Origin of the sequence: Mycobacterium sp. MS1601 (assembly GCF_001984215.1) — a bacterium.
Lineage (GTDB): Bacteria > Actinomycetota > Actinomycetes > Mycobacteriales > Mycobacteriaceae > Mycobacterium.
Map to the genome: position 1 here is coordinate 1,031,458 of NZ_CP019420.1, position 110,911 is coordinate 1,142,368.

The 110,911-nt window shown below is 66.6% G+C and carries 120 protein-coding genes, 1 tRNA gene and 3 pseudogenes (2 of these 124 running past the window's edge); 59 read left to right on the forward strand and 65 right to left on the reverse strand.

Features of this window, described 5'->3' with window-relative positions:
• On the reverse strand, positions 1-246 hold the 5' end (the start) of the coding sequence (locus BVC93_RS04900; RefSeq protein WP_083736193.1) for an ABC transporter ATP-binding protein. Its footprint begins 567 nt before the window's first position; the window shows 246 of its 813 coding nt (coding positions 1-246); the start codon lies at positions 244-246; its stop codon lies off the left edge, out of view.
• The gene (locus BVC93_RS04905) at positions 236-1,345 is read right to left on the reverse strand and encodes an ABC transporter substrate-binding protein (protein WP_083736194.1); all 1,110 of its coding nucleotides are present in this window, start codon (positions 1,343-1,345) and stop codon (positions 236-238) included. Before BVC93_RS04905 ends, BVC93_RS04900 begins: the two co-directional genes overlap by 11 nt.
• 219 nt (positions 1,346-1,564) lie before the next feature.
• On the opposite strand from BVC93_RS04905, the gene BVC93_RS04910 reads away from it, so the two are divergent.
• From BVC93_RS04910 to BVC93_RS04930, 5 genes are all read left to right on the forward strand, one after another.
• Entirely contained in the window at positions 1,565-2,770 is a 1,206-nt protein-coding gene (locus BVC93_RS04910) for a M20 family metallopeptidase (protein ID WP_192860198.1), read from the forward strand.
• Between the two features lie 98 nt (positions 2,771-2,868).
• On the forward strand, positions 2,869-3,792 hold the full coding sequence (locus BVC93_RS04915) for an LLM class flavin-dependent oxidoreductase (RefSeq protein WP_192860199.1): 924 nt from the start codon (positions 2,869-2,871) through the stop codon (positions 3,790-3,792).
• A 6-nt stretch (positions 3,793-3,798) separates the two neighbouring features.
• Positions 3,799-4,770, forward strand: a complete 972-nt coding sequence (locus BVC93_RS04920) for a hypothetical protein (RefSeq protein WP_083736197.1) — start codon at positions 3,799-3,801, stop codon at positions 4,768-4,770.
• Complete coding sequence (locus BVC93_RS04925; RefSeq protein ID WP_083736198.1) at positions 4,767-5,858, forward strand: pyridoxal phosphate-dependent aminotransferase; 1,092 nt, start codon at positions 4,767-4,769, stop codon at positions 5,856-5,858. Before BVC93_RS04920 ends, BVC93_RS04925 begins: the two co-directional genes overlap by 4 nt.
• Positions 5,855-7,273, forward strand: a complete 1,419-nt coding sequence (locus tag BVC93_RS04930; protein ID WP_157516775.1) for an amidase — start codon at positions 5,855-5,857, stop codon at positions 7,271-7,273. The genes BVC93_RS04925 and BVC93_RS04930 overlap by 4 nt, the downstream gene beginning before the upstream one ends.
• Before the next feature lie 100 nt (positions 7,274-7,373).
• Here BVC93_RS04930 and BVC93_RS33480 read toward each other — a convergent pair whose 3' ends face one another.
• Positions 7,374-7,598 (reverse strand): hypothetical protein, encoded by a 225-nt coding sequence (locus BVC93_RS33480; RefSeq protein WP_192860445.1) that lies wholly within the window; start codon positions 7,596-7,598, stop codon positions 7,374-7,376.
• On the opposite strand from BVC93_RS33480, the gene BVC93_RS34695 reads away from it, so the two are divergent.
• The 4 genes from BVC93_RS34695 to BVC93_RS04950 all read left to right on the forward strand — a co-directional run bounded on the left by BVC93_RS34695 (position 7,552) and on the right by BVC93_RS04950 (position 10,015).
• The gene (locus BVC93_RS34695) at positions 7,552-7,779 is read left to right on the forward strand and encodes a PASTA domain-containing protein (protein ID WP_192860200.1); all 228 of its coding nucleotides are present in this window, start codon (positions 7,552-7,554) and stop codon (positions 7,777-7,779) included. The genes BVC93_RS33480 and BVC93_RS34695 overlap by 47 nt on opposite strands.
• A gap of 347 nt (positions 7,780-8,126) precedes the next feature.
• Positions 8,127-8,489 carry a PASTA domain-containing protein gene (locus BVC93_RS04940; RefSeq protein WP_083736201.1) on the forward strand — a complete coding sequence of 121 codons (363 nt, stop codon included), beginning with the start codon at positions 8,127-8,129 and terminating at the stop codon, positions 8,487-8,489.
• Positions 8,490-8,797: 308 nt separating this feature from the next.
• On the forward strand, positions 8,798-8,989 hold the full coding sequence (locus tag BVC93_RS04945; RefSeq protein WP_157516777.1) for a hypothetical protein: 192 nt from the start codon (positions 8,798-8,800) through the stop codon (positions 8,987-8,989).
• A gap of 339 nt (positions 8,990-9,328) precedes the next feature.
• Complete coding sequence (locus BVC93_RS04950; RefSeq protein ID WP_206780394.1) at positions 9,329-10,015, forward strand: hypothetical protein; 687 nt, start codon at positions 9,329-9,331, stop codon at positions 10,013-10,015.
• A gap of 29 nt (positions 10,016-10,044) precedes the next feature.
• Here BVC93_RS04950 and BVC93_RS32960 read toward each other — a convergent pair whose 3' ends face one another.
• Both BVC93_RS32960 and BVC93_RS04955 read right to left on the reverse strand, forming a co-directional pair.
• Complete coding sequence (locus BVC93_RS32960; RefSeq protein WP_192860201.1) at positions 10,045-11,421, reverse strand: PIN-like domain-containing protein; 1,377 nt, start codon at positions 11,419-11,421, stop codon at positions 10,045-10,047.
• A gap of 204 nt (positions 11,422-11,625) precedes the next feature.
• Positions 11,626-11,708 (reverse strand) — tRNA-Tyr (locus BVC93_RS04955).
• Positions 11,709-11,783: 75 nt separating this feature from the next.
• On the opposite strand from BVC93_RS04955, the gene BVC93_RS04960 reads away from it, so the two are divergent.
• Positions 11,784-12,275 carry a YajQ family cyclic di-GMP-binding protein gene (locus tag BVC93_RS04960; RefSeq protein ID WP_083736204.1) on the forward strand — a complete coding sequence of 164 codons (492 nt, stop codon included), beginning with the start codon at positions 11,784-11,786 and terminating at the stop codon, positions 12,273-12,275.
• Between the two features lie 6 nt (positions 12,276-12,281).
• Here the strand turns inward: BVC93_RS04960 and BVC93_RS04965 are convergent, their stop codons facing one another.
• Positions 12,282-13,541, reverse strand: a complete 1,260-nt coding sequence (locus tag BVC93_RS04965) for an MFS transporter (RefSeq protein ID WP_083740801.1) — start codon at positions 13,539-13,541, stop codon at positions 12,282-12,284.
• A 187-nt stretch (positions 13,542-13,728) separates the two neighbouring features.
• On the opposite strand from BVC93_RS04965, the gene BVC93_RS04970 reads away from it, so the two are divergent.
• On the forward strand, positions 13,729-15,258 hold the full coding sequence (locus tag BVC93_RS04970) for a flavin-containing monooxygenase (RefSeq protein WP_236950249.1): 1,530 nt from the start codon (positions 13,729-13,731) through the stop codon (positions 15,256-15,258).
• 532 nt (positions 15,259-15,790) lie between these two features.
• Here BVC93_RS04970 and BVC93_RS04975 read toward each other — a convergent pair.
• On the reverse strand, positions 15,791-16,111 hold the full coding sequence (locus tag BVC93_RS04975; protein ID WP_083736206.1) for an ArsR/SmtB family transcription factor: 321 nt from the start codon (positions 16,109-16,111) through the stop codon (positions 15,791-15,793).
• A gap of 101 nt (positions 16,112-16,212) precedes the next feature.
• Between BVC93_RS04975 and BVC93_RS04980 the strand changes: the two genes are divergently transcribed.
• On the forward strand, positions 16,213-17,418 hold the full coding sequence (locus BVC93_RS04980) for an MFS transporter (protein WP_083736207.1): 1,206 nt from the start codon (positions 16,213-16,215) through the stop codon (positions 17,416-17,418).
• Between the two features lie 73 nt (positions 17,419-17,491).
• On the forward strand, positions 17,492-18,517 hold the full coding sequence (locus BVC93_RS04985; protein WP_083736208.1) for an NAD(P)H-dependent glycerol-3-phosphate dehydrogenase: 1,026 nt from the start codon (positions 17,492-17,494) through the stop codon (positions 18,515-18,517).
• On the opposite strand, the gene BVC93_RS04990 is transcribed toward BVC93_RS04985, so the two are convergent.
• Complete coding sequence (locus BVC93_RS04990; protein WP_083740802.1) at positions 18,514-18,855, reverse strand: MerR family transcriptional regulator; 342 nt, start codon at positions 18,853-18,855, stop codon at positions 18,514-18,516. The genes BVC93_RS04985 and BVC93_RS04990 overlap by 4 nt on opposite strands.
• 38 nt (positions 18,856-18,893) lie before the next feature.
• Here BVC93_RS04990 and BVC93_RS04995 point away from each other — a divergent pair, with 38 nt between their 5' ends.
• The 3 genes and pseudogenes from BVC93_RS04995 (at position 18,894) to BVC93_RS05005 (ending at position 21,057) form a co-directional block, all read left to right on the forward strand.
• Positions 18,894-19,682: an alpha/beta fold hydrolase gene (locus tag BVC93_RS04995; protein ID WP_083736209.1), complete on the forward strand. Its 789-nt coding sequence runs from the start codon at positions 18,894-18,896 to the stop codon at positions 19,680-19,682.
• Positions 19,679-20,458 carry a TIGR03619 family F420-dependent LLM class oxidoreductase gene (locus tag BVC93_RS05000; protein WP_083736210.1) on the forward strand — a complete coding sequence of 260 codons (780 nt, stop codon included), beginning with the start codon at positions 19,679-19,681 and terminating at the stop codon, positions 20,456-20,458. Before BVC93_RS04995 ends, BVC93_RS05000 begins: the two co-directional genes overlap by 4 nt.
• Before the next feature lie 126 nt (positions 20,459-20,584).
• A pseudogene (locus tag BVC93_RS05005) lies at positions 20,585-21,057 on the forward strand (NADPH-dependent FMN reductase).
• Positions 21,058-21,061: 4 nt separating this feature from the next.
• Here the strand turns inward: BVC93_RS05005 and BVC93_RS05010 are convergent.
• Together BVC93_RS05010 and BVC93_RS05015 are read right to left on the reverse strand one after the other, a co-directional pair.
• A complete protein-coding gene (locus BVC93_RS05010; RefSeq protein WP_083736211.1) occupies positions 21,062-22,045 on the reverse strand; it encodes an extracellular solute-binding protein in 984 nt (327 codons plus the stop codon).
• Positions 22,046-22,145: 100 nt separating this feature from the next.
• Positions 22,146-22,619, reverse strand: a complete 474-nt coding sequence (locus BVC93_RS05015; protein WP_157516780.1) for an Lrp/AsnC family transcriptional regulator — start codon at positions 22,617-22,619, stop codon at positions 22,146-22,148.
• Between the two features lie 156 nt (positions 22,620-22,775).
• Between BVC93_RS05015 and BVC93_RS05020 the strand changes: the two genes are divergently transcribed.
• Genes BVC93_RS05020 through BVC93_RS05040 form a run of 5 tightly spaced genes read left to right on the forward strand, consistent with a single transcriptional unit; the run spans position 22,776 to position 28,350 of the window.
• Positions 22,776-23,615 (forward strand): ABC transporter permease, encoded by an 840-nt coding sequence (locus BVC93_RS05020; protein ID WP_083736212.1) that lies wholly within the window; start codon positions 22,776-22,778, stop codon positions 23,613-23,615.
• Positions 23,608-24,426 (forward strand): ABC transporter permease, encoded by an 819-nt coding sequence (locus tag BVC93_RS05025; protein ID WP_236950250.1) that lies wholly within the window; start codon positions 23,608-23,610, stop codon positions 24,424-24,426. Before BVC93_RS05020 ends, BVC93_RS05025 begins: the two co-directional genes overlap by 8 nt.
• Positions 24,423-25,544 carry a polyamine ABC transporter substrate-binding protein gene (locus BVC93_RS05030; RefSeq protein ID WP_083736214.1) on the forward strand — a complete coding sequence of 374 codons (1,122 nt, stop codon included), beginning with the start codon at positions 24,423-24,425 and terminating at the stop codon, positions 25,542-25,544. The genes BVC93_RS05025 and BVC93_RS05030 overlap by 4 nt, the downstream gene beginning before the upstream one ends.
• A complete protein-coding gene (locus BVC93_RS05035; RefSeq protein WP_083736215.1) occupies positions 25,541-26,797 on the forward strand; it encodes a M24 family metallopeptidase in 1,257 nt (418 codons plus the stop codon). The genes BVC93_RS05030 and BVC93_RS05035 overlap by 4 nt, the downstream gene beginning before the upstream one ends.
• Complete coding sequence (locus tag BVC93_RS05040; protein ID WP_083736216.1) at positions 26,794-28,350, forward strand: amidohydrolase; 1,557 nt, start codon at positions 26,794-26,796, stop codon at positions 28,348-28,350. The genes BVC93_RS05035 and BVC93_RS05040 overlap by 4 nt, the downstream gene beginning before the upstream one ends.
• On the opposite strand, the gene BVC93_RS05045 is transcribed toward BVC93_RS05040, so the two are convergent.
• On the reverse strand, positions 28,338-28,880 hold the full coding sequence (locus BVC93_RS05045) for a hypothetical protein (protein WP_335583119.1): 543 nt from the start codon (positions 28,878-28,880) through the stop codon (positions 28,338-28,340). The two genes, BVC93_RS05040 and BVC93_RS05045, sit on opposite strands and share 13 nt — an antisense overlap.
• A gap of 270 nt (positions 28,881-29,150) precedes the next feature.
• Between BVC93_RS05045 and BVC93_RS05050 the strand changes: the two genes are divergently transcribed.
• A complete protein-coding gene (locus BVC93_RS05050; RefSeq protein WP_157516781.1) occupies positions 29,151-30,722 on the forward strand; it encodes a hypothetical protein in 1,572 nt (523 codons plus the stop codon).
• Positions 30,723-30,733: 11 nt separating this feature from the next.
• On the opposite strand, the gene htpX is transcribed toward BVC93_RS05050, so the two are convergent.
• Together htpX and grcC1 are read right to left on the reverse strand one after the other, a co-directional pair.
• Positions 30,734-31,636, reverse strand: coding sequence for a zinc metalloprotease HtpX (htpX, locus tag BVC93_RS05055; RefSeq protein ID WP_083736218.1), 903 nt, complete (start codon positions 31,634-31,636; stop codon positions 30,734-30,736).
• Positions 31,637-31,710: 74 nt separating this feature from the next.
• Positions 31,711-32,718: a nonaprenyl/(2E,6E)-farnesyl/geranylgeranyl diphosphat synthase gene (gene grcC1 / locus BVC93_RS05060; RefSeq protein ID WP_192860202.1), complete on the reverse strand. Its 1,008-nt coding sequence runs from the start codon at positions 32,716-32,718 to the stop codon at positions 31,711-31,713.
• A 21-nt stretch (positions 32,719-32,739) separates the two neighbouring features.
• Here grcC1 and menJ point away from each other — a divergent pair.
• A pseudogene (gene menJ / locus BVC93_RS05065) lies at positions 32,740-33,959 on the forward strand (menaquinone reductase).
• A 34-nt stretch (positions 33,960-33,993) separates the two neighbouring features.
• On the opposite strand, the gene BVC93_RS05070 reads toward menJ, so the two are convergent.
• On the reverse strand, positions 33,994-35,010 hold the full coding sequence (locus tag BVC93_RS05070; protein ID WP_083736220.1) for a LacI family DNA-binding transcriptional regulator: 1,017 nt from the start codon (positions 35,008-35,010) through the stop codon (positions 33,994-33,996).
• A 173-nt stretch (positions 35,011-35,183) separates the two neighbouring features.
• Between BVC93_RS05070 and BVC93_RS05075 the strand changes: the two genes are divergently transcribed.
• Genes BVC93_RS05075 through BVC93_RS05100 form a run of 6 tightly spaced genes read left to right on the forward strand, consistent with a single transcriptional unit; the run spans position 35,184 to position 40,083 of the window.
• Entirely contained in the window at positions 35,184-36,182 is a 999-nt protein-coding gene (locus tag BVC93_RS05075) for an ABC transporter substrate-binding protein (RefSeq protein ID WP_197687528.1), read from the forward strand.
• 55 nt (positions 36,183-36,237) lie between these two features.
• A complete protein-coding gene (locus tag BVC93_RS05080; RefSeq protein ID WP_083736221.1) occupies positions 36,238-36,864 on the forward strand; it encodes a M24 family metallopeptidase in 627 nt (208 codons plus the stop codon).
• Between the two features lie 45 nt (positions 36,865-36,909).
• A complete protein-coding gene (locus BVC93_RS05085; protein WP_083736222.1) occupies positions 36,910-37,665 on the forward strand; it encodes a glutamine amidotransferase in 756 nt (251 codons plus the stop codon).
• The gene (locus BVC93_RS05090) at positions 37,662-38,417 is read left to right on the forward strand and encodes an ABC transporter ATP-binding protein (RefSeq protein WP_083736223.1); all 756 of its coding nucleotides are present in this window, start codon (positions 37,662-37,664) and stop codon (positions 38,415-38,417) included. The genes BVC93_RS05085 and BVC93_RS05090 overlap by 4 nt, the downstream gene beginning before the upstream one ends.
• Complete coding sequence (locus BVC93_RS05095) at positions 38,417-39,262, forward strand: ABC transporter permease (protein ID WP_083736224.1); 846 nt, start codon at positions 38,417-38,419, stop codon at positions 39,260-39,262. Before BVC93_RS05090 ends, BVC93_RS05095 begins: the two co-directional genes overlap by 1 nt.
• Positions 39,259-40,083, forward strand: coding sequence for a nitrilase-related carbon-nitrogen hydrolase (locus BVC93_RS05100; protein WP_197687529.1), 825 nt, complete (start codon positions 39,259-39,261; stop codon positions 40,081-40,083). The genes BVC93_RS05095 and BVC93_RS05100 overlap by 4 nt, the downstream gene beginning before the upstream one ends.
• A gap of 225 nt (positions 40,084-40,308) precedes the next feature.
• Here the strand turns inward: BVC93_RS05100 and BVC93_RS05105 are convergent, their stop codons facing one another.
• A complete protein-coding gene (locus BVC93_RS05105) occupies positions 40,309-41,391 on the reverse strand; it encodes a M20 family metallopeptidase (protein ID WP_083736225.1) in 1,083 nt (360 codons plus the stop codon).
• Between the two features lie 554 nt (positions 41,392-41,945).
• Here BVC93_RS05105 and BVC93_RS05110 point away from each other — a divergent pair.
• The 4 genes from BVC93_RS05110 to BVC93_RS05125 all read left to right on the forward strand — a co-directional run bounded on the left by BVC93_RS05110 (position 41,946) and on the right by BVC93_RS05125 (position 45,699).
• Positions 41,946-42,731, forward strand: coding sequence for a sugar phosphate nucleotidyltransferase (locus BVC93_RS05110; RefSeq protein WP_083736226.1), 786 nt, complete (start codon positions 41,946-41,948; stop codon positions 42,729-42,731).
• Entirely contained in the window at positions 42,728-43,372 is a 645-nt protein-coding gene (locus BVC93_RS05115) for a PIG-L deacetylase family protein (RefSeq protein ID WP_236950251.1), read from the forward strand. Before BVC93_RS05110 ends, BVC93_RS05115 begins: the two co-directional genes overlap by 4 nt.
• A gap of 64 nt (positions 43,373-43,436) precedes the next feature.
• The gene (locus BVC93_RS05120) at positions 43,437-44,492 is read left to right on the forward strand and encodes an NAD-dependent epimerase/dehydratase family protein (protein ID WP_083736228.1); all 1,056 of its coding nucleotides are present in this window, start codon (positions 43,437-43,439) and stop codon (positions 44,490-44,492) included.
• Positions 44,473-45,699 (forward strand): class I SAM-dependent methyltransferase, encoded by a 1,227-nt coding sequence (locus tag BVC93_RS05125; protein ID WP_083740806.1) that lies wholly within the window; start codon positions 44,473-44,475, stop codon positions 45,697-45,699. The genes BVC93_RS05120 and BVC93_RS05125 overlap by 20 nt, the downstream gene beginning before the upstream one ends.
• On the opposite strand, the gene BVC93_RS05130 is transcribed toward BVC93_RS05125, so the two are convergent.
• On the reverse strand, positions 45,692-46,243 hold the full coding sequence (locus tag BVC93_RS05130) for a dTDP-4-dehydrorhamnose 3,5-epimerase family protein (RefSeq protein WP_083736229.1): 552 nt from the start codon (positions 46,241-46,243) through the stop codon (positions 45,692-45,694). The genes BVC93_RS05125 and BVC93_RS05130 overlap by 8 nt on opposite strands.
• A gap of 14 nt (positions 46,244-46,257) precedes the next feature.
• On the opposite strand from BVC93_RS05130, the gene BVC93_RS05135 reads away from it, so the two are divergent.
• Positions 46,258-47,328, forward strand: a complete 1,071-nt coding sequence (locus BVC93_RS05135) for a class I SAM-dependent methyltransferase (protein WP_083736230.1) — start codon at positions 46,258-46,260, stop codon at positions 47,326-47,328.
• Here BVC93_RS05135 and BVC93_RS05140 read toward each other — a convergent pair.
• The 4 genes from BVC93_RS05140 to BVC93_RS05155 form a co-directional block, all read right to left on the reverse strand.
• Positions 47,318-48,640, reverse strand: coding sequence for a lipopolysaccharide biosynthesis protein (locus BVC93_RS05140; RefSeq protein WP_083736231.1), 1,323 nt, complete (start codon positions 48,638-48,640; stop codon positions 47,318-47,320). The two genes, BVC93_RS05135 and BVC93_RS05140, sit on opposite strands and share 11 nt — an antisense overlap.
• Entirely contained in the window at positions 48,637-49,530 is an 894-nt protein-coding gene (locus tag BVC93_RS05145) for a glycosyltransferase family 2 protein (protein WP_236950252.1), read from the reverse strand. Before BVC93_RS05145 ends, BVC93_RS05140 begins: the two co-directional genes overlap by 4 nt.
• Positions 49,527-50,429, reverse strand: a complete 903-nt coding sequence (locus tag BVC93_RS05150) for a glycosyltransferase family 2 protein (RefSeq protein ID WP_083736232.1) — start codon at positions 50,427-50,429, stop codon at positions 49,527-49,529. Before BVC93_RS05150 ends, BVC93_RS05145 begins: the two co-directional genes overlap by 4 nt.
• Positions 50,430-50,835: 406 nt before the next feature.
• On the reverse strand, positions 50,836-51,531 hold the full coding sequence (locus BVC93_RS05155) for a demethylmenaquinone methyltransferase (RefSeq protein WP_083736233.1): 696 nt from the start codon (positions 51,529-51,531) through the stop codon (positions 50,836-50,838).
• Positions 51,532-51,624: 93 nt separating this feature from the next.
• On the opposite strand from BVC93_RS05155, the gene BVC93_RS05160 reads away from it, so the two are divergent.
• The gene (locus BVC93_RS05160; protein ID WP_083736234.1) at positions 51,625-52,449 is read left to right on the forward strand and encodes an SDR family oxidoreductase; all 825 of its coding nucleotides are present in this window, start codon (positions 51,625-51,627) and stop codon (positions 52,447-52,449) included.
• Between the two features lie 40 nt (positions 52,450-52,489).
• On the opposite strand, the gene BVC93_RS05165 is transcribed toward BVC93_RS05160, so the two are convergent.
• Entirely contained in the window at positions 52,490-53,614 is a 1,125-nt protein-coding gene (locus BVC93_RS05165) for a glycosyltransferase family 4 protein (protein ID WP_083736235.1), read from the reverse strand.
• Between the two features lie 87 nt (positions 53,615-53,701).
• Here BVC93_RS05165 and BVC93_RS05170 point away from each other — a divergent pair, with 87 nt between their 5' ends.
• Positions 53,702-54,364 carry a DsbA family protein gene (locus BVC93_RS05170; protein ID WP_083736236.1) on the forward strand — a complete coding sequence of 221 codons (663 nt, stop codon included), beginning with the start codon at positions 53,702-53,704 and terminating at the stop codon, positions 54,362-54,364.
• Here the strand turns inward: BVC93_RS05170 and BVC93_RS05175 are convergent.
• From BVC93_RS05175 to BVC93_RS05205, 7 genes are read right to left on the reverse strand one after another with little or no spacing between them, the layout of a single operon-like run.
• Positions 54,345-54,830 (reverse strand): DUF3592 domain-containing protein, encoded by a 486-nt coding sequence (locus BVC93_RS05175; RefSeq protein ID WP_442929068.1) that lies wholly within the window; start codon positions 54,828-54,830, stop codon positions 54,345-54,347. The two genes, BVC93_RS05170 and BVC93_RS05175, sit on opposite strands and share 20 nt — an antisense overlap.
• Positions 54,831-54,859: 29 nt before the next feature.
• Positions 54,860-56,479: a 2-succinyl-5-enolpyruvyl-6-hydroxy-3-cyclohexene-1-carboxylic-acid synthase gene (gene menD, locus BVC93_RS05180; protein ID WP_083736237.1), complete on the reverse strand. Its 1,620-nt coding sequence runs from the start codon at positions 56,477-56,479 to the stop codon at positions 54,860-54,862.
• 4 nt (positions 56,480-56,483) lie between these two features.
• Positions 56,484-57,293, reverse strand: a complete 810-nt coding sequence (locus BVC93_RS05185) for an alpha/beta fold hydrolase (RefSeq protein ID WP_083740809.1) — start codon at positions 57,291-57,293, stop codon at positions 56,484-56,486.
• A gap of 16 nt (positions 57,294-57,309) precedes the next feature.
• Entirely contained in the window at positions 57,310-58,029 is a 720-nt protein-coding gene (locus BVC93_RS05190) for a DJ-1/PfpI family protein (RefSeq protein ID WP_083736238.1), read from the reverse strand.
• The gene (locus BVC93_RS05195; protein ID WP_083736239.1) at positions 58,026-58,571 is read right to left on the reverse strand and encodes a DUF1707 domain-containing protein; all 546 of its coding nucleotides are present in this window, start codon (positions 58,569-58,571) and stop codon (positions 58,026-58,028) included. Before BVC93_RS05195 ends, BVC93_RS05190 begins: the two co-directional genes overlap by 4 nt.
• 59 nt (positions 58,572-58,630) lie before the next feature.
• Positions 58,631-59,587 carry an o-succinylbenzoate synthase gene (locus BVC93_RS05200; protein WP_083736240.1) on the reverse strand — a complete coding sequence of 319 codons (957 nt, stop codon included), beginning with the start codon at positions 59,585-59,587 and terminating at the stop codon, positions 58,631-58,633.
• Positions 59,588-59,599: 12 nt separating this feature from the next.
• Positions 59,600-60,190 (reverse strand): hypothetical protein, encoded by a 591-nt coding sequence (locus tag BVC93_RS05205; protein WP_083736241.1) that lies wholly within the window; start codon positions 60,188-60,190, stop codon positions 59,600-59,602.
• A 121-nt stretch (positions 60,191-60,311) separates the two neighbouring features.
• Between BVC93_RS05205 and fadD8 the strand changes: the two genes are divergently transcribed.
• A complete protein-coding gene (gene fadD8 / locus BVC93_RS05210) occupies positions 60,312-61,913 on the forward strand; it encodes a fatty-acid--CoA ligase FadD8 (RefSeq protein ID WP_083736242.1) in 1,602 nt (533 codons plus the stop codon).
• Positions 61,914-61,961: 48 nt separating this feature from the next.
• Here fadD8 and BVC93_RS05215 read toward each other — a convergent pair whose 3' ends face one another.
• From BVC93_RS05215 to BVC93_RS05230, 4 genes are read right to left on the reverse strand one after another with little or no spacing between them, the layout of a single operon-like run.
• Entirely contained in the window at positions 61,962-62,555 is a 594-nt protein-coding gene (locus BVC93_RS05215) for an SAM-dependent methyltransferase (protein WP_083736243.1), read from the reverse strand.
• Positions 62,552-63,295, reverse strand: coding sequence for a PIG-L deacetylase family protein (locus tag BVC93_RS05220; RefSeq protein WP_236950253.1), 744 nt, complete (start codon positions 63,293-63,295; stop codon positions 62,552-62,554). Before BVC93_RS05220 ends, BVC93_RS05215 begins: the two co-directional genes overlap by 4 nt.
• On the reverse strand, positions 63,292-64,158 hold the full coding sequence (locus BVC93_RS05225) for an acyl-CoA dehydrogenase (protein ID WP_083736244.1): 867 nt from the start codon (positions 64,156-64,158) through the stop codon (positions 63,292-63,294). The genes BVC93_RS05220 and BVC93_RS05225 overlap by 4 nt, the downstream gene beginning before the upstream one ends.
• Positions 64,155-64,832: a glycosyltransferase gene (locus BVC93_RS05230; RefSeq protein ID WP_083736245.1), complete on the reverse strand. Its 678-nt coding sequence runs from the start codon at positions 64,830-64,832 to the stop codon at positions 64,155-64,157. The genes BVC93_RS05225 and BVC93_RS05230 overlap by 4 nt, the downstream gene beginning before the upstream one ends.
• A gap of 86 nt (positions 64,833-64,918) precedes the next feature.
• Here BVC93_RS05230 and BVC93_RS05235 point away from each other — a divergent pair, with 86 nt between their 5' ends.
• The 5 genes from BVC93_RS05235 to BVC93_RS05255 all read left to right on the forward strand — a co-directional run bounded on the left by BVC93_RS05235 (position 64,919) and on the right by BVC93_RS05255 (position 68,724).
• Complete coding sequence (locus tag BVC93_RS05235) at positions 64,919-65,584, forward strand: HAD family hydrolase (RefSeq protein WP_083740811.1); 666 nt, start codon at positions 64,919-64,921, stop codon at positions 65,582-65,584.
• A gap of 10 nt (positions 65,585-65,594) precedes the next feature.
• Positions 65,595-66,044 carry a nitroreductase/quinone reductase family protein gene (locus BVC93_RS05240; RefSeq protein WP_083736246.1) on the forward strand — a complete coding sequence of 150 codons (450 nt, stop codon included), beginning with the start codon at positions 65,595-65,597 and terminating at the stop codon, positions 66,042-66,044.
• A gap of 4 nt (positions 66,045-66,048) precedes the next feature.
• A complete protein-coding gene (locus tag BVC93_RS05245; protein ID WP_083736247.1) occupies positions 66,049-66,939 on the forward strand; it encodes a 1,4-dihydroxy-2-naphthoyl-CoA synthase in 891 nt (296 codons plus the stop codon).
• 69 nt (positions 66,940-67,008) lie between these two features.
• A complete protein-coding gene (locus tag BVC93_RS05250; protein WP_083736248.1) occupies positions 67,009-67,590 on the forward strand; it encodes a hypothetical protein in 582 nt (193 codons plus the stop codon).
• Between the two features lie 75 nt (positions 67,591-67,665).
• Complete coding sequence (locus BVC93_RS05255) at positions 67,666-68,724, forward strand: LacI family DNA-binding transcriptional regulator (protein ID WP_083736249.1); 1,059 nt, start codon at positions 67,666-67,668, stop codon at positions 68,722-68,724.
• 3 nt (positions 68,725-68,727) lie between these two features.
• Here BVC93_RS05255 and BVC93_RS05260 read toward each other — a convergent pair whose 3' ends face one another.
• The 9 genes and pseudogenes from BVC93_RS05260 to BVC93_RS05295 all read right to left on the reverse strand — a co-directional run bounded on the left by BVC93_RS05260 (position 68,728) and on the right by BVC93_RS05295 (position 77,911).
• Positions 68,728-69,549 (reverse strand): ATP-binding cassette domain-containing protein, encoded by an 822-nt coding sequence (locus tag BVC93_RS05260; protein WP_083736250.1) that lies wholly within the window; start codon positions 69,547-69,549, stop codon positions 68,728-68,730.
• The gene (locus BVC93_RS05265; protein WP_083736251.1) at positions 69,536-70,459 is read right to left on the reverse strand and encodes an ABC transporter ATP-binding protein; all 924 of its coding nucleotides are present in this window, start codon (positions 70,457-70,459) and stop codon (positions 69,536-69,538) included. The genes BVC93_RS05260 and BVC93_RS05265 overlap by 14 nt, the downstream gene beginning before the upstream one ends.
• On the reverse strand, positions 70,456-71,394 hold the full coding sequence (locus BVC93_RS05270; protein WP_083736252.1) for an ABC transporter permease: 939 nt from the start codon (positions 71,392-71,394) through the stop codon (positions 70,456-70,458). Before BVC93_RS05270 ends, BVC93_RS05265 begins: the two co-directional genes overlap by 4 nt.
• Positions 71,395-71,408: 14 nt before the next feature.
• Complete coding sequence (locus tag BVC93_RS05275; RefSeq protein ID WP_083736253.1) at positions 71,409-72,326, reverse strand: ABC transporter permease; 918 nt, start codon at positions 72,324-72,326, stop codon at positions 71,409-71,411.
• Between the two features lie 59 nt (positions 72,327-72,385).
• Complete coding sequence (locus tag BVC93_RS05280; RefSeq protein ID WP_192860203.1) at positions 72,386-73,912, reverse strand: ABC transporter substrate-binding protein; 1,527 nt, start codon at positions 73,910-73,912, stop codon at positions 72,386-72,388.
• A 30-nt stretch (positions 73,913-73,942) separates the two neighbouring features.
• Positions 73,943-74,959 carry a D-2-hydroxyacid dehydrogenase gene (locus tag BVC93_RS05285; RefSeq protein ID WP_083736255.1) on the reverse strand — a complete coding sequence of 339 codons (1,017 nt, stop codon included), beginning with the start codon at positions 74,957-74,959 and terminating at the stop codon, positions 73,943-73,945.
• The gene (locus tag BVC93_RS05290) at positions 74,956-76,155 is read right to left on the reverse strand and encodes a beta-galactosidase trimerization domain-containing protein (protein ID WP_442929069.1); all 1,200 of its coding nucleotides are present in this window, start codon (positions 76,153-76,155) and stop codon (positions 74,956-74,958) included. The genes BVC93_RS05285 and BVC93_RS05290 overlap by 4 nt, the downstream gene beginning before the upstream one ends.
• Positions 76,156-76,581: 426 nt before the next feature.
• Positions 76,582-76,958: pseudogene (locus BVC93_RS34700) on the reverse strand (hypothetical protein); the annotation flags it as partial.
• Positions 76,959-77,026: 68 nt separating this feature from the next.
• Complete coding sequence (locus BVC93_RS05295; RefSeq protein ID WP_157516782.1) at positions 77,027-77,911, reverse strand: NAD(P)-dependent oxidoreductase; 885 nt, start codon at positions 77,909-77,911, stop codon at positions 77,027-77,029.
• 266 nt (positions 77,912-78,177) lie between these two features.
• Here BVC93_RS05295 and BVC93_RS05300 point away from each other — a divergent pair, with 266 nt between their 5' ends.
• Both BVC93_RS05300 and BVC93_RS05305 read left to right on the forward strand, forming a co-directional pair.
• On the forward strand, positions 78,178-78,978 hold the full coding sequence (locus BVC93_RS05300) for an SDR family oxidoreductase (RefSeq protein ID WP_083740813.1): 801 nt from the start codon (positions 78,178-78,180) through the stop codon (positions 78,976-78,978).
• Positions 78,979-79,095: 117 nt separating this feature from the next.
• A complete protein-coding gene (locus tag BVC93_RS05305) occupies positions 79,096-79,464 on the forward strand; it encodes a VOC family protein (protein WP_083736256.1) in 369 nt (122 codons plus the stop codon).
• A gap of 4 nt (positions 79,465-79,468) precedes the next feature.
• On the opposite strand, the gene BVC93_RS05310 is transcribed toward BVC93_RS05305, so the two are convergent.
• From BVC93_RS05310 to BVC93_RS05320, 3 genes are read right to left on the reverse strand one after another with little or no spacing between them, the layout of a single operon-like run.
• The gene (locus BVC93_RS05310) at positions 79,469-79,771 is read right to left on the reverse strand and encodes a DUF3349 domain-containing protein (protein WP_083736257.1); all 303 of its coding nucleotides are present in this window, start codon (positions 79,769-79,771) and stop codon (positions 79,469-79,471) included.
• Positions 79,772-79,785: 14 nt separating this feature from the next.
• Positions 79,786-80,061, reverse strand: a complete 276-nt coding sequence (locus BVC93_RS05315) for a hypothetical protein (protein WP_083736258.1) — start codon at positions 80,059-80,061, stop codon at positions 79,786-79,788.
• A 17-nt stretch (positions 80,062-80,078) separates the two neighbouring features.
• Positions 80,079-81,317 carry an inorganic phosphate transporter gene (locus BVC93_RS05320; protein ID WP_083736259.1) on the reverse strand — a complete coding sequence of 413 codons (1,239 nt, stop codon included), beginning with the start codon at positions 81,315-81,317 and terminating at the stop codon, positions 80,079-80,081.
• A 223-nt stretch (positions 81,318-81,540) separates the two neighbouring features.
• On the opposite strand from BVC93_RS05320, the gene BVC93_RS05325 reads away from it, so the two are divergent.
• From BVC93_RS05325 to BVC93_RS05335, 3 genes are read left to right on the forward strand one after another with little or no spacing between them, the layout of a single operon-like run.
• On the forward strand, positions 81,541-81,843 hold the full coding sequence (locus BVC93_RS05325) for a DUF3349 domain-containing protein (RefSeq protein ID WP_083736260.1): 303 nt from the start codon (positions 81,541-81,543) through the stop codon (positions 81,841-81,843).
• Between the two features lie 59 nt (positions 81,844-81,902).
• Positions 81,903-82,985, forward strand: a complete 1,083-nt coding sequence (gene menE / locus BVC93_RS05330; protein ID WP_442929021.1) for an o-succinylbenzoate--CoA ligase — start codon at positions 81,903-81,905, stop codon at positions 82,983-82,985.
• A gap of 17 nt (positions 82,986-83,002) precedes the next feature.
• A complete protein-coding gene (locus tag BVC93_RS05335; protein ID WP_083740814.1) occupies positions 83,003-83,617 on the forward strand; it encodes a pyridoxamine 5'-phosphate oxidase family protein in 615 nt (204 codons plus the stop codon).
• On the opposite strand, the gene BVC93_RS05340 is transcribed toward BVC93_RS05335, so the two are convergent.
• Positions 83,605-83,961 (reverse strand): DoxX family protein, encoded by a 357-nt coding sequence (locus BVC93_RS05340; protein ID WP_083736262.1) that lies wholly within the window; start codon positions 83,959-83,961, stop codon positions 83,605-83,607. The two genes, BVC93_RS05335 and BVC93_RS05340, sit on opposite strands and share 13 nt — an antisense overlap.
• 66 nt (positions 83,962-84,027) lie before the next feature.
• Between BVC93_RS05340 and BVC93_RS05345 the strand changes: the two genes are divergently transcribed.
• A complete protein-coding gene (locus BVC93_RS05345; RefSeq protein ID WP_083736263.1) occupies positions 84,028-84,816 on the forward strand; it encodes a sigma-70 family RNA polymerase sigma factor in 789 nt (262 codons plus the stop codon).
• A 59-nt stretch (positions 84,817-84,875) separates the two neighbouring features.
• Positions 84,876-85,694 (forward strand): LLM class F420-dependent oxidoreductase, encoded by an 819-nt coding sequence (locus BVC93_RS05350; RefSeq protein WP_083736264.1) that lies wholly within the window; start codon positions 84,876-84,878, stop codon positions 85,692-85,694.
• On the opposite strand, the gene BVC93_RS05355 is transcribed toward BVC93_RS05350, so the two are convergent.
• Both BVC93_RS05355 and BVC93_RS05360 read right to left on the reverse strand, forming a co-directional pair.
• Entirely contained in the window at positions 85,687-86,013 is a 327-nt protein-coding gene (locus tag BVC93_RS05355) for a branched-chain amino acid transporter permease (protein WP_083736265.1), read from the reverse strand. The genes BVC93_RS05350 and BVC93_RS05355 overlap by 8 nt on opposite strands.
• Positions 86,006-86,662 (reverse strand): AzlC family ABC transporter permease, encoded by a 657-nt coding sequence (locus BVC93_RS05360; protein WP_083736266.1) that lies wholly within the window; start codon positions 86,660-86,662, stop codon positions 86,006-86,008. Before BVC93_RS05360 ends, BVC93_RS05355 begins: the two co-directional genes overlap by 8 nt.
• Positions 86,663-86,735: 73 nt before the next feature.
• On the opposite strand from BVC93_RS05360, the gene BVC93_RS05365 reads away from it, so the two are divergent.
• Positions 86,736-88,079, forward strand: a complete 1,344-nt coding sequence (locus tag BVC93_RS05365; protein ID WP_083740815.1) for a hypothetical protein — start codon at positions 86,736-86,738, stop codon at positions 88,077-88,079.
• Here BVC93_RS05365 and BVC93_RS05370 read toward each other — a convergent pair.
• From BVC93_RS05370 to BVC93_RS05390, 5 genes are all read right to left on the reverse strand, one after another.
• Entirely contained in the window at positions 88,005-88,499 is a 495-nt protein-coding gene (locus tag BVC93_RS05370; RefSeq protein ID WP_083736267.1) for a hypothetical protein, read from the reverse strand. The two genes, BVC93_RS05365 and BVC93_RS05370, sit on opposite strands and share 75 nt — an antisense overlap.
• Positions 88,496-89,590: a molybdopterin-dependent oxidoreductase gene (locus BVC93_RS05375; RefSeq protein WP_083736268.1), complete on the reverse strand. Its 1,095-nt coding sequence runs from the start codon at positions 89,588-89,590 to the stop codon at positions 88,496-88,498. Before BVC93_RS05375 ends, BVC93_RS05370 begins: the two co-directional genes overlap by 4 nt.
• Positions 89,591-89,695: 105 nt before the next feature.
• Complete coding sequence (locus tag BVC93_RS05380; protein WP_083736269.1) at positions 89,696-90,331, reverse strand: class I SAM-dependent methyltransferase; 636 nt, start codon at positions 90,329-90,331, stop codon at positions 89,696-89,698.
• Position 90,332: 1 nt separating this feature from the next.
• Positions 90,333-90,980, reverse strand: a complete 648-nt coding sequence (locus BVC93_RS05385) for a TIGR04282 family arsenosugar biosynthesis glycosyltransferase (RefSeq protein WP_083736270.1) — start codon at positions 90,978-90,980, stop codon at positions 90,333-90,335.
• A complete protein-coding gene (locus BVC93_RS05390; protein ID WP_083736271.1) occupies positions 90,977-91,630 on the reverse strand; it encodes a glycosyltransferase family 2 protein in 654 nt (217 codons plus the stop codon). Before BVC93_RS05390 ends, BVC93_RS05385 begins: the two co-directional genes overlap by 4 nt.
• Before the next feature lie 117 nt (positions 91,631-91,747).
• On the opposite strand from BVC93_RS05390, the gene BVC93_RS05395 reads away from it, so the two are divergent.
• Both BVC93_RS05395 and BVC93_RS05400 read left to right on the forward strand, forming a co-directional pair.
• On the forward strand, positions 91,748-92,452 hold the full coding sequence (locus BVC93_RS05395; RefSeq protein WP_083736272.1) for a response regulator transcription factor: 705 nt from the start codon (positions 91,748-91,750) through the stop codon (positions 92,450-92,452).
• A complete protein-coding gene (locus BVC93_RS05400; RefSeq protein ID WP_083736273.1) occupies positions 92,439-93,467 on the forward strand; it encodes a sensor histidine kinase in 1,029 nt (342 codons plus the stop codon). Before BVC93_RS05395 ends, BVC93_RS05400 begins: the two co-directional genes overlap by 14 nt.
• A 32-nt stretch (positions 93,468-93,499) precedes the next feature.
• Here BVC93_RS05400 and BVC93_RS05405 read toward each other — a convergent pair whose 3' ends face one another.
• Entirely contained in the window at positions 93,500-94,816 is a 1,317-nt protein-coding gene (locus BVC93_RS05405; protein WP_236950254.1) for an aspartate aminotransferase family protein, read from the reverse strand.
• 107 nt (positions 94,817-94,923) lie between these two features.
• On the opposite strand from BVC93_RS05405, the gene BVC93_RS05410 reads away from it, so the two are divergent.
• Complete coding sequence (locus BVC93_RS05410) at positions 94,924-95,940, forward strand: phosphotransferase enzyme family protein (protein WP_083736274.1); 1,017 nt, start codon at positions 94,924-94,926, stop codon at positions 95,938-95,940.
• Positions 95,941-95,973: 33 nt separating this feature from the next.
• Positions 95,974-97,326, forward strand: coding sequence for an FAD-dependent oxidoreductase (locus tag BVC93_RS05415; RefSeq protein WP_192860204.1), 1,353 nt, complete (start codon positions 95,974-95,976; stop codon positions 97,324-97,326).
• Here the strand turns inward: BVC93_RS05415 and BVC93_RS05420 are convergent.
• Complete coding sequence (locus tag BVC93_RS05420; RefSeq protein WP_083736276.1) at positions 97,281-98,396, reverse strand: NAD(P)H-dependent flavin oxidoreductase; 1,116 nt, start codon at positions 98,394-98,396, stop codon at positions 97,281-97,283. The genes BVC93_RS05415 and BVC93_RS05420 overlap by 46 nt on opposite strands.
• A 164-nt stretch (positions 98,397-98,560) precedes the next feature.
• Between BVC93_RS05420 and BVC93_RS05425 the strand changes: the two genes are divergently transcribed.
• Positions 98,561-99,430 (forward strand): DUF559 domain-containing protein, encoded by an 870-nt coding sequence (locus tag BVC93_RS05425; protein WP_083736277.1) that lies wholly within the window; start codon positions 98,561-98,563, stop codon positions 99,428-99,430.
• 8 nt (positions 99,431-99,438) lie between these two features.
• Here the strand turns inward: BVC93_RS05425 and BVC93_RS05430 are convergent, their stop codons facing one another.
• Both BVC93_RS05430 and BVC93_RS05435 read right to left on the reverse strand, forming a co-directional pair.
• Entirely contained in the window at positions 99,439-100,467 is a 1,029-nt protein-coding gene (locus BVC93_RS05430) for an NAD-dependent epimerase/dehydratase family protein (protein WP_083736278.1), read from the reverse strand.
• On the reverse strand, positions 100,464-101,240 hold the full coding sequence (locus BVC93_RS05435) for an S-methyl-5'-thioadenosine phosphorylase (protein WP_083740817.1): 777 nt from the start codon (positions 101,238-101,240) through the stop codon (positions 100,464-100,466). Before BVC93_RS05435 ends, BVC93_RS05430 begins: the two co-directional genes overlap by 4 nt.
• 25 nt (positions 101,241-101,265) lie before the next feature.
• Between BVC93_RS05435 and BVC93_RS05440 the strand changes: the two genes are divergently transcribed.
• Both BVC93_RS05440 and BVC93_RS05445 read left to right on the forward strand, forming a co-directional pair.
• Positions 101,266-101,913 (forward strand): DUF1345 domain-containing protein, encoded by a 648-nt coding sequence (locus tag BVC93_RS05440; RefSeq protein WP_083736279.1) that lies wholly within the window; start codon positions 101,266-101,268, stop codon positions 101,911-101,913.
• A gap of 35 nt (positions 101,914-101,948) precedes the next feature.
• On the forward strand, positions 101,949-102,818 hold the full coding sequence (locus tag BVC93_RS05445) for a 1,4-dihydroxy-2-naphthoate polyprenyltransferase (protein WP_083736280.1): 870 nt from the start codon (positions 101,949-101,951) through the stop codon (positions 102,816-102,818).
• Positions 102,819-102,872: 54 nt separating this feature from the next.
• Here BVC93_RS05445 and BVC93_RS05450 read toward each other — a convergent pair whose 3' ends face one another.
• Positions 102,873-103,427 (reverse strand): Clp protease N-terminal domain-containing protein, encoded by a 555-nt coding sequence (locus BVC93_RS05450; protein ID WP_083736281.1) that lies wholly within the window; start codon positions 103,425-103,427, stop codon positions 102,873-102,875.
• Positions 103,427-103,645, reverse strand: a complete 219-nt coding sequence (locus BVC93_RS05455) for a helix-turn-helix domain-containing protein (RefSeq protein WP_083736282.1) — start codon at positions 103,643-103,645, stop codon at positions 103,427-103,429. Before BVC93_RS05455 ends, BVC93_RS05450 begins: the two co-directional genes overlap by 1 nt.
• A 297-nt stretch (positions 103,646-103,942) precedes the next feature.
• Here BVC93_RS05455 and BVC93_RS05460 point away from each other — a divergent pair, with 297 nt between their 5' ends.
• Positions 103,943-104,266 carry a hypothetical protein gene (locus tag BVC93_RS05460; RefSeq protein WP_083736283.1) on the forward strand — a complete coding sequence of 108 codons (324 nt, stop codon included), beginning with the start codon at positions 103,943-103,945 and terminating at the stop codon, positions 104,264-104,266.
• 45 nt (positions 104,267-104,311) lie between these two features.
• Here BVC93_RS05460 and BVC93_RS05465 read toward each other — a convergent pair whose 3' ends face one another.
• Together BVC93_RS05465 and BVC93_RS05470 are read right to left on the reverse strand one after the other, a co-directional pair.
• Entirely contained in the window at positions 104,312-105,337 is a 1,026-nt protein-coding gene (locus BVC93_RS05465) for an aminotransferase class V-fold PLP-dependent enzyme (RefSeq protein WP_083736284.1), read from the reverse strand.
• Positions 105,334-105,615, reverse strand: a complete 282-nt coding sequence (locus BVC93_RS05470) for a DUF4229 domain-containing protein (protein WP_192860354.1) — start codon at positions 105,613-105,615, stop codon at positions 105,334-105,336. Before BVC93_RS05470 ends, BVC93_RS05465 begins: the two co-directional genes overlap by 4 nt.
• A 76-nt stretch (positions 105,616-105,691) precedes the next feature.
• Between BVC93_RS05470 and BVC93_RS33490 the strand changes: the two genes are divergently transcribed.
• Positions 105,692-105,856, forward strand: coding sequence for a hypothetical protein (locus BVC93_RS33490; protein WP_192860205.1), 165 nt, complete (start codon positions 105,692-105,694; stop codon positions 105,854-105,856).
• Positions 105,857-105,866: 10 nt separating this feature from the next.
• Here BVC93_RS33490 and BVC93_RS05475 read toward each other — a convergent pair whose 3' ends face one another.
• The 5 genes in view from BVC93_RS05475 to BVC93_RS05495 are tightly spaced (at most 38 nt apart) and all read right to left on the reverse strand, a layout consistent with a single transcriptional unit that may run on beyond the window.
• Positions 105,867-107,279 (reverse strand): MinD/ParA family ATP-binding protein, encoded by a 1,413-nt coding sequence (locus BVC93_RS05475; RefSeq protein ID WP_236950255.1) that lies wholly within the window; start codon positions 107,277-107,279, stop codon positions 105,867-105,869.
• A gap of 19 nt (positions 107,280-107,298) precedes the next feature.
• Entirely contained in the window at positions 107,299-108,267 is a 969-nt protein-coding gene (gene ccsB / locus BVC93_RS05480) for a c-type cytochrome biogenesis protein CcsB (protein WP_083736286.1), read from the reverse strand.
• The gene (gene resB, locus BVC93_RS05485) at positions 108,264-109,781 is read right to left on the reverse strand and encodes a cytochrome c biogenesis protein ResB (protein WP_083740819.1); all 1,518 of its coding nucleotides are present in this window, start codon (positions 109,779-109,781) and stop codon (positions 108,264-108,266) included. Before resB ends, ccsB begins: the two co-directional genes overlap by 4 nt.
• A 38-nt stretch (positions 109,782-109,819) precedes the next feature.
• Positions 109,820-110,596, reverse strand: coding sequence for a cytochrome c biogenesis CcdA family protein (locus BVC93_RS05490; RefSeq protein ID WP_083736287.1), 777 nt, complete (start codon positions 110,594-110,596; stop codon positions 109,820-109,822).
• Positions 110,593-110,911, reverse strand: partial view of a TlpA disulfide reductase family protein gene (locus BVC93_RS05495; RefSeq protein WP_192860206.1) — the 3' portion only. The gene runs 278 nt beyond the window's last position; 319 of the gene's 597 nt are visible here — the last part of the coding sequence; its start codon lies off the right edge, out of view; its stop codon occupies positions 110,593-110,595. The genes BVC93_RS05490 and BVC93_RS05495 overlap by 4 nt, the downstream gene beginning before the upstream one ends.

A 110,911-nucleotide genomic window follows, 5' to 3' on the forward strand; every position in this document is an offset into this window, starting at 1 on the left:
AACGCTGCCCGACGATGCGGCGGTGAGGCCCGCGACAATGTGCAACAGAGTGGACTTCCCACAACCGCTGGGGCCCAGCAGAGAGACAAACTCGCCTTCGGCGATGTCGAGGTCGATCGGATCCAGGGCAGCCACCGGTCCGCTGTCGCTGTCGTAGACCTTCGTCACCCCGGCAACCCGGATCGCGGAGCCGGTGACCGCGTGGCCACCTGGCGCGATCCGGGTTGCACTGATGTCACGGGGCATACTGCTTGGCATCCTCTTGCACTGCGGGAAGGTCGATTTCGGAGTACTCCTGCTGCAGGCTGGTGATGTCGTCCCCGGAACCCATGGCCACTGGATCTACCGAGCCCTTGATGACACCGGAATCGGTGAGCACGTCGACGGTGGTCTGCCACCCTTGCGCGCTCACCGCACCGTATGCCGTGGCCGGGTCGTAGCTGCCCGCGTAGCGGCGCACCTCGTCGAAGTACACCTGCGCGTAGTTCATATCGGTGCACTCCTCGGGCACCGTCTTGCACACGATATCCAGCGCGCCTTCGGGATTCGCGTCGGTGAAGGCCGCGCCCATGGCGTATGCGCGGGCGATCTTGACGGCGATTTCCCGCTTCGCCGGGTCCTCCAGCGCAGCCGCGGTAGTCACCAAGCAGTCGCCGGGAATCACGTTCAGCGATTCGGGGGTGATGTCGGTGAACTTGTTTCCCGCGGCAGTGAAGGTGGCCAGATCGGCGAAGCTGGTGGCGTAGGCATCGACCGTCCCGTCCTGCAGTGCCGTCAGCGACTGCGGACCGGCTCCGCCGATGGGCAGCAGGGTGACATCGCCGTTCGGTGTCAACCCGGATTCGGCGAGTGCGGCATTCACGATGGGTTCTTCACCACCGCCCGCCTCGGTGATCCCGAGGGTCTTGCCCCGCAGATCAGCTACGGAGGTGACGTCGGAGCCCTCGGGCGTGACGATGATGAAGATGTTGCTGGCCGGGTAGCACATCGGAATGCGGATGCTGGGATCGGTTTCGGCTGCCACCACGGCGCTGGCCGCACCGGAGAAACCGAAATCGACGTTGCCGGCGATCAGTTGCTGCGTCACGAAGCCGGATCCGTCGGCCTCTTCGATGGTGAGGTCCAGGCCTTCGTCGGCGAAGTAGCCCTGCTCTTCGGCCACCATCAGTGGTGTCCAGAAGATGCCGCGCGGGAAGGGCAGCATCAACGTGGCCGCGGTGGCACCGTCGGCGCCCGAGGCGGTGCTCTCCGAACTCGGGCTCGAGTTGGTGCCGGAGGAACAGCCGGCAAGGACAAAGGCGGATGCGGTGGCTGCGCCGACGGCAGCCCAGACGTGCTTGTTCATGCGCGAGAACTCCTCCAGATGATGTGCGGTTGGCCGTTCGAATCTTGACGATAGTATTCAATCTAGCGCCACAGTTGCGGTTTCCTGCATGAAAACCTTGTGTTACGCCCGGCTATCCACGCTAAATCCAGTGCTAGACATCGTTTTTTCGATATGCCACAGCGGTTGACCGCTTTCGGCATTGCTCATATATTGTCGTTAATCAAGGAGGAGGTTTGCGTGATCACGGGACCTGAGACACGGACACTGGCCATCATCGACGAACACATCGACACCGATCGGCTTGTCACCACCGTCCAGGAGATCTGCCGGATTCCCAGCGTCCTGGGAGAGGAGGGCGCCTTCGCGGCGTACCTCGTCGACATGATGTGCGCCTCCGGATTCGACGGAGCAGCACTGCAACCGGTTCTCCCCCACCGGCCCAACGCCACCGGACATCTCGATTTCGGCTCCGCCGGTCGCACCGTCGTGCTGACCGGACACCTCGACACCAAACCACCGTCCCACGGATGGACGGTCACCGAACCATTCTCGGGAGCCCTGATCGACGGGGCCATCTATGGCCAGGGCATCATGGACATGAAAGCCGCTCTGGTGTGCCAGGTGATCGCCATGGAAGCGTTGCGCGCCAGTGGAATACCTCTCAACGGTCGGCTGGCATTCGCCGGCGTCGCCGACCACATGGGTGACCAGCGAGGCGCCATCGAGTACTTCACGCACCATCCCGCCGACCTGGCGGTGCTCGGTGAGTGCTCGGGCAGCCAGATTTACCTTGGCCACCGCGGCCGCTACTACTTCGACATCACCGTCCGCGGCCTGAGTGCGCACACCTGCCACAAGCCCTCCGCGATCAACGCCAATGTTCTTGCTGCACATGCCATCATCGAACTCGACGCATCGAAGCTCGAGCCGCAACTCGAAGAGTGGGTGCTCGAGCTCTTCGGCCCCGAAACCTTCATGGCACCAGGCCGGGTATACGGAGGGCTGCCGCCGGGTGGTCCGTCGATGATTCCCGACGAGTGCGTCATCCGCGTGGACTGCCGCCCGCAGCCCGGCGTCACCATCGAGGAAGTCCGCACCGAGATCGACCGCTGCCTGGCCGCCGCCAAACTGCGCGACCCACGCTTCAAAGCGGACGTCGAGCTCGTCGACGTCAAAGCCGGATACCTCGTGAGCCGCGACGACGAGGTCGCCACCACGATGATCCGCGCGCTGGCCGCCGTGCGCGGACAAGAGTCGCCGGTGTCGGTGGGCAACTGGCTGGGCGACACCTCCAGCGTCGGGCACCAGGTTCCCACCATCATTTTCGGCCCGGGCGCCGAAAGCGCTTACGCTGCCAACGAGCACCTGACAGTGGACGAGATCGTCGAAGCCACCCGCGCTTACGCCATGTTCGCCGCACTGAGCCTGGGCACCGGGGCCTGAGCACCAACCGACTCGAGGTAAGGACCAACATCATGCTCGTGGGAGCTGCTCTCCAACCCGTTTATGCTGCAGACGAATTCGGTGGCATTGTCAGCGACATGGAGAGCTGGGGAGTACACCAACTCTGGCTCACCGACTCGTCACTACACGCCAAATGCTGCTACTCCTTCGCCACTCTGGCGGCGCTGAACTCCACCACCATGTCCATCGGCACGGCGGTCACCAACCCGATCACCCGTCACCCGGCGGTGGGAGCGGTGGCCGCCCTGACCCAGCAGGAGATCTCACACGGACGCTTCCGTTACGGCATCGGCGCCGGTGACCGACCGCTGCTCGCCCTCGGTTTCAAGCCGGCCAAGCTGGCCGTTCTCGAGGACGCCATCACTGCGACCCGACGATTGTGGTCAGGTGAGGAATTCTCGTGGGACGCCAACGGCTTCAGCCTGGACCACGCTCACGTCCGGCACGGCACCCCGGCGCAGATCCCGCTCTACGTCTCCGCCAGCGGCCCCAGGACCCTCGAGATGGCCGGGCGCATCGCGGACGGCATCATCCTGCTGGCCGGCTTGCATCCCGACGGCCTCCAATACGCCATCAGCCACATCGAACGAGGCGCCGAGAAAGCCGGCCGCGACAAGCGGCCGTCGATCACCGTGTTCGGCTACGGCGCCATCAGCGATGACGAAGATTATGCGCTGGAAGCCGGCCGCAGCATCGCCGCATGGTTCCCCCAGACAGCGCCGGAGTACTGCCGCCTGGCGGGTTTGCCCGACGACATCGCACAGAAGGTGAAGTCGGCCTACGGCGGTGGCGAGTTCCAAGAAGCCAAGTCCGCGGCATCCCTGCTGCCGGACAGCTTCGTCCGGCGGATGTCACTGTGCGGCGACAAGTCGGTGGTTCGCGAACACCTGAAGACCATGGCGGAGTTGAACATTGACTGCTTTGCCGCCTTCCCCACCACCGATACCGTCGAATCCCGGCTGAACACGGTCAAGGCGCTCGCCGAGACAGCGGCCGAGTAGATCTGGATGCGTGCCCTTCCCGATCACACCGTCGCCCGTGTACTCGACACCTGCCTGGGGGTTCGCGGCGACGAGACCGTGGTGTTGCTGATCGACGACGGCACCGACCCGGCGGTGATCGCGGGACTGGCGGTCGGGCTGGATCAACGCAACGCCCGGTCTCGGGTGGTGATCGTGCCCCGCTACGACGTCCCGGGTTCGGAGCCGACCCCCGAAGCTGCGCAGGCTCTGCTGGATGCCGACGCCTGCATCGAGCTGACCTCGGTGTTCATCGGTTCCAACCAAGCCCGTCGTCGCGCCACCGACGCGGGCCGCCGCTACCTGGCCATGCCAGGTGTCACGGCCCAGACCTTCCGCCTCGGCGGGCCGTACGACGTCGACTTCGACGCGCTGTCGGCCACCACCAGGACCATCGCCGCGCTGTGGGACACCGCCGACACCTACCGCATCACCACACCCGCGGGCACCGATCTCACCGGGTCGATCAGAGGCCGAAAAGGTCGTTCACTCACCGGTATCGCCCGTGATCCAGGGACCTATATGGCGCCACCGGACATCGAGTCCGGCACCGCTCCGGTGGAGTCCTCGTCATCCGGAATCGTGGTGATCGACGCCGACTACCTGTTCATGGGCCCCGGCCCCAGCGCCGCCACCTCGGTGTTGCACCTGCGCGACGGACAGTTGATCGGCACCGAAGGTGACGAAGCGCAACGACTGACCGAGATGATCGCGCGCTGCGCCGACCCACGGATGACCAACCTGGCCGAAGTGTCACTCGGACTCAATCCGCAGGGCTCCGTGTGTGCAGTGGCGATGGAGACCGAGTCCTCACTCGGAAGTGCACACATCGCCTTCGGCAATTCGATCGCCTACGGCGGCACCGTGAACGCCGTCGCCCATCTTGACTGCGTGATGCGCAGCGCCACCGTCTATTTCGATGGAAAGCCCCGAGTCGTGGAAGGAAGGGTCGTGACATGACCAGCCCGGTACTGCCGTCATTCGAGGAGTTGCTCAGCCGAGACGACGTGATCTGGATGGGCCAGAACACCACTCACCTGGACCCCGCACCGGAGGTACTGGCCGCCCTGACCGAAAGCACCCGCAAACACGAGTTCCAGGTGTACGCCCCCTCGGCGGGATTCACCGAACTGCGTGAACTCATCGTCGCGGACCTGGGGTTGCCCGGTTTCGACGCCTGGGTGCTCGACGGCGCGGTGGCCGGACTGCACCACCTGTGTATGACGTTGGCGCCGCGCATCTCACGGCTGATCACCAGTGACCCGGGATGGCCGTGGCCGGCCCGATTCGTGGGCCTCGGCGGGGTACCGGTCACCACCCTTGCGGTGTTCGAGCAACCCCGGGGGCTGTTGTCTGCCGCGCAGATAGCAGCCGTGATCGAACCCCGCTCGCTGATCTACCTGATCGACCCGCTCAACCCGCTGGGTAGTTCCTACTCTGCCGACGAGCTCGCCGACATCGTCGAGGTGGCCCGGGAGTCGGGCTCCTATCTGATTCACGACGCCACCTACCGTCACTTCGCCGACGCGCACACCTTGGCCGCGACGTTATACCCGGAGCGCACGTTCACCACGTACAGCTTCTCGAAGTGGTTAGGACTGGCTGGACTTCGTGTCGGTGCGGTGGTGGCGGCGCCCCAACTCCTGGCTGAGGTGATGGCCGTTCCGGCGAATCCTCTGGGTGCCGGTATCCAGGCACAGCGGGCAGCCATTGCAGGACTGCGTGTCCGGGACCGCTGGTTGGCACAGTTACGTCAGGTCAACCGCCGCAATCTCGACACCATCGAAGAGATGGTCGCCGACTCCGGGGTGGGCTCGGTGGTGGTGCCACGATCCCAAGGCAACTTCCTGGCCGTCGACATCAGCCAGAGCGGGTGGACATCGGATGAGCTGTGCAAAGAGATCCTCTCCAGGAAAGGTGTTTTCATCCGGCCCGGTACCTACCAGTCACCGCTGTACGGGGATCGGTTCGTCAAGGTCAGCACATCGGTGCCACCGGCGTGGGCAGATGCCTTCTGCGATGCGTGGCGAACGGTGGCGGCGCGATGACCTTCACCGAGATCAGCCTGGATGAGTACACCGCGTCCAGCGGGGTGTCGCTGGGACGCCGGGTCGCCGCCGGCGAACTGTCGCCGGTGCACCTCACCGAATGCGCTCTGACCATTGCCGAGCGCGAAGAATCGCGACTCAACGCCTATGCCGCACTGATGCCGGATCGGGCGCTTGCCGTGGCGGCGCAACGCGAAGCCGAGGTTCGCGACGGGCGGGTGCGCAGCGTGCTGCACGGTGTCCCGATCGCAGCCAAAGACAACATGTACATCGTCGGCGAACCCTGCTGGAAAGGATCGTTGACCACATCCGACGAACCCGCACCGGTCTCGTCGCCCATGGTGGCCCGACTCGAGGACGCCGGTTCGGTGATCATCGGCCGCACCACCACTCCCGAGTTCGGTTGGAAGGCCGTCGGCAACTCTCCCCGCACCGGCGTCACGCGCAACCCGTGGAACACCGACCGCAACACCGGCGGCTCGAGCGCCGGCTCAGGTGCCACCGTGGCCTCTGGAGCGGTACCCATCGCCACCGGAACCGACGCCGGCGGATCCATCCGCATCCCCGCGTCTTTCTGCGGCACCGTCGGATTCAAGCCAACCTTGGGCGCCATCCCGGTGTGGCCCGGCACTGTCAACGAAAACCTCTCGCACGCAGGTCCATTGACGCGCACCGTCGAAGATGCCCTCGCGGTCTTCGAGCTCACCCGTGGAGCGGACGCCCGTGACCCGCAGTCCTCCTACTCCACAGCCCTGCCCGTGCGGCCAGGATCTCTCCGAGTCGGGTTGGTACGCAAGCCGTTCGGCATCACCCCGGACGGCGAGGTCGCAGACGTCTTCGAGTCGGCCTTGGCGGCGCTCTCTGACGCGGGCATAGCCCAGATGGGCGAGGTCTCACTCGACCGACCCGCACCCCGGGACATCTTCGACGCCCTCTGGCTGACAGGTCGTGGGCTCGGCTTCGCCGACACCATCCGCACCCACCGCAACGTCATGGACCCGGCCCTGGCCCGGCTGAACGACCTGGCCTCCGATTATTCGCTGACACACTTCTTCGCAATCATGCAGCAGCGCAGGGCCTTCAATGAATGGGCCTTCTCGTTGTTCGACCAGTGGGATCTACTGCTCATGCCGACCATGCCGCTGACGGCCTTCGCAGCCGACGCCGAGGTGCCCGAAGGCGGGCAGCTCGACGCTCCCCTGCCCTGGTCCACCTGGACGCCTTACACCTACCCGTTCAACATCTCAGGTCAGCCGGCAATCTCGGTGCCCCTTGGCCTGTCAGCCGCAGGCATGCCGGTCGGTATGCAGATCGTCGGGCCGTGGTCGGGTGATCTCGCGGTGTTGTCCTTCGCCGCCGCGTGTGAGGCCGCCGTGGCCGCACTGAACACCGTGCGAGTGGCGCCGTCGGTGTGACCGCGGAGACGCTGTGACGCGAATCCATAGGTGTTCGAGGTGTTTTGGTAACAGTCTGGTCTCGGCAGGCTGTGCAAATCGTACTGACGCAGCCCGTGGGCTACGTTGGTTCGGACTCCAGGGAGGGATCACCGTTGAAGAAGAGTGCCGCCGTTCTTGTCGCCGCAGCCTCATTGCTGATGCCCGTGCAGTTGGGCGCGGCGGGCGTGGCAGCTGCTGAACCTGCACCGTCCGCGCCCACAGCCACCACCACCACCACTTCACCCACGCGCTTTACGATGCCGTCGGTCAGGGGCATCACGTTGACCAAAGCCACCGAGGCCATCACCTCACTGTCCCCCACCACCAAGTTCCGGATCAATCCAGTGGTTCGAGGCGGAGAGCCGATCCAGATTCTCAGCCCGGGTAGCTGGGTGGTGTGCCGGCAGTCCCCGGCAGCGGGACGAAACATCACAGCCAGAACCACCCTCACCCTTCAGGTCGAACGGCCGTGGAACGGGTGCTGAACTAACCGTCTCGATTCTTCACACTCTGCGAACCGCTGTCCGCCGCAAGGCGGGCAGCGGTTCGTGGCTTTTTGCTGCTGTGTAGTTGCTGCGAGCCTGCTGTATTCCCGATTTTTGCCTTCACAGTCACCGGACAGAACGTTCACAGCGACCGAGTCTGGCTCTCACAGGTACAGCCAAGGCAGTCTTTGCCCATCGCTGAAGCTACGACGCCGTAGCGCCTCCGCGAACGCAGCAGAGAGTCACCACACCTGTTCGGCATCGCCTGTTTGACAGCGCTGCTACCACACCCTTTCTCGATCTGTGCGGCATCACCGCATCGGTCCGGACCAGCGAAGGCCAACCTCATGAAGAAGCATCTCGTTATTGCCGCCACCGCCATGGCTTTGCTGCCCGCCACCATCGGGTTGGCCGGCCCCGCCCAGGCCGCACAGAGTTTCACGATGCCGTCCATCAAAGGCATGAACCTGCAGGAGGCCGAGGATGCGGTGACTGCCGCAGCCCAGGGCATGCCCCTTGACCTCGAATCGCACAACATCACCGGCATGGCGCAGCAGCAGCTGAGCCTCACCGACTGGCTGGTGTGCGGTCAGACGCCCAAGGCGGGAACCACCATCAGCGCCACCAGGGAAGTGGATTTCAACGTGGTCCGTGAATTCGACGCCGCCCGCAACATCTATGACCCGATGGTCGCCGACGCCTGCAAGTAGTACGGCTTTCGAACCTCTTGCGCCAGAGGGCTTTTCGACGGCCCCGCGGATGGGCTGCGTCCGCATGCAGCTAAGCATGTGATGCAGCCCACTTTCGCGGAGGCATTTGCCGACGTTATGCAATCGGCTACTCTTTCGTCAGATCCGTACGCGATCAACGCGATTGCCATGGCGGCAATCTGTCACAGCAACTCCAACCAAGGCTCGGGGGCCCCATGGTGGATTCTTTGCTTCAAAAACGCTGGCGCTCACTGCGACGCAAGGTTCGGCACCGGGTTCAGGACGCACAGGCTTTCACTCATCCAGCGGTGAAGTTTGTGATTGTGGCGATTCTGGCCGCCATCACCATAGCCGCTGTGGTCTACGCGCTCCGAGAGGATCCTGCGAACCATCCGCCCGAATCCACCACGGAATCGTCGCTTGCAACACACGTCGAGATACTCGATCCCGCCGTGATGTCGATCACCCTGGAGAGATCAGTTCCCACATCAGCCGTCTGACTCGAAGTTTCGCCGGCTTCACCCTGCCCCGCGCTGCCCCGCGGGTCTCCAACGCACTCAGGCCCCCTCGAAAGGGGCCTGATGTGTGTGGCAGGTACAGGATTCGAACCAGCAAACACCTACGCGCCGCGTTTGCTGCTGACCAGCGACAATCGCCTGACCAGCCGAGCAGCGCTCCCCTGGCGGGCCGAATCAGCGAGAACCTTCGCGCATTTCGCCACGTTGGGGTAGGTTGGCATCGCAGGTTCATCGCAGGCCAGAGGCTATTTCTGGCAAATCTGACTGAATCCGCACCAGGAATTCAAACCGACCAAATGCACACGCCGATCCTACGTCGATTTGGTCGAAGCGCAGAGATTGGCAGACATGGCAGCGAAGACCGGACAGCGACGTTGGGGACATATCCGCAAACTCGATTCAGGACGATTTCAGGCGAGTTTTGTCGGGCCGGATCTGCGGCGGTACAAAGCACCGCGCCCGTTCGACACCAAACTGATGGCCGAAGGCTGGCTTGCGCGAGAACGCGAAATGATCCAGCTTGCCGACTACAACGGCACCAAGTGGACATCGCCGGTTGAGCGCCAGGCCAAAGCTGCCGTGCGCGGTGAAACCGTCGAAAGCTACGGCACGCGGTGGATCGAAGGTCGCAACATCAAGCGCCCGTCTGGCGTTGACCCGGCACGAGTCGCCGCATTGCGCCGACAACGGGCACGCCGGGTTACTCGTGCCGGTGTGAAAACTGCCGCCGTGGCGGGCTCTGCCGCCGTCGCCACCGTCGCCGTTGTGAGCCAGTCCCGACCGTCGAGCCGGACTCGCACCGCGCCAGCGCGCCGACGCATCGAACGCGCCTACGTGGCGCGGGCGAAGGCCGATCACGCCAAGCTCCGCAGTCTGCGCGCGTCGGCGTTCCCGACTTCGGCGATCGGTGCGTCAACGTTCGATGCAAGGTCGGCGCGCGCCGAAGCGAGAGCACTCACCAGCGGTTACCGCCAACAGGTCAAAGCCGCGCGCCGGGTGCGTCGGTGAGGACGAGCGATCCGGGGCAGTGCGCCGAGTCAGATAACGGGCTTTGTGCCGTCCATTATTCTAAATCCGTCGGCGTCGGAATATCGAAGCTTCAAATCTGGGCTATGTTGTCGAACAGCTGCGAAATTTTTCAGAAAATCCAAGAGTTGTTGCGGGTCCAAAGTAGCAGCTAGCTCATTCAGGGCGATTTTTTCTTCGTGGTCTAGAGCATCGAGCCGTGTCCTATAATGCCGAATCCGCTCCGAAATGAGGCCGGTGTCTTCTATAGCATCAATTTCGACGTTCGAGCTAGATTCTTCTGTTGCCTTATCCAGCAGTCTTAGAGCGTGACCGGCGAGATTGGCACTGAACTCGCGTTCTCCCTCAATCATGCCAAGAGCTGCGCTTAGGCTGGCATAGCTCGATGTCCCAGGCTCATACCGATTGAGTGCGTTTTTCAACCTAAGCTTTGTCGATTCTTGGTTTAACCGGCGTCGCAGATTCTTAACACGGTTGTTTCTATAGGCAACTCGACGATCTTCGGCGAGCGCTTCGACGCTATCAATGGTCTCTCCACTTACACCCGCATCAAGATACTTATTGGAAAGGTGGAGGAAAGTCGACAGCCGAACCTGATGATAAGGATACTTTGATCGAGTGGCGAACTCTGCGCGCAGTTCCGGTCGAGGTCCAAGCGTATCGCCCGCCTCTCTTCGATACCAATCACTCTTCACATCAGATGTGACAAACAGGACGGGTCGATCGATCTTCTCCGCATGGTCGAGAATCTCGAACCATACTAGAAGATCTCCGTCGCCATTGTCAGATTTGTTCGCGTCTCGGTAACCGGGCGGAACTTCACGCTCGTAACGATCGGCGGCCTTCTTTTTCCTGTCCTCAATAGTGGAGGCTTCGGGCTTCGGTCCGATCTGCGTTGCAGATGAAAGAATGCCATCTAACCTGATCCTGAGCGGGTCGCCAGTTCGAATCTCGTCATACGAGATAACGTGTTGTTTCTCTTGTTCATTAAGGTGACTAGCAATAGATTCCGCAGCCTCGGTTAGCTTCTCGTCGACAACACCTCGAATTGACTTCTGGATCTCGGCATCTCTGATTCCAGATACAACTCCGTTTAGCGACGTCTTGAGCTTTTCAAGCTCCAGACGAATCTTCTCGTACTGCGGTTGATGCTGCCTTGCGACCTCAAGTCGATTTCGCTGAAACTCAAGCCCGACCTGATATGGAATCCAAACGCGCGATCGGACTTCCGGTCGTTCGAAAACACTCAGGATCTGGGTGCGCTGGTTTGTCCCTGTTCGATAGAGATCGAGAAGGACATTGGCATCGAGCGCGATCGTTCCCGCCTCAAGCATGTGCTTAAGCGTCGATTCACTTGGTTCGTACCACTCACCGAATGTGTGCTGCACGCGCGCCCCGCCCCCTGAACTCTCACAGTTCGACCGGCAGGATGCTATCGCAGACTTGGTGCAGCACTGAGGGAACATCCCACGCACGACTGAAAGGTGTGAGCAAACCCGAAAGAAGGGCAGGTTGCGGAGGCAGATCGCACGTTAGTTGCAGGCCAGCGGCGGTTTCGTTCAAAAACCACCGCTGACCTGCAGCGATGCACGTGGCAGGTACAGGATTCGAACCTGTGTAGGCGTTAGCCGACGGATTTACAGTCCGCTCCCATTGGCCGCTCGGGCAACCTGCCGGGTTTGGTGCGAGTAGCAGGGTACAACGAGGATGTACTGAACACGAAAACGGCTAAACAGAGGGGACGTGTCCAATGGCGGATTCATCGTTTGACGTAGTGAGCAAGGTCGACCGTCAGGAGGTCGACAACGCCCTGAATCAAGCCGCCAAAGAACTGGCCACCCGCTTCGACTTCCGCGGCACCGACACCACCATCGCCTGGAAGGGCGACGAGACCATCGAACTCGTGAGCTCCACCGAGGAGCGCCTCAAGGCGGCCGTCGACGTCTTCAAGGAGAAGCTGGTCCGCCGCGACATCTCGATGAAGGCGTTCGACGCCGGCGACCCACAACCCAGCGGAAAGACCTTCAGAGTCACCGGCAACCTCAAGCAGGGCATCAGCAGCGAGGAAGCCAAGAAGATCACCAAGATCATCCGCGACGCAGGCCCCAAGGGCGTCAAGGCACAGATCCAGGGTGAGGAGATCCGCGTCAGCTCCAAAAAGCGCGATGACCTGCAGGCCGTCATCGCCCTGCTGAAAGGCTCCGACCTGGATGTGGCGCTGCAGTTCGTGAACTACCGCTGATTGGCGCTAGAAGCGGAGCTCGACCGGGCCCGGCCGGTTCAGTACCCGGGCCCGGCACAGCAGCGCCACGACAGCGCTGATCACCGCGGCAACCAGGAACGCCGCCCGCACCGACACCAGATCGGCCGTCGACCCCAGCACGGCCGCCGCGATGGGCCGTGAGCCCAGGAAGCCGACCAACCACAGCGACATGATGCGGCCGCGGAACTCATCGGGGGCCCGCGACTGCACCAGGGTGCTCAGACCGGTCATTCCCCAGGAGAATCCGGTGCCGGCCACCGCGAAGGATGCCAGCACCGCCGCGGTCCACGGACTGAGCGCCACGCCTGCGGTCCCCAGCACCATGAGCCACAGCCCCGCGGACGCGGTGACCCCAGCCGACACCCGCGCACTCAACAGTGCCTGCGCCACCAGGCCCACCGCCGCCCCCACGCCGAACGACGCCGACAGATAACCGACAAGGCTGGCACCACCGCCCAGTTCGGCAGCCATCGACGGCGCCAACGTCATCGAGGGATCCGAGGCGAAGCCGACGATGCTGACCCCCAGCAGCATCAGGAACAGCGGACGGTCCGCCCACACGTACCGCAGCGCGGCGCTGACGCGATAGTCGGTGCCGGCGGCATGCTGCTTCGGCCGGGGAAACGTCACCGCCAGCAGCATCACGATGAAGAGAAGGTGGGTGACGGCGCTGGCCGCGAAGGCCGCCGTCGGCCCCAGGTGCGCCAGGGCGAACGCCCCGAGGACGGGGCCGCCGATGCGGGCCAGGGTCAACGGGACGGTGTTGAGGTTCATGCCGATGGACAGCTCGCCAGGGCGCAACAGTGACGGCACCAGCGACTGCATGGCCGGGCCACCGACCACAAAACCTATCCCCACCACAGCCGAAGCCGCGATGATCGGCAGCGCAGCGGCCATGCCCTGCGGGTCGGCGGCCACCACCGACCAGATGGCCAACGAGCCGGAGCCCACCAGGCACACAACACGACCGATCATCACCTGCCGGATCGGATTGCCCCGGTCCGCCCACTTCCCGGCCAGCGGATTCAACACCAGCTGCGGCACGAACATCGCCACTCCGAGAAGCCCGACCATCAACGCCGAGCCGGTGGCCTCGAACACCACCACCGCGGCTACGAGATTGTGGGTCCACACGCCGGCGGCACTGAGCAGCTTTCCCCAGAAGAGCGCGCCGAACGCGGGATCCATGAGCAGCCGCAGGGCACTACGAGGCGGCAGCGCCGGAGCGGTGATCTCAGCGGTCACGTCGTACACCAGCCTGAGAATCGCATCCCATTTGCATAGCACATGAATGCACCCTGTCCGGTCAAGAGAGGCCGCCGGCGACAACGGCCCCGCCCTCGAACACCGACGGGGCTGGCTCAAGCAACTGGTGGATGCCTACCCTTGGGTGACCAATGCCACATCGTCGGGTAAGCAGGGGATTCCTCACGTGACCACACCGCAGCTGAACTCAGTCGAGGACCACAACACCGAATCCGTCGACGTCGTCATCATCGGCGCCGGATTCTCCGGAATCGGCGCGGCCTACCGCATCGCCGAACGCAACCCCGGCCTCAGCTACGTCATCCTCGAACAGCGCGATCAGCTGGGCGGCACCTGGGACCTGTTCCGGTACCCGGGTGTCCGCAGCGACAGCAGCATCTTCACCTTGAGCTTCCCGTGGGCGCCGTGGACCCGGCGTGAGGGCATGGCCGGCGGCGACCACATCCGCGACTACATTGCCGACGCCGCACGCACGCATGGCATCGACAAACACATTTGCTACCGCAGCCGCGTCCGGTCTGCTGACTGGGATTCCGCGACGGACACCTGGACGGTGCACGCCGACGTCGACGGCCGGCCGAAGACCTACCGCACACACTTCGTGTTCTTCGGCAGCGGCTACTACAACTACGACCACGCCTACACGCCGGACCTGCCCGGCCTGGAGCAGTTCGCCGGCCCGGTGGTACACCCCCAGTTCTGGCCGCAGGACCTCGATTACACCGACAGGTCGGTGGTGGTGATCGGCAGCGGCGCCACGGCCATCTCGCTGATTCCGGCGCTGACGGAGAACGCCGCCAAGGTCACCATGCTGCAGCGCTCCCCCAGCTACGTGCTCAGCGGCTCCAGCGTCAACCCGGTGACCGACGTGGTGCGAAAGTTCGCCTCACGCAGGGTTTCTCATGGATTTGCCAAGTGGTACGCAGCGTTGTTCGAGGGATTGATCTGGCTCTGGGCACGCAAGGCACCGAGATTCATGAAGTGGTTCATCCGCAAGCAGGCCATGTCGAAACTGCCACCGGGATATCCGGTGGACGTCCATTTCAAGCCGCGGTATGCCCCCTGGGACCAGCGTCTGTGCGCAGTACCGGACGGCGACCTGTACCGGGCGATCAGCGCCGGCCGCGCCGACATCGTGACCGACCGCATCCACCACGTCGACGCCACCGGGATCACTCTGGAGTCCGGCACCCACCTGGACGCCGACATCATCGTCACCGCGACCGGTCTGGAGTTGCTGGCACTCGGCGGCGTGAACCTCAGCATCGACGGGGTAGCCATCGAGCCGCAGGACCGATTCGTCTACAAGGCACACCTTCTCGAGGACGTTCCGAACCTCGCGTGGTGCGTCGGGTACACCAATGCGTCCTGGACACTGCGCGCCGACATGACGGCCCGCTCGGTGGCCAAACTGTTGGCCTACATGAGGACTCGTGGTTATACCCACGCGTACCCGCACCTCGGGGATCAGACGATGCCGGAGAAGCTGGCGTGGGACATCAAGGCCAACTACGTGCTGCGCAACCCGCATGCGCTGCCCAAGTCAGGGACCAGGCGGCCGTGGAATGTGCGGCAGAACTTCTTCGCCGACGCCATCGACCACCACTTCGATCACATCGACGAGGACATGGTGTTCGGCCGGTCGGCGGACGTGCGGCCCCTCAGGACCGACGCGAAAGCAACTGCAATCGCCTGACAATCGGTGGTTGCGGCGTCGGACACCGCGCCGGGCACGGCGACAGCGAAGTATGTCGACCCCTCGACGACATCGGCTGCCACCGGCACCGGTCGATGACCGTCGCCGCAACCACCGCGACGTGGTGAACCATGGTGACATCTGTGCCACCCGCACTCGTCTGCGTTGACGCGACACCGAGACCGTCCGACATCACAGGACCGATGCCGGACATGGCCTCATGGCCTCTCTGGCATGTGTCGCCATTCGTCCGCATATTGCCACTCTCTCGAGCAACCCCCGCGACTGAACGAATCGTAGATTACGCGACGAAGTTTGCTTTCGCACACTTTCCCCGCAACGGCTACGTGAACGGAAAAATCAGCGAAAATCCGCAGGTGCACGGCATGTTTGCTGAATCTGCGCCTTCGCGGCGCACAATTTCCCGTGTCGACAGCGGCTGCGCGGTACCGATCTGCGGGCTGAGCCGACGGACTCGGCAAACTAAATGCGCCGACACGGGCAGCCCGGCGCGGCGCCCGTGGCCCACCTGTCAGCGGGTGCTGTCGGCAGCGCGATTCGCGCTTCCCACAACAGCTTCCAACAATCCCGGTATCGCTGCGTCCACATCGGCGTCGCGCAGCCGTTGATGGGTCTGGCCGTCTGCGATCACCCGCTCGGTCAACCCGGCTTCGCGCAGGATCTTGAAGTGGTGCGTCGCGGTGGACTTGTTGATGCCGTCGTAGAGCAGTTGACACTTGACGGGCGTGCCCGCGTTACGCAGTCGGCGCACCATCTCCAGGCGCACCGGGTCCTGCAGAGCGGCGAGTACCTGGTGCACGGGCGCGACTTGCGTCTGCGTCTGCGTCTCCATGGCTGTGCTCCTCGTCACTCGAAAACAAGTTTGATGCTCATCAAACCAGGCGTAAAGTCGGCTCGGTTCGACATTCATCAAACTTACCTCAAGGAGGGACGATGACGCTCGCTTCGACCGACCCGATCGCGGGGACTGGAACGCAGCGTTGGGCCTATCCCCTTCTGCTGGTGCTCTGCGGTGTGGCACTGGGCGTTTCGGGCCTGCCGGCGCCGCTGTACGGCATCTACGAGTCCACCTGGCATCTGACACCGCTGGCCACCACCATCGTCTTCGCGGTGTATGCCTTCGCCGCGCTCGCCGCGGTGCTGGTCTCGGGCCGGATCTCCGACGTGGTGGGCCGCAAGCCCGTTCTGCTGAGTGCACTCGTGGCGCTGATCGTCGGCCTGGTGCTCTTCTTGATGGCCGAGGACATCGTGCTGTTACTGGTCGCCCGCGCCGTGCACGGTGCCGCGGTCGGCTCGATCGTGGTGGCAGCCGCCGCCGCCCTGCTGGATCTGCGCCCGCACCACGGGATGCGCTCCGGCCAGCACAGCGGCATCAGCTTCAACATCGGCATCGCCGTCGCCATCGTCGCCTCCTCGGTGCTGGCCCAGTACGCGCCGCATCCGCTGCGTACCCCCTACGCGGTGGTTGCGGTGATCTGCGCAGTCATGGGCGTGGGCGTGTTGACCCTGCGCGAAACCCACACCAGCCGTTCCAGCGGCCCCATCCGGATCTCGAAACCCTCTGTGCCACAGTCGATCAGGCCGGACTTCTGGTTCGCCGCACTGGGCGCCATGGCGTCCTGGTCCGTGCTGGGCGTGCTGCTGTCGCTGTATCCGTCACTGGCGGCCCATCAAACGCACATCGACAACCTGCTGTTCGCCGGCGGCGTCGTGGGCATCACTGCGTTCTCCGCGGCGCTGGCCCAGCTGGCCGCCACCAAGGTGCCTGCGCACCGTGCCGCGATCATCGGCGACGTCGGTATGGCGGTGTCGCTGGTGGTGACCATCCCGGTGCTGGGACTGCACTCATGGCCGCTGGTGTTCGCCGCGGCGGCGTTGTTGGGGGCCACCTTCGGCCTCGGATTCGGCGGCTCGCTGCGTCACCTGTCGAAGGTGGTGCCCGCCGACCAGCGTGGCGAGACCATGTCGGCGTTCTATCTGCTGGCCTACACCGCGATGGCCCTCCCCACCATCGTCGCCGGCTGGGCCGCCACCCACTGGGGGCTGGCGACCGTGTTCCCGTGGTTCGCCGTGGCCGTGGCCGCCGCCTGCCTGAGCGCCGCGGGTATCGGCGCGGTCACCATGCGCAAGGCGTCCTGACCCCGCGGATACCGGGGAAGACTGTCGACCAATCCGCCCGTCTGGTCGGCACCCTCCCAATACTCTGATCGCCATGCCTCCAGCTCAGCGCGAACCCAAGGTCGTCGTACTCGGTGGTGGTTCCTGGGGAACCACCGTCGCGTCCATCTGCGCCCGACGGGGCCCGACGCTGCAGTGGGTTCGTGCCGAGGAGACCGCCGCCGACATCAACGACAACCATCGCAACTCGCGGTACCTGGGCAACGACACCCTGTTGCCCGAGTCGCTGCGCGCCACCACCGACTTCTCCGAAGCCGCCAACTGCGCCGACGTCATCGTCATGGGCGTGCCCTCACACGGATTCCGTGGTGTGCTCACCGAACTAGCCCGCGAGCTCCGACCATGGGTGCCGGTGGTGTCGCTGGTCAAAGGTCTGGAGCAGGGCACCAACCTGCGGATGAGCCAGATCGTTGATGAGGTGCTGCCCGGACACCCCGCGGGCATCCTGGCCGGCCCCAACATCGCCCGCGAGGTGGCCGACGGTTACGCCGCCGCCGCGGTGCTGGCCATGCCAGACCAGCATCTGGCCGCCAACCTGGCCAACCTGTTCCGCACCAAGCGGTTCCGCACCTACACCACCGATGACGTCTGCGGGGTGGAGATGGCCGGGGCGTTGAAGAACGTCTACGCCATCGCCGTGGGCATGGGGTACTCACTGGGCATCGGCGAGAACACCAGGGCCATGGTGATGGCACGAGCCGTCGCCGAGATGTCCAAGCTGGGTGTGGCACTCGGTGGGCAGCGCGACACCTTCGCCGGACTGGCGGGCATGGGCGACCTCATCGTCACCTGCACCTCGCAGCGCAGCCGCAACCGGCACGTCGGCGAGCAACTGGGCTCGGGTAAGCCCCTCAGCGAGATCATCTCCTCGATGAATCAGGTGGCCGAGGGCGTGAAGGCCGCCAGCGTCATCATGGAGTTCGCCGACAAGTACGGCATTCCCATGCCGATCGCCCGCGAAGTGGACGGGGTGATCAATCACGGGTCCACGGTGGATCAGGCCTACCACGGCCTGATCGCCGAGAAGCCCGGCCACGAGGTGCATGGCAGCGGGTTCTAACCGCTGAGGTACTCCGACAACCGCGTCCGCTGCTGCTGCAGGTCGCCGATCTGTGCGTCGATCCCGGAGAGCCGGCGATGCAGTTGCTGCGCCAGCTGCGGGCACAACTCCAGGTGCGCATCCTCGCCACTGGCGCACCGCAATGCGTCAACGATCACTGCCGTCGGCAGCCCCGCCGCGAGCAGTGTCCGGATCTGGCGCACCCGCAGCACGGCATCGTCGGCGTAGCTGCGGTAGTCATTGGCATCGCGTGCCGCCGACAGCAGGCCCTGCTGTTCGTAGTACCGCAGCAGCCGCGTGCTCACCCCGGTCCGTGCCGACAACTCACCTATCCGCATGCCCACCCGCCTCGCTCTTGACCTTGACCTTGACACCGATGTCAAGCCATAACGTTCCCGGCGTGATCCCGTATTTCGACACGACACTGCGCGGCGACGGACCCACCCTGCTGCTGGCCCACGGCGCCGGCGGCAGTGTCGCCGGCAACTTCGGACCGCTGCTGGCCTCGCTGGCCGCCACCCGCCGCGTCGTCGGCCCCGACTATCCGGGCTCCGGTGCGACACCACGCGCCACGGCAGCGCTGACACTGGATGCGCTGGCCGACGGAGTGGTCGCGGCAACAGACGACGAGCGATTCACCGTGCTCGGATACTCGCTGGGCAGCGCTGTCGCCGTGCGTATCGCCACCCGACACCCGGACCGCGTCACCGGGTTGATCCTCACCGCGGGCTTCGCCCGTCCCGACCACCGCCTGAGCCTGGCTCTACAGGTCTGGCGCAAGCTCCTCGACAGCGGCAACCGGACCCTGGTGGCCCGTTACCTGACCTTGCTGGCGTGCGGCGCCAAGGCACTGCAGTCGATGTCGGCAAGCGAACTAGACAGTGCCATAGAGGGATTGGCGGATTTTCTGCCCGACGGCAGCGCCGATCATGTGGACGTCGCACTGCAGGTGGATGTGACCGCCGAGCTGTCGGCGATCTCAGTGCCGGCGCTGGTGATCGCGACCACCGAGGATGCATTGGTCTCACCACAATCGTCTGCCGAGTTGGCAGCCGGGCTACCCAACTCCAGCCTGGTCGAGATCGACTGCGGACACAACATCGCCACCGAGGCCACCGACGCGTGGTTGCTGACTCTCCACCGCTGGCTGGAGCAGCACGGATGACCCTGCAGTTGGTGCTGCCGAACGAAAGCAGGGACCTCACAACCGAATTGCTGGTCAGGCTGGTCCGCGATGCGGAGGAGCTGGGCTACGGCGCCGCGTGGCTCCCTGACCACGTACTGCCGCCGCAGCCCTATGGCGACGTGTTCGGCGGGGTATACGAGCCACTGGTGACCCTGGCACACCTGGCCGCGGTCACCAGCCGGATCCTGCTCGGCACCTCGGTGCTGATCCTCCCGCTGCGCGAACCATTCCTTGCGGCAAAACAATTCGCAACGCTCGACCGGCTCAGCGGTCAGCGTTTTGTTCTCGGTGTCGGCACCGGCTGGAATGCGGCGGAGTTCGACGAGATCGGCGCTGACTTCGCCTCCCGTGGTGCGCGGACCGACGAGATCCTGCAGATCGTGCGGCAGGTCACGACCACCGGTCGCGGCCCCAAAGGCGGTTACTTCGAGCCCCGACTGCCGCGGCCGCTCCCCCTTCTGGTCGGCGGTCACTCCACCCGAGCGCTGCGCCGCGCCGCCGACGTCGGCTCCTACTGGCAAAGCGCCGAACTGGCGCCCCCCGACTTCGCCGCTGCGGTGGCGAGACTGCGCGAGCTCCCCGGCGGTGATCGGGTGACGACCATCGCCAGAATGCGGTGGGCCGACGCCGATCTACAGTCCGCGGTGCGACTGGTCAACCAACTGCGCGGGGCCGGGGCAGATCAGGTGGCCGTGCATTGTGGGCCGTTGGACGGCTACGGCGACCGGATGCGCCTGCTCGCCCAGCACGTCTGAAGTGTTGCGCTCAGCGTGATTCCACGACGCTAGAGTGTGACCCGCGCAGGCAGGTGGCACTCGCGCACTACAGAGTCACCTCCCTGCGGCTGCATTGCGGAGCAGTTGTCCGCTTAACTGTTGGACGTGACCGTTGTCGTTGTAGGTAACCCCAAGCGCCAGTCGCGAACCCGCGCCGCCGCCGAGTTGGTCGTCCAGAAGCTCACCGGAGCCCCGCCTGAGCACGTCATCGATGTCGTCGATCTCGGTGCCGGACTACTGAGCTGGGGCGACCCCACGGTGGCCGAAGCCAAGGAGATCGTCAAGGCCGCCGACCTGTTGGTGGTGGCATCGCCGACGTTCAAGGCCACCTACACGGGTCTGCTCAAGCTGTTCCTCGATCAGTTCGGTGCGGGCGAGCTCGGCCAGGTCACCACCTTCCCGCTGATGCTGGGCGCTCATACGCCCATGCGCTGGCACCTGAACTGACGTTGCGTCCCGTGCTTGTCGAGATCGGCGCCAGCTGCCCGGCCCCCAGCCTGTATCTCCTGGACTCCCAGTACGAGACCTCCGAGGATCTGGAGAAGTGGCTGCCTCTGGCCCGCCGCTTTGTGCGGTGAACGCCTATTCGGTGGCCTGCTTGAACAGCTTGGTGACGATGCCGTTCTGCGGGTCGAAGAACTGAGGACCCAGTTTCGCCCACCCGCCGAGATCGTCGATTGTCCAGAGCCGGGCCGGCTCAGGGAACTCGGCTTCGAACTCTTGCGCAACAAGAGGGTCGCTGGGGCGGAAGCCTGCCTGCGCCCAGATACGTTGCGCCTCTTGAGAGAACTGAAAACGCACCAGGCTCTCAGCCTGCTCACGCCGGGGACTGTCGGCAATCACGGCTATGCCGTTGTCTACCCTGATCGTCTGCGGCGGGATGATGATCTGCAACGCGGGGTCGGCCGCGGCCAGCCGCGGAGCCGCGTACTCGGGAATTATGAGGACGTCGCCCAAGCCGGCGGCAAAGGATTCGATTTCCTCCGCGATGGTGCTGGGCCCGATCTGCACATGCTCGAGAATCAACCTGCGCAGGTAGTCACGGCCGGCCTGCTCGTTTCGGCCGCCGTCGCTGGCCGCGGCGTAGGCCGCCAGCCAGCTCCACTTTCCCAGCCCGGCTTCTGTGGGGTTCAGCGCGACCACCTGAACTCGCGGCTTCAGCAGATCGGTCCAGTCGTCGATGCCGTGCGGATTACCCTCTCGCACCACAAAAGTGATGATGGAACCGAACAACCTGCCTCCCGTGGGGCCGGAATTCCAGTCCGGATCGACCTTTCTCGCGTGCACCAGCGCAAGGATGTTCTGATAGTCGGAGAGATTGACCAGGTCACCGGGGCCGTCGCGGCGCACCTGCTCGGTCAGTTGCGCCGACGGCCCGGTGACCGTCTCGACCGTGATCCCGGCTCCTTCCGGCGTCCTCGCGAAAGCAGGCAACACCCGCTCCCAACCCTGAACCGACGACGGAAAAGCGAGCAGCGTCAGGTCTACTCCGCCCTGGCCGTCGTCGTCCGAGGGCTGCGTCCCACACCCGGTGGAAACCAGGACCGCCAGTACCACCGCGAGCATTGCCAGCCACCGCGTCGAAATTTGCCAAGATTCGCGCACGCCACAATCCGATCATGAGAAGCGCTGCCCGTCGCGCTCGACGCACCCCTGCGCAGAGCATTCACTCGGTGGTGGGCCACACCCCGGACTGGTAGTTGAGTTTCAGCAGCTTCAGATACACCAGCGTCTCGACCGACTCCACGGCGTCGATGGTGCGGATGGACTCGTCGACCACAGCCAGCAGGTGGGCACCGTCGCGGCAGGTGACCTCGATCATCACGTCGTAGATCCCGGCCGTCGCCGCCGCGAACGTCACCTCGGGGATGTCGCGAAGTGCGTCGGCGACACTGGCGACGTCCCCACGGGTCTTGACCGCGAGCATCGAGGTGAACCGGCCGCGGCCCACCGGGTTGGTGACCGCGACGATCTGCATGTGCCCCTGCTCGGTGAGTCGCTGCAGACGCTGGCGAACCGTGGCCTCGGAAACCCCGACCTCCTTGGCGATGGCCGCGTACGACTTGCGTCCGTCAGATCTCAGCGAGTCGACAATCGCGGCGGAGATCCGGTCCAGATTGCCCTCGGGCTCTTCGAGCATCCATTCACCCCTTCAGCTCAAGTTTCTGCGGATTCAACAACAATGTAGCCGGATTTCTTCATTAATCCGTGCGACAGCCACTGAATCACTAAGTTTTCGATCTAGAAACATGCGGAAAACAAATGAGCGAGACGCTCTTCACGAAAGGAGGAGCAGATGCGCGCTGGCTGGCGGTGGAGCCTGACACCGGGAACGGTGTGGCTGTCCTGCTTCTACCTCGCGCCGTTGGCCCTCATCGTCGCCGCGTCGGTCGCGACGCCCGACATGATCGGCCGCCCGATCTACGGCTGGTACACCGACAACTTCGCCATGGTCTTCCAGCCCGCCTACCTGCCGGTGGTGCTGCGCACCTTCGGCTACGCCACCATCGCGACCCTGCTCTGCCTGGCCATCGGCTACCCCTGCGCGTACGCCATCTCCCGCTACGGCGGCCGGGCCAAACCACTGCTGCTGTTGGCGATCCTGGTGCCCTGGCTGGCCGACTACCTGATCCGCATCTATGGCTGGGTGCAGCTGCTGGGCCGCGAGGGCCCGGTCAACGCGCTGCTGACCCGCCTCGGACTGGGCCCGGTGAACCTGATCGGCAACGTCTACGCCCTCAACCTCGGGCTGGTGTACAGCTTTCTGCCGTTCATGATCCTGGCGGTGTTCCTGGCCGTGGAACGCATGGACTGGCGACTGGTGGAAGCCGCACACGACCTGCACGCGGGCCCCGTACGCACCTTCACCACCATCGTCCTGCCAGGCACGGCCGGCGGGGTCGCCGCAGGCTGCCAGCTGGTATTCCTGCTCAGCCTCGGGGACTTCGCGGTGGCACAGTTCCTCGGCGGGTCCACCTACATGATGGGCAACCTGATCCGTGATCAGCTGGCCACCGCAGGCTCACTGCCCTTCGGTGCGGCACTGACCGTCACCTTGCTGACCGGGATGCTGGCCTTCATCGCGGTGGCCGTGCTGGCCGTCAAAGCGGGCCGGATGGTGATGCGACGTGTCTGACCGAAACCGCATGCCCATCGGGCTGGCCCTGGTGGTGGCGCTGGTCCTGGTGCTGCTGGATTTGCCACTGCTGGTCACCATGCTGTTCTCCTTCAACTCCTCGAAATCACTGTCGGACTTCACCGGGTTCAGCCTGCGCTGGTACGGCCAGGCGGCGGCGAACCCGGAAGTGATCTCCGCGCTGATGCTGAGCCTCGGCGTGGCCGCCGCCGCCACCGCGGTGGCCGTGGTGCTGGGTACCGCGCTGTCGTTCGGATTCGTCTACGGAACCCGTCGTGTCACCAGACCGATCGAAGCGGTGACGCTGTCGACCCTGATCACCCCAGAGCTGGCCACCGCGGTTGGCCTGATGACCCTGTTCGCCACCACAGGGGTGCCACTGTCCACCGGCACGCTGATCATCGGTCACGCCACCTTCACCCTGGTCTACGTCACGGTGCTGGTGGGCAACCGGCTGCGCACCCTGGATCCGCGACTGGAGGAGGCCGCAGCCGACCTGGGGGCGGGCCGGCTGCGCGTCCTGCACACCGTGGTGTTCCCGCAACTGCGCTCCGCCGTCGCAGGCGCCGCCGCCTTGGCGTTCGTCCTGTCCTTCGGCGACTTCGTCACCTCGGTGTTCCTCACCGGCACCCAAGTGGCACCGCTGCCCGTCCGCATCTACGGCATGTTGCGCTTCGGCCTCACCCCCGAGATCAACGCGGTGGGCACCGCGATGGTGGTGGTCACCGTCGGTATCGGCATCGTCGGCCTGTGGTTGCAGCGCGCGAAAACCTCGAAACACCAACCCAAAACGCTCAAGGAGAGCTCATGAATCCCACCACCAACCGGCGCCGGTTCCTGTTCATGGGTGGCGGCGCCGCCGCCGCGCTGTGGCTGGCCGCCTGCGGCAACAGTTCCGGCGGCGGAGGGACTTCTGCAACGCTGGAACCGCCCAAACCGGAGATCGACGGGGACCTCGCCTACTACGCGCCCACCGGCTACGTCCCCGACGAGGTGCTGGCCGCGTTCGAGACCGAATACGACGTCAAGATCAACCAGACCTACTTCTCCACCGTCGACGAGATGATCCAGAAACTGGGCGCGGGCGCGTCGTACGACATCACCTTCATGCCGTCCAACTTCTTCGCCCGCGCCACCTCGGCCAACCTGCTGCTACCCATCGACCATGGGGTCATGCAGAACTGGGGTGAGGTCACCGAGCTGTTCAACGACCCGCCCTTCGAGCCCAAGGCAGAACACCTGGCCGGCCCCTACGCCATGGGCGGTATCGGCCTGGCGTACCGCAAGAGCAGGGTCAGCGGACTGACCGGCTCCTGGAATGACCTGTGGGACCTGGCCCCGAAGCTGGATCGACGGGCGTTCATCTTCGACGACGTCACCGTGTCGATGACGATGGCGCTGGGCCGCCTCGGGCTGCCCACTGACACCGCCTCCGCCGAGGATCTGGACAAAGCGGCCGAGTCGCTGATCGAATTGCGGCGCAGCCTAGGCGGTTTCGGCAGCTCGGCAGGCGAGAAGCTGACCAACGGCGAAGCGGACCTGCTGATGAACTACACGGGCGCCACCTTCTCCGCACTCAAGGACGCACCGTTCGCCGACGACATCGGCTTCGAATTCTGCCGCGAGACCCTGGCATTCAACTCCGACTGCCTGGCCATCCCGGCGGCCGCCGAGCACCCCGGCACCGGATTGCTGTTCGCCGACTTCCTGCTGCGGCCCGACAACATGGCCAAGATCGTCGACTTCGTGGGCTACCCGATAGCCACCAAGACCGGGCTGTCCACCTACACCACACTGGTGGAGAAGTACCCGTTCCTCGACTACGACGAAGCGGTGCTGTCCGACCCCAGCGTGTGGCTGGCTTCCCTGCAGGACCAACAGCTCACCGCCTGGAACCAGGCCTGGACCCGGGTCAAAGCCTCAGCATGACACCTGTTTACCGCGCGCAGGCCGACGCGATGATGCTGCGCCAACTCATCGCCGACACCTACGCGGACCTGGACGACGAAACCCCGCGGCTGCCGTTCACCGACGCCGAGTACGACGCACGCCGCCGCAAGCTGCAACTGGCAGCGGCGCGCGCGGACTTCGACCTGGTGGTGATCAGCTCACCGGACGGGATGTGTTGGCTACACGGATACCAAAGTCGTTGGTACCGAGCACAATCCTCAACCCGCTGGCCGGCGTATCAGTGCGTGGTACTGCACGTCGGCAGCGGCGAACTGGTGGTGTACGACGTCGAACACCATGCCTACTTGCTCAAACGCACCTCCTCGGCACAGGACATCCGGCTGACTGCTCGTGATGACGGCGACGCCGTGCTGGACTTCATGGTCGACGACCTACGGGCCAGAGGCTGGCTGACCGGACGAGTGGGCCTGGAGATGCACAGCCACGTCCCCAACCGCGCCACCAGCGAGCGCGTCCAGGCGGCATTCGAGGCCGGTGGCTGCTACGTCGCCGACGTCAGCGCCGTCAGCCGCGCTGTCCGGTTGATCAAATCGCCCGCCGAGATCGCGATGATCGAGCGCGCCGCGGCGGTGTGCGACCAGGGTTTACGCGCGCTACAGGCCGAGGTCCGTGTCGGGATGACGGAGAAGCAAGCCTGGGGACTGATGGTTTCGGCCATGGCCGTCGCGGGAGGTGAACCCTCGGCGCTGCACGAGTCGGTGGTGGTGGGGCCCATCGAACTGGGCCATGCCTACGCCTCCGACCGGGTGATCGGTCGCGGCGACGTGCTGTGCGCGGACCCGTGTGGCGTCGTCAACCGCTACCACGCCAACATCGAACGCTGGTTTGTCGTCGGCACCGAACCAACCGACGAGCTGTACCGGCTGGCCGAGATCGAGGCACAGGCCTTCGAAATCCTTTGCGCCGGAGCCGCGGACGGCGTAGAGGTCAACGACGTCACGCAGGACATCGAGTTCCACCTTCGTGACAGCGGCCTGTGGGGCATGCACGACTGGAACGGCGGATACGAACTCGGGATCTCCTTCCCGCCGGACTGGGTGGGTGAATGGACCTTCACTGTGGGTGAGTCCACCGACGACGTCTTTCGCGCCGGTGTCGTGACCAACTACGAGAGCATCGTGCTGTATCCGATGATCGACACCATCGTGTTCGGCGACGACGGTGCCCGCACCCTGTCGACGCTGCCACTCGACGTGCTGCGTGCGGGATGACGACCACATTTGTCGGCCGGGTCTTCACCGCTGACCCGAAACGCCCATGGGCACAGTCGGTCACGATCGACGACGGCCAGATCATCGCACTGGACTCCGCACAGGGCCTGATCGTCAAGGCGCCCGGGTTGATCGTTCCGGGGTTCCACGACGCGCACATCCATCTGCTGGAGGGATCACTGTTCGACCTGTGGGTGAACCTGCACGACGTGCCGTCCTACTCCTACACGGGGGTGATCGCCGCGGCAGCAGCAGAACTGCCGCCCACCGCCTGGGTGCGAGGTGGCGGATGGAGCATGGCAGCCTTCCCCGGCGGCAATCCCACGGCTGGCCTGTTGGACGCGGTCACCGGCGGCCGTCCCGCATACCTCACCGCCCGCGACGGCCACAGTGCCTGGGTGAACTCCGCCGCACTGCGACTGGCCGGGATCGAGGCCACCACGGCCGACCCCCCGGGCGGGCGCATCGAACGCGACAGCTCCGGTGCGCCCACCGGAACCCTGCACGAGACGGCGATGCACCTGGTGCAGCTACCGGAGATCACGGCGGCCGAATGGGCGGCGGCGCTGAATGTCGGTCAGCAGTACCTGCATTCGCTCGGGATCGTCGGCTGGCAGGACGCTCGTCTGTCCACCCCGATGCTGCGGGCCTACGTGGACGCCGAAGCCGAGGGCAGGCTGCAGGCCCGGGTGGCGGCGGCCATGCACTGGGACCCGACAGAAGGGGTGGATCAGATCGACGGACTGGTCGCGGCACGAGAGTTGGCCGATGACAACCTGGTTCGCGTCCCCACGGTGAAGATCTTCGTCGACGGTGTGGTGGAGAACCGGACGGCCTCCCTGCATCAGCCCTACCAGTGCACACATTCACACGGGGCTCCCCTGTTCACCCAGGAGGCCTTGAACGCCGCCGTCCGCATGTGCACCATCCACGGTTTCTCGGTGCACGTCCACGCCATCGGCGACGCCGCGACCACCGCGGCACTGGACGCGTTCGAGGCGGCACCACGCGCCGGGCTGCGCCATCAGATCTGCCATCTGCAGGTGGTGTCGCCGTCGGATGTCGACCGGTTCGCCCGGCTCGACGTGTTGGCCAACGTACAGGCGCTGTGGGCATGCCGCGACGAACAGAACGTCACGCTGTGCGAACCTGCGCTGGGCCCTTCGCGTTTCGAAGCGCAGTACCCGTTCGGCGACCTGAACCGGGCCGGGGCCACGCTGGCGTTCGGCAGCGACTGGAGGGTCAGCACCCCGGACCCGCTGGCCCAGATCGAAGTGGCGATGACCCGTCAACCGCCAGGCGACACCGTGACTCGCGCACTGGGACCCGACCAGCGACTGGATCTGCAAACCTGCCTGACCGGCTTCACCCGCCACGCGGCCTACGCCGCGGGGATGGAGCAGCACACCGGCTCATTGACCGTCGGTAGGGACGCCGACATCGTGCTGTTGGACCGCGACCCGTTCGCCGTGGAACCCCACGAGGTCTCGTCGGTGGAGGTCACCGCGACCTACGTGCGAGGTGAGCAGGTGTACCAGCGTCAGTTCGCGTAGGGGTTGGTGCCCTCGGGGCGGTCCACCAACGGGTTCACCGCCCCGAAGTTCCAGCTGGTCGCAGGCCCCAGCACAAAGCCGGTCTGGTCGAAGCTGTTGGTGCAGATGGCCGCACCCCCACCGTCCACACCGCAGCTGATGGTGCCGTAGCTCAGCCGCGAGTTGGCCGGCAACGGATTGGCGGGTTTGTCGGAGACGAACAGCGGCCGAGGTGAGCTGGAGAACCCTGGCATGCCGGTGGCGCCGCCGGTGATCAGGTTGGCGCCGTTGGGCGCACCGGGGATGGGACCGTTGCAGCCGTAGGCGGTGCTGCGGCTGACGACGCAGGTGAGTCCCTGCGGTGTGGTGAACCCGTACAGACCGGGCTGCACCTCGTAGTCCGACGGCACCACCGGGGTGAACCCATTGATGTTCGGCGGCGGCGGTGGCGGCGGTGCGGGCTCCGCCGCGGCGATACCGGAGGCGACGGCCAACGCTGTACCCGCGGCGGTCACCACCACGGAGGCCGCGATCAGAACTCTGCTCAGCACGATGCTCACACTAGAGGTTCGTTTCACCACCCGCTCGGTGTTACCCCACCCATGCACGGCGACCGGTGAACAGTTCGCCGCGCCACCTGAGACAAACCCTGTCGAAACTCAGGAAAACGCCAGATTCGGCCCATAACCGCCGGTCGCCGCGCACACGTCAATATCCGGTAAGACCTGCAGCTGAGCCGCCCTACTCATTGGCTTCCAGCAACGGTCTGCAGGCCGTACACTGCTTAGCGAATTATCAGGAAGTTTTGGGAAGGCGGTGACGTGGCAGGGGATTTGCGGTCGTCCATCTTGACGACAGCGGCCGTTGCCGTGAGCGTTGCCGGTCTCACCGTCATCCAGCCGTTGACCGCCGCACCGCCGCTGCTGCTGGCCGCTCTGCTGATGGACGGCGGCTCCGGAGAGATCGACAGCGTGGGCGGTATCGCCGACGCCATCCAGCAGCGGCTGCTGCCGTCGGACAGCCGCGCTGTGATCGTCAACTTCCTCACCGGCCCGTTCGGCATCTGGAACGCCCTCGACCAATCAGGACCCGACGGCACCGTCCCGTCCACCACCCTGGGTGTCACCAGCACCATGCCGTTCCTCAACCAGCAGGGCTGGAACGTCAACCCGCAGCTGCTGCCGCCGCTGGCGCCCACCGGTCCGGCGACCGTCCCCGGGCCCCTGCCACCGGGCAGTCCCGTGGTGTCCTTCGACGTTCACTCGATGCAGATCGGCGAAGCGATCGTCACGGCCACACCCACCGTTCCGGTCACCGGCCCCTCGCAGGGTGATGTGGTCACGTCCTTCGGGTACGACTTCAACACCTACGCCGCGGTGTCGCTGCTGAATCCGCTGGCGCTCAGCAACTCCGTCGCCGCCTACCTCAACCGGGCGCTGTCACCGGTGCAGGTCAACGCCGACGGCACTGTCACCTGCCGGCTCAACATGTCGTGCAAAGGCCTCGACGTCACCACCGAGCGCATCGACGGCATCCTCTACGTCACCTTCAAGAATCCCGACGGCACGCTGGTCAAAGCCAAGGTCGAGACCAGGGACGGCGTCACCTACGTGACCTACGAGGACGACGGCGCACTGCCGCTGGTGCGTCCGCTGCGCGACTACTTCGGCCTGTTCGGCAACGAGCTGGCCGACGTCATCGAACCGGCACTCACCGCCCTGGTGTACTGGGGCTACCGCGATGCGACCACCAGTGACAACAGCCTGTTGCCCACCATGGCCGAGACCATCAAGTCCCTCCTCGACTTCATGGTGGGGCTGAAGAAGGGCATCGAATCGCTGTTCGTGCCGCACTCCGCCGCCGCCGCGAGCAGCCTGGCCCGATTTGACGAGGCCTCGGAGTCCGTCGCCTCCGACTCCGAAGACGCCTCCGACTCCGACTCCGATGACAAGGCCAAGTCCGACTCGAAAGACAAGGACGCTCCCAAGGGCACTCCCGCGCCCGAGGCTGGCGAGGAGACCCCGGACGAGGTCGTCGACCCCGCACCAGGCACGGACGCCCCGGAAATCCCGGCCGAGGAACCGTCGGAGGAACCGGAGACCCCGGTCGAAGATCCCGCAGAAGAGCCCGCCGAGGATCCCGCCGACGACGAACCGACCGAGGGCGAGGACACCGAGGAATCCGAATCCGAGGAACCTGTCTCCGAGGAACCGGCCGAACAGCCGGACACCGAGGATGACAAGAACCAGGATTCAGCCGACGACGCCGCTCCCGAGAAGGACTCAGGCTCCGAGAAGGCCTCAGGCTCCGAGAAAGACACCCGCTCCGAGAAAGACAAGGCCCCCGTCAAGGACAAGGCTCCCGTCAAGGACAAGGCTGTCGAGAAGGGCTGACCACCGCCGGATCAGTAGTGTCCCGGCCCCCGGCCCGCCATGTCCTCCAAGCGGCGGATGCGATCGGCGATCGGCGGGTGCGTCGAGAACAGCTTGCCGATCTTCTCGCCCGCCCGGAACGGGCTGGCGATCATCAGGTGGGCCTGGTCGGCCAGCTTCGGATCCGGCGGTAGTGGAGCCTGCTCTACCCCACCGGAGATCTTGCGCAGCGCCGAGGCCAATGCCAACGGGTCACCGGTGAGCTCGGCACCCGACTGGTCGGCCTGGTACTCGCGTGAACGGGACACCGCCATCCGCACCACCGTGGCGGCGATGGGGCCCAGCAGCTGGATCAGCAGGATCACCAGGAAATTGCCGCCGCCGTTGCCCCCACGGTTGTTGCCGCCGAACATGCCGGCGATCCAGGCGATGTTTGCCAGCGCGGTGATCACCGACGCCATGGCTCCGGCAACGCACGAGATCAGGATGTCGCGGTTGTAGACATGCGACAGCTCGTGGCCCAGCACGGCGCGCAGCTCACGCTCGTTGAGGATGTTCAGGATGCCGGTGGTGCAGCACACCGCCGCATTCCGCGGATTTCGGCCGGTGGCAAAGGCATTGGGGTTGGCGGTGTCCGAGATGTACAGCCGCGGCATCGGCTGGTGGGCGGCGGTGGCCAGCTCGCGCACGATCTTGTACATCACCGGAGCCTGCACCTCGGTGACCGGCTGGGCGTGCATGGCCCGCAGCGCCAACTTGTCGCTGTTGAAATACGTGTAGAAGTTCACTCCGAGCGCGAAGACCAGCGCGCCCCAGATCCACACCGTGTTTCCGGTGACGCCGGCGAACAGGAACCCGATGAAACCGATCAGGGCGGTGAACCCGATCAAGAGCAAGAATGTCTTGATCTGGTTGCCACCCGTATGCCAGGTCATCCGTGTCCTCCTGCGAGAAATTGCGACTGTGTCAAGTGATTTAACGACACGTGCAGCAATTTGGGTTCCCGGAGTCAGCCGTGTCGATGGATGGTGTAGTCCACCAGCGACTCCATCGCCCGCCGCCCGGCCACATCCGGCAGCGCCGCCAGCTCCTGGCGAGCCTGCTCGGCGTACTCCGTCACGGTCTGTTTGGCCCGGACCATGCCGTTGGACGCCCGCAGCAGTGTCAGCGCCTCGGCCACCGCGGCATCGTCCTCGATCGGCTCGGCCAGCAGCGTGCGCAGGCGGTCGGCCTCGGGACCCGTCTCCTGCAGCGCGTAGAGCACCGGCAGCGTGTGCACCCCTTCACGCAGATCGGTGCCGGGCAGCTTGCCGGACTCGTCGGGGTCGCTGTCGATGTCGATGATGTCGTCGGAGATCTGGAACGCCGTGCCCACGATGCCGCCGAGCCGGAACAACCGCTCGATCTGGTCGTCGTCGGCGCCGGAGAACGTCGCCCCGAACCGGCCCGACGCGGCGATCAGGCATGCGGTCTTTTCGTAGACCACCTTCAGGTAGTGATCGATGGGGTCGACACCCTCGGTGACCCCGCGGGTCTCCCGCATCTGCCCGGTGACCAGCTGGGCGAAGGTGTCGGCGATCACCAGTACCGCGTCCGGCCCCAGCCGGGACACCAGCCGCGACGCGGTGGCAAAGAGGTAGTCGCCGGCCAGGATGGCAATGTTGTTGCTCCACCGGGCGTTGGCGCTCGGTGCGCCGCGACGCATCTGCGCCTCGTCCATCACGTCGTCGTGGTACAGCGTGGCCAGGTGCACCATCTCGATGACGGCACCCGCGACCACCACGTCGTCGTTGTTGGGGTCGGGGCCCAGTGCCGCTGACAGCACGGTGAACAGCGGCCGGAAGCGCTTGCCGCCCGCCAGGAACAGGTGATGCACCGCCTCGGACATCAGCTCATCGGCTTTGCCCAGCTCAGTGGCCATCAGTTGCTCGATCTGCGACACACCGTCGCGGACACTTGCGGCCAACTCGGCATCGCCGAAATCCACGCCCGCCACCACGCTCGCCGGTGTCCTCACGGGTCCAACATACTGGGCACCATGAATCACGCTGCCGATGTGGTTGTCGTCGGCGCCGGACCGGCAGGTTCGGCGGCCGCGGCATGGGCCGCGAGGGCAGGTCGCGATGTGCTGGTGATCGACGCGGCGACGTTCCCGCGCGACAAGTCCTGCGGTGACGGACTGACCCGCGGGCGGTCGCCGAACTGGAACGACTGGGGCTGGGACCCTGGCTCGACGGGCACATCCGCCACGACGGGCTGCGGATGTCGGGATTCGGTTCGGCGGTGCAGGTGCGCTGGCCCGGGCCGTCGTTTCCGGCCACCGGATCCGCGGTGCCGCGCACCGAGCTCGACGACCGTGTTCGAGCCGTCGCGGAATCCTCGGGTGCGGCGATGCTACTGGGCGCCAAAGCCGTTTCGGTGGAACACGATTCGAGCGGTGCGGTCAGCGCCGTCGTCCTGGGCGACGGGGCCCGGGTGAGCTGTCGGGAGCTGATCGTCGCCGACGGCGCCCGCTCCACGCTGGGCCGGGTGCTGGGCAGGCAGTGGCACCAGGAGACCGTGTACGGCGTGGCGGGACGGGCCTATCTGTCCTCGCCGCGGGCCTCGGACCCCTGGTTGACGTCGGATCTGGAGCTGCGGTCCGTCGACGGGACCGTGTTGCCGGGGTACGGCTGGATCTTTCCGCTGGGCAATGGCGAGGTGAACATCGGCGTCGGCGCGCTGGCCACCGCCACTCGACCCGCCGAGGTGGCGCTACGCCCCCTGATCAAGCACTACACCGACCTCAAACGCGACGAGTGGGGCTTCGAGGGTGAGGCCCGCGCGGTCTCCTCGGCGCTGCTGCCGATGGGCGGAGCGGTCTCCGGAGTGGCCGGACCCAACTGGATGCTGATCGGTGACGCCGCCGCCTGCGTGAACCCGCTCAACGGCGAGGGGATCGACTACGGCATGGAGACCGGCCGGCTGGCGGTCGAACTGCTGGGCTCCGGTGACCTGACCGAGGCGTGGCCGGCGGTACTGCAGGAGCACTATGCCCGTGGGTTCTCGGTGGCACGACGGCTCGCGCTGCTGCTGACCATCCCGCGGTTTCTGCCGTTGGCCGGCCCGCTGGCGATGCGGTCGCAGGTGTTGATGGGTGTCGCGGTGCGGGTGATGGGCAATCTGGTCACCGAGGAGGACGCCGACTGGGTGGCGCGGCTGTGGCGAGCTGCCGGAACCGGGTCACGACGGCTGGATCGCCGCAAGCCCTTCACGTGATTTCGGCGTGAATACAGTCGGTGAGCGACCGTATTCACGCCGAAATCCCAGCGGCCGTTGATTGGCGAACCACCAGCCGCGAGCCCAGCGAGGCCCGGATGGTCTGCGTGGTGGCCGCACCGTCGATGGCCTGCATCAGCAACCGCACCCCTTCGGCGGCGATGTCGGCAAGCGGCTGCGCGATGGTGGTCAGCGGTGGGGTGCTCAGGGCGGCGAAGGGAATGTCGTCGAATCCCGTCACCACGACATCGGCGGGCACCGCTGCGCCGGCGTCGCGGCACGCCTGCAGCACACCGAGGGCAATCAGGTCGTTGCCACAGACGATGGCGTCCGGTCGCGGGCCTGACGCCAGGATCTGCGCACCGGCCCGCTGGCCCCACTCGGTGGAGTACTCCCCCATCAGCACGGAATCGGGCGACACGGTAATACCCTGTGCCCCAGCATGTTTGAGAAGACCGGCGTGGCGCAGTTCAGTCGACGAGTCGGTGGGCCGCGCGCTGACGAAGGCCGCTGTGGCGACTCCGAGTTCACGCAGGTGGTTGACGATCAGCGACTGGGCGAAGTCGTCGTCGATTCCCACCCAGTCGGTATCGGTGTCGCGGGCACGACGGTCGATCTGCACCACCGGGACGCGGGCCGACGCCGCCCGGACCGCGGGGCCACTGTCGGTTTCGTTGGTGGGGCTGATGATGATGCCGTCGACGCGCCGATTGATCAGTGAGGCAAGGCGATCCGCCTCGATGCGCGAGCTGGACTGCGCATCGCAGAGCAGCATCTGCAGCCCGCGTTCGGCGAGCACCCGGTCCACGTTCTTCACCAGTGCCGTGAAGAACGGGTTGGCGATGTCGGGGACCACCATGCCGATGGTGTCGCTGCGGCTGCGCCGCAGCGAACTGGCGATGCCGTTGCTGGAGTAGCCCAGCTCAGCCACCGCGTCCTCGATGCGCCGGGCCAGCTCCGGTGACACGGTGCGCGCGCCGGACAACGCGCGTGAGACCGTTGCCGTGGACACCCCCGCCCGTTCGGCGACCTGCCTGATTGTCGGCCGCACAGCCCCCTCTTCCCGTCACGTTTCTCGTCTCGACCACCCATGTGTAGCACCCCAACGCGCCCTCAGGCAATCGTTTACACAGCCGAAACGCACAGCTCTTGCGCATTTTTGTGACGCGATGGTTTGGTATGTCGCATCATCCTTGTAATCGATTACATCACCGGAGGAGACGCATGAAGACACACTTCCGCTCCCGCATGGCAGCCGCTCTCATGACCGCTGCCGCCGCCATGGGACTCGTCGCCTGCGGCGGCGACTCCGCGGAAACCACCGACAACGGCCTCACACCGGTCCGGATGATCATGGAGTGGCCGGTGGCCGACGCCTTCTGGACACCGTTCGTGGTGGCCAAGGACAAGGGCTACTACTCCGACGCCGGGATCGACCTCACCATCACCGCGCCGCCCACCGTGGCCGACACCATGAAGTTCCTGGGCACCGACGAGGCCGACGTCGCCTTCACCACCACCCTGGACGTGCTGTTCGCCAAGGACCAGGACGCACCGGTGGTTGCCATCGGCTCCTACGGCGACAGCAACAACTGGGGCCTGATCTCCCGCGAGCCGTTCGACCTGGCGCAGATCAAGGGCAAGACCATCGGCATCTACAACGACGCCTGGTCCAAAGCTCAGCTGACGATGATGCTGGACTCGGTTGGCCTGAGCCTGCCGGACGTGCAGCTGGTCACCGCCGCCGACAACACCGTGCCGCTGCTGTTGGAGAACAAGGTGGACATCATCACCGGCGTCACCAACGCCGAATCCGCGGAGATCCGCGTCAACGGCAACTTCGAACCGTTCTTCATGCCGGCCGCCGAGCACGGCGCACCCAATGCGCCGATCTTCGTCGTCGCGGGCAACACCAACTGGCTCGACGAAAATCAGGACACCGCCAAAGCTTTCATGGCAGCCACCGAGAAGGGACTCGAAGATTCCCTTTCCGATCCCACGGCTGCCATGGAGATCTTCAAGAAGGCCTACCCCAACTCCGACATGGCCTTCATCACCGACTCGTGGACCGCGACCGCCGAGATCCTGCAGGCCCAGACCGTGCCCTTCGCGCAGAGCGACGAGCAGTGGAAGGGCCTGCTGGACGCCGCGGTGTCGCAGGATCTGGTGAAGTCGGTCGACGAGCCCAGCGCCTACTGGACCGACGCCTACCTGCCCGCCTGACCGACAAAGGAGGAAACCGCATGGAGGACATCAGCATCGCGCCCCGGCCGGACTCGTGAAAGCTCAACTGCTGGCCCGTGATGTCGCCGAACTCGCCGCGGACGTCATCTGGGCCGGCATGACCGAACGCGAGCTCGCCAGGTGGGCCGAAGAGACACTGCGGGAACGCGGATCGACCGGCCTGTGGACCATCGTGAACGTCGGCTTCGGCCGCGGCAGCCTGGACTGCTTCCCCACCGTGTCACCCACCGACCGGATGCTGTGGAACATCGACTCCGGCTACATCGACGTCCATCCGGTGGTCGACGGCTGGTGGGGCGACTGCACCCGGACCTTCGTGGTGGGTGATCAGCCCGACTACCTGGAGGCCAAAGCCGAGATCCAGAAGATCCACGACACCGTTCTTGCCGCCGCGTATCCGGGTATGCCCGCCCGCGAACTGTGGTCGGCGTTCAACGACTGCATCGCGGGCACCGGTTGGAACCACATGGACCGCCTGGGCAACATCGGCCACTCGATCGGCCAGAACGTCTCCTACACACAGGGTTACATCGACCGGCACAACACGACACCGATGTGGGGCGGCTGGGCTGTCGAACCCTTCATCGGCAACCACCTCTACGGCGTCAAGGTCGAAGACGTCATCTGGTTCGGACCGCAGGGATGCACCGTCATCCGGTGACCTCTTTCGCCCGAACCCGCCATCACAATCTGAAAGGAGTCGGCAGTGGCACGCGCACTGATCGCCGGCGAATCCTGGACCACGACATCGATCCACACCAAGGGCTTCGACTCGTTCACCACCGTGGCCTACCAGGAAGGGGTACAGGACTTCTCGGACGCGCTGACCGCAGGCGGGCATGACGTCACCTTCATGCCCAACCACACCGCGGCACAGCACTTCCCCACCACCAGCGCACAACTGGACGCGTACGACGTGGTGATCCTGTCCGATATCGGCTCCAACACGCTGCTGTTGCCCAATGACGTCTTCCTGCAGGGCAAGTCGTTTCCGAACCGGCTCCGGGTGCTGCGCGACTGGGTGCGCGAGGGCGGGGCACTGATGATGGTGGGCGGCTACCTCAGCTTCCAGGGCATCGAGGCGAAGGCGAACTACAAGAACTCCCTGCTGGCCGAAGCGCTGCCCGTTCTGATGGAAGACGGTGACGACCGCGAAGAGACCCCCGAGGGCGCGATCCCGCACCTGTTCGGACCCGAGCATCCCTGCACGACGGGTCTGCCGGACACCTGGCCGGCCCTGCTCGGATTCCAGCGCCTGGCCCCGCGATCGGCATCCGAGGTGCTGGCCCAGGTCAACGGGCATCCGCTGTTGACCGTGGGCAGGTACGGCAAGGGGCGGTCTGCGGCCTTCGCCAGCGATATCGGACCCCACTGGGCGCCAACCGAATTCACCCAGTGGGACGGGTTCTCGACACTGTGGACCCAAACCGTGTCCTGGCTGGCGGACAAGGACACCCTATGAGCCTGCACCTCAAGGGCATCTCGCAGCAATTCGATGGTGTCGAGGCGCTGGCACCGGTGGACCTGGATGTGCAGGACGGGGAGTTCGTCTGCATCGTCGGGCCGTCGGGCTGCGGCAAGTCGACGATCTTCAACATCGTCTCCGGACTGCTGACACCCACCAGCGGAACCGTCACCCTCGACGGTAAGGACATCAGAGGAAAGTCCGGACACGTCGGCTACATGCTGCAGAAGGATCTGCTGCTGCCCTGGCGCACCGTGCTCGAGAACATCGTGCTGGGTGCCGACATCACCGGCCGCGCCTCGCGTTCGGACCGGGCGGCCGCCGCTCAGATGGCAGAACGCTACGGCCTGGGCGCCTACCTCAACCACTACCCGCACGCACTGTCCGGCGGCATGCGGCAGCGGGTGGCCGTCATGCGCACGCTTGCGCTCGACCATCCCCTGATGCTGCTCGACGAACCGTTCGGGGCGCTGGACAGCCACACCCGCTTGTTGATGCAGCAGTGGCTGTTGCAGGTCTGGCGCGAGCAGCGCAAGACCATCATGTTCGTCACGCACGACATCGACGAGGCGCTGTTCCTCGGTGACCGCGTTGTGGTGATGACCCCGCGGCCCGGACGTGTGCAGGAGGTCATCGCCATCGATCTGCCGCGGCCCCGCGACATCCACATGACCACCGACCCCCGCTACACCGAACTCAAGTCGACGGTTCTGGATCTGATCTACGGGCGAGCCCCGGAGGTGGCCTGATGCCCAAAATCGGAGCCAGCATTCCACTGCGCCTGCGGGCCATCGGCATTCCCGTGCTGGGGATGGTGCTGCTGGTGGTGGTGTGGGACCTCACGGTCCGGATCTTCGATATCGCCCCCTACGTGCTGCCCAGTCCCGCACGAACCCTGGAAGCCCTGCGAGACGACTGGTCGTCACTGGGCCCCGGTACGATCATCACCAGCCAGGAGTTCATCCTCGGGTTTCTCATCGGCGCCACCGCGGGATTTCTCTTCGCCCTGGTGATGTCGTGGTCCAATGTCGTGCAGCGCTTCCTCTACCCGATCCTCATCACCTCCCAGGCCGTCCCGATCATCGCCGTCGCGCCCGCACTGGTGATCTGGATGGGCTTCGGGCTGGCCCCCAAGCTGACCATCGTCGCCCTGATTGTGTTCTTCCCCGTGGTGGTCAACGTTCTCGACGGCCTGGCTTCGGTGGACAAGGACCTGCTAGCCCTGGTCAAGGCCATGGGCGGAACCCGTTGGCGGATATTCCGTTCCGTGACCCTGCCCGCCACCTTGACTCCGCTGTTCTCCGCCCTGAAGATGACGGCCACGTTCGCCGTCACCGGCGCGGTGCTCGGCGAGTGGACAGCCTCCACCACCGGCGGCCTGGGCGTCGCGCTGTTGGAAGCCCAGTCCAGGCTCGATGTGGCCTCGGTGTTCGCCGCGATCATCCTGCTGGTGGCCCTGGGGCTGTTGGCATTCGGTTCGGTGGCGGTGGCAGAGGTGCTGCTGACACCGTGGCGACGCTCCTCGGTGAAACCTGCGTGGCGGCAGAAGTTCTCAGGCAAGCCAGCCCTCGAAGAAAAGGTGGGACAACCGTGATCCGCGTGGCCAGTGTGCAGACCAACCCCGTGATGAACGACGTCGCCCACAACGTGAACACCATGGTGGAGTCGATGCGCGATCTCGCCGAGCGCGGTGTCCAGTTGGCAGTGTTCCCCGAATTGGCCACCACCGGTTACATGTTCACCGACGCCGAGGAGTGCCGCGCGGTGGCCGAGGACGTTCCCGACGGACCCACCACCACCCGGCTCTTGGCCGCCTGCGCCGAGCTGGACATGCACATCGTGTTCGGCATCGCCGAGCGCGAGGGCGATCAGCTGTACAACTCCAGCGCGTTGCTGGGCCCGCAGGGCTTTGTGGGACGTTACCGCAAGCTGCATCTGTGGGATCAGGAGAACGTCGTGTTCTCCCCCGGAGACGTCGGACTGCCCGTCTACACAACGGCTCTGGGCGCCATCGGCATCCTGATCTGTTACGACATCTGGTTTCCCGAGGCAGCTCGCACCTTGGCCATGGCCGGAGCCGAACTGCTGTGCGTGCCCACGAATTGGGTGCCGCTGATCGCCGGCAACGACGCCGACGGCCGCGCCATGGCGAACATCCTGTGCAGCGCCAACTCTCACTGCAACGGTGTTCCGATAGTGGCCGCGGACCGCTGCGGAACGGAGCGCGGACAGGACTTCCTGGGGCGCAGCGTCATCACCGCCCCCAGCGGGTGGTACGCGGCGGGTCCCGCGTCGGCAGTGGACGAAGACGTCATAGTCGCCGATCTCGACCTGAGTGGCATCGGCGCGAGTCGACAGTTGAACGAGTTCAACAACACCTTCGCCGATCGCCGGGTGGACGCCTACCGCACATAGACCCTGGTCGGTTCTCTTTGAAACCTCTTGTGCCACTTGGGCATCTGGTGTCACAGGGTGGAGTTTTGCGGCATGGGTGGATCGGCAGTGCAGGACGGGGAGGCGATGCTGGCTGCCCAGGGCGCAAATCCAGGCGTTGACCGCGCGGATGAACAAGTTGTCGATTGACGGGTTAACGCATCGAGAATTGTTGCGGATCAGCGACGCCGATCTGCGCGGAGTGCGTCATCCCCCGCCGCCCCACTGCGCGACCACACGACGGTAGTGACCGACGGCCACCTCGATGTCGCTGAGCGTGACGGCCTCGTCGACCGCGTGCATGGTCGCTGGATCCCCTGGGCCCCAGATCACCATCGGCACATCGGGTATCACCGGATGGAACGCGGAACCGTCGGTGAAATACGACACCGGCTCGGCGGACGCAGACACCGGCAGACCGGCAACCCAGGGATGGTCCGCGGACGTCCAGAGGGCGGGCAGATCGATCAGCGACTCGACCTCGTCGACCTCGGGTTGGGACGTCCACCACTGCAGCAGTTCCGGACCGTTGCGCACCGTGCGATGGTCGATGACACAGCTGGACTGTGCTGCAACGATATTGGGCGCCACACCGCCGGTGATGGTACCGAGGTTCCAGGTCGACGTGCCCAGGTGGGCATCCGAGGACTGTGGCAGTTCGGTGCGGGCACGCCGGACGACGTCCATCAGCGCCAGGATCGCGTTGCGGCCAAGATGTGGGGTGCTGCCATGGGCAGCGACACCGGCCGCGGCAACACGCAGCCACAGCGCGCCGCGGTGACCGAGGTTCACCCTATTGGCCGTCGCCTCCGGAATGATGGCAGCGCTGATGTTGGCCTGCGCGACGGCGGGCCGGGCGCGCTGTGCGCCCAGCGATCCCACCTCCTCATCCGAGGTCAGGACCAATGCGACCGGCACTCCGGTGTCCACGGCGTCGCGCACCGCAGCCAGCGCGGCGACAAGCCCGGCTTTCATGTCGGTGGCGCCACGGCCCACCAGTCGGCCGTCGTGGATCTCGGCACCGAACGGCGGATACGACCATGCCGACAACGGTCCCGCCGGCACCGTGTCGAGGTGGCAGCAGAACGCCAGCCGGGGTGCGTCGGGCGGGGCCGGATTTGTCAGGATCGCCCACGGATGCGGCCCGTCCAGATCAGCTTCGATGTGCACATCGTTGTGCCCGGTGCGAGCCCTCGAGAGGCACAGCTCCATCACCTGCCGCTGAGGACCGGGATCACCCGAAACCGTCTGCATTCCAACGAGTTCAGCAAGCAGTTCCGGCAATTCCACTCGGCTGATGGTACCCGCTCCGCGGTCAGGCCGGCCTGATCGAGTTCGGCCGTCACCACCGTCACCGCACACTCATCGACGCGCCGCGTCACACCCACGCTGCCCCAGCAGCCGGATCCTCGGCAGCCAGCAGAGCTTTGCATTCAATTGTGGAGCGTGATCGCCGGGTTTTCCCTCTCCGTCTTTGCCTAAACTACAACTGGCGACACATGCACCCATTCTGCGCACCGCCATGCTGTCGGCGTCCGCCCACCCCCATCGAGGTTGCCCCGCGAGCCCGCGAACCGTTCGACACGCGTCAAGACGGGGCACAGCGCCGCAGGTGAAGCCTATGATCTAATTGACGCTCCCGCCCGTAAATGAGGTGTTGCCGCCGCCGGTTGAAACGAGGCACAAGCGGTGCTAGCTTCAATTCAACTGGAGTTATCGCCAGGATCACAGCCGTGGTGGTTAAGAAGCGATCATTTGCGGGTAATGAGCTCGGGGAGAAGTTCAGGTCTGGTGCGCAGCCGCAGCCCCGCGCGGCGCACCCTCGTTCAGCAGGGAGCGATTGCATGAAGGTCGTATTGTTCTGCGGCGGATACGGGATGCGTATGCGCACCGCCCAAGAAGACGTCATCCCCAAGCCGTTACAGATGGTCGGTCCGCGCCCGCTGGTCTGGCACGTGATGCAGTACTACGCACACCACGGCCACAAGGACTTCATCCTGTGCCTGGGATACGGCGCGGAGAAGATCAAGGAGTACTTCCTGCGTTACAACGAAACCCCGTCCAACGACTTCGTGCTGACGGACGGCAAGGTGCAGATGCTGTCCTCCGACATCGCGGACTGGACCATCACCTTCGCCGAGACCGGTATCGAATCTCCCATCGGTGAGCGGCTGCGGCGCGTCCGCAAGTACCTCGGCGACGACGAGTACTTCCTGGCCAACTACGCCGACGTCCTGACCGACGCCCCACTGGACACCATGGTGAACAACACCATCAACAGCGGCGCCCTGGCATCCATGCTGGTGGTGCCACCTGCCAGTTCCTTCCACTGTGTGGACATGGCGGCCACTGGCGAAGTCAAGGAAGTGCAACCCCTGGCCGAGATGTCGGTGGGCATCAACGGCGGCTACTTCGTGCTGCACAAAGACGTCATCGACCTGATTCCGGAGAACGGCGACCTGGTGGGTGACGCCTGCTACTCGCTGGCCGGCAGCGGCAAGCTCATCGGCTACCGCCACGAGGGCTTCTGGAAGCCCGCCGACACCTTCAAGGAACGCGCCGAGCTCGACACCGACTACAACAAGGGTGTTCGCCCCTGGGCGCTGTGGGAATCCAAGGCCGTCGCGTGACATTCACGTCGCCTCGCGACATCTCCAGCATCGCGGTGGTGGGCGCACACTGTGACGACATCGCCATCGGCGCAGGCGCCACGCTGTTAACGCTGACCCGCGACAACCCCGACATCGTGGTGCACGCACTGGTCCTCACCGGTGCGGGCACCGAGCGCGAGGTCGAGGAGAAGTCCGCCTTGGCCGCCGTGTGTGGCGGCGCCGACGTGCGACTGACGGTCGCGGACTTCCCCGACGGCCGACTGCCGCAGCACTGGGCGGAGGTCAAGAGCCGACTGGCGGACTTCCGCCGCAGTTGTGAACCCGACCTGGTGATCGGACCCCAACGACACGATGCGCACCAGGACCACCGGCTGCTGGCCGAACTGATGCCCACCGAGTTCCGTGGCCACCAGTACTGGGGCTACGAAATCCTCAAGTGGGAGTCGGATCTGCCCACCCCCAATGTCTTTGTGCCCGCCACGGCCGAGGTCGCCGAACTCAAGCAGCGGCTGCTGCACGAGTGCTACCCGTCACAGACCGGCAAACCCTGGTTCGACTCCGAAGCTTTCCTGGGCCTGATGCGAATCCGCGGCGTACAGTGCCGGCACCGCTACGCCGAGGGCTTTGTGGCCGACAAGATCGTTGTAACTCTCTCTTAGCGTGAGTTCGAGGCTGCGAGGGACGAGCAGTCGAAGAAGCTCACGCCATCGATAAGGACTAGCTATGCGCGTACTCATCACCGGCTCCGACGGTTACCTCGGAGCTCTGGTGGCCCCCTACCTCGCCGGCGACGGATTCGACGTTGTTGGCCTCGACACCGGCTACTACAAGTCGGGCTGGCTGTGCTCGCAGCGCCTGGCCGGCGTCCCCGGGCTGGTACCTGCCACTCTGGTCCGCGACATCCGCGAGGTCACCGTCGAGGACATGCGCGGCTTCGACGCCGTGGTGCACATGGCGGAGCTCAGCAACGACCCCCTGGGTGACCTGATCGGTGAGGTCACCTACGACATCAACCACGCCGGCAGCGTCCACCTGGCCCGGTGCGCGAAACAGGCCGGCGTACAACGCTTTGTCTACATGTCGTCGTGCAGTGTGTACGGCGCCGCCGACGGTGTGGTGGACGAGACCAGCCCGGTGAATCCACTGACCGCCTACGCCCGCTGCAAGGTGATGGTGGAAAACGATCTCAGCGCCATGGCCGATGACACCTTCTCACCGGTGTTCCTGCGCAACGCCACCGCATTCGGGGCGTCACCGCGGATGCGGTTCGACATCGTGCTGAACAACCTCAGCGGCCTGGCATGGATCGAGAAGACCATCGCGATGACCAGTGACGGCACCCCGTGGCGTCCGCTGGTGCACGGCCTGGACATCGCCCAGGCCATCCGTTGCGCACTGACCGCCGACCGCGACGTCGCACACAACCTGGTGGTCAACGTCGGCACGGACGAGAACAATGTGACCGTCCGCGACATCGCGTCCCTGGTGGGCGCCGAATTCCCGGACTGCGCCGTGACATTCGGACCACCGAGTGCCGACCAGCGCAGTTACCGGGTGGACTTCACCCGAATCCACGAGGCCTTCCCTGACTTCACCGCCCGCTGGTCGGTGGCTGCCGGAGCCGCTCAGCTACACCGGGTGTTCCACGCCATCGACCTGAACGCCGCCACCTTCTACGGCCGCGGCCACACCCGGCTCAAGCAGATCGAATACCTGATCGCCACCGGCCAATTGGACGACCGACTGTTCTGGAGTGAACGTGCGTTGCAGACTGTGTGACTCGGACCGGCTCCGTAGCATTCTCGACCTGGGCGCCACGCCGCCGTGCGAGAAGTTCCTCACCGCAGCGGAATTGGATGATCCTGAAGCCAACTACCCGCTGCACCTGCGGTTGTGCGAGGACTGCCTGCTGCTGCAGATCCCCGCGTTGATCACCCCTGAGGACACGTTCACCGAATACGCCTACTTCTCCTCGTTCTCCGACAGTTGGGTGCAGCACGCCAAGACCTTCGTGGCGGACTCGATCGCCACGTTGGGCTTGGGGCCGCAGTCGCTGGTGGTGGAGGTGGCCAGCAATGACGGTTACCTGCTCCAGCACATGGTCGACGCGGGTGTCCCGTGCCTGGGTATCGAACCGTCGGTGAACGTGGGTGCCGCTGCCCGTGAACGCGGAGTACCCACGGAGACAGCATTTCTCGACGAGACCACCGCGGCCCGGGTGCGCAGTCAGCACGGCCCCGCCCAGCTGGTGGTGGCCAACAACGTCTACGCGCACATCCCGGACCTGCTGGGCTTCACCCGCTCACTGCGCATGCTGCTCGACGACGACGGGTGGCTGAGCATCGAGGTGCACCACGCCCTCGATCTGGTGCGCCACGCGCAGTTCGACACGGTGTATCACGAGCATTTCCAGTACTACACCGTGTTGTCGGCCATGCGTGCGCTGGCCACCGCCGATCTTGCGGTTGTCGACGTCGAACTGCTGAGTACCCACGGTGGCTCCATTCGGCTGTGGGCCCGTCCGCTGGCGGTGGCCGGTGAACCGAGCAGTCGGGTGCGTGACGTGCTGGCCGAGGAGGCCGAGGCCGGATTGCACGAGGTGGACGGTTATCTCCTGCTCCAGGAGCGCACCGAAGCCATCCGCCACGAGCTCCTGCGGTTTCTGCTCGATTGCCGCGCCCAGGGCAAGCGGGTGGTGGGCTACGGCGCCCCGGGCAAGGGCAACACCCTGCTGAACTACGCGGGTATCCGCACCGATCTGCTCGAGTACATCGTGGACCGAAACCCGTACAAACACGGCAGGTTCACTCCGGGTACCCGGATCCCGATCTTCGAGCCCGCCAGACTGGAGCAAGACCGTCCCGATGTGGTGCTGGCACTGCCGTGGAATCTGGAACGCGAGCTCACCACACAGCTGGCCTACATCGGCGACTGGGGTGCGCAGTTGTATTTCCCGCTACCGCAGATGCACCCGGCTGTCAGGTGAGTTTGGCCAGCAATTCCTGCCAACTGCCCGCGGCCGCGTCCCTGGCGGAGATCTGCGACACCGGCTGCGGCCATGCGATCGCGAGGTCGGCGTCGTGAGGGTTGACCGACAGGTCCTCGGCGGGGTCGTGAGGTCGGTTGATGCGGTAACACACGTCGGCCTCGGGTGTCAGCGCCTGGAAGCCGTGCAGAAATCCGGGTGGGATGTAGAGATGGCGAAAAGTGCTGTCGTCCAACAGGAACCACTGCTGCATGCCGAATGTCGGCGAAGCGCGGCGGATGTCGACCAGCACGTCGTGCACCGCCCCGCGGGCACAGCGCACCAGCTTGGCCTCACCGCGGCCCGACCTGCCGTGCATACCGCGCAGCACCCCCTGCGCCGACCGGGACTGCGAATCCTGCACGAACGTCGCGGAAACACCCGCACCGACATGGGCGTCGAACACGTCGGCATCGAAGGTACGGGTGAAGAAGCCGCGCTGGTCATGATGGGGTTCGTTGACGAGCACCAACACGTCCGCCAGTTTCGTCTGCTCGATCCGCACCGAGAGATTGTGTCATGAAAAGCTGCCGTGGTTGTGTCGGTTCGACACTCAAACCGGTACTGGACCTGGGTCGGGTTCCTGCCGCCGATCACTTTCCGCCCGCGGAATCGACCGTGGCCGAAGCGGAGTCGTCACATCCGCTGCGCATGGACCTCTGCGTGGACTGCGGGCTGGCACAGTTGGCCGAGGACGACACCGAAACCGCGGAACCGCGCGGTGTCGAACCCGAGGCGCTGCGACTGCAGGCCGCCGAGGCAGTGCATCGGATCGCCGAGGCCGGCTGGCTACGCGGCGCCACGGTGCGAGAATTCGGCAGCCCGCACGGCGGGACCTGGGTGCCGCTGCTGACCGATCGCGGATACACCGTCGCCGACACAGCCGATCTGGTGTTGGACTGTTTCGGCATCATGCACGACGCCGATCAGCGCGCCGCGTTCCAGACGCGTGCAGCGGCCACTGCCGACGACGGCGTGCTGCTGGTGCAGTTTCATTCACTGTTGACCATCGTCGAGCAGGGCCAGTGGAACGCCCTGCGGCACGGCCATTTTGCGTACTACTCGCTGACCGCGCTGCGAGCGCTTCTCGCCGGTGCCGGAATGAGCGTCGCGGCGGCGTGGGAGTTCGACCTCTACGGCGGAACGGTGCTGGTGGCGGCGGTACACGGCGAGGCTGCGCCCGATGCCGCCGCGTCTGCCATCCTGGCCCGCGAGCAGCAGTTCGGCATCACCGACCCGGCCGTGGTCAGCAAGCTGGAGCTCCAGGCTCGCAGCCAATCCCGGTCATTGGCCGACTGGCTGGTCACTGCCCGGCACGCAGGCCGCAGCGTTTATGCCTACGGCGCGTCCTCCCGAGCGGTGGCGCTGCTGCACCTGGCCGGCCTGGACCGCAGCCTGCTGGCAGGTGTTGCCGATGCCTCCGCCACAAAGCAGGGGCGCCGCATGCCCGGCACCGATATCCCCATCATCAGCCCGCAAGAGTTGGTGGCCGCCGCACCCGATGACGTGCTGCTGACGGTTCCCGACATCCTCGGCGAAGTGGCACAACGATTTCCACAGCTGACCGGCCGTTGGCGAATCAGCTGGTGACGGGCAGCACCTCGTCGTCGGCGCGCGGAGTGCTGCGCTGCAACCAGTCCGGATCACGCTTGCTGCGCCGCATGAACTGAATGATCGGCACCAGCACAATGGCCGCCGCCACCGCTTCCACCACCAGATGCGCCCAGCCGACTCCGATGACACCCCATCGGCCCACCGCCACAACGGATCCGCCGATCACCAGAACCGCGGCGGTGGCGCGGACCGCCAGGATCAGTCCGAGCCTGCGCTTTACCCGGGCAAAGCCCTCGTAGACCACGGTGATGGCCGCCAGCGGGATGAACAGCGCAGCCAGATACAGCAGGCCCTGCCCTTCGGCGCGGTAGTCGCCGCCCACCAGTCCGAGTGCAAACGGCCCGACCGCCACCAGGCCGGTACTGCCGATCACTGCTCCCACCGCCATCATGGTGACCATGCGGCGCGACAAGCTGCCCACCTTGTCGGGGTGCGCGGCCACCTCGGCCACATACGGGCTCACGATCAGGTGCAGGGTCATGTACAGCGCGGCGATCATCGACCAGGTGATGGCGAAGTGCGCACTGGCCACCGCGCCACTTTGGCTCAGGATCAGCAGCGGCAGCGCCAACGGAGGCAGGGCCGACACCGCCATCAGCCCGTACGCGGTACCGGAGTATCGCAGCAGGGCGCGGGTGGGCGGCAGTGCGGGCGGCCCCTGGAACATCGGATCGGTGCGGTAGCGGCGGCGCATCGCGCGGTACACCACCACCGCTGCCATCGCCCCGGTGACCACCCACGCCAAGACGATGGACAGCGCGCTTCCCGTCCACGCCAACGCCACCAGCGCAAGCAGTTTCGCGACTGCGTGGAAGACGTTCTTCACCGCGGCCCAGCGCGCCACGCCGAGGCCGGCCGTGGCTCTGTCCTCCAGCGTGAACAGCGCCTGCTCCAGCACCACCAGCGGGTAGAGGAGCATCATGGCGCTGGAGATGAACAGATCCCGCGGGCCGACGAACACCGTGATCGCCCCGGCCACCGCCGCCGCGGCGGCAACCACCAGGAATCCGCGGTTGAGCAGGTATCCGGTTCGGGTGCCCGCCGCAGGGAGAAACCTCTCGAACATCGCGTCGATGCTGAGCATCGACAGAGCGGAGAGCATCACCGCCGAATTCACCACGGCGGCACCGATGCCTACGGCCTCGGCGGGATACAGTCTGGCCGCGGCTCCCCAGAACACCAGGCCCAGCACGGCGGTCAACAGGTTGGCCAGGACCAGGCTGTAGGTGTTGAGTCGCAGGTTGCGCTGTGCGGGCAGGTCTTTCGAGGCCGCGCCGCGAAGCGTCATCGCCGGGCGTCTCGGTACTTGCTGATGGCGAACAGCAGCGTGCGCCGCAGTTGCTTGTCGTACATGCTGATCCGCCCTACCGCGCGGTCGGTGCGGGTGATGCCCCAACGCTGCTGGCCGCTGACAGCGTGTACGAAGGACCGGTACTGGGCCAGCTGCGAGCGGGCGGCCATGGTGGCGGTGACGGTCTGGCTGCCGAACCGGAACGACGCCAACGAGCGGGGAATGCCGTAGAACTCGCCGTACTGCAGCAGCCGTACCCACAGGTCGACGTCACTGAGGAACAGCCATTCGTCGCGGAAACCTCCGGAGCGCAGGAAGTCCGACCGCCGGAACATCGCCGACAACGGTGCCCCGATCGGGTTGGTGCCACTGCGGATGATGCGACGCACCACGTGAGGCGCTGGGTGTAGGCCGACGATGCCACGCAGGCCGCGCTTGCTGCGCAGGACCCCGCCCTCGTCGTCGACAAAATCGGTCTGCACGCCCACCAGGGCCACGTTGGCGTGCTGCTGCAGCACCGCGCTCTGCGCGGCGATACAGTCCGGATGCAGCAGGTCGTCGGCGCACACCAACTTCACGAACTCGCCGCGGGACTGCTGCACCGCGCGGTTGAAGTTGTCCACCAGGGGCAGCGTGGTCTCGTTACGGATCACCCTGATGCGGCTGTCGCCAAACGACGCCAGGACCTCGGCAGTGCCGTCTGAGCTGTTGTTGTCGATGACCACGATCTCGAAGTCCGCGTGCTTCTGTGCGAGCAGACTCTCGAGGGTGGCGCGCAGATGCCGCTGCGCCTGATACGCGGGCACACACAGCGACACCGCGGGGCGCGGTTCGCCGTCGCCCAGAACAGGGCGGGCAGTCGCATCGCGCTGCGACAGCCGCGTCACAACGCGCGTTCTTTCCGGGACGTCCTCAGTGCAGCGGCGCTCCGGTCGCCTCGGCGCAGGCGTCGGCTCAGGAAGGTGCCGAAGGGAACCACGTTGCCGTTGACCTTCACCGGGTCGTCCTGGCTGGTGCGAGGAGTCTTCACCCTGCTGTGCGAATGGAACTCGGTGCAGATGGTGCGCAGTACCCGCAGGCCGTCACGCACCGCGTTGAGATTGCTCTCACCGTGGATGCGGTCAGCCTCCAGGCTGTGCACCTCGGCGATCGTCAGGCCGCGAGCCACCGCACGAACGTTGACCATCGTCTCGATCTCGAAGCCGTCACCCCACTGCGGATCCAGCGTCTCGGTGTCGGGCAGGTCGATGACGTCGAGGCAGTACCGCCAAAACGCGTTGTAGCCGTAACAGAGATCGGTGTACGACGCGGCGAACAAGACGTTGACCAGCGCGTTGAGGCCCCAGTTGCCGGCCCGGCGCAGTCGGGTGATGTCGTCGCTGCCACCGCCGGCGATGAACCGCGAGCCCTTGGCGAAGTCGGCACCGTCCAGCAGCGCGGCGACGAACCGCGGGATCTCGGCGGGGTCAGTGCTGCCGTCGGCGTCGATCGCGACGATGACGTCCCCGGATGCGGCATTGAAACCGCAGGCCAGGGCGTTGCCTTTACCGCGACGGGTCTGCTTGATGTGCACCGCGTCCGGCCAGAGTTCCTTGGCGACGGCCACTGTGTCGTCTTTGGACCCGCCGTCGACGACGACGATCTCGTCGATGTCAGCAGGCATCCGCCTGGCGACGTGCGGCAGGTTCCTTGCCTCGTTGAGGGCCGGAACGATCACCGACACGGTGGGCAGGTGAACGTCGTGCGGAATGACGTCGCGCATCTTCTTAACGGCGTCTGGGCTCATCTTCAGGTTTCTTTCGTCGAGATCGTCGGGCGGCAGGTCTGCGCACGGGTCATGTCGCTTACGTCGGACTCCAGGATGCGAGCCCCGCGAAGTCACTCCGCGTTTGCGTTGCGTCGGCTAATCGTTACGACAGCTAATTCGTAGCACGGCTCCTCATACCCACGCACGCAGAAATGTATGCAAATGACCATCGTCACATTTTGACGAGGCAGTCGATTGCTACATTAACAACTGACGTTACAGAAAATAAAAAACCTCGTGCTGAGAACCCATATTCTGTCCCATCTGACAGCTCTTGTCACGTTTGCCCAAATCGCATCCATCTGACCGGTTCGCGACGTGCGCGGGACACACGCGTCACCAGAATTGGTCCGAGGAGCGAAAATGGGAGGACGCTCAGGAAATGTCAGACAGTGACAGGTTTGGTGGCGGCGTGAAGCGCCACGATGCCGGCCGAGAGGTTGCGCCACCGGACCTGCGACCAACCCGCATCGGCGATCAGCCGAGCCAGCGCCGCTTGGTCGGGCCAGGCCCGGATGGACTCGGCCAGGTACTCATAGGACTCGGGATCGCTGGACACCACGCCGGCCATCGCGGGCAGTGCCCGCATCAGGTACTCCTTGTAGACGGTCGCGAAGACCGGCACCGTCGGCGTGGAGAACTCACACACCACCAACCGGCCGCCGGGTCTGGTGACCCGCGCCATCTCCCGCAGCCCGCCCACGGTGTCCACCACGTTGCGCAGCCCGAAACTGATCGTCACCGCGTCGAAAACGCCGTCCTCGAAAGGCAAGCGGGTGGCATCACCGGCCACCTTCGGCACCGGCCGCGCTCCCCCGGCGGCCAGCATGCCCACCGAGAAATCACAGGCCACACACCATGCACCCGATTTGGCCAACTCGACCGTCGACACCGCGGTGCCCGCAGCCAGATCCAGCACCCGGTCCCCCGGACCAACCCGCAGAGCCTCGCGCGTGGCACGCCGCCAGAAGCGGTCCTGCCCCAGCGACAGCACGGTGTTGGTCAGGTCGTAGCGACGGGCCACCGCGTCGAACATCGACGCGACCTCGCGGGGATCCTTGTCCAGCGTCGCTCGGCTCACGTCGTTAAAGCTACCTGTGAACACCCCTCCGGAGGGAATGGGTTCTGACCGGCGACGTTGACTCTCGAAGACAGACGACTACAGGGAGACGACATGGCAGAGAAAGTCTGGTTCATCACCGGCACATCCCGCGGATTCGGCCGCGAATGGACCATCGCGGCCCTCGAGCGCGGCGACAAGGTGGCAGCCACCGCCCGCGACGTCAGCACTCTCGACGACCTGGCGGCCCGGTTCGGCGACGCGCTGCTGCCCATCACGCTCGACGTCACCGATCGCGACGCGGACTTCGCCGCCGTGGCGCAGGCGCACGCGCACTTCGGCCGGCTCGACATCGTGGTCAACAACGCCGGCTACGGACAGTTCGGCTTCATCGAGGAGCTCTCCGAGAAACAGGCCCGCGACCAGATCGAGACCAATGTGTTTGGCGCGCTGTGGATCACCCAGGCGGCGCTGCCGTTCCTGCGGGCGCAACGCAGCGGACACCTGATCCAGGTGTCGTCCATCGGCGGCATCACCGCCTTCCAGAATGTCGGGATCTACAACGCCTCCAAGTGGGCTCTGGAAGGCTTCTCGCAGGCGCTGGCGCAAGAGGTCGAGTCCTTCGGCGTCCACGTCACCTTGATCGAGCCCGGCGGATTCGACACCGACTGGGCCGGGCCGTCGTCCAAGCACGCGACGCCGCTGCCCGACTACGCCGACGCGCACGAGGCCGCCAATGCCGCACGCGCCAAGCGGGTTTCGACACCCGGCGACCCGAAGGCCTCCGCCAAGGCCATCCTCGAGGTGGTCGACGCCGAGAAGCCACCACTGCGGGTGTTCTTCGGTGAGCTACCCCTCCAGATCGCCAAGGCCGACTACCAGAGCCGGCTGGCGAACTGGGAGCAGTGGCAGCCCGTCGCCCTCCTCGCCCAGGGTTAACCGGGATTTGGGCGTGATTCCAGCCGGTCAGCGGTTGGAATCACGCCGAAATCGCAAGACGACGGGGGCCCTGTACGGCGTCGTAGTGGCCGAGCAGCTCGTCGCAGATGGCCGGCCAGGTGCGGCCGAGCACGCTGCGGCGGGCCGCGACGGAATACCGTGGCCGTTCGGCGATCAGGTGGTCGACGGCCTCTGGCAGCCTGGCCTGGAACTCCGGCACATCGAGCAACAGCCCGGTCCGCCACGGCACCACCAGGTCCCTGGGCCCGCCGGCGTTGGGTGCCACGACCGGCAGGCCCGAGGCCATGGCCTCCTGCACCGTCTGGCAGAACGTCTCGTGCTCACCGGGGTGGACGAACACATCCATCGACGCGTAGGCGCGCGCCAGCTCCGATCCGTACAGCGCACCCGTGAAAACCGCTGACGGCAGCAGCCTTTCCAGCTTCGCCCGGTCGATGCCGTCACCGACGATCACCAGCTGCACCCCCCCACCCAGGGCAGCCAGCCGCTCGACGTGCTTCTCCGGCGCCAGGCGCCCGACGTAGCCGACGATCGGCCTACCGTCCGGAGACCAGGCCCGCCGCAGCCCCGCAGCGCGTGCCGACGGCGCAAAACCGGTGACGTCCACCCCGCGGGCCCACTTGTGCACCCGCGGAATACGATGAGCAGCAAGATCTTCCATCGCCGCGCTGGACGGCGCCAGGGTGCGGTCGGCACGGCTGTGCAGATGCCGAGTCCACGCCCACGACACCCGCGACAGCGCAGGCACCCCGTAGCTGGCCGCAAATCCCGCGACATCGGTCTGGAACACCGCGACGGTGGGCACCCCGAGATGACGGGCGGCATGCAGGCCGCCGTAGCCCAGCAGCGCCGGTGAGGCCAGGTGCACCACATCGGGATCGAATCCGCGCAATACCCCGACGATCCGGGGACGCGGCACACCCAACGGCAACGACGTCACCTTGGGGAACATCTTGGACGGCACCCGGTGCACCCGGATCCCGTCGTACACCTTGTCGGCGGCAGGCTCCCCACGCGGAGTGTCCGGCGCGATCACCAACGCCTCGTGCCCCGTCCTACGCAGATGCTCCAGCACCCGCAGCACCGAGTTGGTGACTCCGTTGACATTCGGCAGGAAACTCTCCGCGACGATCGCCACGCGCACGCCATGACAATGACAGTGCCGGCTGTCCGCCAGGTGGCCGCCAGGAAGACGACACGAGAAGAGTCGGCAAGGCGGTAGGTTGAGCCGGTGAGATTGCGCGGGCTGGCAGTGGCCGCCTTGGTACTGACCCTGACGGGCTGCGCCAACGAGATCGCCGGGGTGGCGGTGCCGGATCCTCGCCAGGCCGGGGTGGCACTCACCGAGGACGGCTTCGGCATCGTCACCGGTTTCGCCGACGCCCCCGTACAGCTGGAGATCTTCACCGAGCCGCAGTGCTCACACTGCGCCGATCTGCAGGCGATGTACGGCGAGGAGATGAAGACCGCGATCGAGGGCGGCCGGCTGACGGTCACCTACCGGCCGTTGACGTTCCTCGACGACGAGTACATGACCGACTACTCCGCCGCCGCCAGCAACACCCTGTTCCTGGCTGCCGGCGGGGGCCCCGATGCCGCCACGTTCCAGACCTACGTCGAAGACCTGTGGGCCAACCAGGACCTGTCGTTCTTCGACTTCACCGACCAGGATTTCGCCGACATCGCCACCGACAGCGGGTTGTCCGACGACATCGTCACGCGCATCGCCGACGGTGACTCCGCAGTGGACACCGATGAACTCCTCGAGTTCAACTTCACTGCGCTGGAAGACGTCTCGCCGGACAGTCTCGGCACGCCGTTGGTCTACGACCTGGACAAGCAGGAAGTCGTCGACATCGGCGACGAGGAATGGCTCACGACGCTGCTGCGCTGACCTCGATGCGCTTCTCCAACAACGCCAGACCCACCAACGCCGCCGCTGCCACCAACCAGCCGACCACGGCCACCGACAGGGCCGGCACAATCGCCAGCAGCGCGTTACGGTGCTGAACCCGAACCAGATCCGGGTCGGACCGGTCGTATTCGACGTAGATCCGCATCCCGTTCTCCAGTTCCGACGGGTACAGCACCCCGAGTTCGGGCCGGTAGGTCACCCGGTCCGGGGTGACGAACTCGATGGTGGAGCGCCGTGGTCCGGCGTCGAGCACCTGCGCCTCGGCCACCCCCATGTCGGATGCGATGGCCAGGTCGTTGCGCACCGCGCCGGCCACCAGTAGCACCGATTGCAACGTCACCAGCATCGTGATGACCAACACCGCGACCCGCGTCCACCGGATGACCCGACCCGCCCGGCTGTGGGACACCTCGCCGCCCGGGCCGTGAATCAGGATGTGCCACAACCGTTTGACATGCAGCAACAACGGCAGCACTACAGTGCCGCCTTGATGGCCGCGTGCAACCCGCGCAGCGACGACCGGTCGGCCTTCACCTCGAGCACCCGCAGCCCGGTACCGGGTTCGGCCAGCGCGGCGGGCAGATCACCGAGTTCCAGGGCGGTGTGCTCGACGTGGTAGGCGCGGCACAGTGCGCCCACGTCGACGTCGTGCGGGGTGCCGAAGACACGCGAGGACACGTCCTGAAAGCGCGGATCACCCTGTTCGAGGAGCTCGAAGATGCCGCCACCGTTGTCGTTGGAGACGACGATGGTGAGATCGGCCGGGGCGGGTTCGGTGGGGCCGATCAGCAGCCCGGAGCTGTCGTGGACGAAGGTCAGGTCACCGATCAACGCCAGTGTTCGGCCCCCAGAAACATCGTGGGCCAGTGCGGCGCCCACGGCCGTCGAGACGGTGCCGTCGATCCCGGCGACGCCACGGTTGGACCGCACCAGCACCTCGCGCGGATTCAACCCGACCAGAGCCACGTCACGCACCGGGTTCGACGCCCCCAGCACCAGCTGGTCTCCCGGCCGCAGCGCATCGACCACCGCCGCCGCCACGTGCAGGCCGGTGGTCGACGGGTGCTGCTGCAGCTGGGTACGCACAGACCGGTAGGCATGCTCGTTGACCTCCGCGCAGCGGCGCAGCCACCCCGGGTCCGGTGCACCGCTGGTGATGGCGCGGGTGCCGGTGGCCTGGGAGTTGCCGGAGACATCCGGGTAGCGCGGACCGCTGGTGAGCGCGAAGGCCGCCACCGCCGGGTCGGCCAGCAGCGCCGACACGGTGCGGTGCAGCGTAGGTCGTCCCAGCATGATGACCTGCCGGGGCCGCAGCAGCGGCAGTGCCAGCGGATGCAGTGGATTGACCGCGGCTGAGGCGGTGGGCTCGGCGACGGTCGGCAGCGCGGCCAACGAAGGTTGAGCCGGCGCCCCGTGACCGGCCACCACCACGGTGTCGGGCGTGATGTCGATGTCGAGCGGCTGGTCGAACGTCACCGGCGGGGTGTAGGTCCATGGTTTGCCGTCCGGGCGCCCCGCGGGCACCGGGCCGTCGTGCATGTCCGGTACCAGCGGTTCCCGCAGCGGGATGTCGAACTGGACCGGACCGGCATTGCCGGAGCGAGCGCCGGTCGCGGCCACCAGCACGCGGCAGGTGGCCGAGCGCCACTGCGCGGCCTGGCGGTCGACGTCGTCCTCGGCCAGCCCGAGGCTGATGGTGGCCCGCACCTGGGTGCCGAAGTAGCCGAGTTGCTCCATGGTCTGGCTGGCGCCGGTACCCAGCAGTTCGTAGGGCCGGTTGGCGCTGAGCACGATCAACGGCACCCGCGCGTAGTTGGCCTCGACCACTGCGGGGCCCAGGTTGGCCACCGCTGTGCCCGAGGTCATCGCGATGGGCACCGGGGCTCCGGCGGCCACGGCCAGGCCGATCGCCAGGAAACCCGCGGTGCGCTCATCGATGCGGACATGCAGTCGCAGCCGGCCCGCACGGTCGGCGTCGGCAAGGGCGAACGCCAGCGGAGCGTTGCGCGAGCCCGGACACAGCACCACGTCGCGCACGCCGCCGCGGATCAGTTCATCGACGACAATGCGCGCCTGTGCCGTCGAGGGGTTCACCGTCTCAGACTAGGTCCAGCGCCGGACGCGCCGGGCGGGTGGCGTTGAAGAACTCCAGGATGGCGGTGTTGACGGTGTCGGGCTGCTCGATGAACCCCAGGTGTCCGGCATCGCGGATCTTGCGGAACCGGGCGTTCGGGATGGCGTCGGCCACCTCGGAACCCAGGTGCGGCGGCGTCACGACGTCATCGGCGAACCCGATGACCAACACCCGGTTGGCGATGCTGCGGTACACCGGCAGCCGATTTTCCTGGGGAGCCACGTCGAGTTGGGCCCGCAGACCCGGGGTGTTGCGCTCCGGCCACATGGTGAACATCTCGATCCAGTCGCCGGCCAGCCGGTCATTGTTCAGCGTGGTGGGCGAAAAGCTCTCCAGCATACGAACTTTCGCCGAGTAGTCCGGTGGCAGCTCGATTCCTGCGTCCATCCGCTTCTTCTCGGCGTTGATGAAGAACTCGCGGGTGTGGTCATGACGGCCACGGGTGGCCATCAGCACGGCCTCGCTGACCAGGTCCGAACGCGCCACCATCAGCTCCTGGGCGATGAAGCTGCCCATCGACAGACCGACGATGCGCACCGGTCCGCCGACCAGTTTCTCGATGAGCGCGGCGGTGTCGTTGACCATGGTGGCGGTGGTGAATCCGCCGGCGTTCTCGGTGGCACCGATACCGCGGTTGTCGAAGGTGATCACCCGGTAGCCGGCCCGTTGGAACGCCGGGACCTGGTGCAGGTGCCAGGTGCGGCCCGCTCCTCCGCGTCCGGCGATGAACAGCACCGGATCCCCGGTGCCGCGGTCGTCATAGGCCAGGTTGATCACCCGGCCCAAGTTACTACGTGCTCTGACCCCAACGGAGTCGTGCGATGGCCCGGTCCCACAGCAGCAAGGTGCTGGCCTTGAGGGCCTTCGGCTTGATGAGCTCGCGACTGAGCAGCGCGGTTGCGGTGGCTTTGGTGGCGGCCGAGGCCTTGGAGATGTGACCGGAATCAAACGGCGGCTGCGGGTCGTACTCGATGATCAGTTGCACCGCCCGTGCGGTCGCCTCGTCCTTCAGCCTGGCCGCGAGCCACAGCCCGAGGTCGATGCCTGCCGACACTCCCGCCGCGGTGACGACCTTGCCCTGGTGGACGATGCGCTGATCGCCGACGGGCGTGACGCCGAACGTCTTGAGCACGGACACCGCTGCCCAGTGTGAGGTCGCGCGCTTGCCGTCGAGGACTCCGGCCGCTGCCAGGATCAGCGACCCGGTGCACACCGAGGTGGTCCACAGCGTCGTGTCGTGCACCCGGCGCACCCACTCCAGCAGCTTCTCGTCGCGCGCATGTTCCGCGGTCGTCATCCCGCCCGGGATCAACAGCACGTCAGGGTCGGGTGTCTCGTCGAAGGTGTGGGTGGCGCCGACCATCAACACCCCGGAATCTGCTGTGACGGGCCCGGTTTCATGCCAGACAAAGCGAACCTCGACGCCGGGCAGGGTGTGCAGCACCTCGTAGGGGCCGACGAAGTCGAGTGCGGTGAAACCGGGGTAGAGAACAATCGCGAGCTGGGTCATGGCGTGCTCCTGAGCATGAAGACGGCGGTACCGGCTCGGTGAGGATCGAGCGACGGCACGCCCGGGACCACCACCGATCGCCTCATGTCTGCCATCCTGCACCCCGGCAGATCAGTGGCGCGCTCGGCTCTCGTGCAGCCCAAACGCACCGGGATCACGTGGGACAGCACCCCGATGCCTGCGCCCATGATCGGCCACACCGGCCAGAAGTAGGTGGCGCCGGCGAAGATTGCCGTCAGCGTCCACACGGTCAGCACGATCACCACCATCGCCAGGTAGGCGCCCAGGTGGATCCGCACGCTCAGCCGCGCCGCCCGGGCCTGGGCGGCCAGCCGCTGCGGGTCATGGCGGCGGATCGCCGCGGGCAGGTCGTCGGTCAACGGCGCGAGCTCGGCAGCCGTGGCCACGTCGAAGGCCCTGCTCATGCGGGTCTCGTATTCGGCAAAATCCAGATAGCCCTGAGTCAGGGCCAAGCCGAGTTGGGCTGCGGTGCGCTCACGGTCTGCATCGCCGATGCGTCGGTCCACGACTGGAGTCGTCATCGCGGGCTCCTATCTTGTCGGTGTCTAGTTGCCAATCTAGACAGTGGCAAGATAGGCCGTCAAGAGTCGAGCAGGCGATAGCAGTCCCGGATTCGTTCGAGCCACCAGTCGCGGCGCTCGCCCGGAGCGCGCAGCGCAGCCAGCCGGGCCGGATCGGGCGCGACGGAACCGACCTCCAGGAATCCGTCGACGGGCAGCACGGGCTCGACGACGTCCTCGACGAACAGCCCGCCGGTGCCCAGCCCACACGCATGCTCCAGTGTGGGAAGCGCCGCGGCCGCAGTCAGACCCACACCGATGCCGACGGCCGAATCCAGCGCACTGGAGACCACCACCGGAATGTCGATCTGCCCGACGATCGCCAGCAGCGCACGCACACCGCCCAGCGGGGCCACCTTCACCACCGCAACGTCCGCAGCATGTTCGCGGACCACCAGCAGCGGATCCTCCGCCTTGCGGATGCTCTCGTCGGCGGCCACCGGAACCCGCACGCGGCGGCGCACTTCGGCCAGCTCGGCCACAGTCGCGCAGGGCTGCTCCAGATACTCCAACGGCCCGTCGGCCGTCAAGGCAGCCGCGGCCGTCACCGCCTCGTCGACCGACCAGCCGCCGTTGGCATCCACCCGCACCGTCGGGATCAGCGCGCGCACGGCATTGACCCGGGCGACGTCGTCGACCAGCGTCTGGCCGGGTTCGGCGACCTTGACCTTGGCCGTGCCCGCCCCGGGGAACCGCGCCAGCACGTCCGGCACCTGCTCGGCGGACACGGCAGGCACCGTGGCATTGATCGGGATACGCGTGCGCCGCAACTCCGGCGGGTTCCCGTAGGCGGAGTCGACGGCCGAGGCCAGCCAGTGCGCGGCCTCCTGCGGGCCGTACTCGAGGAACGGGCCGAACTCCCCCCATCCGGTCGGGCCCTCGATCAGCGCGACCTCACGGGTGGTGATGCCACGGAAGCGCACCCGCATCGGCAGCGTGACGACATGGGTGCGGTCCAGCAGATCCGGCAACAGCATCCGCCGATGGTGTCAGAAGAACGTGCTGGTCTGTGTTCTGGCGCCGTTGTCGCAGCTGATCGTGACGTTCCAGTTCTGGAACTTGGGAATGGCCGGGACGATCACCAGATCGAAGGTCGTGTTCTTCTGCAGAAAGAAACTGCGGGTGTACCAATCCGATTGGTAGGTGCACTGCGAGTCGACTCCGCTGCGGTCGGTGATGCTGGCAGTCAGTCCGCCCACCCGCGGCGACCAGGTCACGCCTGGGCCGGACGGCGGCTTGGGAGCAGGCGCAGACACCGTGCGGGACGCAGCGGCGGCATTGTCCTGCGCCGCCTCGGCCCGGATGGCCGGGGTGACGCAGACCAGGTCACCGACAAACGCCTCGCGCCAGACGAATCCGGGCTCACAGGTATCCGAGCCGGGTATCGCGTTGAGGAACGGGCGGGCGTTCTCCTCGGCGGTCCGAGCGCGGACCGCGGGCGTCACGCAGACCAGGTCGCCGGGTCGGGCTTCGCGCCAGACGAAACCCTGCTGGCAGGTGTCGTCGGCGGCGGCCGTCGGCGCACCGAGTCCGGCAAGCGCGGTGACAGCCGCGCACGTCAGAACTAGTTTCCAGAACATCAGTCGAGCTCCTTCCCAGACGACTCGAACGCTAGGAAGGAATAACCCGCGGGTCACGCGTAGTTCGCTACCCGACCACCGACTGTTTCGAAAAACTGCAACACGTTCTAGTCTGGGTTTCATGAGCGACGACCTGCTGCGCCATCCCGTTCATTCCGGCCACCTGCTCGCGGGCGCCCTGAAGCGACACCGCAACAAGCCGCTGCTGCATCTGGGTGACACCACCCTGACCGGCGGACAGCTCGCCGACCGCATCAGCCAGTACATTCAGGCCTTCGAGGCCGTGGGTGCCGGCACCGGCACCGCGGTGGGCCTGCTGTCGTTGAACCGGCCCGAGGTGCTGATGATCGTGGGCGCCGGACAGACCCAGGGGTATCGCCGCACCGCACTACACCCTCTCGGCTCACTCGACGATCACGCCTATGTGCTCTCCGATGCCGGGGTGACCTCGCTGATCATCGACCCGCAGCCGATGTTCGTCGAACGCGCGCTGGGCCTGCTGGGCAAGGTGGACTCACTCAAGCAGATCCTCACCATCGGACCCGTTCCGCCGGAGCTGAGCGACGTGGCCGTCGACCTCAATGCCGAGGCGGCGCGCTTCGAGCCGCGCACGCTTGTGGCCGCGGACCTGCCGCCGGATCACATCGGCGGGCTGACCTACACCGGCGGCACCACCGGCAAACCCAAGGGCGTCATCATGACGGTGCAGGCCACCACCACCATGACGACGATCCAGCTGGCCGAGTGGGAATGGCCGGAAACACCGCGCTTCCTGATGATCACCCCGCTGTCGCATGCCGGTGCGGCGTACTTCCTGCCGACGGCCGTCAAGGGCGGCGAGATGTTCGTACTGCCCAAGTTCGACCCGGCCGAGGTGTTGCGGACCATCGAGGAGAAGAAGATCACCGCGACCTTCCTGGTGCCGTCGATGCTGTACGCGCTGATGGACCACCCGGATTCACACACGCGGGACCTGTCCTCGCTGGAGACGGTGTACTACGGCGCCTCGGCCATCAACCCGGTGCGACTGGCCGAGGCAATTGCGAGGTTCGGCAAGATCTTCGCCCAGAACTACGGCCAGTCCGAGGCGCCGATGGCCATCTCCTATCTGGCCAAGGGTGATCACGACGAGAAACGGCTGTCGTCCTGTGGGCGGCCCACGTTGTTCGCCCGCTGTGCATTGCTGGATGCCGACGGCAACCCGGTGCCGCAGGGCGAACCGGGTGAAATCTGTGTATCCGGGCCACTTCTCGCCGGCGGCTACTGGCAGAAACCTGACGAGACTTCGCAGACTTTTAAAGACGGCTGGCTGCGCACCGGTGACATGGCCCGCGAGGACGCCGACGGTTTCTGGTTCATCGTCGACCGGGTCAAGGACATGATCGTCACCGGTGGTTTCAACGTGTTTCCGCGCGAGGTCGAGGACGTCATCGCCGAGCACCCGTCCGTCGCGCAGGTGTGCGTGGTGGGCACTCCCGACGACAAGTGGGGTGAGGCCGTCACCGCGGTGGTGGTGCTGCGCCCGGATGCCCTGTCCGACGAGGCCGCCGTCGCCCAGATGACCGCCGAGATCCAGGCTGCGGTCAAGGAACGCAAGGGGTCGGTGCAGTCACCCAAGCAGGTGGTGATCGCCGAGTCGCTGCCGCTGACAGGGCTGGGCAAGCCGGACAAGAAGGCGGTGCGGGCCCGCTTCTGGGAAGGCGCGGCCCGCTCGGTCGGTTAGGGATTTCGGCGTGAATCCGGTCGCTCAGCGGTCGGAATCACGCCGAAATCACAGGAATTCCCGGGCGGCGACGGACGATCCGTCGGCGGTGTCGTAGACGTCGATCACCACGTCGTCGTCGCAGTATCTGCCCAGCCACATCAACCCCGGCGTCGCCGCCAGCACCGTGTGCACCTCGTCGCCGGTGATCGGGTAATCCTCGACCGGGTGGCGCCAGTGCGCGGCCAACACCGTCGCCCCCGGAGCCAGCCTGGGCACCTCGCGAGCCAGCACACCTGCCAAGGTCTCGGCACTCAGGTAGTAACCGACCTCGCTGAGCACCACCAGATCAAACGGCCCGTCGGGCCAGGGGTCGTCCAGCGCCCCGCGAGCAAAGCTCACCCCCGAGGCCACCCGCGCCGCCGCCGATTCCAGGGCGGCCGAGGCCACGTCGATGGCGGTGACGTGATCGCAGCGTTGCACCAGCAACTCGGTGAAAGTGCCGATGGAACAACCGGGTTCAAAAGCGTGACGGTAGCGCGGCTGCGGCAACAGCGACAGGGTGATCGCATACTTACGCTGCTCATACCAGCGAGTGGAGAGTTGAAAAGGGTCGTCGGCCTCGGCGTAGATACGCTCGAAATACGAATCGGGCAGTCTCATCGGAACAACACCTCCCCCACGGCCAGCAGTCGCCGCAGCACGATTGGCGGCAACACCGGGTCAAGACCCGGCTCCGGAGGCTCGAACTGACTCCGAAAGCACTGCGCCGCACGCTGTTTGCGGCCCAGCGCCTGCCGGTCCAGGGGCACCGAAACGGCCCGCTGCCACGGCACATCCGGATCGGCGGGCTGCGCCCAATGCCACATCCAGACGGGATACTCGACAAATGTGACACCCGCACGTTCCGAGGCGACGGCCGCGGCGCGACCCACCGCCTCGTGGTCGGGATGTCCGTCACCGCGCCACGTTGCCGCACACCAGGCACCGCTGCCCGAAAGCTGCTCGGTGAGCAGGTCGGCAAGACGATCCTCGTGGTCGGCCACCGCCCCGTCCGGCAGCCCAAGGCGGGTGAGGCTCTTGACTCCCAGAGCGGCTGCGGCACGGTCCAACTCAGCGCGTCGCGTCTGCTCGAGGCGAAGCTGGTCGAATTTCGAGATACCCGGGTAGGCCGCGCCGCCGTCGCTGACCGACACCACCGACACCTCGGTGCCGCCCGCCGCCAGCTGCGCCAGCGTGCCACCCAGCCCCAGGGTTTCGTCGTCGGGGTGCGGAGCCACCACCACCAGCGCGGGACACTCGGACAGATCCATCAGCGGCGCCCGATCGACACTCAACCAGTCCCGGACCGACGTGCCGCCGCCCGACAGCGGGGCCGCGGCCAGGCGGGCACCGTTGCTCACGACGACCTCACCAGACGACCCAGAGCCGCGAGGTCACGCTCGGCGTGGCTCTGACGGACGTAGACACCCAGATCGGCCACCCGCTGCGCGTGAGCGGCATCGGTGCACAACGGAGCGGGACCCAGCGCCCGTCCGGTGCGGGTGATCGCCTGGTCGACGGCATCCTCGACGACGGCCCGTACACGACGGGCCAGCCGCTCGGCATCACCGAGCGGGTCGGCGTCGATCTGGGCGGCTGCCGCTTCCAGCATCGAGTCCGCCGCGGCCAGCGCGGCATCAACCGCCCCGAGGTGCGCCAAGGCATGCTCGTCACGGGCCTTGCGGTACAACGGCGCCGCGACGGACCGCGCTCCCCCCAACCAACAGGCGGCCACCCCGATGGCACCGTGCCAGAATCCGGGCCGGTCCAGATACTCACCCACATACACGGCCTTGGTGTCCTGGAAACGCACCGCGCGCGTGTCACTTCCGGACATCCCCACATTCACCCAGTTGCCGGGCTGCGGTGCGGCGTCGGCCACCGCCACCGCGTAGAGGCCTCCTTGGGTGGTCACCAACGCGTGGGTGCACAGACCCGCCCCGGAACACCAGGCCTTCACACCGTTGAGCACGTCATCCTCGGCGGTCACCACGGCGTCGGGAGCCTCGGCGGCCCACACTCCCCAGAGTTCATGTGGGGCAGGGGGTTTGCCACCGAGTTCGTGCAGAATCGCCACCGCATCGCAGTGTGCCTCGGCCAGTCGCGCCGCCACCAGGTCCTGCTCGGCGAGTTCGGCCAACCGCCGCCAGCGCTGCGCCGTGGCACCGGAACCGGGCAGCGGAAGATCCAGCACCCCCGCCTGCAGCCACTCTTGCACCGTCATGCGGAGTCCTTCGTCAGCGAGCGCAGGTGTGCGGCGAACCCGCCGGGAGCGCGGCCTCGAGGCCGCGCCGAGGTCGCCACCGACAGCGCCTGATCGTGCCGGATGCGGTACCCGGCGGCCTCGAAGCGCCGCACCAGGTCGACGTCCTCACTGCTGCTCAGCGCACGGAAGCCACCGACCTGCCAATAGGCCTGCGCGCGGAACCCCATGTTGGCGCCGTGCACATGGTCGGTCCGGCTCTCGTAGCCGCGTACGTAACGGCGCAGCACCGCCGCCGGCAGCCGACGCCAGTCTGAGATGCGGACCACCCCCAGCACCATGTCGGCACGGGAGTCCAGTTGTCGGATCAGCCAGTCCGGGTCCACCTGGGTGTCGGCGTCGGTGGTGGCGTACCAGGCGCCCTCGTCAGGTGTACACAACGTGCGCGCGTAGGTGAAGCCGGCCGCCCGAGCGGCACCGACATTGCCGGCGTCGACCCTCACGAAGTGCACGTCGGGACCGAAAGCCCCAGCCAGTCGCTCACTGTTGTCGTCACAGTTGTCGAGCACCACCACGATCTGCACCGGGACCGGCGCACCGGCTGCGGCGGTGACGACCGCACGCAGGCTTCGCGGCAGATTGGCGTGCTCGTTGTGTGCGGGAATCACCACAGCTGCCGCCGAGATATCTGTCACGGCAGGTGAGTAACCATTTCGGCGGGATCCACACCCACGGCGTCCGACGGTGGTGGCAGCATAGGAGCGTGCCTCACACCGCAGCGATGTTCGACTTCTCCGGCACTCTGTTCCGCCTCGAGGAGGACCCCAGCTGGTTTGCCGGGATGTCGGTCGACGACAAGGCCGTAGATGGGCACGTGCAGGCCGAGCTGATGCGGCGACTCACCGCCCCCACCGGACGATCGGTGGAGATGGGGCCCGAGGAGTATCACGCCTGGTGCAACCGCGACCTGGCCCCGCATCTGCACCGCGAGGCCTACCTGCACGTACTGCGTGAATCGGGCGTCGCCGACCACCACGCCGAATCGCTCTACCAACGTGTCATCGACCCGTCGTCGTGGACGCCGTACCCGGACACTGCCGAAGTGCTGTCGTCGCTGGCAGCGCAGGGCATCAAGACCGCGGTGGTGTCGAACATCCCGTTCGACATCCGACCCGCCTTCGCCGCTATCGGCGCCGACAAGCACGTCGACGAGTTCGTGCTGTCCTTCGAAGTGGGCTCCGTCAAGCCGAACCCCGAGATCTTCGAGGCGGCCCTGCAGCGGCTGGGGGTTGCCGCGGGTGATGCCGTGATGGTCGGTGACAGCGATGAGGCCGACGGCGGCGCTCGCGCGGTGGGGTGCAGTTTCATCCTGGTGGACCCACTGCCCACCCTCGAGCGACCAGACGGTTTGCTGCGGCCCCTTCGGCAGTTCGGTTTCGAGGTCTAACCTTTCCAGCATGGCCGATCCCCGCCCACCCTGGTGGCTCAAACCGATGAACAAGGTGTACATGGGTGCCCAGAAGATCGGGATCCCGATCTTCGGCAAGGAGGGTCCGCTGGTGCTGACGGTCATCGGCCGCAAGTCCGGCAAGCCGCGCTCCACCCCCATCACGCCGATGTACGTCGACGGAAAGCGTTATGTGGTGGGCGGTTTCCCAGGTGCGGACTGGGTGCGCAACGCGCAGGTCAACCCCAATGCGGTGTTGACGCAGGGGCGCCGCAGCGAGCAGGTGCGCATGGTCGAGCTGTCCGCCGAGGAGGCCCGGCCGCTGCTGTACGTCTTTCCGGAGAAGGTGCCCACCGGCGTCAGCTTCATGAAAAACGCCGGCCTGGTCACCGAGGGCACCCCGCAGGAGTTCGAAGCGCTGGCCGGGCGCTGTGCGGTGTTCCGGTTCGATACCGTGTGAATCCGTGACCTTTGACCCCAGCCTCTGGCAGCCGGTCGCCGGCTTCGATTTCACCGACATCACCTACCACCGGGCGTTGAACGACGCGACGGTCCGGGTGGCGTTCAACCGGCCCGAGGTGCGCAACGCGTTCCGTCCGCACACCGTCGACGAGCTGTACCAGGCGCTCGATCACGCACGGATGGACCCGACGGTGGGTGTGGTGCTGCTGACCGGAAACGGCCCCTCACCCAAGGACGGCGGCTGGGCGTTCTGCTCGGGAGGCGATCAGCGCATCCGTGGCCGCAGCGGCTACCAGTACGCCTCCGGCGAGACGGCCGACTCCGTCGACGTGGCGCGCGCGGGCCGGCTGCACATCCTCGAGGTGCAGCGGCTCATCCGGTTCATGCCGAAGCCGGTGATTTGTCTGGTCAACGGGTGGGCGGCGGGTGGCGGACACTCGCTGCACGTGGTGTGCGACCTGACGCTGGCATCACGCGAGCATGCCCGGTTCAAGCAGACCGACGCCGACGTCGGCAGTTTCGACGGCGGCTACGGCAGTGCCTACCTGGCCCGGCAGGTGGGGCAGAAGTTCGCCCGCGAAATCTTCTTCCTGGGCGAGACCTACACCGCCGAGCAGATGTTCCAGATGGGCGCGGTGAATCGCGTCGTGGACCACGCCGAGCTGGAGAACGTCGCCCTGGACTGGGCCGCCAAGATCAACGGCAAGTCCCCGCAGGCCCAGCGGATGTTGAAGTACGCGTTCAACCTGCTCGACGACGGACTGGTGGGCCAGCAGTTGTTCGCCGGTGAGGCCACTCGGCTGGCGTACATGACCGACGAGGCTGTGGAGGGACGCGACGCGTTCCTGGAGAAACGCGATCCCGACTGGACGCCGTTCCCCCGCTACTTCTAGCGATTTCGGCGTGATTCCAACCGGTCAGCGGTCGGATTCACGCCCAAATCCCGGATAAGCTGCCCGGTCATGCGCATCTTGCTGGCTCCGCTGTGGGTGCGGGCTCTGTACTGGAGCCTGCTGGGGGCCGTGATCGCGTTGGCGGCGAGCATGTTCTCCTCCGCGGACTCCCACCGCCCGATCCTGCTGAACTGGCCGACGGGCACGGTCTTGTTCGTCGTGGTCACCGCCGCGTTCGGCGCACTGCTGACCTGGCGTACCCAGGAAACTCGGCTGCCGTACCTCGCCCAAGTACGGGGGCTGACACCGGCGCAGCGTGCGGCGGCCATCCGTGCCACCACCGCCGGGGAGCCGCCGGCAGATCCCGAGGTGCTCAAGGCCGCGCTGCGGCTGGGCACCGTCTACCTCGACCAGCACAAGACCAACAGGCGGCGCTACCAGCTGATGACGGCCCTGCTGATGACGGCGGCCGTCCTGCTGCTGGTGATCGCGGCCTACAACGGCGACGCGTGGGGTCTGGTGTACCCCGTCCTGGTCCTCATCGTCATCCCGCTGGTGCGGTGGTGGAACGAGATTGTGGTGTCGCGCACCCGCAGGCAGAACAAGCTGTTGCAGAGTGCGCGCCGGTCTCAGCGCAAAAAGCGCGTCTGACGGGCGTCGACCTTGCGGTAGATCGATTACCCTGGAACGGCAGAACCAGTCGACGAAGCGCGAGATGAGAGCATCGTGGGTAATCAACGTGACGCGCCCCAACCGGGTGCCGGCCGACGACCGACCATTGCCGACGTCGCTGCACTGGCCGGTGTCTCTCGCGCCGCAGTCTCCAAGGTGTTCAACAACTCTGGCCGGATCTCCGCACCTACCGCGGCGCGTATCCACGAAGCCGCGCACAAACTCAACTGGACACCCAGCACCGCGGCGGTGGCCCTGCGCCGGTCGCGCAGCCGAACAGTCGGGCTGGTGCTCAACCGGCCCGGCGCACTCGAGATCGGCGCCACGAGTTCACTGTTGATCTCCGGGCTCGAATCAGTGCTCGCCCCAGCAGGTTACGGCCTGCTGCTGTACCTGATCGACCGCACACCCGAGGACGAGGCCCGTGCCTACCGGATGATGGCCGACGAACGCCGCGTCGACGGCGTGATCCTCACCGACAGCCGCTACGGCGACGGCCGCTTCGCTCTGATGCGTTCGCTCGGCCTGCCTGCCGTGCTGATCGGCACGCCGGACGAGGGAGATCCGGTGCCGCACCTCGACTCCGACCCGCCCGGGGCCGGGATCGACGACGCGGTGGCGCATCTGATCGAGTTGGGACACCGCCGCATCGCCTACATCGGCGGCCCCGACGACCGAGTCCAGGCCAGGGCACGCCGGCTGATGTTCGAAACCACCATGGCCGAGCAGGGATTACGCCCCATCGCCTCCATCGCCGCCGACTACACCCCCGAGAACGCCGCCGAGCGCACCGCCGCACTGCTGGACGGAACCACCGCGCAGCCCTCCGCCATCATCTACGGCTCCGACCCGATGGCCATCGCCGGGATCAGTGCGGCGCGAAGCCGCGGAGTACTTGTGCCCGAACACCTCTCGGTCATCGGATTCGACGGACTGCCCATCGGTGCGTGGATCGACCCCACCCTGACCACCGTGCAACGTGATGCAGTCCAGCGTGGCCGCGCCGTGGCCACCAAACTGCTCGAGTTGCTCGGCGAGGACATCGAAGTGCAACAGATCAACCGCCCCCACCTGCTGGTCCGCGGATCCACCGGTCCGGCACCGGCCGACTGAAAGTCAGTGAGTGCGAGGCGCTTCCAGACTCGGCGAGGCGGCCAGCAGCGTGCGGGTGTACTCATGCTGCGGGTTGGCGAAAATCTCCGCGGTGTCCCCCGCCTCCACCACGTCACCGCGGTAGAGCACCAGCACCTTCTCGGCCACCAGCCGGACCAGCGCCAGATCGTGGCTGATGAACAGATACGCCAACTGCAACTGCTCACGCAGCGTCATCAGCAACTTGATGATCTGCGCCTGGATCGACACGTCCAGCGCCGACACCGGCTCGTCGAGGACGAGCACCTGCGGGTTCAGCCCAATCGCGCGGGCGATTGCCACCCGCTGCCGCTGCCCGCCCGAGAGCCGGCTCGGGTACTCGTCGGCGAACGACTCCGGCAGCCCCACCTGGCTCAGCAGATCCAGCACCCGGGCCCTGCGCTGCACCGCCCCCGACAGGTCACCGAACACGTCCTTGTGCACCGCCCACGGCTCGGCGATGAGCTGGGCGACGGTGCGCCGCGGGTGCAATGAGGCATAGGGATCCTGGAAGATCATCTGCAGATGCCGTCGTTGCGCACGCATCTGAGAGGCCGAGAGCCCAAGCAGATCCTGACCGCGGAACCGCACCGAGCCGGAGTCCGGCTCGACCAGCCGCAGCACCGAACGCGCCAGAGTGGACTTGCCCGAGCCGGATTCACCGACGATGGCCAAACATTCGCCTGCCCGCACCGCGAAGCTGACCCCGTTGACCGCACGCACCGTCGACCGCCCGCGCCCGCGGCCGCCCCTGAACTCCTTGGTCAACCCCTCGACCTGCAGCACCGGTTCGTCAGCGGTAGTCATGGACTGCTCCTTGTTCGAGAATCAACTCTGCCGTCGCGGGAGTGAGCGCCCCGTCCGGCTCACCCGGGGCCTGCTCGGGGAGCTGGTCTGCCAGCGACCGCAGATCCTGCCAGCGGCGCGCACGTGCCGGGTGCGCAGCCAGCAGCGCCTTGGTGTACGGGTGCCGGGGAGCGGCAAACACCTCCTCCAGCACACCGCGCTCGACGATCTCGCCTTGGTACATCACGAGCACCGAATCGGCCACCAACCGGGCGACCGCGAGATCGTGGGTCACGAAGATCAGCGACATTCCCCGATCATTCTGCAACTGCCGCAACAACTTCAGGATGCCGACCTGGACGGTGACATCGAGTGCGGTGGTGGGCTCGTCGGCGATCAACACCCGCGGGTCCAGCGCGATCGCCATCGCGATGCAGATACGCTGGCGCATGCCGCCGGAGAACTGGTGCGGGTAGTCGCCGATCCGGGTCTCCGGGGAGGGAATGCCGACGGCCACCATGAGCTGCAATGCCTCTGCGCGAGCGTCCTTCCGGGACAAACCCAGGCGGACCCGCAGAATCTCGGTCAGCTGTGACCCCACCGAGAACACCGGGTTGAGGCTGTCCAGGGAGTCCTGGAACACCATCGACATCCCGACTCCGCGCACCTGCCGCAGCTGGTCCTCGCTGCAGCCGACGATCTGCTGCCCCTGGTAGCGGATCGAGCCGCTGACCCGGCCCGGGTGGTCCACCAGACCGAGCAATGACCTGCCGGTGACCGTTTTGCCCGAACCGCTCTCCCCCAGCAGCGCAAGGCTTTCCCCCTGCGCCAGGGTGAACGAGACGCCGCGGACGGCGTCGACGTCACCCTTCTCGGTCTGGAAGGCGATGCGCAGGTCGTCGACCTGTAGCGCCGGTGTCCCCACGGTCATGAGCGCGATCCCTTCACTGGTTTCACGAAGAAGCCCCGCTGCGTGGGATCCTCGATGGCCCGCAACCAGTTGGACAGCAGATTGGCGGCCAACGCGGTGGCCACGATGGTCAGACCGGGAAACACCGTGACCCACCACGCCACGTTCAGGTAGGAGCGCCCGTCGGAGACCATCATCCCCCAGTCGACGTCGGGCCGCTGCAGGCCGATACCGAGGAAGCTCAGGCTCGCCGCGGCGAGGATGACGTTGGCCACCTCGAGCATCGCCAGCGTCCGCATGGTGGGTGTCACCATGGGCGTGATGTCCTTGGCCATGATGCGCCAGTCGGAAGCGCCTATCGAGCGCGAGGATTCGACGAACACCCGCTCTCGCAGCTCGAGGGTCTGTGCTCGGGCGGTGCGCAGATAGACCGGGATCCGGGTGACCGCCAGGACCAACACAAGGTTGGTGATGCTGGGCTGCAGCACGTAGAGCACGGCCAGCGCGAGCAACAGCGACGGCACGGTGTGCAGGATGTCGGCCAGCCGCATCAAGATGGTGTCCGCCCAGCCGCCGAAGTATCCCGAGACGATCCCGACGACGGTGCCCACCACCGCCGAGAGCGTCACCGTGCAGGCCGCCACCAACAGCGAGGTGCGTGCACCCACGATGAGCTGCAACAGGATTGGCCTGCCGAGGCTGTCGGCGCCCAGGATGAACGACGGTCCGTTGTCGAGGGTGAACGGCGGCAGGAACCGCAGGGCAAGGTCCTGGTGATTGGCCGCGTCGGTGATGAAGAACGGCAGCACCGCGGCGACGGCCACCAGTGCCAGCAGCCAAAGCAGGCTCAGCAATGCGCTTGTCGAGCCGATGAGCAGCTTGAGGTCCGCGGCATGAGCACGGCGGGCCGACCGCTTCGGGGGCGCTTTGGGATTCGCGGACCGGGTGGGAATCATGTGTCTGCCTCGTCTCAACTGATCCGCACGCGCGCGTCGGCCAGCGCGTAGGTGAGGTCCACCAGGATGTTCAACAGCACCACGGCGATGCCGACGATGAACACACTGGCCTGGATGAGCGCGAAGTCGCGGTTGAGCACCGCACCGACGATCAGGGTGCCGATGCCTGGGAACGCGAACACCGTGCCGACGATGATGGCGCCGTTGACCATTCCGGCGGCGCGATCACCGGCGACGGTGATGATCGGCAGGGCGGCATTGCGCAGCGCATGCCGGTAGACCAGACGGTTACCGGTGAAGCCCCGCGCCCGAGCGTTCTGCACGTAGCCCGACTGCAGCGCATCGATCATGGCGCCCCTGGTCACCTGCACCAGCACGCCAAGGGGTGCCAGTGTCAAGGTGGCCACCGGCAGTACCCATGCCGCCGGAGACGCCGCCCCCGACGTGGGCAGCAGCCCGAGTTGGACGGACAGGAAGAGCACACCCACCAGCGCGAACCAGAAATCGGGGACACTGGCCGCGGTCAGCGAGGAGTAGGTGATCGCCTTGTCGACCGCTTTGAACTTGCGGCGCGCGGCGATGGCGCCCAACGGTACGGCCAGCACCAGGGACACCGTGAGCGCGATCACCGAGAGCGCCAGGGTGGGTGGCATGGCTTCGGCGGCCGCCTGCAGGGCGGGGCGCTGCTGCCAGATCGAGTCACCGAAATCGAGTCGCGCCGCCCCGCCCAGGAAACGCAGGAACTGCTCCCACAGCGGCAGGTCGAAACCGTGCTGTGCGTTGAACTGCGCGTAGCGTTGCGGGCTGGCCCCCTCAGGCAGGTAGAGATTCGCCGGGTTGCCGGTAATGCGCGCCAGGAAGAACACGATCACCACGACGCCGATCACCGTCACCACACTGGTGGCCAGCCGGCGAAGCAAGAATTTCCACATGGAAGCCCATCTCCAACGAGAGCGTGGCCGACCCGATCGATCGGCCACCCTCGACGAGTTCAGTCCGTGAACGTGATGTCCGAAACCCGGAGTTCGACCCCGGTGAGTCCGTTCGGCTCGTATTCGATGCCGGGGCCGAGCATGAGCAGCTTGGATTGCAGTGCGATGGGCAGGAATCCGGCGATCTGGGTGTACTCGTAGGAGGCTGCCTCCTGATAGAGCCGGGCCCGGTCCTCACCGACTGCGAGTTCGGCCTGCTGGAGCAGGTCGTCGATCTCGGGGCTGCGGATGGTGGAGTTGGAACCGTCGCCGGCCATGTACTTCGGGAAGGTGAAGCTGGCATCACCGGTGACGTTGTCGTGGGAGATGGCAATGATGTTGGGCTTCTGGTCGGCGGGGAACGGCGCCCGCAGCAGCTGCAACCAGGCATCGGTGTCGAGGCTGAGGATGTCGACGTTGAAGCCGACGGCCTGCAGGTTCTGGTGGATGTACTGGATGACCTCATCGGAGCCCGGGAACAGGTCGGGTCGGGTCACCAGATCGAAGGCGGCGTCGACATCCACACCGTCGGCCCTGGCCTCGGCCAGCAACTGCTTGGCGCGGTCGGGGTCGTAACCCGGCCCCTGGTAGTCCTGCACGAATCCGTTGACGGTGGCCGCGACGATCTGGTCGGTGGGTTCGCCCGAACGCTCCATCAGCGTCTCGACGATGGTGTCCTTGTCGATGGCGTAAGCGGCGGCCTGACGGACCCGGATATCGGTGAAAGGCGCCTTCTCCGTGGGGGTTCGCAGGAAGAACACCCGGTTGTCGCTGTACTCCCGGGTGCGGTCGTCGTCGGTGGCGTCCTGCACCGAGATCGGCACCGCGACGCTCGCCTCACCCGTGCGCGCCATTCCGGCGCGCACCGACGGCTCGGCGCGGTAGAGGTAGGTGACGCCGGTGGCCTCGGGCGCCTGGCCCCAGTAGTCGGCGTAGCGCGCCAAGGTGACCGACTCACCCTGGACCCGGCCGGAGAAGGCGAACGGGCCGGTGCCGATCGGTTCGGTGGTCTTGCTGGTGGCAGGGGTACTGGGCGCGCCGATGTCGGCGTAGCTGATCCTCAGCGGCAGGATCGAGTCGGGCGTCTCGGAGGTGATGTCCAGTGTGGTGGGGTCGACGGCGGTCGCGGTGAGCGGGTACGGGAACTGGTCGAGGTTCTGACAGTTCAGTTCCGGGTCCACCACCCGATTGATACTGGCCGCCGCGGCCTCGGCGTCGAAAGGCGAGCCGTCGTGGAACGTCACGCCGTCGCGAAGCGTGAACGTCCATGTGTTGTCGTCCTTCTGGGTCCACGACTGGGCAAGCAGCGGCACCACCTCCCCGGTGCCGGGATCGATCCGGGTCAACGACTCGGTGACGTTGGAGCGCAGCACCACGGCGTTTGCCGCGTCCTGGGTGTCGCACGGGTCCAGCGAGACGGGTTCGACGGCGACGACGATGGTGAGATTGCCGTCTGCGGGTGCGCCACCGGTGTTGCCGCCGCAGGCGGTCACCAGGACCAGAGAGGCGACGGCAACTGCCGCGACTCCCAGTGACTTCGTCGTCATGGGTTGGTTCTCCATTCGTCAGGGGCGGTGTCAGTGGTGCGCGGGAGGCGGAGTGTGGGTGAAGGCGTCACGCGGGGTGATGGCGTTGAGCAGCGGCTCGCCGGCGCGGTATCGCCGGATGTTCTCCACGATGGTGTTGATGGAGCGTTGGGTCTTGTCCGGCATCCGCGGAGTCATGTGCGGGGTCAGCACCAGGTTCGGCGCATCCCACAGCGGCGAGTCGGCAGGCAGCGGTTCCTGTTCGAACACGTCCAGGCCGGCGCCTGCGATGACACCGCGCTGCAGTGCGTCGATCAGCGCCACGGTGTCGATCACCGCACCGCGCGCCAGATTGACGATGAACGCACTGGATTTCATCTGCGCGAAGCGATCCGCGTCGAACAGGTGATAGGTCGAGTCGGTGAGCTGGGTGGCCAGCATGATCACGTCGGAGTCGGTCACCAGCTGGTCGATGGTGTCGCCGTTGTCGGCAGCCAGCAGGACGTCGACGTTCTCCGGAAGGACGTCGCCGTTGCGCCGGTACACGATCACCCGCATACCGAAAGCCTTTCCCAGCGCCGCCATTTCACGACCGGTGTGGCCGAACCCGACGATGCCCAGCGTCTTTCCCCACAGCCCCTCTTTCCAGAAGTAGCCGTCGATGCCGCGCCAGATGTGCTGGCGCTGGTGTTCGAAGAGTTGTTGCGCCTCGAAGGTGAGCGCCAGCGCGAAGTAGAACCCGTGCTGAGCCAGCGCCGGTGCGGAGCGGCCCGCCGATCCGGTGACGATCATTCCCTTCTCGAACACGTCGGGACGCGCGGACCGGTTGAGCCCGGAGTGGTCGCAGTGCACCCAACGCAGGTGCGGGGCGGCGACAAAGCGGTCGTCGAGGTCGCCCTCCAGCACGGCCACGTCGGCTCGCTCCAGCAGCGCGGCGATGGTACCGGCGTCCTCGGATGAGCACCAGACGAACTCCGCCGGCGCGAAAGCTGCACGCAGCTGGTCGATCTCGGCCTCGGTGAACGGCACCGTCGACAGCACGGTGGAGATGGTCCTGGTGCCACTCATGCTGTCTCCTTGGCGGCGATGGTGATGACGTCGAACAGCCCGATCTTCGGCAGTGTCACGACCAGGCGGCCGCCGTCGTGTTCGACCGGTAACTCGGAGCCGGTCACCAGGGACCGGGCCGTCACCCTCCCCTGGGACACCGGGATCGACAGCCGCCCACCGGTGATGCCGATCTCGGGTCCGAAGCTCTTACGGCGGGCTCCTGAGAGATTCAGGACATGGACGACGACAAGATCGTCGCGTCGCTGCACGGTGATCTCGGCCTGCTCGGGCAGTTCCGCCGTCACCCCGAGGTCGTCACCGGCCAATTCGTGCACCAGGTCCAGAAAGGTGTCCCGGATGGTGGTCAGTCCCAGCTCGTGGAAGCTGCGACCGACGGTCCAGGGCACCACGCCCACCCGTCCGCCTGCGTTGGCGGCGGGAGCGCCGACGACGTACCCGGGCTGGCCGTCGGGCCGGTTGCCGTAGGACTTCTCGGGCGGACCGAACGGGGCGTGTGCCAGGTGAGCACCCCGTGAGTCGGCGTCGCCGCTGAGTTCGATGTCGTAGTGCGCCCCGAACACCGGCACCAGAGCCGCCCCGTAGCGTACGCCGTCGGCCTGCTGCCCCGCCGCGGTGACGTAGGTGGACTTCAGTTGTTCGGCGTCACTGTCGACGGCCAGGATCCGCGTCGCCGGAGTGGCCGCGAGCAGCGCCCGTCCGGTGTCGTCGAAGCCGCTGCGACCGGTCAGCGCCACCTGTCCACCGTCGCCGACGAAGGTGTCCAGCGCGGTGATCACATCCGCGGGCAGCGCGTCCATGTCCGGGATCACCAGCAGCCGGTAGCGGTCCAGTCCGCCGCGGGCGCTCATCTCCGCAAGCCCCTCGGCGGGCAGGACGTCGAACGCGATGTGCGCCTGCTGCAGGGCCGCGTACAGTCCACGGAACTCCTGGGTGGACTCCTCGAGACGCGCCAACACCTGTGCCAGCCGGTCCGGCCGCACCAGGCCGACGCGGGCGCCGGGCACCAGGTCGGTGTACACCGTGCGGTGGTCACGGTGGAATCGGATGATCTCACCGGCTGATTCGAGTGCCGCATAGGGGATCTCGCCCGGCACGCCCATGATGTAGGTCGACGGGTTGGCGCCCCGGGCCATGGCCTGCAACAGATACTGGGCGAAGTGCTGGGGCTGTTCACCGGCCAGGCGGTAGGGCATGTCGAGGAACACCACGGAGTTGACCACCACGGGTCGTTCGGGGTCGCGGGACCGGAACGCGCTCACTGCTTCTCCCGTGGCGTGGTGCCAGAGTTCCCGTCCCACCTCGTTGTTGGCCTCGTAGAACACGATGTCGGAGCGGATCAGACCCACATTGGGCCGGCGATCACGGATGTGGGCGTTGATGCGCTCGGTCAGATCACGGATGACACCTGCCGAATAGCGGCGCCACAGATCGTAATTCGGCGATTCCGGGCCGGTGGGCAGGTCGAGTCCGCCGCTGAATTCGGCGAAACCCGATTTCGAGGCCGGGTTCTGCGACACGCCCCGATAGCGCCCGCTGTAGTCGATCTCGTTGAAGCCGAACCAATTGAAGAAGAAGCCGTCGATGTCGTAGCGGTCGAGTACCTCGTCGATGACCTCGAAGACCTTCTCCTGGTAGTAGCCGGCACTCGGACACACGCTGACCAGACCGTTGTACACCTGGCGTTGCCCGTCGGGTCCGATGAAGCACCACTCGGGTGGGCATCGGCGATGGCCATGCTGACCTTGGAGAAATCCATCCGGGCCAGCAGCCGCAGGCCGCGCGAGTGGGCCGCGGCAACGGCGTCACCCAGCAGGTCCCCACCGGGGCGGCCATCCAGGAACGGGTTGCGCGTCTGGAAGGGCAGGTCAGTCGGATAGAAGGACATGATGCCGCCGCCGTTGACCAGCCAGGTGTCGGCACCGAAGGCCGCCACCACGTCGGCCACCGCCTCGACGTCCATGGTGGCGTCAACCTCACGCAGGTTGGTCTGGAACATCTCGAACGGGGTCGCCCACCAATTCTCCTGCGAGAAGTATGATTTCGCCGCGTCGACGGAGGTCGCGCTCACTTGGCCGTCCCTCCGTTCATCTCGATGGCCAAAAGATGCAGGGCCGAATGGTCGAGTCCGCCGTGGCCCTGCGCCACCAGTGCGGCGACCAGTTGGCTGACGAGCGCCGTGGCGGGCAGAGCCAGCCCGGCGGCGCGGGCGGTGCGCGCGACGATACCGAGGTCCTTGTCGTGCAGGGTCAGGCGGAAGCCGGGCGCGAAGTTCTTGTCGAGGTAATTGCGGCGCTTGCGGGTGATCACGGTGCTGCCGGCCAGGCCGCCACCGATGACGTCGAGCGCGAGTTCGGGGTCGACGCCCTGTGAATCGAGGAAGACCAGCGCTTCGGCCAGCATCTGCAGATGACCGGCCACCATGAGCTGGTTGGCGGCCTTCACCGACTGGCCGGCCCCGGCGGGGCCTACCCGCACGATGGTGGTGCCCATGGCCTCGAGTAGCGGCAGGCTGCGGTCGAAGACGTCCGGGTTGCCGCCGACCATGATCGACAGCGCGCCCTCCTGTGCTCCGGCTTGGCCCCCGCTGACCGGGGCGTCCAGCGCCGAGATGCCGCGCTCGTCGAGCCGGGCCGCGATCTCGACGGAGGCTGCGGGCTCGATGGTGCTCATGTCGATGACGGTGGCGCCTGCGGCGATGCCGTCGGCCAGTGCGCCGCTGCCGAAGAGCAGCCCGAGCACGTCCGGGGTGTCGGGCAGCATGGTGACGACGAATTCAGCGCCTTCGACTGCGGCAGCCGCGCTGTCAGCTGGTTCGATACCCGATGCCGCAGCCGCGTCACGCGTCGCCGCGGTGCGGCTGTAGCCGCGCACGCGGTGCCCGGCCGCCACCAGGTTGGCTGCCATCGGGGCACCCATGATGCCCAGGCCGATGAATGCCACTTCCGCCACAGAAACTCCTTCACACAGATGCGTTGAGTACACCGATCTACCAACCACACAGATCACCTGAGATCGATCTCTGAGCTGCGAGGGTATTTCGATTTACCAATCGATGTCAACCTCGTCACCATCACCGGTAGATGAAGCGCACATCACCATCTGCGCCACAGCCAGCCCAAGCCACACCTGTGATCACCCGCCGCTTACACTGACGCTCCGTGAATCCGCTGCGCCAAGCGACCATTGCCCTGGCCAATGCAGTGACGCTGGCCGGGATGCGTCCGCCGTTGTCGCTGCCCAGCCGCACCAACATCGACCTGCGCGGCAAGCGGGTGCTGCTCACCGGCGCCTCATCGGGCATCGGCGCGGCCGCGGCGCTGAAATTCGGCGCGCTGGGGGCCACGGTGTTCGCGGTCGCCCGCCGCGCCGAGCTGCTCGACGAGGTGGTTGGCCACATCGCCGAGGCAGGCGGCACCGCCCACGCCTTCCCGTGCGACCTGTCCGATCTGGACGCCATCGACGCCCTGGTGAATCAGGTTGGGCCCGTTGACATCCTGATCAACAATGCCGGCCGGTCGATCCGCCGTCCGCTGGAGGAATCACTGGATCGCTGGCATGACGTCGAGCGCACGATGACGCTGAACTACTACTCCCCGCTGCGGTTGATCCGGGGTGTGGCACCGGGGATGCTCAAACGCGGTGACGGGCACATCATCAACGTGTCCACCTGGGGTGTGATGAACGAGTCGGTGCCGCTGTTCGCCGCTTACAACGCCTCCAAAGCGGCGCTGAGCACCGTCAGCCGGGCCATCGAAACGGAGTGGGCACCCAAGGGCATCAAGTCCACCACGCTGTACTACCCACTGGTGGCCACCCCCATGATCGCCCCCACCCAGGCCTACGACGGCCTGCCCGCCTTGAGCGCCGAGGAGGCCGCGGGCTGGATGATCGACGCCGCCCGCACCCGTCCGGTGCGTATCGCGCCGCGCATCGCGGTGACCTCCCGCGCCGTCGATGCGCTGGCGCCGGGTGTGGTGACCGCGCTGATGCGACGGCAGGGCTTCCAACCCGGTTGAGACACAGCTCTTTTCGTGAGCTGCCGGCGATGTGAGCGCCGGCGTCGCCGGCAGGAGCGGCGCAACATCCACGATGTCTGCGAACCCGGGCCGCACCGGGGTGATAGACAGGAAGCCATGGAAATCCTGGCCAGTCGCGTGCTGTTCCGGCCGGCGGACTACCAGCGGACGGTCCGGTTCTACCGCGACGGCATCGGCCTGGCCATCGCCCGCGAGTACACCGGCGGCACCGTCTTCTACGCCGGGCAGTCGCTGATCGAACTCGCCGGCCACGGCCAGCCAACCAGTGGCGGATGCCTGTGGCTGCAGGTCCGCGACCTCCAAACCACGCAGGCCGAGTTGCAGGGCCGGGGAGTGGCGATTGCGCGCGCCGCGAAGCAGGAGCCGTGGGGGCTGCACGAAATGCACGTCACCGATCCCGATGGGGTGACGCTGATCTTCGTGCAGGTGCCCGACGATCACCCTTTGCGGCGCGACAGCCGATAGCCCGTCAGTTCGCCGGAGTGGCCAGCGGCCACCCCACCAGAGCCAGCCGCGCTGAGACCTGGTGCATTTCCTCGGGATTGGGATCTTTGTCGATCAGCTGTGTGATGGTGTCGCGGATCTGTTCGTCGGTCACCGGAGTGTCCGGGTCGCCGCTGGTGAGGATGCTGCGGGCCGCGGCCACCACTTCCTCCTCGGACAGGGTGCGCTTCAGCAGCGCCAGCAGGGCGAAATGGTCCTTGGGCGGGACACCTTCCGGGAAACCGGCGTTGAGCCAGCTCACGACGTTCCTGAATGCGCTTTCGGTCATCGTTGCTGCCTCACTTACGCGAAGGGGAAGAGGTTGATACCGAAGTGGTGCTCGATGGTGCTGCGGGTGATCCACGCCAATGCGGTCACGATCACGAGGCCGACGAGTACGAACAGCGCCAGTCCGAGGAATTTCACCGCCGGATTGGTGGAGTGGGTGGTGCCGTCGGCGTCGGTGACACCGGCACCGTGCGAGTAGGCAACCAGTCCCGCCGCGAAGATCGCCGGCAGTCCCGCGCCGAGGAGCAGACCCACCACCAAGACCTTGAAGATGCTCTCTACGTAGATCATGTCAGCTGTTCCTTCGGTCAGACCGTGGTGGTCTTGGGCGTCTCGGACTCACGCAAGTCGGCCGGGACCACGGAGTTGGTGGACTCGTCCCAGTCGGCGTTGACGTTGTTGTGGTCGACCTTCTGCTGCTGGGCGCGCCACCACATGTAGAAGGACAGGCCCACCAGGATCAGGAAGATCAGGCCGTCACCCACCAGTTGGGTGGTGACGCCTGCGACGAGGTGTGAGGTCCAGAAGGCCAGCGCACCCACCAGCCCGGCCGCCGGCAACGTGATCAGCCAGGCCAGCGCCATGCGGCCGGCCACGGCCCAACGCACCTGTGCGCCGGGCTTTCCGACGCCACTGCCCAGAATGGAGCCGGTGGCGACGTGAGTGGTGGACAGCGCCATACCCGCCGCGCTCGAGCTCAGGATGATCGCGGCCGACGAGGCTTCGGCGGCCAGGCCCTGCGGCGACTCGATCTCCACGAGACCCTTGCCCAGAGTGCGGATGACGCGCCATCCACCCAGGTAGGTACCCAGCCCGATGGCGATGGCGCAGCTGGCGATGATCCAGAACGGCAGCCCGTCCTCGGCGACATTGCCGGTGAGGTGGCCGGTGGTGATGAGTGCCAATGCGATGACGCCCATGGTCTTCTGCGCGTCGTTGGTGCCGTGTGACAGCGCCACCAGTGAGGCGGTGGCGATCTGGCCCCAGCGGAAACCCTCTTCGCGGCGGTTCTTCTGCACGTTCTGGGTGATCTTGTAGACCAACCAGGTGCCGCAGGCGGCCACCAGGCCGGCGATCAGCGGTGCGGCGACAGCGGGGATGAGCACCTTCTGGGTGACACCCGACCAATTCACCCCGGCCAGGCCGATGGCCGCCAGCCCCGCACCGATGAGCCCGCCGAACAGTGCGTGCGACGAGCTGGACGGAATACCGAACAGCCAGGTCAGCAGGTTCCACAGGATGCCGCCGATGAGGCCGGCGAAGATGATGGTCAAGCCGGTGGAGGCATCGATGTCGGGTAGCAGCGTGCCGGTCTTGCTGTCCTGGATCTTGAGCACCGAGGTGGTGACCGTCAGTGCCACCTCCACCGACAGGAAGGCGCCCACCAGGTTCAGCACCCCGGCCAGCAGGACGGCGGTCTTGGGCTTGAGCGCGCGGGTCGCGATCGAGGTGGCCATGGCGTTTCCGGTGTCGTGGAAGCCGTTGGTGAAGTCGAATGCCAGGGCGGTCGCGATAAGGAGGATCAGAATGATCATCTCTGCGCTCATGGCGCTAATTCTGGGGCCACACCGTGTGTTTTCACTAACCGACGGCGACAACCGACACTCGCAATGAGCAGCATCTATACAAACTCCCAGGTGGCGTTCATTGACTGTTCACCTTCGACCCGTCCGACGTTGGTACACCTCACGTGCAGACGACATTCATCGCACCCGAATCCCGGCGGGTACCGTCTGCGACACCGCCACCGAGAACGAAAGAGCCGAACCCGTGAACCGCTTCCTCAACACGATCGTGTCGTGGCTGCGTGCGGGCTACCCAGAGGGCGTGCCCGCCATCGACTACCAACCGCTGTTCGCGCTGCTGTCGGGCCGGCTGAGCCACGACGAGGTCAAGCTCGTCGCCCGCGAACTGATCACCCGCAGCGAACTCGACGACGCCGACATCGGCGCCGAGATCGTCCGACTCACCGATGAACTGCCCTCCCCCGCCGACATCGAACGGGTGCGCGAGCGCCTGGCCGTCAAGGGATGGCCACTCGATGACCCACGCGACAGCGAGGACTCGCCATAACCACGCTGCGCGCACTCGACGTCACCACCGGCGCCGCGCTGATCCCCGATCTCGAGCGGGTGCTCGCCGGAAGCGGCGACGCCCTCCTGCCGGTGCCGGCAGGTGATGCCAGGCAGTCGGAGCTGCTGCGGACCGCGCTGCGTGCCGGACAGGAGATCGACGACGACGTCGCCCTCGTCGTTGCCACGTCCGGGACCACCGGCGTCCCGAAAGGCGCGATGCTGTCCGCGGCAGCACTGACCGCGAGCGCCACCGCCACCGCGGCCCGGATCGGCGGTCCCGGCACGTGGCTGCTGGCACTGCCCGCCTATCACGTCGCCGGGCTGCAGGTGTTGGTGCGCAGTGTCCTGGCAGGCACCACGCCGGTGGAGTTGGACGTGACGCACGGTTTCGACGTCACCGCACTGCCGTCGGCCGTCGCCGCCATGGGGACCGGGCGCCGCTACACGTCGCTGGTGGCCGCGCAACTGGCCAAGGCGTTGGCCGATCCGGCGGCCACCGAGGCACTGGCATCGTTGGACACCGTCCTGCTGGGCGGGGGACCCGCCCCGGCGCCGATCTTGAAAGCTGCTGCGGCAGCAAGCATCTCAGTGGTGAAGACATACGGCTCCAGTGAGACCTCCGGTGGCTGCGTCTACGACGGCGTGCCGCTGGACGGCGTGCTGGTGAAGATCGAGGACGGCCGGGTGGTGCTCGGCGGGCCGACTCTGGCCGCGGGGTACCGCAATGTGCCCGACGACGATCCGTTCGCCGAACCCGGCTGGTTCCGCACCGACGACGCCGGAGTGCTACAGGACGGGGTGCTGCAGGTGGTGGGTCGCATCGACGAGGCCATCAGCACCGGAGGGCTGACCATCCTGCCGCAACCCGTCGAAGCCGTGCTGCTGACCCATCCCGCCGTGTCCGACGCCGCGATCTTCGGTCTGCCCGATGACCGGCTGGGCCAGCGGGTGGTGGCGGCCGTCGTCCCCAACGGAACCGCACCCAGCCTCGAAGACCTGCGCGTGCACGTCGGGCAGTCCCTGGACCCGACGGCAGCCCCACGGGAGCTGCACGTGCTGGCCGAATTGCCCCGCCGCGGTATCGGCAAGCTGGACAGACGCGCGCTGGCGGCGAGGTACGGACCTGTCGGGCGCACCTGAGGCGCATGATGGGAACCATGCGCCGTGAAGTCAGCACCGTCGACGAACTCCGCGCGATCGTCGGCGAACCGATCGAAGCCGTCAAGAAGAAGGTCAGCCCCAAGCTGGCCCCCATCCACCGCGACTGGCTGGCACACTCGCCGCTGGGCTTCGTGGCCACCACCGACGCCGATGGCAACATCGACGTCTCCCCCAAGGGCGACCCCCCTGGCTTCGTACACGTCATCGACGACACCACCATCGCGATCCCGGAACGCCCCGGCAACAAGCGCGTCGACGGCTACCTCAACGTGTTGCAGCGCCCCCGCGCCGGAACACTGTTCCTGGTGCCCGGGCGCGGCGACACCCTGCGCATCAACGGCGCCGCCACCGTGGTGGCCGATGCCGACTACTTCGACACCATGATCGTCGCGGGCAAGCGGCCCATCCTGGCGCTGGAGATCGCCATCGAAGAGGTGTTCTTCCACTGCGCCAAGGCTTTTCTGCGCTCCGACACCTGGAAGCCGGACACCTGGCGACCTGACGCGCTGCCCAGCGTGGCACAGATGGTCAAGGCGATGGACGCGGGCCTGAGCCTGGCCGAACTGGAAGCGCGCTTCAACGAAGACAGCATGCGCACTCAGTTGTACTGAGCGCCTGTGAGTCCCAGCGTCGCGACGGCCAGCAGCAGGTAGGCCAGCGGGAAACCCAGGTTGTGCAGCACCCGGGTCTTGACGTGCACGGCCACTGCGCCGACGAAGAACACCACCAAACCCGTTGCGGCAGCCAGGCCTATCTCCGGTGGCCCCACCAGACCGACGATCAGGCCCACACCCCCTGCGGCTTTGCACAGCGCCAACGGTGTGATCCACCTCGTGGCAACACCGACTTCCGCCGAGTTGGCCAGCACGAACGGTGCCCGGGCCAGATCAGCCGCGGCGATGCCGATGTTCGCGGCGGCGGTCAACAATGTGACCACCAGGGTTAGAGTCGTCATGGTTCTCCTCGGATGGCACTGCGTGTGGTGACCTGTTGACGTCCGAGCAGTCGAAAAGGTGACACTGTGCAGCTCACAGCCGTATTCGAAGAGAACCGGGCGCACCTGCTCGCGGTGGCCCGCCGGATCCTCGGCAACGTCCACGACGCCGAGGACGCGGTGCAGCAGGCCTGGCTCAAGGCGGCGGGTGCCGACCTGAGCGCGGTGGCCAACCCACCGGGGTGGCTGACCACCGTGGTGAGCCGGGAATGCCTGGACATGTTGCGGCAGCGACGTTGTGAGCATGTTCTCGACGATGAGATCGTGGTGTGGGACAGCGACGTCACCGATCTGGACGAGGTGAGCACCGCGATGTCGGTGCTCATGGAACTGCTGTCCCCCGCTCAACGAGTCGCCTTCGTCCTGCACGACCTGTTCGGGATGCCGTTCACCGCCGTCGCTGCCGCCCTGGGCACCACCCCCGCAGCGGCCAGGCAACTGGCCAGCCGAGCCCGCCGGGCAGTGCGGGGTGCTGCCGCTCCTCGCGGCGACCGCGTTCTGGCCGAGGCGTTCCTGACCGCCTCGCGCGACGGCGACATCCCGACGCTGCTGCACGTGCTGGCACCCGATGTGGTGCGGCGGGTGGACGCCCTGCTGGTGCCCCCGGGTGTGCCCACCGAGGTGCGGGGGGCGCGCGCGGTGGCCGAGGAGACGCGGGCGTTCGCGGTGCGGGCACGAGCCGGAGTGGTGGTCGAATTCGGCGGCGCGCCGGTGATCGCACTGATGTCCGGCGGACGGGCGCGCATCGTGATCCGGCTGACGTTCGGGGCCGGCCGGATCACCGTCGTCGACATCCGACCGACGTCGGCGGAATAACTCGCCGGTGTTCGAACTTGCCTACTCAGGAGAACCCGCCAGCCCCGAGGAGATGCACCATGTCCCGACCCGTCCGGATCGGCGTCCAGATAACCCCGGGCGGAATGCCCGACTACCGCACGTGGCGGCAGGCGATTCTGCATGCCGAGGAGTTGGGGGCCGACGTCATCCTCGGGTACGACCACTTCCAGGTGCCGAAAATCGAGGGCATCGTCGACGGTAAGCCCGTCATGGCCGAGATACAGCCGGATGCACCGAACTTCGAGGGCTGGACGGCGTTGGCGTCCTGGGGTGAGATCACCACTCGTGCGGAGATCGGTCTGCTGGTCACCGGCATCGGCTACCGCAACCCTGACCTGCTCGCCGACATGGCCCGCACCGTCGATCACATCAGCGGCGGCCGCCTCATCCTCGGGGTCGGCGCGGGATGGTACGAAAACGACTACACCTCATACGGTTACGACTTCGGCACCGTCAAATCGCGGATGGATCTCTTCGACGAGGGCCTGTTGCGCATCGAAAGCCGCCTGGCGCAACTCAACCCGCCGCCGGTGCGCAAGATCCCGGTGCTGATCGGCGGGGCGGGCTTCAAACGCACCCTGCCCGCGGTGGCCAGGCACGCCGACATCTGGCATGCGTTCCTGCCGATCGAGCTGTACCGCGAGGCCACCGCCCGTGTCGCCGAGCTGGCCGTCGGCTTCGGCCGTGCCGACTCCGACATCGAACGGTCGGTGACGTGGAAGGACGAGGACAGCGCCGAGCAGTTCGCCGACGCCGGGGCCAGCCTGTTTCTGACCGACATCCACCCCACCGACGCCGGCTACGACTTCTCCACCTTGGAGACGGTGCTCAAGTGGCGGGCCAACCGGGCTAGGTGAACGCCGTCATCAGCGCCACATAGGTGGCGGTGCCCACCAGGATCGACAGCAGCGCCTGCCGGCGCCACAGGTGCAGGCCGGCCGTCACGGCCACCCCGACCGTCAGGAACCACAGTTCGGTTCCGGTCGCGCCGGGTGCCCCGCGCAGGGTGTAGACAGCCAGCATCACCATGATGCCCACCGGCATGTGCACGCTGAGGTGGCGCACCACGGCGCTGTGCCGCATGGGTGCCAGCACCACGAACGGCAGGGCCCGCAGCGCCCACGTCACCGCCGCGCTGACACCGACCAGCAGCGCAATGTAGGAGTTGTCAGGCATCTCGCCACTTCCGGAGCAGCAGCACCACGGTGAACGCGGCGAACGCGCACACCAGCAGCTGGCCGGGCACCAACACCCAGGCCAGGACCGCACACCCGGCGGCGCTGAGCGCGGTCAGCGGGTCGGGCCGCTGCCGGTAGGCGTCGATGGCCAAGACGATGAACAACGCCGTCAAGGCGAAGTCGAGGCCTTTGAGCCGTTCGATGGGCAACGCCTCCCCCACCAGGCCGCCCAGCGTCGCACCGGTCACCCACAGCAGCTGAAAGCACACCTGCATGAACAGGATCTGCCTGCTGCCCCAGTGCCGCGCCTCCGGGCTCACCCCCACGGCGTACGCCTCGTCGGAGAGCGTGTAGGTGCTGTAGAGCTTGCCGCCGAGTCCGCGCACCCGCTGCAGCGGGAAGGACAGCGCGTAGAAGACGTGGCGGGCGTTGACGACGAACGTGGTGAGCGCAACGGTGGCGACGGGAGCGGCGGCCGCAGCGAGCCCAACCATCAAGAACTCCAGTGAGCCGGCGTAGATGACCGCGGCGAACGTCGGCGCCCACCACCAGTCCAGCCCCGCGTGCACCACCACGAATCCCAGCGCCATACCCAGCGGGATGAAGGCCAGTCCGATCGGCGCCGACAGCGCCAGCACCTGCCGCATCCCGACAGTCTGCGACACGAGGTCATCAAACCGTCAGACCGGGTACCTCGCCCGCCGCCTAGGGTGGGTGGATGTGAGAACCCATCGCCGCGAGTTCGTCGCCGTGGGTCTGGCCGTCCTCCTGGTGGTCGCCGCGTTCGTCGTACCGAAACTCGACCTGGGTATCGTCACCCCGCTGATCAACGCCGACGCCGAGCGCTTCGAGGCATTTGCCGGGGCCGCCCCCATCTTCGGATGGTGGAACGCCCACGTCGGGTGGGGCACCGTGCCGGCGGTGTTCATAGGTGGCGCGGCGGTGTTGTGGGGGTCCGCCGTGGCCGCACGGCTGAGTTTCCGGATGCTGCTGTGGGTGACGTGGGCGGTGTCGGCGTGCTGGGCATTCTCGTTGGCCATGATCGACGGCTGGCAGCGCGGTTTCGCCGGCCGGCTGACGGCACACCACGAATACCTGCGTCAGGTCCCCACTGTCGACGACATACCGTATGCGGTAAGAACTTTCGCCAGCAGAATCATCGACTACCAACCCGACTCGTGGATGACGCACGTCTCCGGTCACCCGCCGGGTGCGCTGCTGACGTTCGTGTGGCTGGACCGGATCGGGTTGGGCGGCGGTGCGTGGGCCGGCTTGTTCTGCCTGTTGATCGGCGCCTCGGCGGCGGCGGCGATTCTGATTGCGGTGCGGGCACTCTCAGGTGAAGAGCTGGCGCGGGCCGCCGCACCGTTTGTGGCGGTGGCGCCGACGGCCATCTGGATCGCGGTGTCGGCCGACGGGTACTTCGCCGGTGTGGCGGCGTGGGGTATCGCTTGTCTGGCATTGGCAGTGCGTTCTTCAGCGTGGTTCGCGGTGCCCGCCGGCCTGCTGCTGGGCTGGGCGATCTTCCTGAACTACGGCCTGGGATTGATCGGATTGCCTGCGGTGGCCGTGCTGATCTGCGCTTCGTCGTGGCGCTCGGCAGGCAAGGTGCTCGGTGTCGCGGCGGCTTGCGCGCTGGTGGTGGTCGGGGTGTTCCATGCCGCCGGCTTCTGGTGGTTCGATGGTTATCACGCCGTGCAGGAACGGTATTGGCAAGGCATCGCGCTGGATCGGCCGTTCCAGTACTGGGGCTGGGCCAACCTGGCGTCGACGGTGTGCGCCATCGGGTTGGGCAGCGTGGCAGGAGTGTCGCGGGCGTTTTCACTACCCGCTGTGCGGCAGCGGTCCGGCATCCACCTGCTGGTGCTGGCGGCGCTGCTGGCCATCCTGTGTGCCGACCTGAGCATGCTGAGCAAGGCCGAGACCGAGCGGATCTGGCTGGGCTTCATGGTGTGGCTGACGGCGGCGCCGGCATTGTTGCCCGTCGCGTCACGACGATGGTGGTTGGCGGCCAACGTCGTCGGAGCCCTTCTGCTCAACCACCTCATCCTCACCAACTGGTAGGGATTTCGGCGTGATTTCGGTCGCTGAGCGGTTGGAAACACGCCGAAATCCCAGGAAAAGCAGGGTGACGAGCCAGGTGGCGGCCAAGGCGAGCCACAGCCCCAGCGGGTAATCACGATCCAGCACCGTGGGATTCGACGGCCTCGCGCCGGGGCGGTCGAACACCGGCACCGCCAGCAGCACCAACACCACGCTGACCAACCCGGCCACCCCCACCGGCGCCCACCATGTGCGCGGCAACACCCGCCTACCCGCACCACCCAGCATGGCCACCAGCGGCGCAAACACGAAGTCGTGCAACAACACCCCGGCCGCGGCCCACACCACGATGCGCAGCAGCGTCGGCCACGGGTTGTCGAACAGCAACAGCGCACCGTAGCCGATGAGGCCCAGCCCGACGGCACCCAGGACCAACCTCACGACACCACCTCGATGCGGGTCAGCCACTTCGTCTGCAGCACACCGGGCCTGGATGGGGCGATCAAGCGGCAGGGATAACCGTGATCGATGTCGAGGGTCTGCCCGTTGAGTTTCAGAGCAATCAACGTCGACTCGTCGCGGGCATGGCGGGCGGGCAGCACGGTCCGCGAATACGGGCCGGGACGTTCCAGCGAGATCATCCGGACATCGGCATCGGAGGCAGCTCCCACCACGGCGAGCAGCTCAGCCAGCACCACTCCGGTCCACTCGGCGTCGCGGCTCCAGCCCTCGACGCAGGCTATCGGCAGCCGGCGAGTGGTCTGTGGCAGCGCCCCCAACTCGTCGACAGTGAACGTCCTGCTCGCCGACGTGGTGGCGACGGTAAGCCGGTACTCGGCTGCCCGGGCCGTCTCGACCACCCCCGCCTGCACCGCAGACCTGTTGATCGCCAAACCCTGTGGTCCGTCACCGGTGCGCGGCGCCAACACCGAGACCCGACTCAACCACGGCACCGTCTGCCCGACGGTCGCCACCGTGGCCACCCCGGCGGCGACCCAGGTGCCGCGCAGCACCGTGCGCCGGGACGGACCCGTGGCGGGCAGACCGAAGTCCACGGGTTTGTCGAAAGCCTCGCGGATGACGGGTATCTTGACCGCGACGTGCAGCAGAACCGAGCCGAACACCACGTAGGACATCGCGTAATGCACTGTGGTGAAGAAAAATCCGAACGCATACCACTGCGCGATGTTCATCAGCCCGGTGACAACCTGGAAGATCATCGACGCGACGAGTACCAGGATCGAGCCCCGCTCCAACAGATGCAGCGGTGACCGGATCACCGGGCGTTCAAACAGCTTGGGCCACACCGACCACAGCTTGACGATCAGCAGCGGCACCGCCGCGATGCCGGTGGCCACGTGCAGTCCCTGGGTGAACCGGTACAGCCACACCGGGCTGGCGGGCCAGAAGAACCACGGTTGCGGGTGCTGGATCAGATGGCTGATCAATCCGGTGAGGAAGCAGATCCCCACGGCCGTGCCGAGCCACACCCCCACTCGGGCGGTGACGGCGGGACCTCGCACAGTGCTCATACCGTTCAGTGCGCCGACAACGCCCGACCGTTACGCGCCGAGCATGCGCTCTGATACGAACGAGCCCGGCCCAGTGCGGACAGCCGCGTGCGCCCGGCCACCGCGTCAGGCCGCCAGCGCGGCGACCACCCGGTCGCCGATGGTGTGGATGCCGTCGAGCACCAACCCGACATCGGAGGCCAACTCGGCGGCGACGTCAGCCCCCACCCATGCCCAACGGAACCACGGCCCCACGGTGGTGCGGGTCTCCAACCGGATCCAGTCCACCTTCACCCCCTGGGTCCCGGGATCGAACTCGGCCAGGCACTGGCCACCCTGGCGCAGTAACTCCGCCGAGCGGCGCAGCACCCGCCACGGATCACCACCGAGCCCGACATTGCCGTCGGCGAGCAAGACGTTGTGCCAACGCCCCATCCCCGGCAGCGGACCGAACAGATCACGCTTGAGGGCCGGCGCACCATTGTCGCGGGCCAGTCCGATGGCCGTCGGCGAGACGTCCACCCCGAGGGCCGGAACCCCGCGCTGCACCAGATTGGACACCAATCGTCCTGGGCCACAACCCAGGTCGATGGTGGGTCCGTGACACAGGTCGAGCACGGCGTCGTCGAAGTGCGATTCGGCCCTGGATGCCTGCCTACCGCCGAGCCAGGTGTGCACCGGCAGCCGGTCGGTGCTGCCGTCATCATGTCGGATCCAGCACCGCTCACCGGACAGTGCCTGCTCGTAGAGCTTGCCGAACACCTCAGATCCCCACTGCCGCAAAATGACTGGACGCCGGACAGGCAGAGCGCACGGCGTCCAGATCAGCGAGGACGTCGACGTCGAGGAGCTCGGGCAGCAGTGTGACCTCCGTACCGCCGGCGAGCAGACCCGCCAATGTCAATGCACCCGTATCGGATTGCGACATCGGCACATCGGCCAGGAACGCGGCCGCAGCCGCCTCCTGCACCCCAAGCGCCCACCAGCCGCCGTCGCCGGCCAGCCCCAGCACCGCCCCACCCTCGAGCAGCCGTTGTGCGCACGACGTCAGCAGCTCGGCGCTGACCTGCGGGGTGTCCATTCCGATCTGCAACACCGGCAACCCGGTGAACGCGTCCTGGTGGGCAGACGCCAACCGCTGCGCAAACTCTTCACCGCGTTGCGGCACCACGGTGAATTCCGCCAGCCGGGAACCGATCTCGTCGGCGCGGGCGGCAAGGCTCAAATCACCGGTGAACGCCACCACCCGCGTGGTGACCGGTGCGGCCAGCACCGCGTCGAGGGTGTCCAGCAGGGCCGCGGCCGCGACGTCGGCGGCGGCCTCCGCACCGATCGAGGCCGCCAGACGGGTTTTTGCCAGACCGGGCACCGGGGCCTTGGCCACCACGAGCAACGTGACGGGCAGAGTCATGAAAGCACCTTCCAGAAGTCAACCGCGGCATGGACACTGCCCCTGACCGAACCGCTGACCTTCGACGTCCCACCGGTACGTGGCCCGTAGTCGACCTCCAGTTCGACCACCTGCCAGTTTGCCGCAGCGGCGCGAACCAGCAGTTCCAGCGGATACCCCGATCGCCGGTCTTGTACCCCGAGCCCCAGCAATGCCTCCCGGCGCACCGCCCGCATGGGCGCGATGTCGTGGACGGCGAGCCCGTGCCTGCGCCGCAGCCGGTGACACACCGCCGCCGTTCCCAGCCGGGCGTGCCACGGCCAGCGCAGCCCCGGCAGCGCCCGTCGTCGCCCCGTCGCCATGTCGGCACCGTCCAGTGCGGCCACCAGCCGCGGCAACTCCGCCGGATCCAGCGAGCCGTCGGCGTCGATCACCGTAACGATCTCGGTGTCGGCAGCTACTACACCGGCATGGACGGCAGATCCGTAACCCGGCACCCGCTCGGTGACCACCCTCGCACCGTGCGCACGCGCCACCTCCGCGGTGCCGTCGGTGCTGTTGTTGTCCACCACCAGTGCCCGATAACCCACCGGAATCGCAGCAAGCACGCCAGGCAGGGCCTCCGCCTCGTTGAGGCAGGGCAGCACCACTGTGACCGGACAGTCGGGCATGCCAACTGACGGTAGCAGCGCAACCGGAACCAATCCGGAGACCGGTCGGTGACGAATGAATTACATCAGCGCAGGTAGAAGAGTTTCGGATGTGAAGGAGTTGGCTACTTGGGAGCCATGGCAGCTCGCGTTCTGATCGCCGACGACGACGTTGTCGTCCGCGACGTCGTGCGCCGCTACCTGGAACGGGACGGCTTGATGGTGACGGTGGCCGACAACGGCACCGACGCCCTGCGCCTGCTGGGCATCGAACGGTTCGATGTCGCGGTGCTGGACGTGATGATGCCCGGGGTCGACGGCCTCACCCTGTGCCGCAGCCTGCGCAGAGCGGGCGACTTCAGCGTCCCGGTGATCCTGCTGACCGCGCTGGGTGAGGAGGAGGACCGCATCGCCGGTCTGGAAGCCGGCGCCGACGACTACGTGGTGAAACCGTTCAGTCCACGGGAGCTGGCGCTGCGGGTGCGCTCGGTCCTGCGTCGCGCGCCGTCGCCGCTGGGGGCGCTGCCGATGGACATCACGGTCGGTGATCTCACGGTGTCCTCGGCAGCACGCACCGTCAACGTCGACGGCACACCGGTGGGGCTGACCAACCGCGAGTTCGACCTGCTGATGTTCTTCCTCACGCATTCGGACACCGTCTTCACCCGCGAGCAGCTGCTCGAACGGGTGTGGCACTGGGATTACGGCGACCTGTCCACGGTGACGGTGCACGTCAAGAGACTGCGCTCCAAGCTCGGCAAGGAGCACCGGGTGCAGACGGTCTGGGGCCGCGGCTATCTGTGGCGCGGCTCCGACGAACAGGTGCCACATGCCGCCGGCTGACCTGATCGAGATCACCCTGCTCACCCTGGCTTGCTCGGCGCCGGTGGTGGCGATCGGCGGATTGATCATCCGCGTGGCACGCCACGTCTCGCTGGCCGTCAGCATGGTGGTGCTGGTGCTGATCCCCGTGGTGGCCACGTTCACCGGTGTGCTGGGCGCCAGCCGGTTCATGCTCAACGAGACGTTCGGCCAGACCGCGGTGGTGCTCGTGGTGGTGTCGGTGGTGACAGTGCCCGCCGCGGTGATGCTGGGCCGCTATCAAGCCCGGCGCACTGTGTGGGAACAGGAAGTCCGCGACACAGAACGCGCCGCCGAACAGTCGCGGCGCAAGTTGGTCGCCTTCGTCAGCCACGACCTGCGCACCCCGCTGGCCGGCATCCGCGCGGTGTCCGAAGCCATCGCCGACGGCGTGGTGAACGACCACGAGGTCCGCGAGCACGCCAAACACATCGAACAGGAGTCGATCCGACTGTCGGAGATGGTGGACGACCTGTTCGAGATGTCGAAGATCAATGCCGGCGCCGTCACCACGTCCGACGCGCTGGTGGCGCTCGACGAAGTGGTCGACGACGTGGTGGCCGCCCACCGGATCACCGCGGAGCGGGCCGGGGTGGCGTTGCACACCGATCTGCCGGGCACCCCGGTGACGGTGCTGGGCAGTGATCGCGCACTGGTGCGCGTGCTGTCCAATCTGGTGGCCAATGCGATCGCACACACGCCCTCCGGCGGCACCGTGACGCTGCAGTTGGGACGTGATGCCCAGGGCGCGTGGGCGCGGGTCGACGACACCGGTGTGGGTATCGACGACGCCGACCTCGCCAAGGTGTTCGACGTGGCCTACCGCGGGTCCAACGGCCGGGTACCGCGGGCTGATTCGCCACTGCCCAGTGGTTCGGGGCTGGGACTGGCCATCGCCGCCGGTCTGGTGGCCGCACATCACGGCACACTCTCGGCACACAATCTGGGTGGCGGAGCCCGTTTCGAGGTACGGCTACCCCTGGCCACACGGGACTAGCCGGTCTGCTCTGCCCGCCTGATACGCCACCGCTACCGAGCGACGGCGGCCTCGAACTCCGTACAGAACCAGTCCACATCCGCTGGCGAGAACACCAGCGGCGGACGGATTTTCAACACACTGCCGTCATGCCCGCAGACCGACAGCAGCACCCGTCGTTCCCGAAGCAGGTTGACCAGCCGACGCGCCCCGGCCCGGTCGGGCGCCTTGGTGTCCGGGTCGGTGACCAACTCCACCCCGATGTAGAGGCCGGCGCCCCGGACATCGCCGATACCCGGATGGTCGGCGGCGATGCGGGTGAGCTCGTTGCGCAGCAGGGCACCGGTGTTCTTCGCGTTGAGCATCAACTGTTCGTTCTCGATGACGTCGAGCACCGCAGCCGCAGCAGCCATGGACACCGGGTTACCGCCGAAGGTGTTGAAGTACGGCACTCCCACCGCGAACGACTTGAGGACATCCGAGCGTGCCGCCATGGCCGCCACCGGCATACCGTTGCCCATCGGCTTGCCGGTGGTCAGCAGGTCCGGGGTGACGCCGTGGCGCTGGAATCCCCACATCGCCTCGCCGGTGCGGGCGAACCCGGGCTGCACCTCGTCGGCGATGAACACGCCACCTCGTGCGCGCACCAGATCCACGGCCGGCTTGAGCACACCCGGGTCGGTGTAGATGCCGTCGGAGCTGAAGATGGTGTCGACGATCAGGCAGGACAGCCCGTAGCCGGCCTCGGCCAGCTCGTCGGCAGCAGCGGCGACGTCGGCGGCGAACGTCTGCGCGAGTTGCTCTTTCGGCACGCGGTAGCTGTCCGGCGGAGCCACCGTACGCACATGGGGGCCCAGCGTGGTGGCGCCGCCCAGCGACGGCGAGATGGCGGTGACGGCCGCGGTGTTTCCGTGGTAGGCGTCGGAGGTGATGATCACACCTGTTGCGCCGGTGTGCATTTCAGCCACGCGTAACGCCAGGTCGTTGACCTCGGAACCGGTGCAGGCATACATCACCTGGTCGATCTCGAAGCCACACGTGGCAAGCAGCCGCTCGGAGTACTCGACGATGTTCTGGTGCAGGTACCGGGTGTGGGTGTTCAGCATCGAAAGCTGGCGGGTGACGGCCTCCACCACGTGCGGGTGGCAGTGCCCCACGCTGGCGACGTTGTTGTAGGCGTCGAGGTAACGCTCTCCGTCGGCATCGAACAGATAGGCGCCCTGACCGCGCACCAGATGGACCGGCCGCTCGTAGAACAACCGGTACGCAGGCCCCAGCATCTTCTCGCGCGCGCTGATCAGCGGCTGCGGCTCACCATGGCCCGCCGAGTAGCTGTTGGAATCCATGATGTTGGAAAACGCGGTACTCATATCACCGTCAACGATGCCATCCCGTCCCGTACCCAGCGCGGGTAAGTACGTAATTCTGCCGGTGGCGCGCACATGCGGATGGACAGACCTTGGTGGACACTGTTGCGATGCCTGGACTTCCCCCGAACCACGAGGAGTTCGCCCGCGCAGCGCTGCCCGCCTACGGTCACCCGACCGACACCCCGCTGCGGCTGCTGAGCTTGTCGGAGAACGCCACCTATCTGGTGTGCGCCGACCAGCCCTGGGTGCTGCGCGTGCACCGGCCGGGCTACCACTCGCTGGAGGCCATTCGCTCGGAGCTGAGCTGGATGGCGGCCCTGCGCGCACAGACCTCGGTTGTGACGCCGACCCTGATTCCCGCCGCTGACGGCGCCGACGTCGTGGAGATCAGCGTCGACGGCGTCCCCCTGCACGTCGACGCGGTGTCCTACATTCCGGGCTGCACAGCCGAGGACAAGCCCGACGCCGTGGGCTTCGACCAGCTGGGCCGGCTGACCGCCGCGATGCACAACCACGTCGAGAGCTGGGAGGCGCCGGAGTTCTTCACCCGGTTTCGCTGGGACCTGGAGACCACCGTCAGTCCGATCGCCCGCTGGGGCAACTGGCGCGACGCACCCAATCTCACCGACGCCGACGCAGGAATCATCGGGTTGGCCGTCGAGCAGATCATCGAGAAGCTCACCGAATTCGGCACCGGTGCGGACCGTTTCGGCCTGGTACACGCAGATCTGCGGATGGCGAACCTGATGGTGGACCCCGATGACCCGGCGGCTCCCATCACCGTGATCGACTTCGACGACTGCGGCTGGTCCTGGCATCTGGCCGATCTGGGCGCGGTGGTCAGCTTCATCGAGGACACCCCCGACGCCGAGCGCATCATCGCCGACTGGCTGCGCGGCTACCGCTCGGTGCGCGAGCTGCCCGACGAACACCTGGCGTTGGTCCCGACGTTCGTGATGCTGCGACGCGTGATGCTCTCGGCGTGGATCGGTACCCACGCCGATGCCGACACCGCGATCACTCTGGCCCCGACCTTCGCCGCGGGCACCGCAGCGCTGGCCCGGCGGTATCTCGACGACGAGTCCTGGCTGGCCGAGTCGATGTGGAGTAGTCCACTACGCTAGGCCGCTTCCTGGGCTCGGCCGAGACTGGCCGGCATGGGGGAACATGCCGTCGTCCTGGGTGCCAGTGTTTCCGGCCTGCTGGCCGCTCGTGTGCTGTCGGAGTTCTACGACCGGGTGACGGTGGTGGAACGCGACGTGCTGCCCGACGGCGACGAGCATCGCCGCGGCGTGCCTCAGAGTCGTCATGTCCACGCCCTGCTGGCCAGTGGTTCGACGGCCATCGAGGAACTGTTCCCCGGCATCCTCGACGAGCTGGCTGCCGACGGCGCCGCGGTACTCAACGAACTCTGTGACTTCTGGCAGGTGCTCAACGGCCAGAGCCTGCGCCGGCAGTCCGGGGAGTTCACCCACCGGCTGCTGGTCTACCAGTCGAACCGACCGTTCCTGGAAGACCACATTCGGCGGCGGGTCCGGCCCATGGTGACAATGCTCGACGGCCATGACGTGGTGAAGCTGGTCGCCGACGGGCAGCGGATCACCGGCGTGCAGGTGGCGCCCCACGGCGGCGGAACGGGTGTCGACCTGGCCGCCGACCTGGTGATCGACGCCACCGGCCGCGGGTCGCGCACACCGGCGTTCCTGGCGGACCTCGGGTACGGGCGGCCCCGCGAGATCGGCACGAGGGTGCGGCTGGCGTACGCCAGTCAGTTGGTGCGGATCCCCGCCCCCGCGCCGCCGAGCAAGATGTTCCTGGTGGGCACCGCACCGGGGCGACCCACCGGCGGAGCAATGGCATTGTGCGAGAACGACACCTGGTTGCTCACGGCCGCCGGAATAGCCGGCCACGAGCCGCCCACCGACTGGGATGGGCTGCTGGCATTCACCGCAACGTGGGCCCCGCCGCCGATGATGCAGGCACTCGGACGCGCTGAGCCCGTCGGCGAACCCGCCCGCTACCGGTACGCGATGACACAACGGCGACGTTACGACAAGATGCGCCGCTTTCCCGAGGGTCTGGTGGTGATCGGCGACGCCGTCTGCAGCTTCAATCCGGCCTACGGGCAGGGTATGTCGGTGTCGGCGCTCGAAGCGCTGGCGTTGCGGCGATGCCTTCTCGAGGGCCCTGCCCGGCTGGGCCCGCGCTTCTTCGCCGCGACGGTCAAGATCGTCGACAACGTCTGGCAGATCTCCACCGGAGCCGATCTGGCCGTGCCCGAGGTACCGGGCCGACGGACGCCGGCGACCAGGCTGGCCGGCTGGTACACCAACCGGGTCATCGCCCGGTGTCCGTCCGATCTTGTGGTGCACGAGCAGTTCGTTCGCGTGACACAACTCGTCGACCCGGCGACGGCGCTGTTTGCACCCGCGATTCTGCGCCGGGTTCTGCGACCCGGGCGCGTTCAGTCCGCCAGCGAAGCGCCCAGCCGTTCTGCTGCGGCCACGTAATCCTCGATGAACTCGAGCACCACTTCACGGGCCGGCTTGACCTTGTTCATCAGGCCCACACCCTGGCCGACGAAGTAGGTGGCCAGGGCCTGGGCACCGGGATGTCCTTGGGCGGCAAGCTTGTCCACGCGGCGCAGAACCGGCTCGACGAGCATGTTCTGCAGCGGTAGCGGCAGCGTCTGCTGCTTGTCGGGCCCCCAGGCCGCGGTCCAGTCCGACACCAGTTGACGGGCGGGCTTGCCGGTGCGACCCGTCGAACGCACGGTGTCACGCGACGACGCGGCCAGCATCTTCTGGACGGTGTACGGCGCGGTCTCGGCCTCCTCGGTGGTCAACCACACCGATCCCGTCCACGCGCCCGCGGCACCCATCGCCACGCAGGCGGCCATCTGACGTCCCGTCACGATGCCGCCGGCAGCGAGAACGGGGATGCCGCTGCCCTCGATCGCCTCCAGCACCTCGGGGACCAGGACCAGGGTGGATACCTCACCACAGTGCCCGCCGGCCTCGGTGCCCTGGGCGATGATCACGTCCACCCCGGCTTTGACCTGCTTGATGGCGTGTTCCTTGGCGCCCACCAGTGCGGCGACAGGAACGCCGCTGCCGGCGCCGGCCTCGATCATGTAGGCGGGCGGGACGCCGAGCGCGTTGGCCATCATCTTGATCGGGTGTTTGAGGGCCACGTCCAGCAGTTGCTCGCCGGTGTCACCAGACAGGTTCGAGCCACCGTGGCGCGGCCGCTCGTCGACCGGAATATCGTGGGCGGCAAGCAGTTCGGTGACAAACGTGCGGTACTCGGCGGGAATCCGGTCGACCAGCTGCCCGGTGGACAACGACTCGCCCTTGCCTTCGAACTTGGCGGGCACGATGATGTCGACACCATAGGGCTTGCCCTTGACCTCGGCGTCGATCCAGGCGAGTTCTCGTTCGAGCTGCTCTGGCGTGAACGCGGTGCCGCCGAGCACTCCGAAGCCCCCGGCGTTGGTCACCGCCGCCACCACGTCGCGGCAGTGGCTGAACGCGAACAGCGGGAAGTCGATGCCGAAGCGATCGCAGATCGGAGTCTTCACCCGATCAGTATTGCCATCCTGAGTTGACAGCTGTCAAGTGGGGTGAGTCACAGCGAGACAGAGCTCAGTCGAGAAGATCCCGCGAATTTCTCGACTGAGCTCCGTTTCGCGCACCTGTGGATGAGGGTCGATGGCCCGGACCCCTCACGTGGGAACCTCGCGCCATGTCCACGGTGTTCATCGGGAGCCAGGCCGTAGCGGCGGGTGTGGTGACCAAGTATCAGCTGAGCAAAAACTATCAACGCCTGCTACCTGACCTCTATGCCCCCAAAGGCGATCTGTCGCTGGATGACTGGATCTACGCGACGTGGAAATGGTCGAAAGGCCGCGGCGTCATCACCGGCCTGGCCGCAGCAGCCTGGCACGGCGCCAAGTGGGTCGATATCGGCACTCCCATCGAGATAAACGTGGACAACACGAAGCCTCCGCGGACAGTGATCACCAGGAACGAGACGCTTCTCGACGACGAGGTGGTGACCCGCCGCGGCATTCCGGTCACCACTGTGCCGAGGACTGTTTTCGATCTCGCGCGCCGCGACGCCGAGGACAAAGCGATCGCCCGACTCGACGCACTGGCACAGGCCACCCGCTTCGACCATGCCGACGTACTCGAAGTCGCGCGGCGGCACCCCGGACTGAGGGGCTCAGCCCGGGTACCGAAGCTGTTGAACCGCGTCGACGCCGGTGCCGAATCCCCGCAAGAGACCAAGCTGCGCCTGGTGCTCGTCGCCGCCGGGTTTCCCAGGCCGCAGACCCAGATTCCGGTGCCTCGGCCCAACGGTCGCAGATACTTCCTCGACATGGGCTGGCCCGAGTTGATGGTGGCGGTGGAATACGACGGCCAACATCACCGCACCGACCGGCTCAGCTTCACCGCCGACGTCGCGCGTGCGGAGTACCTGGCGTCCCTTGGATGGATCGTCATCAGGGTGCTCGCCGACCACCGACAAAGAGACATCATCGAGCGGGTGCGGCGGGCACGCCTATCACGAGACGGACTTCAGTCGACACAATTGCCAGAATCTGTCGCCTAGGTTCAGTCTCATGCCCGCAACGGCGCGAACGCGAACTCCCGCAAACCGACCTGTGGCGACACCGCGGCCCGGAACCCCAGCGACTGCGCGGCCCCTTCCGGCGAGGCCACGATGTGGCGCACGTCGCCACTGCGGAACTGCCCGGTGACCTCGGGAGCCGGCCCGCCGCGGGCCTGGCACACGATGTTCGCCACGTCGAGGATCGAAATCGGCTGCCCTGAGCACACATTGGCGGCCAGGAACCCCTCGGTGGCCGCCTCGACAGCGACGACATTGGCAGCGGCGACATCGCGGACGTGCACGAAATCACGCATCTGCCCGCCATCTTCGAAAACCTTTGGCGGACTTCCCTTTTCAAGAGCCGAACGAAAGATGGCCGCGACGCCCGAGTACGGGGTGTCGCGCGGCATGCCGGGACCGTAAACGTTGTGATAGCGCAGGGCGGTGACGGCGCCACCCGTCGCTTCGGCCCAGGCCAGCGCGTAGTGCTCCTGCGCGGTCTTGCTGGCGGCGTAGAGACTGCGAGGCCGCAGCGGGGCGTCCTCGCCCACCAACGTCCAGCGCACCGGTTCGTCGCCGACCGGGCAACGGTGCTCGAACATCCCGGCGTCGAGGTCCTCACGGCGGCGTGGCAGCGGATCAACCATCCCGTGCTGCGGGCATTCGAACCCGCCCTGGCCGTAGACCACCATCGACGAGGCCAGCACCAGCCGCGACACCCCGGCGGCGTGCATCTGCGCCAACAGCACCGTGGTGGCGTAGTCGTTGTGCCTGCCGTACGCGGGCGCATCACCGGCATCAACACCCGCGCCCACCATGGCCGCCTGGTGACACACCACGTCCACCCCGTCGAGCAGGTGCGCCACGATGTCGGGGGCAGCCACATCTCCACGCACCACCCCCTCGGGCAACACGGCGTCGTGATGGGCCGCGGGCAACAGCATGTCGAGACCGACCACCTCGTGCCCGCGGACCTTCAACGCGGCGGAGATCTGGGTGCCGATGAACCCCGCCGCGCCCGTCAGCAGGACCTTCACGGCAGCTCGATCGGGAGCGTCACACCCTCGTGCGGTGAGCAGTGTGTGCAGGTGCGTTCCTGCGGCACAGCCTCGATGGCCTCGCGCACCAGCTTCTTGAACGGCACCAAGTTGCGCTCGAACTCGGCGAACACGTCGACGGCCTTGACCCCGCTGCCGGCCTCGACGCCGGCGTCCAGATCTGTCACCAGAGCGATTGCCGCATAACAGATCTCGAGTTCACGCGCCAACACCGTCTCGGGGTAACCGGTCATGTTGATCAGCGAGAACCCGACGCTCGCGTACCACTGGCTCTCGGCACGGGTGGAAAAGCGGGGACCCTCGATCACCACCATGGTGCCACCGTCGACCACGCCGGGCAGCCCGGACGCCGACTCCCGCAGGTCCGGGCAGTACGGGTCGGCGAAGTCGACGTGGATGCCGCCGGAGTCGAAGTAGGTGGCCTTGCGGCCACTGGTGCGGTCGACGAGCTGATCGGGCACCACCATGGCGCCGGGGCCGAGTTCGGGCGTCAGGCTGCCCACCGCACACGGACCGAACACCCGCCGCACCCCGAGTGCCCGCAGTGCCCACATGTTGGCGCGGTAGGGCACAGTGTGCGGCGAGTACTCGTGTCTGACGCCGTGGCGAGGCAGGAACGCCACCTCGTGGTCGCCGACCTGCCCGACGGTGACCGGCGCGCTGGGGCTGCCGTAGGGGGTGTCCAGACTGATGGTGCGGGCGTCGGCTCCGAAGAACGAGTAAAAACCGCTGCCGCCGATGACTCCGAGCATCCGTCCATTCTGCTTGACTGCCGCCATGGCACATTTTGTGGCACTGCGCGCCGACGGTCCCGCGGCGGTCCGACTGGCCGGAGCCGTGGCCGGCGGGGCGGCCGCGGCGGCCGTGGTGGCGGTGACGGCGGGCGCGCCGTATGCGCCCGCGACGGGCTGGGTGGTCGCCGCGACGATCTATCTCGCGTGGACGTGGCTGCTGGTCGGACGGATGGACGCCGCCGCCACCGAGCAGCACGCCCGGCACGCCCACGAGGAGGACTCCACCCGCCGTTTCACCCAGGTGACGGTGGTTCTGGCGAGCCTGGGCAGCCTCGGCGGCGTCGGCTATCTACTGACCGCAGGCGGCGACCTCGGCGCGGCTGTGGTGGGGATACTGTCGGTGGCGGCGTCGTGGTTTGCCGTGCACACCGTGTTCATGCTGCGCTACGCCCGGCAGTACTACACCGGCCCGCCCGGTGCGATCGACTTCAATCAGGACGATCCGCCGGCCTACGCGGACTTCGCCTACCTGGCGTTCACCCTCGGCATGACCTATCAGGTGTCGGATACCAATCTGCGCAACGGGGCCATCCGGTCCACCGCGCTGCAGCACGCCATGCTGTCGTTCCTGTTGGGCGCGGTGATCCTGGCGATGACCCTCAACCTGGTGGTGGGGTTGGCCAACCTCTGATTCGGTTGGATCGGTGCCGTGGGACGATCGTCGCCATGGCCACCGTCTCCCAATGGATCGAAGGCGCCCGCCCGCGGACTCTTCCCAACGCGGTGGCGCCCGTCATCGCCGGCACCGGAGCAGCGGCCTGGCTGGGTGCGGCCGTGTGGTGGAAGGCGGCGCTGGCGCTACTGGTGTCGCTGGCCCTGATCGTCGGGGTGAACTACGCCAACGACTACTCCGACGGCATCCGCGGCACCGACGACGTGCGCGCGGGCCCGCTGCGGCTGGTGGGCTCCAAGGTGGCCTCACCGAGAGCTGTGCTGAGCGCAGCGGTGATCAGCCTGCTTCTGGCGTCGCTGGCCGGACTGGCGCTGGCCGTCGTGACCAATCCGTGGCTGATCGCCGTCGGCGTGGTCTGCATCACCGGCGCGTGGTTCTACACCGGAGGCTCAAAGCCTTACGGCTACTTGGGTTTCGGCGAGATCGCGGTATTCGTGTTCTTCGGTCTGGTGGCGGTGCTGGGAACGCAGTACACGCAGGCGCTGGCCGTCGACTGGGTGGGCGCCGTGGCTGCGGTGGCCATGGGCTGCCTGTCCTCGGCGGTGTTGGTGGCCAACAATCTGCGCGACATCCCCACCGACACGGAGTCCGGCAAGATCACCCTGGCAGTGCGTCTCGGTGACGCCCGCACCCGCAGGCTGTACGTCGGGCTGCTGGTGACTGCGGGGTTGGCCACCGTCGCGCTGGCATTCGCGACCCCATGGACTCTGGCCGGGTTCGTCGCCGCGCCCCTGGCGGTGCGGGCGTCGCGTCCGGTGACGACGGGCAAGGGCGGCCCCGCATTGATCCCGGTACTGCGAGATACCGGGCTGACCATGTTGGTGTGGTCGATCGCCGTAGGCATCGCACTCTTCCTGGGTTAGCTCCGCTGCAGGGCGGTCAGCTCATGCGGTGCCCGGCTGAGGTGTCCGGTGCGATCAAGCGGCTTCGTCGAGCAAGGCCGCCACAGCGACACGCAAGTGCGCGGCGTCGACGAAGTCGGTGACCAGCTCGACGGTCGCCGTGTCGTCGCCGCGCAGGATCGCCAGCAGCACATGCTCGACCCGGATCTCTCTGCTCTTGTGCGCCAAGGCTTCCCGCAAGGCGAGCTCGAGCACCTTCTTCGCCGGTCTGGTGAACGGGAGGTGACCGCGGCGGCGCTGGCGCCGGCCCGAACTGCGCACCGCATCGTCGAAGGCATCCGGACCGAAACCCCGCTCCACCGCGTCCCGCACGGCATCCAAGTCGATGCCGATGGCGCGCAGCGCGGCAGCGTCCTCGTCGACGTCGTCGCCTGCGGAACTCAGGCGCACCCGCAGCGCGTCGGCGGTGAGGCCGGCTTCCGAGAGCACCGCCGCCAGATCACGACCCGCACTCTGCACCACCCCGACAAGCAGGTGCTCAGGTCTGATCTCACCGATGTCGGCGTCACGGGCCTCTTGTTGCGCCAGGACCACGGCCGCCCTGGCCTCCTTCGTGAACTTCTCGAACATCAGCGCCTCCGGTTGTACTTCTGATGGACGGCCTGCCTGCTGACACCCAGGGCGTCGGCGATGGCCTGCCAACTCCAGCCCTGTTCGCGGGCGTTGGCGACATGCAGTGCTTCCAGCCGCACCTGGAGCCGTTGCAACGCTCCGACCGCGCGCAGCCCGACGGCCGGATCGACACTGCCGAGTTCCTCGGACTGATCGAGCGAAAGCGACTGATTCATGCTCGTCAATATAACTTGACACTCTCCAGCCGTCAACCAAACTTGACATCAGTGATGTGGCGCACGTTGCTGTGGGTAACGCTTCGCGCATCACCTGATACGGCCCCACGGAGTCCGCGAACACGGCCGCACCGCACAGTTCCTGCCAGCTGACGACAAATCACTGCCATGGAATTAATCCCCTGACCTGCTGGTTACAACCACCAGACCGGAACGAAACCCGATCCGAACCGCGACCCACAGGTCTTACTGCGAGGCACGATTCGCACCAGCACGAAACCAGAGAGAAACACGAACATGAAGAAGCTAGGAGTAGCCACACTCATCGGAACCGCCGCCACCGCCGCTCTGCTTGGCTTGGCCGCACCGGCGATCGCCGCCCCCACCGGAGCAGGCAACGCCCAAGACACCATCAGCTCGCTGCAGAGCCAGGGCTACAAGGTGATCGTCAACCGCCTGTCCAACGCCCCGCTCAGCGAAGCCAGCGTCGTCTCCGTCGGCCAAGGTCCCACTTTCAGCCACACGAATCCGAACGCCGGCAATGAAGGTGGCTACGGCCCGAACTCGGACAACCAGTTCGCGCCGCAGAACACCAAGACGGTGTACGTAAACGTCCGCTGACACGACCCACTCCGAAAAGCGCCCTCCGGGGCGCTTTTTGGCGTGTCAGCGCAGTGCGTCCAACAGTCGCTCGACATCTTCGCCGGTGTTGTAGAGATGAAAACCGACTCGCACCGCGCCCGCTCGCACGGCGGCCCGGATGCCGGCCGCACGCAACCGATCCTCAGCTCCCGCAACAGGTATGGAGACAATCGCCGACTCGATGGGAGCAAGGCCCAGATGGTGGCGCACCACAGCAGCCAGCCCCACAGTGTGACGGTGCACCGCCGCCCGATCCAGTCCGGCCAGCCATGGCAGTGCGGCTCCCGCGCCGATGGCGCTGATCCACGACGGTGAGGTGTCCAACCGCTTCGCACCGGGCGCCAGGCGCAGCGGCAGGCCATACACCGTCGACCACGGATCCTGGCCGGCATACCAATTGGCGCCGTGGGCAGTGATGCTCTCCAGCAGCGAATCACGCACCGACATCCACGCCATCCCGCGCGGGGCCAACAACCATTTGTAGGCGCCTCCGACGGTCACGTCCGCCCAGGACACGTCCACCTGGCACCACCCCAGCGCCTGCGTGACGTCGATGACGGTGAGTGCGTCACCCACGTTGGCTCGCAGCGTGTCGACATCGAGGGTGCGCCCGCCGGCCGACTGAACCAAGCTGACCGCGACGACGTCGAACTCCCCTGCCCGGCGCTCCACCTCCGCGGGCTCGAGTTCGGTCACGGTCACACCCCGCGCCGACTGCGCAGCGAACGGAAACGAGACGCTGGTGAACTCCTTGGAGACGGTGAGCACCCGGGCACCGTCGGGCACCGCGGCGGCAATCAGACCGAGCAGCGCCGAGACACTGCCACCGATCGCCACCGACTGCGCGGGGACACCCACCAACGACGCGTAACCGGCCCGGGCCGCCTCGACGTCACGGTCGATATCCGGCGCGTACAGCTCGCCACGCCCCCAGCTGTGCACATGCGCCGACACAGCGTCGACGACGAACCTGGGCGGCAGACCCACCGTCGGCGAATCGAGGTAGCCTTCGGCTCCGCAGAACTCGGCGCCGAACGCAACCCTGGTCACTTGTCCGACGGGTCCTCACCGCGCAGCCGGGCCTGCAGTTCGGCACGGTCACGCTTACGCCGCTCGTCGACGGCAGCAATGCTGGCGGTCGCGCGCCTGCGCAACGGCGCGAACACCCAGATCCCCAACGGCAACGCGATCACGATCGCGAACAGCACCGCGATCACCACAGGGAACTCTTCGATACCGAGCAGCCGCGCCCCGAAGACGATGGCCACGGCAAGCACCGCAACCAACAGCAGTCGTGCGACCAGGTAGGCCGCGACATCTGCCACCATCTGAGCGGTACGGGGCTGTTCAACCACGAACCCGAGCCTACCGACACGCGTATATTCGGTAGAAGGAGGTTGTTTCGTGTCGTTCCTGGTCCTCGTGGTTCTACTGGCCGCAGCGGTGTACATCGGCTGGCGCGTCGTCAAAGCGCGTGCCAACCGCCCGCGGCCCCGCACCATCGGCCCCGACGATGATCCCGAGTTCCTGTGGCGGCTCAACCACCCGGACAACAAGCCGCGGACTTAAGACCCGGCAGCTACCAACTCGCGGAATCCCGGTTCGGGCCGGGGAACCCGTCGGCCACCACCGCAGCCAACTCCACCAGCGCTTCTCTGGTGTCCCTGCGCAGCCGCGTCAGGTCGATCTCGGCGCCCTCTTCCAGATGCGGGTCGAACGGCACCAGCCGCACCGCACGGCAGCGACGCGAAAAGTGATCCACCACCTTCTGGATGTCGATCTTGGCCGAACGGGGCCGCACGGCATTGATCACCGCGATCGAATTGCGCACCAACTCCTGATGGCCGTGCGCGTCCAGCCAGTCCAGCGTCGCCGAGGCGCTGCGCGCCCCGTCCACCGAACCTGAACTGACCACCACCAGAGTGTCGGCCTTGGCCAGCACCGCGGCCATCGCCGAGTGCATCAGACCGGTGCCGCAGTCGGTGAGGACCAGGCTGTAGAACCGCTCGAGCACCTCCAATGTGCGGGCGTAATCGTCGGCACTGAACGCCTCCGAGACGGCCGGGTCGGTCTCCGAGGCCAGCACCTCCAGCCGGCTGGGACCCTGCGATGTGTAACCCCGGATATCGCTGTAACTCTGGATCCGCCCGGCGTCACGCAACAGGTGCCGCACGGTGGCCTGCGTCTCCAGCGGCACCTTCTGACTCAAGGTGCCGCGGTCGGGATTGGCGTCGACGGCCACCACCCGGTCTCCGCGCAGCGACGCGAACGTGGACCCCAGCGTGGCGGTGATGGTGGTCTTGCCCACACCGCCTTTGAGTGAGACCACCGCGATCCGGTAGCAGCCCGCCAGCGGTTGGTTGACCTGGGCGACGAGGTTCTTCTGGTGGATGTCCTTGGGGCTCTCGCCGACATTGATCAGCTTGCCCGACGCCAGGTACAGCAGTCGGCGCCATCCGCTGGCCGGCACCGGTTTGACCTCGCGCAGCAACGAGCTGGTGGACAGATCCGGATACGGGGTCTGCGGAATCTCCTGGCGGTACGGCACGGGCAGCGCGGACTCGGCCACCGCAGGCTCGCGTGGCGCCGGTTCCAGGCGCTCTGGGCTGAGGTAGTGGAACTGCTCGGTCCGCGGTTCCGACGCCGGCGCATTCCACTGCGGCGGCGGCGGATTCCAGCGCGGCGGCCTCGGCAGTCCGGTGGGCTCACTGAACCGATGCTCGGACCGGAACCCGGTCACCGGCCTTGGCGGGCCGTCGCTGATCACCGGAGTGCCGTACCCCGGGGTGTGGAACTCGGTGTACTCCGTCTTGGGCTCGGCCCGTTGCGGCTCGTCTTGAGATTGTTCGGCGAACCATGTTGTCGGCTCGTCGTTTTCGCGAGGGGCATTCTCCCGACCGTGGCGGCCGTCGGCATTCGGCGGTGCTTCATGGTCGCGGCCCTGCGTCCCCCTCGTCTCTCGGGCTCCTGGACCACTCGGAAGGTCAGACACGAACAAACTCCTTTGAAACTCAGCTCACCCCGGCATACGAGTGCAGACCCACGGTCACCAGGTTGATGAAGAACAGGTTGAACACCATGGCCACGAAGCCGACGACGTTGATCCACGCGGCCTTCTTGTCCCGCCAGCCCGCGGTCGAACGGGCGTGAAGGTAGGCGGCATACACCACCCACGCGATGAAGGACACCGTTTCCTTGGGATCCCAGCCCCAGTACCGGCCCCATGCCTCCTCGGCCCAGATGGCGCCGAAGATGACGCCGAACCCGAACACCGGGAACGCGAAGATGGTGGTGCGGTAGGCGATCCGGTCGAGCGTCTGCGCGTCGGGAAGGCGCTGCACCACCCGGGCCACCGCACCGTCACCCTTGCCGAACCGGGACAGCTTGAGCAGGAACAGGATGCTGGCCACTCCGGCGACCAGGAACACCCCGGACCCGAGACTGACCACCGAGACGTGGATGGGCAGCCAGTAACTCTGCAACGCCGGCATCACCGGAGCCGCGTGGGTGTAGAGCCACTGACCCGAGACGGTCAGCAGGATCAGGGTGGGCAGCAGCACAAACACCCACAACGACCGGAACTGCGGCTTGCGCAGCACCCACGCCGCGGCCACCAGACCACAGAAGCAGGTCAGGTTGATGAACTCGTACATGTTGCCCCAGGGCACCCGGCTGGTCGACAGCCCGCGCAGCACGATGCACGCAAACAGCGCGGCGATGCCGACGTAGACCAACGCGATGCCGGTGCGGCCGATGCGCTCATCCGCCGAGCGCTTGGGGACCTCGGCGATCCGCCCGGGCCGGTCGCCGTCGGAGCTGACCCCGGCCGCCACCAGTTCGCGTTCGGCGACCTTGCGGCTGCGACTGTAGGACAGCTCGACGGCCAGCAGCAGCATGGCCACCATCAGCACCAGGGTCGACGTCGTGAACGCCCAGTCCGAGTACTGGGCCAGACCGAGATCGACGTGATCGGAGTTCATCGGACCTTCTCTCTGGACGGGGTGTCGCTGCTGCTCAGCAGACGCTCCGTCAACTTCTCGAACTCGTCACCCCAGCCGGAGTTGTCGGACCGCGCCAAGCCGCCGAGCTCGACGTTCACGGTACCGCTGCCGCCGGCCGGAGCAATCCGGACCCAGATCCGGCGGCGACGGATGATCAACGACACCAACAGCCCACCCATCATGGCCAGCGAGAAGACCAGCACCCAGACCTGGCCCGGGTCGTGCGACACCTGCAGGTTCACGAACGGAGTGGCACCGTCGAAGCGGATCTGGGTGCCGTCGTTCAACGTCACCGACTCACCGGCCCGCAGATTCACCCGTTCTTCCCGGGTGAGCCGGCCCTGGTCGATGAGCCGCGGATCGAGGTCCCAGATGGACTGCGGTCGCCCGCTGTCCAGGCCGGCGTCGCCGCGGTAGATGTCGACGGCCACCGCCGGGTCGTTGAGCTCCGGCCAACTCGACGACAGCAGCGTCCCGTCAAAGGAGGCTGTCGGCGCGAACAGGCCCTGGATCGCGATCTGGTGGTCACGGCGCTCGTCGTCGTCGGGGTACATCCCCGCGGGCGGATCGATGCGCACCACGCCGGAGGACAGGAAGGTGGTCTGGTCTTCGGGGCGCCACTGGATGGTCTGGCTGCGGGTCTGCCCGTCCGGGAACGTCACCGTGAACGACGGGGCAAATCCGCGGCCCTGCAGGTACACCCGGTCACCGCCCACCCGCAGCGGATGGTTGACCTCCAGCCGGTAGGGCTGCCAGGTGTTGGTGGTCAGGTCCTCGCCGTACTGATAGTCGATGTCGGCGGCGAACCCGATGGCCTGCCCGTTGTCCAGATACCGGGCTTCGAAGTCGTTGACCCGCACACACATCGGGTTCAGCGAGGTGCCGTCGACGGTGTTGCCGGCCCGGAACGAATCGAACGCCGCGGGTGAGGCCGAGCAGAACCCGGGCCCGCCTGCGACGACGATGACGTTGCCTTCGTAGCCGAAGAGCTTTCCGGCCGCGACGGCCACCAGGATGCCGAGCAGCGAGAAGTGGAACACCAGATTGCCGAACTCGCGCAGATAGCCCTTCTCCGCCGAGATCTCGGTGACATCGCCGTCCTTGCGGACGATCTTTCGCCACCCACGCAGCTCCTTGACCATGGTCTCGGCTACGTCGTCCGGGGTTCCCACGGCGTCGGCGGTGTGGTGTTTCGGCAGCCTCGCCAGGTTGCGTGGCGCCGCAACCGGCGTGGCCCGCAGGCTCTTGGCGTGCTCGATCATCCGCGGGGTCAGGCAGCCCACCAGCGAGATGAACAACAGGACGTAGATGGCCGTGAACCAGAAGCTGGAGAAGACGTCGAAGAACTGGAAGCGGTCCAGCCACGGCCCGATGGTGGTGTGCTCGGCCAGATACTCGTCGACCTTGCCCGCGTTGAGACTGCGCTGCGGCACCAGCGCGCCCGGCACCGCGGCCACCGCCAGCAGGAACAGCAGAGCCAGCGCGGTGCCCATGGACGTCAGCGCACGCCAGGTGTTGCGGATCAGAGCGATCAAATCGGCAGCCTCACATCGCTGACAAAGGCGTCACGGACGAAGGAGACGAAGTCACTCCACAATCCCGTCGCCAGCGCCACGCCCACACAGATCATCAGCACGCCGCCGATGATCTGGATGGTGCGGGTGTTGCGTCGCAGCCAGCCCAGCCCGCCGACTGCCCAGGACGAGCCGAACGCCAGCAGAACGAACGGCAGCCCCAGCCCCAGGCAGTAGGCGATCACCAGCGTCACTCCGCGGGCCACGCTGGCACCGTCGGTGGCCGAGGCCACCGTGATGACACCCGCCAGCGTCGGCCCCAGGCACGGTGTCCAGCCCAGCCCGAACACCGCGCCCAGCAGCGGCGCGCCCGCCACGGAGGACACCTGCCGCGGCGTGAACTTCACCTGCCGCTGCATGGCCGGGATGAACCCGATGAACGCCAACCCCATGATGATGGTCAGCACACCGCCGACACGTTGCAGCACAACCTGATTGGTGATCAGTGACGTCGTCATACCCAGCACCGCCACGGTCCCGAGGATGAACACCACCGTGAAGCCCGCCACGAACAACAGCGCCGACCCGGCCACGCGCATTTTCGACCCGGTCTTCACCTGGGTTTCGCCGCCGCGCACGGGTTCTTCTCCGACCACCGCGGCGAGATAGGACAGGTAGCCCGGGACCAGCGGCACCACGCACGGCGAGGCGAACGACACCAGCCCAGCCAGCACACACGCCCCCAGAGCCAGCAGCAGCGGCCCGGTGGCGGCGAGTTCGGTGAAGCCTGTCATTGCGCTGGTGAGCTTTCGGAGACCAGCCGCTGGACAACAGGCTGGAGGTCTTCGGCCAGGAGTTCGCGCAGGAAGACCGCGGCCACGCGGTGCTGACGGTCCAGCACGATGGTGGACGGGATGACGGTGGTGGGGTACCTGCCGCCGAACGCGATCATGGTGCGCATCGCCGGGTCATAGATCGACGGGAAGGTGATGTTGCGGTCGGTGACGAAGTCGACGGGGGCGTCACGGTTGTTGTCCCGCACGTCGATACCGAGAAACGCCACCCCCTGGTCACGGGTGGCCTCGTACACCTTTTGCAGCTGCGGCATC

What these genes read in the sequence shown, in the direction of transcription:
- BVC93_RS04905 (WP_083736194.1), bottom strand. Translation starts at nt 1,345, where the DNA reads ATGAACAAGCACGTCTGGGCTGCCGTCGGCGCAGCCACCGCATCCGCC.
- BVC93_RS04915 (WP_192860199.1), top strand. Translation starts at nt 2,869, where the DNA reads ATGGAGAGCTGGGGAGTACACCAACTCTGGCTCACCGACTCGTCACTA.
- BVC93_RS04920 (WP_083736197.1), top strand. Translation starts at nt 3,799, where the DNA reads ATGCGTGCCCTTCCCGATCACACCGTCGCCCGTGTACTCGACACCTGC.
- BVC93_RS04925 (WP_083736198.1), top strand. Translation starts at nt 4,767, where the DNA reads ATGACCAGCCCGGTACTGCCGTCATTCGAGGAGTTGCTCAGCCGAGAC.
- BVC93_RS04930 (WP_157516775.1), top strand. Translation starts at nt 5,855, where the DNA reads ATGACCTTCACCGAGATCAGCCTGGATGAGTACACCGCGTCCAGCGGG.
- BVC93_RS34695 (WP_192860200.1), top strand. Translation starts at nt 7,552, where the DNA reads ATGCCGTCGGTCAGGGGCATCACGTTGACCAAAGCCACCGAGGCCATC.
- BVC93_RS33480 (WP_192860445.1), bottom strand. Translation starts at nt 7,598, where the DNA reads ATGGCCTCGGTGGCTTTGGTCAACGTGATGCCCCTGACCGACGGCATC.
- BVC93_RS04940 (WP_083736201.1), top strand. Translation starts at nt 8,127, where the DNA reads ATGAAGAAGCATCTCGTTATTGCCGCCACCGCCATGGCTTTGCTGCCC.
- BVC93_RS04960 (WP_083736204.1), top strand. Translation starts at nt 11,784, where the DNA reads ATGGCGGATTCATCGTTTGACGTAGTGAGCAAGGTCGACCGTCAGGAG.
- BVC93_RS04975 (WP_083736206.1), bottom strand. Translation starts at nt 16,111, where the DNA reads ATGGAGACGCAGACGCAGACGCAAGTCGCGCCCGTGCACCAGGTACTC.
- BVC93_RS04980 (WP_083736207.1), top strand. Translation starts at nt 16,213, where the DNA reads ATGACGCTCGCTTCGACCGACCCGATCGCGGGGACTGGAACGCAGCGT.
- BVC93_RS04985 (WP_083736208.1), top strand. Translation starts at nt 17,492, where the DNA reads ATGCCTCCAGCTCAGCGCGAACCCAAGGTCGTCGTACTCGGTGGTGGT.
- BVC93_RS04990 (WP_083740802.1), bottom strand. Translation starts at nt 18,855, where the DNA reads ATGCGGATAGGTGAGTTGTCGGCACGGACCGGGGTGAGCACGCGGCTG.
- BVC93_RS04995 (WP_083736209.1), top strand. Translation starts at nt 18,894, where the DNA reads ATGTCAAGCCATAACGTTCCCGGCGTGATCCCGTATTTCGACACGACA.
- BVC93_RS05000 (WP_083736210.1), top strand. Translation starts at nt 19,679, where the DNA reads ATGACCCTGCAGTTGGTGCTGCCGAACGAAAGCAGGGACCTCACAACC.
- BVC93_RS05010 (WP_083736211.1), bottom strand. Translation starts at nt 22,045, where the DNA reads ATGCTCGCGGTGGTACTGGCGGTCCTGGTTTCCACCGGGTGTGGGACG.
- BVC93_RS05015 (WP_157516780.1), bottom strand. Translation starts at nt 22,619, where the DNA reads ATGCTCGAAGAGCCCGAGGGCAATCTGGACCGGATCTCCGCCGCGATT.
- BVC93_RS05020 (WP_083736212.1), top strand. Translation starts at nt 22,776, where the DNA reads ATGCGCGCTGGCTGGCGGTGGAGCCTGACACCGGGAACGGTGTGGCTG.
- BVC93_RS05030 (WP_083736214.1), top strand. Translation starts at nt 24,423, where the DNA reads ATGAATCCCACCACCAACCGGCGCCGGTTCCTGTTCATGGGTGGCGGC.
- BVC93_RS05035 (WP_083736215.1), top strand. Translation starts at nt 25,541, where the DNA reads ATGACACCTGTTTACCGCGCGCAGGCCGACGCGATGATGCTGCGCCAA.
- BVC93_RS05040 (WP_083736216.1), top strand. Translation starts at nt 26,794, where the DNA reads ATGACGACCACATTTGTCGGCCGGGTCTTCACCGCTGACCCGAAACGC.
- htpX (WP_083736218.1), bottom strand. Translation starts at nt 31,636, where the DNA reads ATGACCTGGCATACGGGTGGCAACCAGATCAAGACATTCTTGCTCTTG.
- BVC93_RS05075 (WP_197687528.1), top strand. Translation starts at nt 35,184, where the DNA reads ATGAAGACACACTTCCGCTCCCGCATGGCAGCCGCTCTCATGACCGCT.
- BVC93_RS05090 (WP_083736223.1), top strand. Translation starts at nt 37,662, where the DNA reads ATGAGCCTGCACCTCAAGGGCATCTCGCAGCAATTCGATGGTGTCGAG.
- BVC93_RS05095 (WP_083736224.1), top strand. Translation starts at nt 38,417, where the DNA reads ATGCCCAAAATCGGAGCCAGCATTCCACTGCGCCTGCGGGCCATCGGC.
- BVC93_RS05110 (WP_083736226.1), top strand. Translation starts at nt 41,946, where the DNA reads ATGAAGGTCGTATTGTTCTGCGGCGGATACGGGATGCGTATGCGCACC.
- BVC93_RS05120 (WP_083736228.1), top strand. Translation starts at nt 43,437, where the DNA reads ATGCGCGTACTCATCACCGGCTCCGACGGTTACCTCGGAGCTCTGGTG.
- BVC93_RS05135 (WP_083736230.1), top strand. Translation starts at nt 46,258, where the DNA reads ATGAAAAGCTGCCGTGGTTGTGTCGGTTCGACACTCAAACCGGTACTG.
- BVC93_RS05140 (WP_083736231.1), bottom strand. Translation starts at nt 48,640, where the DNA reads ATGACGCTTCGCGGCGCGGCCTCGAAAGACCTGCCCGCACAGCGCAAC.
- BVC93_RS05150 (WP_083736232.1), bottom strand. Translation starts at nt 50,429, where the DNA reads ATGAGCCCAGACGCCGTTAAGAAGATGCGCGACGTCATTCCGCACGAC.
- BVC93_RS05160 (WP_083736234.1), top strand. Translation starts at nt 51,625, where the DNA reads ATGGCAGAGAAAGTCTGGTTCATCACCGGCACATCCCGCGGATTCGGC.
- BVC93_RS05190 (WP_083736238.1), bottom strand. Translation starts at nt 58,029, where the DNA reads ATGACCCAGCTCGCGATTGTTCTCTACCCCGGTTTCACCGCACTCGAC.
- BVC93_RS05195 (WP_083736239.1), bottom strand. Translation starts at nt 58,571, where the DNA reads ATGACGACTCCAGTCGTGGACCGACGCATCGGCGATGCAGACCGTGAG.
- BVC93_RS05200 (WP_083736240.1), bottom strand. Translation starts at nt 59,587, where the DNA reads ATGCTGTTGCCGGATCTGCTGGACCGCACCCATGTCGTCACGCTGCCG.
- BVC93_RS05205 (WP_083736241.1), bottom strand. Translation starts at nt 60,190, where the DNA reads ATGTTCTGGAAACTAGTTCTGACGTGCGCGGCTGTCACCGCGCTTGCC.
- fadD8 (WP_083736242.1), top strand. Translation starts at nt 60,312, where the DNA reads ATGAGCGACGACCTGCTGCGCCATCCCGTTCATTCCGGCCACCTGCTC.
- BVC93_RS05215 (WP_083736243.1), bottom strand. Translation starts at nt 62,555, where the DNA reads ATGAGACTGCCCGATTCGTATTTCGAGCGTATCTACGCCGAGGCCGAC.
- BVC93_RS05225 (WP_083736244.1), bottom strand. Translation starts at nt 64,158, where the DNA reads ATGACGGTGCAAGAGTGGCTGCAGGCGGGGGTGCTGGATCTTCCGCTG.
- BVC93_RS05235 (WP_083740811.1), top strand. Translation starts at nt 64,919, where the DNA reads ATGTTCGACTTCTCCGGCACTCTGTTCCGCCTCGAGGAGGACCCCAGC.
- BVC93_RS05240 (WP_083736246.1), top strand. Translation starts at nt 65,595, where the DNA reads ATGGCCGATCCCCGCCCACCCTGGTGGCTCAAACCGATGAACAAGGTG.
- BVC93_RS05250 (WP_083736248.1), top strand. Translation starts at nt 67,009, where the DNA reads ATGCGCATCTTGCTGGCTCCGCTGTGGGTGCGGGCTCTGTACTGGAGC.
- BVC93_RS05260 (WP_083736250.1), bottom strand. Translation starts at nt 69,549, where the DNA reads ATGACTACCGCTGACGAACCGGTGCTGCAGGTCGAGGGGTTGACCAAG.
- BVC93_RS05265 (WP_083736251.1), bottom strand. Translation starts at nt 70,459, where the DNA reads ATGACCGTGGGGACACCGGCGCTACAGGTCGACGACCTGCGCATCGCC.
- BVC93_RS05270 (WP_083736252.1), bottom strand. Translation starts at nt 71,394, where the DNA reads ATGATTCCCACCCGGTCCGCGAATCCCAAAGCGCCCCCGAAGCGGTCG.
- BVC93_RS05275 (WP_083736253.1), bottom strand. Translation starts at nt 72,326, where the DNA reads ATGTGGAAATTCTTGCTTCGCCGGCTGGCCACCAGTGTGGTGACGGTG.
- BVC93_RS05280 (WP_192860203.1), bottom strand. Translation starts at nt 73,912, where the DNA reads ATGACGACGAAGTCACTGGGAGTCGCGGCAGTTGCCGTCGCCTCTCTG.
- BVC93_RS05285 (WP_083736255.1), bottom strand. Translation starts at nt 74,959, where the DNA reads ATGAGTGGCACCAGGACCATCTCCACCGTGCTGTCGACGGTGCCGTTC.
- BVC93_RS05290 (WP_442929069.1), bottom strand. Translation starts at nt 76,155, where the DNA reads ATGCCCTACCGCCTGGCCGGTGAACAGCCCCAGCACTTCGCCCAGTAT.
- BVC93_RS05300 (WP_083740813.1), top strand. Translation starts at nt 78,178, where the DNA reads ATGCGTCCGCCGTTGTCGCTGCCCAGCCGCACCAACATCGACCTGCGC.
- BVC93_RS05305 (WP_083736256.1), top strand. Translation starts at nt 79,096, where the DNA reads ATGGAAATCCTGGCCAGTCGCGTGCTGTTCCGGCCGGCGGACTACCAG.
- BVC93_RS05310 (WP_083736257.1), bottom strand. Translation starts at nt 79,771, where the DNA reads ATGACCGAAAGCGCATTCAGGAACGTCGTGAGCTGGCTCAACGCCGGT.
- BVC93_RS05315 (WP_083736258.1), bottom strand. Translation starts at nt 80,061, where the DNA reads ATGATCTACGTAGAGAGCATCTTCAAGGTCTTGGTGGTGGGTCTGCTC.
- BVC93_RS05320 (WP_083736259.1), bottom strand. Translation starts at nt 81,317, where the DNA reads ATGAGCGCAGAGATGATCATTCTGATCCTCCTTATCGCGACCGCCCTG.
- BVC93_RS05335 (WP_083740814.1), top strand. Translation starts at nt 83,003, where the DNA reads ATGCGCCGTGAAGTCAGCACCGTCGACGAACTCCGCGCGATCGTCGGC.
- BVC93_RS05340 (WP_083736262.1), bottom strand. Translation starts at nt 83,961, where the DNA reads ATGACGACTCTAACCCTGGTGGTCACATTGTTGACCGCCGCCGCGAAC.
- BVC93_RS05350 (WP_083736264.1), top strand. Translation starts at nt 84,876, where the DNA reads ATGTCCCGACCCGTCCGGATCGGCGTCCAGATAACCCCGGGCGGAATG.
- BVC93_RS05355 (WP_083736265.1), bottom strand. Translation starts at nt 86,013, where the DNA reads ATGCCTGACAACTCCTACATTGCGCTGCTGGTCGGTGTCAGCGCGGCG.
- BVC93_RS05360 (WP_083736266.1), bottom strand. Translation starts at nt 86,662, where the DNA reads ATGCGGCAGGTGCTGGCGCTGTCGGCGCCGATCGGACTGGCCTTCATC.
- BVC93_RS05375 (WP_083736268.1), bottom strand. Translation starts at nt 89,590, where the DNA reads ATGAGCACTGTGCGAGGTCCCGCCGTCACCGCCCGAGTGGGGGTGTGG.
- BVC93_RS05385 (WP_083736270.1), bottom strand. Translation starts at nt 90,980, where the DNA reads ATGACTCTGCCCGTCACGTTGCTCGTGGTGGCCAAGGCCCCGGTGCCC.
- BVC93_RS05390 (WP_083736271.1), bottom strand. Translation starts at nt 91,630, where the DNA reads ATGCCCGACTGTCCGGTCACAGTGGTGCTGCCCTGCCTCAACGAGGCG.
- BVC93_RS05395 (WP_083736272.1), top strand. Translation starts at nt 91,748, where the DNA reads ATGGCAGCTCGCGTTCTGATCGCCGACGACGACGTTGTCGTCCGCGAC.
- BVC93_RS05400 (WP_083736273.1), top strand. Translation starts at nt 92,439, where the DNA reads ATGCCGCCGGCTGACCTGATCGAGATCACCCTGCTCACCCTGGCTTGC.
- BVC93_RS05405 (WP_236950254.1), bottom strand. Translation starts at nt 94,816, where the DNA reads ATGAGTACCGCGTTTTCCAACATCATGGATTCCAACAGCTACTCGGCG.
- BVC93_RS05410 (WP_083736274.1), top strand. Translation starts at nt 94,924, where the DNA reads ATGCCTGGACTTCCCCCGAACCACGAGGAGTTCGCCCGCGCAGCGCTG.
- BVC93_RS05415 (WP_192860204.1), top strand. Translation starts at nt 95,974, where the DNA reads ATGGGGGAACATGCCGTCGTCCTGGGTGCCAGTGTTTCCGGCCTGCTG.
- BVC93_RS05425 (WP_083736277.1), top strand. Translation starts at nt 98,561, where the DNA reads ATGTCCACGGTGTTCATCGGGAGCCAGGCCGTAGCGGCGGGTGTGGTG.
- BVC93_RS05435 (WP_083740817.1), bottom strand. Translation starts at nt 101,240, where the DNA reads ATGCTCGGAGTCATCGGCGGCAGCGGTTTTTACTCGTTCTTCGGAGCC.
- BVC93_RS05440 (WP_083736279.1), top strand. Translation starts at nt 101,266, where the DNA reads ATGGCACATTTTGTGGCACTGCGCGCCGACGGTCCCGCGGCGGTCCGA.
- BVC93_RS05445 (WP_083736280.1), top strand. Translation starts at nt 101,949, where the DNA reads ATGGCCACCGTCTCCCAATGGATCGAAGGCGCCCGCCCGCGGACTCTT.
- BVC93_RS05450 (WP_083736281.1), bottom strand. Translation starts at nt 103,427, where the DNA reads ATGTTCGAGAAGTTCACGAAGGAGGCCAGGGCGGCCGTGGTCCTGGCG.
- BVC93_RS05455 (WP_083736282.1), bottom strand. Translation starts at nt 103,645, where the DNA reads ATGAATCAGTCGCTTTCGCTCGATCAGTCCGAGGAACTCGGCAGTGTC.
- BVC93_RS05460 (WP_083736283.1), top strand. Translation starts at nt 103,943, where the DNA reads ATGAAGAAGCTAGGAGTAGCCACACTCATCGGAACCGCCGCCACCGCC.
- BVC93_RS05470 (WP_192860354.1), bottom strand. Translation starts at nt 105,615, where the DNA reads ATGGTGGCAGATGTCGCGGCCTACCTGGTCGCACGACTGCTGTTGGTT.
- ccsB (WP_083736286.1), bottom strand. Translation starts at nt 108,267, where the DNA reads ATGAACTCCGATCACGTCGATCTCGGTCTGGCCCAGTACTCGGACTGG.
- resB (WP_083740819.1), bottom strand. Translation starts at nt 109,781, where the DNA reads ATGGGCACCGCGCTGGCTCTGCTGTTCCTGCTGGCGGTGGCCGCGGTG.
- BVC93_RS05490 (WP_083736287.1), bottom strand. Translation starts at nt 110,596, where the DNA reads ATGACAGGCTTCACCGAACTCGCCGCCACCGGGCCGCTGCTGCTGGCT.